Annotated in this window: 96 protein-coding genes and 5 tRNA genes (1 of these 101 running past the window's edge); 56 read left to right on the top strand and 45 right to left on the bottom strand. The window is 64.0% G+C overall.

Going from position 1 to position 115,343, the window contains the following annotated elements; translation table 11 throughout:
- The 3 genes from F757_RS0107695 to F757_RS0107705 form a co-directional block, all read right to left on the bottom strand.
- Nucleotides 1-279, bottom strand: a 279-nt coding sequence (locus F757_RS0107695; RefSeq protein ID WP_156923559.1) for a transposase, incomplete at its 3' end; no start/stop codon positions are given.
- 69 nt (nt 280-348) lie between these two features.
- A complete protein-coding gene (locus F757_RS0107700; RefSeq protein WP_027210911.1) occupies nt 349-1,731 on the bottom strand; it encodes a sigma-54-dependent transcriptional regulator in 1,383 nt (460 codons plus the stop codon).
- A gap of 357 nt (nt 1,732-2,088) precedes the next feature.
- Entirely contained in the window at nt 2,089-2,295 is a 207-nt protein-coding gene (locus F757_RS0107705; RefSeq protein ID WP_013340043.1) for a CsbD family protein, read from the bottom strand.
- A 65-nt stretch (nt 2,296-2,360) separates the two neighbouring features.
- Here F757_RS0107705 and F757_RS35705 point away from each other — a divergent pair, with 65 nt between their 5' ends.
- Nucleotides 2,361-2,510: a hypothetical protein gene (locus F757_RS35705; RefSeq protein ID WP_156923561.1), complete on the top strand. Its 150-nt coding sequence runs from the start codon at nt 2,361-2,363 to the stop codon at nt 2,508-2,510.
- A 45-nt stretch (nt 2,511-2,555) separates the two neighbouring features.
- Here the strand turns inward: F757_RS35705 and efp are convergent, their stop codons facing one another.
- Entirely contained in the window at nt 2,556-3,113 is a 558-nt protein-coding gene (efp, locus tag F757_RS0107710) for an elongation factor P (RefSeq protein ID WP_013589144.1), read from the bottom strand.
- Nucleotides 3,114-3,517: 404 nt separating this feature from the next.
- Entirely contained in the window at nt 3,518-4,720 is a 1,203-nt protein-coding gene (earP, locus tag F757_RS0107715; RefSeq protein WP_027210912.1) for an elongation factor P maturation arginine rhamnosyltransferase EarP, read from the bottom strand.
- A gap of 149 nt (nt 4,721-4,869) precedes the next feature.
- On the opposite strand from earP, the gene uvrC reads away from it, so the two are divergent.
- From uvrC to F757_RS0107745, 6 genes are all read left to right on the top strand, one after another.
- A complete protein-coding gene (uvrC, locus tag F757_RS0107720) occupies nt 4,870-7,071 on the top strand; it encodes an excinuclease ABC subunit UvrC (protein ID WP_027210913.1) in 2,202 nt (733 codons plus the stop codon).
- Between the two features lie 165 nt (nt 7,072-7,236).
- Entirely contained in the window at nt 7,237-7,830 is a 594-nt protein-coding gene (gene pgsA, locus F757_RS0107725) for a CDP-diacylglycerol--glycerol-3-phosphate 3-phosphatidyltransferase (RefSeq protein WP_025600452.1), read from the top strand.
- Between the two features lie 282 nt (nt 7,831-8,112).
- A tRNA-Gly gene (locus tag F757_RS0107730) sits at nt 8,113-8,188 on the top strand.
- A gap of 97 nt (nt 8,189-8,285) precedes the next feature.
- Nucleotides 8,286-8,359 (top strand) — tRNA-Cys (locus F757_RS0107735).
- Between the two features lie 162 nt (nt 8,360-8,521).
- On the top strand, nt 8,522-9,280 hold the full coding sequence (locus F757_RS0107740) for a TraB/GumN family protein (RefSeq protein WP_027210914.1): 759 nt from the start codon (nt 8,522-8,524) through the stop codon (nt 9,278-9,280).
- 144 nt (nt 9,281-9,424) lie between these two features.
- Nucleotides 9,425-9,949 carry a GNAT family N-acetyltransferase gene (locus tag F757_RS0107745; protein WP_027210915.1) on the top strand — a complete coding sequence of 175 codons (525 nt, stop codon included), beginning with the start codon at nt 9,425-9,427 and terminating at the stop codon, nt 9,947-9,949.
- Between the two features lie 122 nt (nt 9,950-10,071).
- On the opposite strand, the gene F757_RS0107750 is transcribed toward F757_RS0107745, so the two are convergent.
- The 3 genes from F757_RS0107750 to F757_RS0107760 are packed head-to-tail and all read right to left on the bottom strand — an operon-like array spanning nt 10,072 to nt 12,138.
- Nucleotides 10,072-11,040, bottom strand: a complete 969-nt coding sequence (locus F757_RS0107750) for a cytochrome c oxidase assembly protein (RefSeq protein WP_027210916.1) — start codon at nt 11,038-11,040, stop codon at nt 10,072-10,074.
- An 18-nt stretch (nt 11,041-11,058) separates the two neighbouring features.
- Nucleotides 11,059-11,535, bottom strand: a complete 477-nt coding sequence (locus tag F757_RS0107755; RefSeq protein ID WP_027210917.1) for a copper chaperone PCu(A)C — start codon at nt 11,533-11,535, stop codon at nt 11,059-11,061.
- An 18-nt stretch (nt 11,536-11,553) separates the two neighbouring features.
- Nucleotides 11,554-12,138 carry an SCO family protein gene (locus F757_RS0107760; RefSeq protein WP_027210918.1) on the bottom strand — a complete coding sequence of 195 codons (585 nt, stop codon included), beginning with the start codon at nt 12,136-12,138 and terminating at the stop codon, nt 11,554-11,556.
- Between the two features lie 485 nt (nt 12,139-12,623).
- Between F757_RS0107760 and otsB the strand changes: the two genes are divergently transcribed.
- The gene (gene otsB / locus F757_RS0107765; protein ID WP_027210919.1) at nt 12,624-13,373 is read left to right on the top strand and encodes a trehalose-phosphatase; all 750 of its coding nucleotides are present in this window, start codon (nt 12,624-12,626) and stop codon (nt 13,371-13,373) included.
- Between the two features lie 130 nt (nt 13,374-13,503).
- Complete coding sequence (gene otsA, locus F757_RS0107770) at nt 13,504-14,964, top strand: alpha,alpha-trehalose-phosphate synthase (UDP-forming) (protein WP_027210920.1); 1,461 nt, start codon at nt 13,504-13,506, stop codon at nt 14,962-14,964.
- Nucleotides 14,965-15,108: 144 nt separating this feature from the next.
- Here the strand turns inward: otsA and F757_RS0107775 are convergent, their stop codons facing one another.
- Nucleotides 15,109-16,944, bottom strand: a complete 1,836-nt coding sequence (locus F757_RS0107775; protein ID WP_027210921.1) for an ABC transporter ATP-binding protein — start codon at nt 16,942-16,944, stop codon at nt 15,109-15,111.
- Nucleotides 16,945-17,659: 715 nt separating this feature from the next.
- Between F757_RS0107775 and F757_RS0107780 the strand changes: the two genes are divergently transcribed.
- The 3 genes from F757_RS0107780 to F757_RS0107790 all read left to right on the top strand — a co-directional run bounded on the left by F757_RS0107780 (nt 17,660) and on the right by F757_RS0107790 (nt 20,502).
- Nucleotides 17,660-18,724, top strand: a complete 1,065-nt coding sequence (locus F757_RS0107780; protein WP_027210922.1) for a glycosyltransferase family 4 protein — start codon at nt 17,660-17,662, stop codon at nt 18,722-18,724.
- A 310-nt stretch (nt 18,725-19,034) separates the two neighbouring features.
- Nucleotides 19,035-19,889 (top strand): hypothetical protein, encoded by an 855-nt coding sequence (locus F757_RS0107785; RefSeq protein ID WP_027210923.1) that lies wholly within the window; start codon nt 19,035-19,037, stop codon nt 19,887-19,889.
- A gap of 148 nt (nt 19,890-20,037) precedes the next feature.
- Entirely contained in the window at nt 20,038-20,502 is a 465-nt protein-coding gene (locus tag F757_RS0107790; protein WP_027210924.1) for a DUF2214 family protein, read from the top strand.
- 84 nt (nt 20,503-20,586) lie between these two features.
- Here F757_RS0107790 and F757_RS0107795 read toward each other — a convergent pair whose 3' ends face one another.
- On the bottom strand, nt 20,587-22,467 hold the full coding sequence (locus F757_RS0107795) for an ABC transporter ATP-binding protein (protein WP_027210925.1): 1,881 nt from the start codon (nt 22,465-22,467) through the stop codon (nt 20,587-20,589).
- Between the two features lie 341 nt (nt 22,468-22,808).
- Between F757_RS0107795 and F757_RS0107800 the strand changes: the two genes are divergently transcribed.
- Nucleotides 22,809-23,000: a hypothetical protein gene (locus F757_RS0107800; protein WP_027210926.1), complete on the top strand. Its 192-nt coding sequence runs from the start codon at nt 22,809-22,811 to the stop codon at nt 22,998-23,000.
- Nucleotides 23,001-23,035: 35 nt separating this feature from the next.
- On the opposite strand, the gene F757_RS0107805 is transcribed toward F757_RS0107800, so the two are convergent.
- The 4 genes from F757_RS0107805 to F757_RS0107820 all read right to left on the bottom strand — a co-directional run bounded on the left by F757_RS0107805 (nt 23,036) and on the right by F757_RS0107820 (nt 25,325).
- Nucleotides 23,036-23,110, bottom strand: a tRNA-Val gene (locus tag F757_RS0107805).
- A 48-nt stretch (nt 23,111-23,158) separates the two neighbouring features.
- A complete protein-coding gene (gene dnaQ / locus F757_RS0107810; RefSeq protein ID WP_013340025.1) occupies nt 23,159-23,893 on the bottom strand; it encodes a DNA polymerase III subunit epsilon in 735 nt (244 codons plus the stop codon).
- Between the two features lie 77 nt (nt 23,894-23,970).
- Complete coding sequence (gene rnhA, locus F757_RS0107815; RefSeq protein ID WP_027210927.1) at nt 23,971-24,417, bottom strand: ribonuclease HI; 447 nt, start codon at nt 24,415-24,417, stop codon at nt 23,971-23,973.
- Nucleotides 24,414-25,325 (bottom strand): class I SAM-dependent methyltransferase, encoded by a 912-nt coding sequence (locus tag F757_RS0107820; RefSeq protein WP_027210928.1) that lies wholly within the window; start codon nt 25,323-25,325, stop codon nt 24,414-24,416. Before F757_RS0107820 ends, rnhA begins: the two co-directional genes overlap by 4 nt.
- A gap of 19 nt (nt 25,326-25,344) precedes the next feature.
- Here F757_RS0107820 and gloB point away from each other — a divergent pair, with 19 nt between their 5' ends.
- The 6 genes from gloB to F757_RS0107850 all read left to right on the top strand — a co-directional run bounded on the left by gloB (nt 25,345) and on the right by F757_RS0107850 (nt 34,441).
- On the top strand, nt 25,345-26,136 hold the full coding sequence (gene gloB, locus F757_RS0107825) for a hydroxyacylglutathione hydrolase (RefSeq protein WP_027210929.1): 792 nt from the start codon (nt 25,345-25,347) through the stop codon (nt 26,134-26,136).
- A 156-nt stretch (nt 26,137-26,292) separates the two neighbouring features.
- On the top strand, nt 26,293-27,963 hold the full coding sequence (locus F757_RS0107830; RefSeq protein ID WP_027210930.1) for a transglycosylase SLT domain-containing protein: 1,671 nt from the start codon (nt 26,293-26,295) through the stop codon (nt 27,961-27,963).
- 636 nt (nt 27,964-28,599) lie between these two features.
- Nucleotides 28,600-29,754, top strand: coding sequence for a glutamine-hydrolyzing carbamoyl-phosphate synthase small subunit (gene carA / locus F757_RS0107835; protein WP_027210931.1), 1,155 nt, complete (start codon nt 28,600-28,602; stop codon nt 29,752-29,754).
- 195 nt (nt 29,755-29,949) lie between these two features.
- Complete coding sequence (carB, locus tag F757_RS0107840) at nt 29,950-33,204, top strand: carbamoyl-phosphate synthase large subunit (protein WP_013340019.1); 3,255 nt, start codon at nt 29,950-29,952, stop codon at nt 33,202-33,204.
- Between the two features lie 230 nt (nt 33,205-33,434).
- Entirely contained in the window at nt 33,435-33,911 is a 477-nt protein-coding gene (greA, locus tag F757_RS0107845) for a transcription elongation factor GreA (protein ID WP_013340018.1), read from the top strand.
- Nucleotides 33,912-33,931: 20 nt separating this feature from the next.
- Nucleotides 33,932-34,441 carry a DUF4149 domain-containing protein gene (locus F757_RS0107850; RefSeq protein WP_027210932.1) on the top strand — a complete coding sequence of 170 codons (510 nt, stop codon included), beginning with the start codon at nt 33,932-33,934 and terminating at the stop codon, nt 34,439-34,441.
- A 210-nt stretch (nt 34,442-34,651) separates the two neighbouring features.
- On the opposite strand, the gene F757_RS0107855 is transcribed toward F757_RS0107850, so the two are convergent.
- A complete protein-coding gene (locus F757_RS0107855) occupies nt 34,652-35,203 on the bottom strand; it encodes a YhbY family RNA-binding protein (protein ID WP_027210933.1) in 552 nt (183 codons plus the stop codon).
- A 215-nt stretch (nt 35,204-35,418) separates the two neighbouring features.
- On the opposite strand from F757_RS0107855, the gene F757_RS0107860 reads away from it, so the two are divergent.
- From F757_RS0107860 to phoR, 11 genes are all read left to right on the top strand, one after another.
- Nucleotides 35,419-36,081, top strand: a complete 663-nt coding sequence (locus F757_RS0107860) for an RlmE family RNA methyltransferase (RefSeq protein WP_027210934.1) — start codon at nt 35,419-35,421, stop codon at nt 36,079-36,081.
- Nucleotides 36,082-36,216: 135 nt separating this feature from the next.
- On the top strand, nt 36,217-38,106 hold the full coding sequence (gene ftsH, locus F757_RS0107865) for an ATP-dependent zinc metalloprotease FtsH (RefSeq protein WP_013340014.1): 1,890 nt from the start codon (nt 36,217-36,219) through the stop codon (nt 38,104-38,106).
- Between the two features lie 167 nt (nt 38,107-38,273).
- Entirely contained in the window at nt 38,274-39,086 is an 813-nt protein-coding gene (gene folP, locus F757_RS0107870; RefSeq protein WP_027210935.1) for a dihydropteroate synthase, read from the top strand.
- Between the two features lie 25 nt (nt 39,087-39,111).
- The gene (gene glmM / locus F757_RS0107875) at nt 39,112-40,470 is read left to right on the top strand and encodes a phosphoglucosamine mutase (RefSeq protein ID WP_027210936.1); all 1,359 of its coding nucleotides are present in this window, start codon (nt 39,112-39,114) and stop codon (nt 40,468-40,470) included.
- Between the two features lie 340 nt (nt 40,471-40,810).
- Nucleotides 40,811-41,842: a phosphate ABC transporter substrate-binding protein PstS gene (gene pstS / locus F757_RS0107880; protein ID WP_027210937.1), complete on the top strand. Its 1,032-nt coding sequence runs from the start codon at nt 40,811-40,813 to the stop codon at nt 41,840-41,842.
- Between the two features lie 206 nt (nt 41,843-42,048).
- The gene (pstC, locus tag F757_RS0107885) at nt 42,049-43,050 is read left to right on the top strand and encodes a phosphate ABC transporter permease PstC (RefSeq protein WP_027210938.1); all 1,002 of its coding nucleotides are present in this window, start codon (nt 42,049-42,051) and stop codon (nt 43,048-43,050) included.
- The gene (gene pstA / locus F757_RS0107890) at nt 43,047-43,943 is read left to right on the top strand and encodes a phosphate ABC transporter permease PstA (RefSeq protein ID WP_027210939.1); all 897 of its coding nucleotides are present in this window, start codon (nt 43,047-43,049) and stop codon (nt 43,941-43,943) included. Before pstC ends, pstA begins: the two co-directional genes overlap by 4 nt.
- Before the next feature lie 17 nt (nt 43,944-43,960).
- Complete coding sequence (gene pstB, locus F757_RS0107895; protein WP_027210940.1) at nt 43,961-44,809, top strand: phosphate ABC transporter ATP-binding protein PstB; 849 nt, start codon at nt 43,961-43,963, stop codon at nt 44,807-44,809.
- 27 nt (nt 44,810-44,836) lie between these two features.
- On the top strand, nt 44,837-45,541 hold the full coding sequence (phoU, locus tag F757_RS0107900) for a phosphate signaling complex protein PhoU (protein WP_013589111.1): 705 nt from the start codon (nt 44,837-44,839) through the stop codon (nt 45,539-45,541).
- Between the two features lie 26 nt (nt 45,542-45,567).
- The gene (gene phoB / locus F757_RS0107905) at nt 45,568-46,269 is read left to right on the top strand and encodes a phosphate regulon transcriptional regulator PhoB (RefSeq protein WP_006051991.1); all 702 of its coding nucleotides are present in this window, start codon (nt 45,568-45,570) and stop codon (nt 46,267-46,269) included.
- A 45-nt stretch (nt 46,270-46,314) separates the two neighbouring features.
- Nucleotides 46,315-47,628 (top strand): phosphate regulon sensor histidine kinase PhoR, encoded by a 1,314-nt coding sequence (gene phoR / locus F757_RS0107910; RefSeq protein ID WP_027210941.1) that lies wholly within the window; start codon nt 46,315-46,317, stop codon nt 47,626-47,628.
- A 146-nt stretch (nt 47,629-47,774) separates the two neighbouring features.
- On the opposite strand, the gene ppk1 is transcribed toward phoR, so the two are convergent.
- Nucleotides 47,775-49,838 (bottom strand): polyphosphate kinase 1, encoded by a 2,064-nt coding sequence (gene ppk1, locus F757_RS0107915; RefSeq protein WP_027210942.1) that lies wholly within the window; start codon nt 49,836-49,838, stop codon nt 47,775-47,777.
- Nucleotides 49,839-50,040: 202 nt separating this feature from the next.
- Here ppk1 and ppx point away from each other — a divergent pair, with 202 nt between their 5' ends.
- Nucleotides 50,041-51,666: an exopolyphosphatase gene (gene ppx / locus F757_RS0107920; RefSeq protein ID WP_035466504.1), complete on the top strand. Its 1,626-nt coding sequence runs from the start codon at nt 50,041-50,043 to the stop codon at nt 51,664-51,666.
- 110 nt (nt 51,667-51,776) lie between these two features.
- On the opposite strand, the gene F757_RS0107925 is transcribed toward ppx, so the two are convergent.
- From F757_RS0107925 to F757_RS36105, 5 genes are all read right to left on the bottom strand, one after another.
- Nucleotides 51,777-52,589: a GNAT family N-acetyltransferase gene (locus F757_RS0107925; RefSeq protein ID WP_013340003.1), complete on the bottom strand. Its 813-nt coding sequence runs from the start codon at nt 52,587-52,589 to the stop codon at nt 51,777-51,779.
- Between the two features lie 272 nt (nt 52,590-52,861).
- Nucleotides 52,862-53,320, bottom strand: a complete 459-nt coding sequence (gene sixA, locus F757_RS0107930; protein ID WP_027210944.1) for a phosphohistidine phosphatase SixA — start codon at nt 53,318-53,320, stop codon at nt 52,862-52,864.
- A 387-nt stretch (nt 53,321-53,707) separates the two neighbouring features.
- Nucleotides 53,708-53,784, bottom strand: a tRNA-Pro gene (locus F757_RS0107935).
- 73 nt (nt 53,785-53,857) lie between these two features.
- Nucleotides 53,858-54,016 (bottom strand): DUF3309 family protein, encoded by a 159-nt coding sequence (locus tag F757_RS34955; RefSeq protein ID WP_035466507.1) that lies wholly within the window; start codon nt 54,014-54,016, stop codon nt 53,858-53,860.
- 227 nt (nt 54,017-54,243) lie between these two features.
- Nucleotides 54,244-54,420 carry a hypothetical protein gene (locus F757_RS36105; RefSeq protein ID WP_198021365.1) on the bottom strand — a complete coding sequence of 59 codons (177 nt, stop codon included), beginning with the start codon at nt 54,418-54,420 and terminating at the stop codon, nt 54,244-54,246.
- A gap of 154 nt (nt 54,421-54,574) precedes the next feature.
- On the opposite strand from F757_RS36105, the gene F757_RS0107950 reads away from it, so the two are divergent.
- Nucleotides 54,575-54,754 (top strand): hypothetical protein, encoded by a 180-nt coding sequence (locus tag F757_RS0107950; RefSeq protein WP_027210945.1) that lies wholly within the window; start codon nt 54,575-54,577, stop codon nt 54,752-54,754.
- Nucleotides 54,755-54,845: 91 nt separating this feature from the next.
- On the opposite strand, the gene F757_RS0107955 is transcribed toward F757_RS0107950, so the two are convergent.
- From F757_RS0107955 to F757_RS0107975, 5 genes are all read right to left on the bottom strand, one after another.
- Nucleotides 54,846-56,204, bottom strand: a complete 1,359-nt coding sequence (locus F757_RS0107955; protein WP_027210946.1) for an MATE family efflux transporter — start codon at nt 56,202-56,204, stop codon at nt 54,846-54,848.
- Nucleotides 56,201-56,509: a DUF2288 domain-containing protein gene (locus F757_RS0107960; protein WP_027210947.1), complete on the bottom strand. Its 309-nt coding sequence runs from the start codon at nt 56,507-56,509 to the stop codon at nt 56,201-56,203. Before F757_RS0107960 ends, F757_RS0107955 begins: the two co-directional genes overlap by 4 nt.
- A gap of 985 nt (nt 56,510-57,494) precedes the next feature.
- On the bottom strand, nt 57,495-57,821 hold the full coding sequence (locus F757_RS0107965; RefSeq protein ID WP_027210948.1) for a hypothetical protein: 327 nt from the start codon (nt 57,819-57,821) through the stop codon (nt 57,495-57,497).
- A 291-nt stretch (nt 57,822-58,112) separates the two neighbouring features.
- Nucleotides 58,113-58,814: a peptidoglycan DD-metalloendopeptidase family protein gene (locus tag F757_RS0107970; RefSeq protein ID WP_027210949.1), complete on the bottom strand. Its 702-nt coding sequence runs from the start codon at nt 58,812-58,814 to the stop codon at nt 58,113-58,115.
- Nucleotides 58,815-58,939: 125 nt separating this feature from the next.
- On the bottom strand, nt 58,940-59,848 hold the full coding sequence (locus F757_RS0107975; RefSeq protein WP_027210950.1) for an aldose epimerase family protein: 909 nt from the start codon (nt 59,846-59,848) through the stop codon (nt 58,940-58,942).
- A gap of 753 nt (nt 59,849-60,601) precedes the next feature.
- Between F757_RS0107975 and F757_RS0107990 the strand changes: the two genes are divergently transcribed.
- Both F757_RS0107990 and F757_RS0107995 read left to right on the top strand, forming a co-directional pair.
- The gene (locus F757_RS0107990) at nt 60,602-61,432 is read left to right on the top strand and encodes an undecaprenyl-diphosphate phosphatase (RefSeq protein WP_027210951.1); all 831 of its coding nucleotides are present in this window, start codon (nt 60,602-60,604) and stop codon (nt 61,430-61,432) included.
- 69 nt (nt 61,433-61,501) lie between these two features.
- A tRNA-Arg gene (locus F757_RS0107995) sits at nt 61,502-61,578 on the top strand.
- 150 nt (nt 61,579-61,728) lie between these two features.
- Here F757_RS0107995 and F757_RS0108000 read toward each other — a convergent pair.
- The gene (locus tag F757_RS0108000; protein WP_027210952.1) at nt 61,729-63,306 is read right to left on the bottom strand and encodes an acid phosphatase; all 1,578 of its coding nucleotides are present in this window, start codon (nt 63,304-63,306) and stop codon (nt 61,729-61,731) included.
- 214 nt (nt 63,307-63,520) lie between these two features.
- On the opposite strand from F757_RS0108000, the gene F757_RS0108005 reads away from it, so the two are divergent.
- Nucleotides 63,521-65,026: a cytochrome c peroxidase gene (locus F757_RS0108005; protein ID WP_027210953.1), complete on the top strand. Its 1,506-nt coding sequence runs from the start codon at nt 63,521-63,523 to the stop codon at nt 65,024-65,026.
- Nucleotides 65,027-65,097: 71 nt separating this feature from the next.
- On the opposite strand, the gene F757_RS0108010 is transcribed toward F757_RS0108005, so the two are convergent.
- A complete protein-coding gene (locus F757_RS0108010; RefSeq protein ID WP_027210954.1) occupies nt 65,098-65,337 on the bottom strand; it encodes a hypothetical protein in 240 nt (79 codons plus the stop codon).
- 290 nt (nt 65,338-65,627) lie between these two features.
- On the opposite strand from F757_RS0108010, the gene F757_RS0108015 reads away from it, so the two are divergent.
- Both F757_RS0108015 and F757_RS0108025 read left to right on the top strand, forming a co-directional pair.
- The gene (locus F757_RS0108015; RefSeq protein ID WP_027210955.1) at nt 65,628-66,017 is read left to right on the top strand and encodes an RT0821/Lpp0805 family surface protein; all 390 of its coding nucleotides are present in this window, start codon (nt 65,628-65,630) and stop codon (nt 66,015-66,017) included.
- An 82-nt stretch (nt 66,018-66,099) separates the two neighbouring features.
- A complete protein-coding gene (locus F757_RS0108025) occupies nt 66,100-66,549 on the top strand; it encodes an NUDIX hydrolase (RefSeq protein ID WP_027210956.1) in 450 nt (149 codons plus the stop codon).
- A gap of 174 nt (nt 66,550-66,723) precedes the next feature.
- On the opposite strand, the gene F757_RS0108035 is transcribed toward F757_RS0108025, so the two are convergent.
- A complete protein-coding gene (locus tag F757_RS0108035) occupies nt 66,724-68,433 on the bottom strand; it encodes a glutamine--tRNA ligase/YqeY domain fusion protein (protein ID WP_027210957.1) in 1,710 nt (569 codons plus the stop codon).
- 417 nt (nt 68,434-68,850) lie between these two features.
- On the opposite strand from F757_RS0108035, the gene ggt reads away from it, so the two are divergent.
- Both ggt and F757_RS0108045 read left to right on the top strand, forming a co-directional pair.
- Nucleotides 68,851-70,617 carry a gamma-glutamyltransferase gene (gene ggt / locus F757_RS0108040; protein ID WP_027210958.1) on the top strand — a complete coding sequence of 589 codons (1,767 nt, stop codon included), beginning with the start codon at nt 68,851-68,853 and terminating at the stop codon, nt 70,615-70,617.
- Between the two features lie 90 nt (nt 70,618-70,707).
- A complete protein-coding gene (locus F757_RS0108045; RefSeq protein ID WP_027210959.1) occupies nt 70,708-71,268 on the top strand; it encodes an RBBP9/YdeN family alpha/beta hydrolase in 561 nt (186 codons plus the stop codon).
- A gap of 239 nt (nt 71,269-71,507) precedes the next feature.
- Here F757_RS0108045 and F757_RS0108055 read toward each other — a convergent pair whose 3' ends face one another.
- Nucleotides 71,508-72,728, bottom strand: a complete 1,221-nt coding sequence (locus tag F757_RS0108055; protein WP_027210961.1) for a CaiB/BaiF CoA transferase family protein — start codon at nt 72,726-72,728, stop codon at nt 71,508-71,510.
- Between the two features lie 458 nt (nt 72,729-73,186).
- Here F757_RS0108055 and alaS point away from each other — a divergent pair, with 458 nt between their 5' ends.
- Nucleotides 73,187-75,811, top strand: coding sequence for an alanine--tRNA ligase (gene alaS, locus F757_RS0108060; protein ID WP_027210962.1), 2,625 nt, complete (start codon nt 73,187-73,189; stop codon nt 75,809-75,811).
- Nucleotides 75,812-76,097: 286 nt separating this feature from the next.
- Here the strand turns inward: alaS and F757_RS0108065 are convergent, their stop codons facing one another.
- Entirely contained in the window at nt 76,098-77,063 is a 966-nt protein-coding gene (locus F757_RS0108065) for a LysR family transcriptional regulator (protein ID WP_027210963.1), read from the bottom strand.
- A gap of 228 nt (nt 77,064-77,291) precedes the next feature.
- On the opposite strand from F757_RS0108065, the gene F757_RS0108070 reads away from it, so the two are divergent.
- From F757_RS0108070 to F757_RS0108110, 9 genes are all read left to right on the top strand, one after another.
- Entirely contained in the window at nt 77,292-78,752 is a 1,461-nt protein-coding gene (locus F757_RS0108070) for a YbfB/YjiJ family MFS transporter (protein ID WP_027210964.1), read from the top strand.
- A 132-nt stretch (nt 78,753-78,884) separates the two neighbouring features.
- Complete coding sequence (locus F757_RS0108075; RefSeq protein WP_027210965.1) at nt 78,885-79,916, top strand: threonine aldolase family protein; 1,032 nt, start codon at nt 78,885-78,887, stop codon at nt 79,914-79,916.
- 58 nt (nt 79,917-79,974) lie between these two features.
- A complete protein-coding gene (locus F757_RS0108080; protein WP_027210966.1) occupies nt 79,975-80,505 on the top strand; it encodes an NUDIX domain-containing protein in 531 nt (176 codons plus the stop codon).
- Nucleotides 80,506-80,627: 122 nt separating this feature from the next.
- The gene (locus tag F757_RS0108085) at nt 80,628-81,083 is read left to right on the top strand and encodes an acyl-CoA thioesterase (protein ID WP_027210967.1); all 456 of its coding nucleotides are present in this window, start codon (nt 80,628-80,630) and stop codon (nt 81,081-81,083) included.
- Nucleotides 81,084-81,087: 4 nt separating this feature from the next.
- The gene (locus tag F757_RS0108090) at nt 81,088-82,026 is read left to right on the top strand and encodes a branched-chain amino acid ABC transporter permease (RefSeq protein WP_027210968.1); all 939 of its coding nucleotides are present in this window, start codon (nt 81,088-81,090) and stop codon (nt 82,024-82,026) included.
- Nucleotides 82,019-83,410 (top strand): branched-chain amino acid ABC transporter permease, encoded by a 1,392-nt coding sequence (locus F757_RS0108095; protein ID WP_027210969.1) that lies wholly within the window; start codon nt 82,019-82,021, stop codon nt 83,408-83,410. Before F757_RS0108090 ends, F757_RS0108095 begins: the two co-directional genes overlap by 8 nt.
- Nucleotides 83,407-84,171: an ABC transporter ATP-binding protein gene (locus tag F757_RS0108100; protein WP_027210970.1), complete on the top strand. Its 765-nt coding sequence runs from the start codon at nt 83,407-83,409 to the stop codon at nt 84,169-84,171. Before F757_RS0108095 ends, F757_RS0108100 begins: the two co-directional genes overlap by 4 nt.
- Nucleotides 84,168-84,893, top strand: a complete 726-nt coding sequence (locus F757_RS0108105; RefSeq protein WP_027210971.1) for an ABC transporter ATP-binding protein — start codon at nt 84,168-84,170, stop codon at nt 84,891-84,893. The genes F757_RS0108100 and F757_RS0108105 overlap by 4 nt, the downstream gene beginning before the upstream one ends.
- A 283-nt stretch (nt 84,894-85,176) precedes the next feature.
- Nucleotides 85,177-87,462: a hypothetical protein gene (locus F757_RS0108110; protein ID WP_027210972.1), complete on the top strand. Its 2,286-nt coding sequence runs from the start codon at nt 85,177-85,179 to the stop codon at nt 87,460-87,462.
- A 25-nt stretch (nt 87,463-87,487) separates the two neighbouring features.
- On the opposite strand, the gene iolB is transcribed toward F757_RS0108110, so the two are convergent.
- From iolB to F757_RS0108145, 7 genes are all read right to left on the bottom strand, one after another.
- Nucleotides 87,488-88,288 carry a 5-deoxy-glucuronate isomerase gene (gene iolB, locus F757_RS0108115; protein ID WP_027210973.1) on the bottom strand — a complete coding sequence of 267 codons (801 nt, stop codon included), beginning with the start codon at nt 88,286-88,288 and terminating at the stop codon, nt 87,488-87,490.
- Nucleotides 88,285-89,223 (bottom strand): myo-inosose-2 dehydratase, encoded by a 939-nt coding sequence (gene iolE, locus F757_RS0108120; protein ID WP_027210974.1) that lies wholly within the window; start codon nt 89,221-89,223, stop codon nt 88,285-88,287. The genes iolB and iolE overlap by 4 nt, the downstream gene beginning before the upstream one ends.
- Nucleotides 89,220-91,274 (bottom strand): 3D-(3,5/4)-trihydroxycyclohexane-1,2-dione acylhydrolase (decyclizing), encoded by a 2,055-nt coding sequence (gene iolD, locus F757_RS0108125; protein ID WP_027210975.1) that lies wholly within the window; start codon nt 91,272-91,274, stop codon nt 89,220-89,222. The genes iolE and iolD overlap by 4 nt, the downstream gene beginning before the upstream one ends.
- The gene (locus F757_RS0108130; RefSeq protein ID WP_198021366.1) at nt 91,271-93,340 is read right to left on the bottom strand and encodes a bifunctional 5-dehydro-2-deoxygluconokinase/5-dehydro-2-deoxyphosphogluconate aldolase; all 2,070 of its coding nucleotides are present in this window, start codon (nt 93,338-93,340) and stop codon (nt 91,271-91,273) included. Before F757_RS0108130 ends, iolD begins: the two co-directional genes overlap by 4 nt.
- Nucleotides 93,341-93,403: 63 nt before the next feature.
- A complete protein-coding gene (locus F757_RS0108135; RefSeq protein WP_027210977.1) occupies nt 93,404-94,279 on the bottom strand; it encodes an ATP-binding cassette domain-containing protein in 876 nt (291 codons plus the stop codon).
- Between the two features lie 12 nt (nt 94,280-94,291).
- Entirely contained in the window at nt 94,292-95,455 is a 1,164-nt protein-coding gene (locus F757_RS0108140; RefSeq protein WP_027210978.1) for an ABC transporter permease, read from the bottom strand.
- 140 nt (nt 95,456-95,595) lie between these two features.
- The gene (locus F757_RS0108145; protein WP_013339965.1) at nt 95,596-96,642 is read right to left on the bottom strand and encodes a sugar ABC transporter substrate-binding protein; all 1,047 of its coding nucleotides are present in this window, start codon (nt 96,640-96,642) and stop codon (nt 95,596-95,598) included.
- 243 nt (nt 96,643-96,885) lie between these two features.
- Between F757_RS0108145 and F757_RS0108150 the strand changes: the two genes are divergently transcribed.
- From F757_RS0108150 to F757_RS0108165, 4 genes are all read left to right on the top strand, one after another.
- The gene (locus F757_RS0108150; protein WP_027210979.1) at nt 96,886-97,767 is read left to right on the top strand and encodes a MurR/RpiR family transcriptional regulator; all 882 of its coding nucleotides are present in this window, start codon (nt 96,886-96,888) and stop codon (nt 97,765-97,767) included.
- Nucleotides 97,760-98,779 (top strand): inositol 2-dehydrogenase, encoded by a 1,020-nt coding sequence (gene iolG / locus F757_RS0108155; protein WP_027210980.1) that lies wholly within the window; start codon nt 97,760-97,762, stop codon nt 98,777-98,779. The genes F757_RS0108150 and iolG overlap by 8 nt, the downstream gene beginning before the upstream one ends.
- Nucleotides 98,776-99,843: a Gfo/Idh/MocA family oxidoreductase gene (locus tag F757_RS0108160; protein WP_232221373.1), complete on the top strand. Its 1,068-nt coding sequence runs from the start codon at nt 98,776-98,778 to the stop codon at nt 99,841-99,843. Before iolG ends, F757_RS0108160 begins: the two co-directional genes overlap by 4 nt.
- 111 nt (nt 99,844-99,954) lie before the next feature.
- Complete coding sequence (locus F757_RS0108165) at nt 99,955-100,182, top strand: sulfurtransferase TusA family protein (RefSeq protein ID WP_025600552.1); 228 nt, start codon at nt 99,955-99,957, stop codon at nt 100,180-100,182.
- Between the two features lie 178 nt (nt 100,183-100,360).
- Here F757_RS0108165 and galU read toward each other — a convergent pair whose 3' ends face one another.
- On the bottom strand, nt 100,361-101,242 hold the full coding sequence (gene galU / locus F757_RS0108170; protein ID WP_025600553.1) for a UTP--glucose-1-phosphate uridylyltransferase GalU: 882 nt from the start codon (nt 101,240-101,242) through the stop codon (nt 100,361-100,363).
- Between the two features lie 71 nt (nt 101,243-101,313).
- Nucleotides 101,314-104,235 (bottom strand): valine--tRNA ligase, encoded by a 2,922-nt coding sequence (locus F757_RS0108175; protein WP_027210982.1) that lies wholly within the window; start codon nt 104,233-104,235, stop codon nt 101,314-101,316.
- A gap of 254 nt (nt 104,236-104,489) precedes the next feature.
- Between F757_RS0108175 and F757_RS0108180 the strand changes: the two genes are divergently transcribed.
- A complete protein-coding gene (locus F757_RS0108180) occupies nt 104,490-106,853 on the top strand; it encodes a UvrD-helicase domain-containing protein (protein WP_027210983.1) in 2,364 nt (787 codons plus the stop codon).
- Nucleotides 106,850-107,740, top strand: coding sequence for a 5'-methylthioadenosine/adenosylhomocysteine nucleosidase (locus F757_RS0108185; protein WP_027210984.1), 891 nt, complete (start codon nt 106,850-106,852; stop codon nt 107,738-107,740). Before F757_RS0108180 ends, F757_RS0108185 begins: the two co-directional genes overlap by 4 nt.
- Before the next feature lie 125 nt (nt 107,741-107,865).
- On the opposite strand, the gene F757_RS0108190 is transcribed toward F757_RS0108185, so the two are convergent.
- On the bottom strand, nt 107,866-109,758 hold the full coding sequence (locus F757_RS0108190) for a propionate--CoA ligase (RefSeq protein ID WP_027210985.1): 1,893 nt from the start codon (nt 109,756-109,758) through the stop codon (nt 107,866-107,868).
- A 226-nt stretch (nt 109,759-109,984) separates the two neighbouring features.
- Entirely contained in the window at nt 109,985-111,274 is a 1,290-nt protein-coding gene (locus F757_RS0108195; protein ID WP_027210986.1) for an MFS transporter, read from the bottom strand.
- 402 nt (nt 111,275-111,676) lie between these two features.
- Here F757_RS0108195 and F757_RS0108205 point away from each other — a divergent pair, with 402 nt between their 5' ends.
- Nucleotides 111,677-113,353 (top strand): methyl-accepting chemotaxis protein, encoded by a 1,677-nt coding sequence (locus F757_RS0108205; RefSeq protein ID WP_027210987.1) that lies wholly within the window; start codon nt 111,677-111,679, stop codon nt 113,351-113,353.
- 74 nt (nt 113,354-113,427) lie between these two features.
- Here the strand turns inward: F757_RS0108205 and F757_RS0108210 are convergent, their stop codons facing one another.
- The 3 genes in view from F757_RS0108210 to F757_RS0108220 are tightly spaced (at most 13 nt apart) and all read right to left on the bottom strand, a layout consistent with a single transcriptional unit that may run on beyond the window.
- Nucleotides 113,428-114,288 carry an efflux RND transporter periplasmic adaptor subunit gene (locus F757_RS0108210; protein ID WP_027210988.1) on the bottom strand — a complete coding sequence of 287 codons (861 nt, stop codon included), beginning with the start codon at nt 114,286-114,288 and terminating at the stop codon, nt 113,428-113,430.
- Nucleotides 114,289-114,301: 13 nt separating this feature from the next.
- Entirely contained in the window at nt 114,302-114,502 is a 201-nt protein-coding gene (locus tag F757_RS0108215) for a DUF1656 domain-containing protein (protein WP_012433767.1), read from the bottom strand.
- A protein-coding gene (locus tag F757_RS0108220) for an FUSC family protein (protein WP_027210989.1) crosses the window boundary here: on the bottom strand, nt 114,492-115,343 show its 3' portion. 1,404 nt of this gene lie beyond the right edge of the window; the window shows 852 of its 2,256 coding nt (coding positions 1,405-2,256); its start codon lies beyond the right edge, outside the window; the stop codon is at nt 114,492-114,494. Before F757_RS0108220 ends, F757_RS0108215 begins: the two co-directional genes overlap by 11 nt.

Below are 115,343 nucleotides of genomic sequence, written 5' to 3' on the forward strand. Positions count from 1 at the left end.
AGCGGCCTGCTGGCACGACAGATTCTCCCGCCACATGTGGCTCAGAACGGACATTCTGAACTGCGCATCATAGTGGCTGTACTTCTTGCGCAAACCTTCACGGCCATGTTGCTCATAAACCGCTATCCAGCGGCGTAACACCGTACAGCCTACGCCATGACGCTGCGCGATCGTCCGCACACCACCAGCTCCGGCTTGATATTCCTTAACCAACTTCAGCTTGAACTGCTCACCGTACTTCGCCATGAAAAACACCCCAAAGGTTGGATCGGTGTCCAACTTTTGGGGTGCAGTTCATAAGAGACGCCGTTTTCCATTCGATGCCCGAGCGCTGACCGTCCGTCCCCGTCAGTTCAGCCGCATACGTTGCAGCTTGTTGTAGAGCGTTTTCGGACTGATGCCGAGCAGCGACGCCGCCCTATGACGCGTGCCGCCGACCGCGTCGAGCGTCGCGCGAATGAGCATTTCCTCGACATCCGCGAGCGGCGTGCCGACCGTCACCTGCACACGGCTGCCGTTCAGGTCGCGGCCGTTCACAGAGCCTGCTTCGTCCGCACGCAGCGACTCCAACACGTCACCCGACGCGTGATAGGCGCGTCGCACGCGGTCCTGCAGTTCGCGCACATTGCCTGGCCATTCGTAGCTCAGACATTCGCGCAGGAAATTCGGCCCAATCTGTTTCGCGACTTCGGAAGCGCCGCGCGCGGCAGCGTCATGATTCAATTCGTCGACGATAGCCTGCGCCATCAGCGCCGGATCTTCGCCGCGCTCGCGCAACGGCGGTAACGTCACGGCGGCCGCTTCGAGGCGCAGCGCGAGGTCCTGGTGCAGGCTGCCGTCTGCGACCGCGGCGCGCGGCGGCTTGCGGGTCGACGCGATCAGGCGGAAATCGGTCACCACCTGGCTCGTGCCGCCCACGCGCATGAAGGTCTGCGAATCGAGCGCGCGCAGCAGCGCCTCCTGTTGCGCACGCGGCAACTCCGCGATTTCGTCGATGAACAGCGTGCCGCCGCTCGCCTGCTCGAACAGACCCGGCTCGCGCTGCTCCGCGCCGCTGAACGCGCCGCGCTCGTGGCCGAACAGCACACTGTCGAGCGAGCGCAGCGCCACCGCGCCGCCCGCGCTGCGGCAGTCGAGTGTCACGAACGGGCCTTTGCGGCGCCGGCTCATGTCGTGCATCGTGCGGGCCGCGACCTGCTTACCAGTGCCGGCTTCGCCTGAAATGAGCACGGCCGCTTCGGTTGGCGCGATGTGTTCGATCGTGTCGTAGACGTGCTGCATGGCGCCACTGCGGCCGAGCATGGAACCGAAACGGCCCAGTTGGCGCAGCGACGCGCGCAGCGTCTGCACCTCCTCCGTCAGTTCGTATGGGCGCGGAATGCGCGCAAGCAGGCTGCGCAGCCGCGGAATATTGACGGGCTTCAGCAGATAGTCCCAGATGCCGTGCCGCAACCCCTCGATAGCGCTTTCGACGGTCGCGTTGCCGGTCATGACGATGACGGGCAACGCGCCGCCTGGCGGATGCGCGGGCAGATGCTGCAACAGGTCGAGCCCGCTGCCGTCGGGAAGATTCAGGTCGACCAGCACGACGTCGGGGATGAAGCGCGTCAGAGCGGCCCGCGCTTCGGCGAGTGTCGTCGCCGTGTCGACGGAAAAGCCGTCGGCGGCAAGAATGGCGGACAGGCCCGACAGGCTATTGGGATCGTCTTCAACAATCAGGGCGTGTGGCATGGCGAGCGCAACTTTTTAGATGGATGGAATACCCGCTGCTGCGCGCGGAGATTGCGACGCACGGCGCGGGCACGATGGCTGGCCGGTACTGTCGGTCGGATGCGTCGCCACGCCCGCGGCGTCAGCCGAGGCGGCGCAATGGCGACCCTCCAGTCGGCATGTGCGCGGTATCCGGCGTGCATCACACCGGGCGAAGCGGGCGGCGAGTCGACTCACGTAGTTCTGGTCCTTTGCTGTGGCAAAGGGGCGATTCGCGACTCACCGATTCGCGTCGCGCCGCCCCGGTCAAAATCCACCGGCCTCCTCGCCGCCACAGTGCGACGGGCGAGGGCGCCGGTACTTACCTCACTTCTGCTGTCAGAAATCCCGGTTGCTGTCGAAGAAGCGGCGCACTTCGCGCTCCGCGTCCTCGCGGGTCTTGCCATAACGTTCCTGGATGAGGCCGGCGAGGCGGTCGGCGCGGCCTTCGGCCATCGTCAATTCGTCGTCCGTCAGTTCGCCCCATGCCGCTTTGGCTTTGCCAACCAGTTGCTTCCACTTGCCTTCAGCGATGTCGTTGTTCATCTCGCATCTCCGCAATCGCAAAATATAAGGTAAATGCTGACTAGCATGATTTGTGCCAATCCATTTTGACCCGCCAGATCAAGGGTTTATGTCCGGTCGAGGCGGAAAGAAGCGGCGCGGCGGCCGGCAATTTGAAGAAAATTGCCGGTAAAGTTTTCCTCAACGATACCCGGCGGCACAAAAAAGAAAAAGCGCCCGTGTGGGCGCTTTTCTGAATTTTCCCGGCGCGCGCGGCGGCGCGCGGGAGAAGGGGCCGGCGCTTAGGCGCGGCTGCGGTACTCGTGCGTACGCGTGTCGATTTCGATCTTGTCGCCGATATTGCAGAAAAGCGGCACTTGCAGTTCGAAACCGGTGTTCAGCTTGGCGTTCTTCAGCACCTTGCCCGACGACGTGTCGCCCTTGACAGCCGGTTCCGTGTAGATGATCTCGCGGACCAGCGTGGTCGGCAGTTCCACCGAGATGGCCTTGTCGTTGTAGAAAACGACTTCGCAAGCCATGCCGTCTTCGAGGTAGTTCATCGCGTCGCCCATCATTTCGGCCTCGACTTCATACTGGTTGTAGTCGGCGTCCATGAACACGTACATCGGGTCGGCGAAGTACGAGTACGTCACTTCCTTACGCTCGAGCACGACGACGTCGAACTTGTCGTCTGCCTTGTACACGCTTTCCATGCCTGCGCCGGTCAGCAGGTTCTTGAACTTCATCTTGACGACGGCGGAGTTGCGGCCCGATTTGTTGTATTCGGCCTTTTGCACGACCATGGCGTCTGCGCCGATCATCACGACGTTGCCGGTGCGGAGTTCCTGTGCGGTCTTCATAAAACTGTCCTGTGCGAAATAAGTAGCTGTAACTGGTGCTCAACGGCATACGGCGCAAGCGGCTTCGACGTTCCTGCGCGCCGCTTTGGCCGGGACGACCCGGCGCAAAACAGTGCATGAAGCGTGGGTTGGCTTGCCGGGGGATTCGCGACGGACGCTGCAGACAGACTTGCCCATGCAGCGCGCCTCACCGTTCCCCGCAGTCCGTTACCTGCTTTTTACCCGATGCGGGCGTGTACACGAGTGGCGCCGGCCGGCAGCGTGGTCCTGGGGCAGTGTTACGCCGTTTTGTGCGGGGTTTTCCGCGCCAAACGCGGGTTTTTTCGCGCCACATTAAACCGGAAACACCAGGATTGTTCGCTGCGATCGGGCCGCGCTTGCGTCGTCGGCCGTTGGATAACCGCTTATTTTAACTGAGTCTTTGTGAACAAGGCCAGATTTCCCGCGAGGTCGCCAACTTGCGCGAGTTCGGCCGCCCATTCGGCCGCGCGCTGCTTAAGCGCGGGGTAGTGACGGCACAGGTCCGCCCAGTCGGGGGTGCCCGCGCCGTTCCACGCGTGCCAGAAGCGTGCGAGTGCAGCGGCGGAATCTTCACAAAGCGTGCGGGTGTAATGCGCGAGTGCGGCGTCGAGTTTAGGCAGATGAGCGTCGTCGGCTTGCGGATAGATGTGCCAGACAAAGGGTTTCGTCGCCCACTGAGCGCGCACGAACGAATCCTCGCCCCGCACGAAATTGATGTCGCTGGCCCACAGCAGCGCGTCGTAAGCTGACTGCTTCGTGAACGCGAGGCCGCGGGCGCTCAGGGCGCCGCGCTCGGCGCGAGCGCCCGCGCCAAACGAAGGGAGTCCGAAAAAACGCGCCAGTGCGCCGGAGATGCGGCCCTCCGGCGCGAGCAGCACGACCGGCTGGGTGCTGTCGCGCCACTGTGCGAGCAGGCTGTCGACGGCGGGATTTTCGTAGGCGAAGAGCGACACGACGGTCGCCCCAACGGGCGGTGCATCGCCGACGGTTGCGTGCCACCAGGCGTCGCGTGCGGCCGGCGACGCTTCGAACGCGGCGCGCGCGGCATCTAGACCTTGTTCCTTCAGCACGCCGCCGGTGCCCGGCCCGAGACCGGGAAAGAAAAACGTTTTGACGAGCGGATAGTGCGGATGCGGCGAGGGCCGCAGGTGAAAGTCCGCGACCCAGTCTTCGGCGCTCAGATATTCGAGGTTGATCCACACGGGCGCGCGCTCGCGCTGCGCCATTGCCGTCACGTAGACGGGAGGCAGCTCGCAGGCGAATGCCTCGATCACGACGTCCGCGACCTCGAGCGTGTCGCCCGCGTGCGTGGGCGTGTGCCAATGCTCGACGACGATCCCCTCGACCATCTGCCGCGAGCGATCCAGTGCGAGCGACGGGCACAGCTTCTGGAACGCCGCCAGCTCGTCGACGAAGACGCGGACCTGCCAGCCATGCTCGCTCGCCAGTTGCTGCGCGAGGCGCCAGCAGACACCGATATCGCCGAAGTTGTCGATCACCGCGCAGAAAATATCGCAGGCAATCGCAACGGATGGTTCGGCGGGCGGGGCGACGGATGAAGCAGTGAGCGGCGCGGGGGAGGACATCGGCAGGGCTCGGGCGGACGCGGAATGTTCTAAACTGGCGATTCTAAAGCACTCGTATGAAAGCCTCCTCCGGAGTTTGCCGTGCCAGACTGCATGCCGGGCGGCCCACGGCGCGAGGCTTCCAAGACAGTCCACCCAGCCGATCCTGCATGACCGAACCCGAAGCAAGCATTGAATTCGAGCCCAAGAAAGTGCTCGCCCAATTGCCGCATCTGCCAGGCGTGTATCGCTACTACGATACGCATGGCGCCGTGCTGTACGTCGGCAAGGCGCGCGATCTGAAAAAGCGCGTGTCGAGCTATTTCACCAAGACGCAACTGTCGCCGCGCATCGCGATGATGGTCACGCGCATTGCGCGCATCGAGACGACCGTCACGCGTTCCGAGGCCGAAGCGCTGCTGCTCGAAAACAATCTGATCAAGGCGCTCGCGCCGCGCTACAACATCCTGTTTCGCGACGACAAGTCGTACCCGTACCTGAAGCTGACGGGGCACAAGTTCCCGCGCATGGCCTATTACCGTGGCGCCGTGGATCGCAAGAACCAGTACTTCGGGCCGTTTCCGAGCGCGTGGGCCGTGCGCGAAAGCATTCAGATCCTGCAGCGGGTCTTTCAGTTGCGCACCTGCGAGGACTCGGTGTTCAACAACCGCACGCGGCCGTGCCTGCTGCATCAGATCGGACGCTGCACGGCGCCGTGCGTCGGCAACATCGGCGAAGAAGACTATGCGCGCGACGTGGCGAACGCCTCGCGCTTTCTGCTTGGTCGCCAGGGCGAAGTGATGAAGGAGCTCGAGCAGAAGATGCATGCGTTCGCGAGCGAGCTGAAGTTCGAGCAGGCCGCCGCGGTGCGCAACCAGATGAGTTCGCTGTCGACCGTGCTGCATCAGCAGGCGATCGAAGTGGGTAGCGACAGCGACGTCGATATTCTCGCGGTAGTCGCGCTCGGCGGCCGCGTGTGCGTGAATCTCGCAATGGTGCGCGGCGGCCGGCATCTGGGCGACAAGGCGTATTTCCCCGCCCATGTGGAAAGCGCGCTGACCGCGGAAGAGGGTGGACTCGAAGACGGCGACGGTGGCGATCTGCTCGCCGATCTTGCGTCGGACGCGACTTCTCCGGTCGAACAGGACGCGGACAACGAGGCAACTGGCGACGCGCAATCAGTTGACGCCGATGCCGATGCCGATGCCGATGCCGATGCCCTCGCCATCGCACAGGAACTACCACCAGAAGGCGACGACACCAGCGACGCCGACGCCACTGCCGACGAAGCGCCCGAGAAAGGGCGCAAACACCGCGCCGTGGCCGGGATTGAATCCGAAGTGCTCGAGGCATTCATCGCGCAGCACTATCTCGGCAACCGTGTGCCGCCCGTGCTCGTGGTGAGCCATGCGCCGGCCACGCGTGAGCTCGTCGACGTGTTGATCGAGCAGGCCGGCCATAAGGTCACCGTGCTGCGTCAACCGCAAGGCCAGCGGCGCGCGTGGCTTGCCATGGCCGAGCAGAACGCGCGGCTTGCGCTCGCTCGTCTGCTGTCGGAACAGGGGTCGCAGCAGGCCCGCACGCGCGCGCTCACCGACACGCTCGGCATGGAATGCGACGACCTCGCACATGTGCGGATCGAATGTTTCGACATCAGTCACACGATGGGCGAGGCGACGCAGGCGTCGTGCGTCGTGTATCACCATCACAAAATGCAGTCGTCGGAATATCGCCGTTACAACATCACCGGCATCACGCCCGGCGACGACTACGCGGCGATGCGCCAGGTCCTCACGCGCCGCTACGAGAAGATGGTCGCACAAGCCGCCGCAAATGCCGCAGACGAAGCCGCCGAACTGCAAAGCGACGCCGCCGCGGATCCGTCGTTGACGCCGGAGGCGGCCGAGCCGGTGGCCGCGGGCGGCGTGTTGCCGACCATCGTGCTGATCGACGGCGGCAAGGGCCAGGTCGAAATCGCGCGGCAGGTGTTCACGGAGCTGGGACTGGACACCGGCATGCTGGTCGGGGTCGCGAAGGGCGAGGGGCGCAAGGTCGGCCTGGAAACCCTGATTTTCGCCGACGGCCGCGCGCCGCTCGAACTCGGCAAGGAAAGCGCCGCGCTGATGCTGGTCGCGCAGATCCGCGACGAGGCGCACCGCTTCGCCATCACCGGCATGCGCGCGAAGCGCGGCAAGACGCGCCAGACCTCGCGGCTGGAGGAACTCGAGGGCGTTGGCGCGAAACGGCGGCAGCGGCTGCTCGCGCGCTTTGGTGGACTGCGCGGCGTGGTCGCGGCGAGCGTCGAAGATCTCGCGAGTGTCGAAGGCATTTCGCAGGCGCTCGCCGAGCAGATCTACCGGCAATTGCACTGACTGCGAACAAACGCTCGGGACGGCGCTCGCCCGAAAGGCGGGCGGGCGCGTCGCCCAACGTGTTCACGCCAGACGCATGCATCGGACTCGCGGCGCCGCTTTGCTTGTGGCAGCCACGGTGACACGGCACAATTGCATCTCTCCTGTCAGACGTTGCGCCTGCCCATGCCGTTCAATTTCCCGATTTTCCTGACCTGGCTGCGGATCGTCCTGATCCCGCTCGTCGTCGGCGTGTTCTATTTGCCCGACATGATGATGAGCCCCGCGCACCGCAATCTCGCCGCGGCGACCATCTTCGTGCTGGCCGCGCTGACAGACTGGTTCGACGGCTATCTGGCTCGCAAGTGGAATCAGACTTCGGCGTTCGGCGCGTTTCTCGATCCAGTCGCGGACAAACTCATGGTGACCGCCGCGTTGCTCGTGCTGGTGCAGCTCGCTCGCATCGACTCGGCGATCGCGCTTGTGATCGTCGGACGCGAGATCGCCATTTCGGCGCTGCGGGAATGGATGGCGCAGATCGGAGCGTCGAAGAGCGTCGCCGTGAATTCGCTCGGCAAATTCAAGACTGCATGCCAGATGGTGGCAATTCCGATGCTGCTGTTCAACGGTCCGCTGTCGTTCGGCGGCGGCGTGGCGATCGACACGCGCACGTGGGGCCTGTGGCTTATCTATCTTGCGGCCTTCCTGACCATCTGGTCGATGCTCTATTACATGAAGCTCGCATGGCCGCAAATTCGCGAGCGCGGCGGGGCTGTGTGAACCGGTGCGCTTCCTTGCGCGGCTGCTTCCGTGGCTGCTTGATATGACACGCGCATGCTGTTGAGAGCCGGTGCACGACGGCGACTTCGTGAGTCAATTCTGTTCGGTTAAAGAGATAGGCGAAAGGGGTTGACACGTTTCGGTCGTTTCTCCATAATCTCGTTTCTCCGATGCACGCAGTTTGAAACGTCGGATGCAGTAGCGGCAAAAAGGCAGCAGTAGGGCCTTTTAAGCGGCATAAGGCAGCGTGAAGCAGTACAAAGCAACACCAAGCAGTACTACGCGGGAGTAGCTCAGTTGGTAGAGCGCAACCTTGCCAAGGTTGAGGTCGCGAGTTCGAGCCTCGTCTCCCGCTCCATACATCAGGGAAGCAACGCTTCCCTTTTTGTTTGATGGACTGACGGTTGTCCATCCAACAAACCGGCGGATCTGCAACTAGATTCCCCTCCGCTTGCGGCGCGATAGCAAAGCGGTTATGCAGCGGCCTGCAAAGCCGTTTAGGCCGGTTCGACTCCGGCTCGCGCCTCCAGTAGTTGAAGTAAAGAAAAGCCCCGATACGTCGGGGCTTTTCTTTTTGTGCATCCGCAGTCCGCAGCGCATAGCAGACAGTGTGCGACACGCATCGCCGCGCATACGGCGCGCACACGACATGGCGCACAATGGCGTCTTTGCTCTTCGCCAACGAACGCGCATGTATCTACACATCACCGGCACGAATGTCCGTCTGCTTGGCTCGATGCATCTCTTTCCGGCAGCTAGCCGCAGAACGCCGCCCTGGATCGAAGAAGCCTATGACTGGGCGCAAACGCTGGTCTTCGAGTCCGATGCGCCGACGATCCTGCCCTTCCTGAAAGCGGATGGACAGAGCGCTGCTGAACATCTGCAACCTCTCCTTTCCGTCGATGCCTGGGCCCGTCTGCAAGCCGCGTGGCCGACCGAAGGTCCGCTCGCGCCGCTTGCGGAGCTTCGTCCGTGGGCCACGCTGATTGTGGCGCCGACGCTGTTTCAGCACCTCGTCGACGGCGTTGAGCCGCGCATGTTGCGCTGGGCGATGGCGCACGGCAAGCCCTATGAATACCTGGAAACGGCGAGTGAAGTCGCCGACGCGCTCGAAGTTATTCCGCTTGCCGTCGTCGCGAACGTGCTCGCCACGCTGATGGCGGACCTCGGCGAGCCGCAGCGCACGCTTGAGCGCATGCATGCAGCGTGGCTCGAAGGCGATCTGTCGGGCGTGCAAAGCATTGCCGTCGAATCGCCAATGTTCGCGTTGCCCGAGATCCGGCGCGCGATTCTCGATACGCGCAACCGCCTCTGGGCGCAGCGCGTGAGCAAGCTGCTTGCTCGACGTGAGCGGACGCTGGTAGTGGTCGGTGCGCTGCATCTGTGCGGGCCGGACAACCTCGTCGACTGTCTTGCGCGGCCTGTGCAGCCGGTCTTCGAAAGCGAGTAGCGGCATGGCTCATCGGTCTGCAATCGACGCCAGCGCGCTCCGTATGCCGCGGACCGCGGCATAATTGCGTGGTTGACGTTGCCACTCCGGTTGCGTGGGCCATCGCATCAAAAGGCACGTCTCTTTCTCTCAAGACCTCCTCTCATGACTGAACCGCAACAAACCGCCGCAGCCACGCTCGCGGCACTCGACTGGCGTTGGAAAGCGTTCGACGATCTGACGAGCGCCGAGGTCTACGCGATGCTAGCCGCGCGTAGCGCCGTCTTTGTGATCGAGCAGAACTGCCTGTATGGCGATATCGATGGTCTGGATGTGGACGCGTGGCATCTGCTCGCCTTCGGCCCATCGGCGGGGGCAAGTCCGCAAGCCGCTACGGGCGCGCAGCGGGCGCCGCTCGCCGGCTACCTGCGAGTGCTGCTGCCCGACGCCGACGACGCCGACGTGCGCATCGGGCGCGTGCTGACTACGGCGGCGTTTCGCGGCATCGGCCTCGGCCATGCGATGCTGGAGCGCGCCATCGCGCAGATTTGCGAGCAATGGCCAGGTACGCCGATTCGCCTGCATGCCCAGGCGCACCTGCAACGTTTCTATGGCGCGTTCGGTTTCGAGCCGGTGTCCGAAATTCATGAGGAAGACGGCATTCCACACGTGTGGATGCGTTCTGCCTGAGGGCGATCAGCCAGACCTTTGCGCCCATGCGGGCGGCGGCGCGAGCGATGCGCCACTCGAGCGTTATTCAAGCGCCACCCGCGCAGCACTTACCCACGCTCCACCCACGCACCACCCAACCACTACGCGCGACCAGCGCGGCTCGCCGCAGCGGCCTTCGCGGCGAGCGCATTGGTTGCGTTTGTTGCACTAGCCGAGTTCGTCGCGTTGCCTGCGTTCGATGCATTCGTTGCATCGGCAGCCCTGGCAGCATTGCCCGCCACCGCGTGCCGTTCGCCGCGCAAGCGTCCGCGTGCGGACAGCCGCATCCAGTGACGCAGCGCGACGAGCGCGCCGACGACGCTCATCATCGAACCGGGAATCCACAGGAGCAGCCCGCCTATCTGTTGATCGCGCATCGGGCTCAGCCATGTGAACGCGCGGCCGCAGATCGAATAGATCGGATACAGTTCGCGCGGCGTAAAGAAGATCAACGCGCCGAGCACGATCTGCGGCGGAATGGCGGCGATCACCACCAGCACGCGCTTGCCGGGCGACAGACGGGCGGGCGGCGCAGGGCGCGGGTCGAGCACGAGCCACCAGAACAACAGGCCGTCGATCACCATGCTCCAGTTCATGACGCGATACAGCCGCCAGTCCAGCATCGCGACAAAATGGATCGGCGAGAGCAACCAGAAGTAGATCAATCCGACGAACAGGACCACCGCGACCACCGGATGCATGACCACGTCGAGCAGCTTGCGCACGGCGGGCGTGGCGAACGCGGGCCGCACGAAGCGCTGCCGCCAGCCAAACGGAATGCCTGCGCGCAAGGCCGCGCCCGGATACGACAGCGCGATGAAAAACGGCCCAAGATGATGCAGCACGAGATGCTGTGCGCGATGCATGAAGAACTCATGCTCGAAGAAATAATCGAGCCGCGTGTGCAGCGCGACGTAAAGCGCCACCAACCCGAACCAGAAGGAGATGCGCCGCGCCGTCGACACCTTCGCCTTGCGTGCGCCGCGCAAGAACAGCACTGCGGGCACCAGCAGGGCGATGACGACCGTCGGCGAAAACTCCCACGGATCGAGCCAGTAGAACAGGTTCATCACTGTGGCTTGCCCTGCTTACTTGGTCTGCGCCGGCGACTTGACGGCGAAGGGCGTGTCGAGCGTCGCGCCGTCGGAGAATTTGAGTTTCAGGTGCACGGTGTCGCCCGGTGTGATCTTGTGCTTCGCGTCTTCGAGCATCAGGTGATAGCCGCCCGGCGCGATGGCAACCTGGCCGTGCGCGGGAACCGTCAGTTTGTCGACCATCACCATTTTCTGCGACGAGCCGTTCGACACCGTTTGATGCAGCATCGCATCGCCGTAGTCGCTGCTCGAGACATCCACGAGATCGACCGGTTTGTCGCCGGCATTCACGAGCGTCACGTAGCCGGCCGCGGGCAGGTTGTTCGGCAGCCAGCGCACCCATGCGTCTTTGGCAGTAATCGCCTGCGGGGCGGCGGCCTGAGCGTGACTCACGAACGCGAGCGAAAGGGAGAGGGAAAGGGCAACGGCGGCGGCGCCGGAGGCGGACAGGGTTCGAACTTTGGTCGTCATCAGGTTCATGATTGAAAGTCAGGAGCGTTGATCGACGATGCGGCGCAGGTCTTGTGCGATCGCATCGGGCGTGTCGTTGTCGGTGGCGAGCAGTCGCGCGCGCCCTTGAGCGTCGAACACATACACGGCGGAACTATGTGTGACTTCGTAATTGCCGTTCGGGTCGCGCTTTTCCATCTGATAGGCGACCCGGTAGCGCTTGGCGAGCGACTCGATCTGCCAGTCCGTGCCGGTGAGTCCCTCAGCGTGCGTCGCGTCGAATGCGCCGACGTAGTCGTGCAGCGCCTGCGGCGTGTCGCGCGCCGGGTCGACGGTGATGAAGAGAATGCGCACCTTTTGCGCGTCGGGGCCCAGCTTGCCGAGCACCTGCATCAGCCGCCCCATGGTTTCCGGGCAGACGTCCGGGCAATGGGTGTAGCCGAAGTAGACAAGCGACGTGCGCCCTCTGAAGGAGGCGCCGGTAACGGGCCGGCCGTCGTCGCCCGTGAGCGAGAAATCGAGGTCGGGTAAATGGCCGCTTACGTTCGTCAAATGCCACGGTTCCGCCCGTTGGCTGCAGCCGGCGAGTGCGATCATCGCGAGCAGGGCGGCGGCGCCGAGCATGGGCGCGAAGCGGCGCGTGCGGCGGGCGCGCGGCGCATGGGCCAGGTCGGGTTGAAGCCGTCGCGGTGAGATGAGCGGGAACAAAGCGGGTATGAATGACTCGATTAAGAAGCGGCGCGCCGCCGCCCGCCTGCGCTGGTCCAGTCGGCGTACGCTTTGCAAGGCAGGCAGATTGCGATAGTGGACAAAAATCGTCGTAACGCCAAAGTCTTGTGTGGCTGCGACTGTATCGCAAAATGACGTGCCGCGTCGCCGCAAGCCCACTGGCGCGCCGGTCGCGAGGCAATTTGACGCACGTCGTTGAAAGCGCCCTGAAACCGGATCGTTGCCATTTTGAGCGCAATACGTGCGGGCGCGTGATGATGGTGCCAATGCGCCGGCTTGCGGCGCTTGCGCCCCTGTTTCCTTTCTCGAAAAATTGATGGATGCGCGGTAAGATGCGCACACTTTTCCGGCTGCACAAGGCCGAAAGGCAAAATGACCCGATGCAGGCACTTCCAGCTTTTCTGTCTCCGAGCGAGACCGCGTTTTTCTTCGATTTCGACGGCACGCTAGTCGAACTCGCGCCCACGCCGGATGGCGTGCAGGTGCAACCTCGCGTCATCGAACTGCTCGGCGAACTCCGGCGCTTGACCAACGGCGCGGTCGCTGTTGTGTCGGGGCGCGGAATCGACAGCATCGACGCTTTTCTCGGCATGCCCGATCTGCCGATTGCCGGCTTGCACGGCGCCGAACGGCGCGACGCGAACGGCGACACACAACGCATCGGCTTTCACGACGAGCGGCTGCTGCGCATGGAACAGGTGCTGGCCCAGGTGGTCAACGCCAACCCCGGCATGCTCCTCGAAATCAAGGGCGCGGCGCTCGCGCTGCACTTTCGCAACGCGCCGGACCGCGAACAGGTGGCGCGCGAGGCGACCCAGCGGCTCGTTGCCGATTATGCGGGCTCATACGTGCTGCAGCCGGGCAAGATGGTCTACGAAATCAAGCCGAAGGATGTCGACAAAGGCCGCGCGCTGCGTGCATTTCTCGACGAGCCGCCGTTCGTCGGCCGCAAGGCCGTTTTTGCCGGCGACGATCTGACGGACGAAAAAGGCTTTGCGGTCGTCAACGAGCGCGCCGGACTATCCATCAAGGTCGGCGCGGGCGAGACGACGGCGCAGACGCGCATCGAGTCGGTAAGCGCACTGCTCGACTGGCTACAGGCAGTCATTGCCGCGGCGCGCGGTGCATGACGCTCGCGTCGTGCACGCTACAACGCTTGGGACCCAAACGAGTTGGCGCACGGCATTGCGCACGACGCAGCGCACGACCTGGCATGCGATATAGCAACACAATGACGTATTACATCGGGGACAGCGCTTCATGAGCCGACTGATTATTGTTTCCAACCGGGTCGCGCCGATCTCGGAGGGCGGCCCGGCAGCGGGCGGTCTGGCGGTGGGCGTGTACGACGCGCTGAAGGAAACCGGCGGCATGTGGTTCGGCTGGAGCGGCGATGTGCTGAGCTCCGGCCAGCCGCAAATCAAGGTCGAGGAGCGCGGCCCCGTGACGTTCGCGACCATCGCGCTGATGCGCCGGGATTACGATCAGTACTACCGGGGTTTCTCGAACGCGACGCTGTGGCCGGCATTCCACTATCGGGCCGATCTGCTGCATTACGACCGGCATGACTTTGAAGGCTACTGCCGCGTGAATGCCTGGCTCGCGCAGCAACTCGTGCCGCTTCTGCGCGAAGACGACGTGATCTGGGTCCACGACTATCACCTGATACCGTTTGCCGAGGCGCTGCGCGCGGCGGGCGTGAAGAACCGCATAGGCTTTTTCCTGCACATTCCGTTTCCGGCCTCGCAAGTGCTGCTTGCCGTGCCGCCGCATCGCGAGCTCGTGAAAGCCTTGTGTTCGTTCGATCTGCTCGGCTTCCAGACGGCGCCTGATCTGCGCGCGTTTTGCGACTACATCGTCAACGAGGCGAACGGCACTGTGGACACGTCGTCCGACGGTCCGTTCACCATTCACGCGTTTGGCCGCACGCTGCGCGCCGCGGCCTATCCCATCGGCGTGTATCCGGACGAGATCGCCGAACTCGCGAAAGCAGGGGAGCGGGGCAAGCCGGTGCGCACGATGAAAGCGACGCTGCATTCGCGCAAGCTCATCATGAGCGTCGACCGCCTCGATTATTCGAAGGGATTGGTCGAGCGCTTCCGTGCCTTCGAGCGTCTGCTCGAGCACACCACGGCGCAGCGCAACAAGGTGTCGTTCCTGCAGATCGCGCCGCCCACGCGCGCCGATATGCACGCCTATCAGGACATCCGCCTGCAACTGGAAGGCGAGTCGGGACGCATCAACGGGCGCTTCGCAGAGCTGGACTGGACCCCGATTCTCTATATCCACAAGCAATATGAACGCTCGGTGCTCGCCGCGCTTTTTCGCACGGCCCACGTCGGCTATGTGACGCCCTTGCGCGACGGCATGAATCTTGTCGCCAAGGAGTACGTGTCGGCGCAAGATCCGGAGAATCCGGGGGTGCTCGTGTTGTCGCGCTTTGCCGGCGCTGCGCAGGAACTGGACGGTGCGCTGATCGTGAATCCCGTCGACATCGACGGCATGGCCGATGCGCTCGCGAGCGCGCTCGAGATGCCGCTTGCGGAGCGCCAGGCGCGTTACCGGGACATGATGGTGCAATTGCGCGAAAACAATGTTTCGGTCTGGCGGGACAACTTCATGCGCGATCTGCAGCGCACCGATGGTGCAACGCGCACCGCCACCGCGCGTTCGCGCGCCCGAGTGGGGAAGAAAACCACGCGCGAAGTTCTGGCCGACTGATTGCACGCAGGCATGACTTCAGAAACAAAAAAGCCGCTTTTCAGCGGCTTTTTTGTTGGCGGCCGAGCCGCAAAGGGCGGACCTCGCGGGCCTTGTTCGGCTTACTTGTTGTAGGCCTCTGGCTCGTTGCCGGCGGGGCGCGGCTCAGATTACATGCTGTTCGTCGACCTTCTTGCCGCCGATGTGCAACGTGGTGCCCTTGCCGTACTGCTTCGACAGCAGGTCGCGATAGAGGCCGGGGCGCTGGCGCAGTTCGTCGGGGCTGCCGTCGTCGATCACCTTGCCCGCGCTCATCACGATGATGCGGTCGAAGTTATGCAGCGTCGACAGGCGGTGCGCAATCGCGATCACCGTGCGGCCTACCATGAGCCGGTCGAGCGCCTTCTGGATCGCTTCTTCCGAGGCGCTGTCGAGCGCCGAGGTGGCTTCGTCGAGCAGCAGGATAGGCGCGTTCTTGAGAATCGCGCGCGCAATCGCGATACGTTGGCGCTGTCCGCCGGAGAGCTTGACGCCACGGTCGCCGACAATCGTGTCGAAGCCTTCGGGCATTGCCTCGATAAAATCGGTGCAGCGTGCTTCGCGCGCCGCGGCCAGCACTTCCTCGCGCGTCGCTTCCGGGCGGCCGTACGCAATGTTCTCGTACACCGTGCGGTGAAACAGCGAAATATCCTGTGGCACCAACGCAATGGCATGGCGCAGGCTGTCTTGCGTGATAGCGGCAATGTCCTGGCCGTCGATCTTGATCGCGCCGCCTTGCGTTTCGTAGAAGCGCTGCAGTAGCGCGAGCACGGTCGATTTGCCCGCGCCCGACTTGCCGATCAGACCGACGCGCTGACCCGGCTCGATGTGCAGATCGAAATGATCGAGAATCGGCCGGCGGCGCGGATACGCGAACGTCACGCCTTCGAAGTCGACGCGCCCGCCTTGCGGCACCAGTTCCGTCGCGCCGTCGCGATCGGGCATGCCGTGCGGCTCGAGCAGCGTGCGCACGGCTTCTGCGAGACGCGCAATATGCTGCGTGACGTCCACCAGCGCGACCGCCAGATCGCGCGTGCCGTGCAGAATAGTGAACCCAAGAGAGCTGACGAGCACGATGTCGCCCGAAGTCGCCTTACCCTGGTCCCACAGCACCAGCGCCCAACCGAGCAGGCCAGCGGAGAGCAGCGCTGTGATTACCGCGTGCAGCAGGCGCAGCTTTTCCAGATAGAGCAGGCTTTGCTGACGCGCGTCCATCTCCGCCTTGACCGTGGCGCCGAACCGCTGCTGCTCGCGAAACGTCATGCCGAACGCGCGCACGAGGCCCATGTTGCTAATCACGTCGACAAGTTCGCCGTCCACCGACGCCGCCCGGGTCGCGAAGTGATGGTGCCGCACCGAACCGCGGCCCGCGAGCTTGTAGAGCACCACGGACAGGATTGCAGAGCACAGCATCAGGCCGCCCGCCATTAGCGGGTTCACGGCGACGATCATGACGATCGCACCGAGCACGGCGATGCACGGCGGCAGCACGTTCCAGGCGGTGGTGTTTTCCGCCGTGTAGACCGCGTTCGAGGTCGCAGTGATCCGGCTCGCCAGCATGCCGGGCTGCTTCTCGGAGTAGTAGGTCGGCGAATGTCCGCTCAGATACTGGAACAGGTCTCGCCGCAAGTCACCGGTCACCGCGACGAACGTGTGAGCCGCCACCCAGCCGCCGACCCGCCACAGCAGGTTGTCTGCGGCGATCAGCCCGACGAGTATCGCGAACGCGCCCCACAGCGGCCCGGGATGATGCCGGCCGGTGCCGAGCACATCAATAAGGTGCTTGATCGCGTATTGCGAAGCGAGCGCACAGCCCACGGCCGCTATCACGCTGCAAAGCACGATCGCATGAGCGAGCGGATGGCGGCGGATAAAACGGAAAACGAACGCAAGCGGCCTGTGCGCATAGCTCGCTAGCTTTGCGTTCTGGGCGTTGCGCTGGGCGATGGTCAAATGTTCCAATTGATCGAGAGGTTGGTGTGAGTCGGAGGTGTGCATGCAAGGCATGGGCCACGCGAAAAAGTCGCGGCGCAGGCAATGTTTCGCATTGTAAACACGCAAAGGCAATTGCGCCCTGTGTTTCCGGGCATATGGCGCGATTGGTGTCGCGATGGACGTCCGCGATCTACCTCTTGCTCGACTGACTGCGGTGGCAAGGGTTCACGCTGATCGCGGACTCTTTCGGGATATAATTACAAATTGCATTCAGCCTGGGCGCTGGATTCTCTTCAACCCGTGCCGGCAAGCTTGACGCAAAGCGCCTCACAAGCGCAGCCGGCGAGCGGCGCGAGAGTCCGGCGGCCTCGTGTCGCCGGCCAACCGCTACTGTAGAACTGTCTTGCAAAACAAGGGTTTGCAAAGTGTATCCCCCTTGTAACAACGTAAAGACTTTGAAATGTCGTGGCGCAGCGAGAAGGCCGGCACTGATAATGCGTGCGCTGTAAGCCCTTGCCGAAATTTCTGACAGTTTGTCAACGTCCGACACGCTTGTGCGTTTACCGCACAGGCATGGAAGGCGATCGCCGTCCAGGCTAATTAAACTGAAGCGATCTGTCGCAGGAAATCTCGAAAGAATCAGGCCCGCGCCGGGGTATCCGGCCCGACTGCCCTGGCGAGCAAAGCGAGTCGCTTTTACCAAACGCAGTACTTTTGCCGGTTTTTACGAGGAGTTTTCACTATGCGAATCGCTCAAATCGCTCCGTTGCACGAGGCGGTTCCTCCCAAGCTGTACGGTGGTACGGAACGTGTGGTGTCCTACTTGACCGAAGCGTTGGTCGAGCAGGGCCACGACGTCACGCTCTTTGCGAGCGGCGATTCGCAAACCTCGGCAAAGCTCGAAGCCTTCTGGCCGCAAGCGCTGCGCCTCGATCCCACCATTCGCGACGTCATGGCGCCGCATATGCTGCTGCTCGAAGAAGTGCGCCGCCGTGCGGACGAGTTCGACGTGCTGCATTTCCACATCGACTATTACCCGTTCTCGCTTTTCGCGCGCCAGCCGGTGCCGTTCCTGACCACGCTGCACGGCCGTCTCGATCTGCCGGAACTGCAGCCGATCTTCAACACGTTCAAGGACGTGCCGGTGGTGTCGATTTCGGACAATCAGCGCATTCCGCTGCCGCAGGCAAACTGGCTGCAAACCGTGTATCACGGCCTGCCGGAAGACGTGCTCCGGCCGATCCCCGACGTGCAGCCCGGCTACCTTGCGTTCCTCGGCCGCGTGTCGCCGGAGAAGGGTCTTGACCGCGCGATCCGCATTGCGGGCCAGGCAGGCATGAAGCTCAAGGTGGCCGCGAAAATCGACAAGGCCGACCGCGCCTATTACGAAGAAGTGATCAAGCCGCTGATGGCGCTCCCGCATGTCGAGTACATCGGCGAAATCGGCGAAGCTGAAAAGCGCGAGTTCCTCGGCAACGCACACGCACTCGTGTTCCCGATCGACTGGCCGGAGCCCTTCGGTCTCGTGATGATCGAAGCGATGGCGTGCGGCACGCCCGTGATCGCGTTCAATCGCGGTTCGGTGCCGGAAGTGATCGAAAACGGCGTGTCGGGCTTTGTCGTCGAAGATGAGATCAGCGCAGTCGCGGCACTCAAGCGCCTGCACACGCTGCCGCGCGAAACGGTGCGCAAGGCGTTCGAAGCGCGCTTCTCGTCGAAGGTCATGGCACGCAACTACGTCGCCACCTACGAAGAGCTGCTCCGTCAGAAGCACCGCACCGTGCTGCGCGAAGTGAACGCGAACTAAGCGCGAACTAAGCGCGAACTAATCGCCAACTGAGCACCGCCTCGGCGCGACTCCAGCGCGCGCCGGACTGAAACTGCCGGTCAGTCAACCGGCGCGGTGAATATAGCGCTTTAGCGCTCTTCGCCCGCCACCCGCAACGCCCCGCTTGCAAGCCGCTCGCGGGGCGTTGTTGCATGCGCGCCGCGTTTTTTCGCGTTTCGCGATGCAAACCGGGTGTTTCCTGCCGCGCGGGCGAGCCGGCTTTCGTAATATCCCTATAATGGCCGTGCCGCAAATTTGGCTGCGGCGCCGCCGACGACAGGAGGATGCCTTGGCGAGAACGAAAGAGACGCGTGCGAATGCCGCGCCCGGCGCCGGAACGATTTTCGCGTTGCGCGCCATCGGTCTCGTGCTTCTCGCCCGCTGGCTGTTTTCGATGTCGGAGATGGATCTGACGTCGTCGCTGTCAGCCATGGCCTCTTCGCCGTGGGCGTGCATCAACCTGGTCTTTCTGTTCCTGCTGATTTTTCTTCCGGGCGCACGGGCGGTTGCGGAGCGCCCGTTTCATCCGTTGCCGCAGTGGCTGCGGCAAGCACTGCGGCTGTTCGCGTTTCTCGGCTTCCTGTTTGCGGTGTGGACTGTCAGCGCATTCGCTGTCAGCGCGGGCTGGCGCCGCGCCGCGCAAGCGGTGGCGGCAACGAACGGCTGGCTACTGGCCGCGCCGGCACTGTATGCGGCCGTCCTCTGGATCTGCCGTCCGCGCGCGCTGTGGCGCACCAACATTGCCGCGCGTCGGTTTGCCATCGGGCGCTACGCCGTGTCGCTCGATCCGCTTACGCGTACTGTGAGTGTGTGGGCCGAGCGTCGCAAGGTCGGGCAGTACGACGCGCGCGAACTCTCGGTGCGCTGGGCGGACGGCGCAGGCACGGGGTCTGCGCCGCCGCCCGCGCCGATGGTCGCGCTGCATACGGCAGGCGAGACGTTCACGACGGCCGCCTCCTCGCATCGCGGCGGCGGACCGTCGCTCGCACGCGCTGCGTTTGGCCGGCGTCCAAAAATCGAGTTGCTGTGGGATTCGCCCGCTGCTGCGGGTCACAACCGTCAAACTGTCTTTCGCACCGCATTGACGACCGAAGGTGACCGCGTGGCGGCACGCGCGCTCGACAGCACCTTGCGGCAGGTCTGAAGCCTGCTGTGTGCATTCGGTCACATGTTGCGACCGATGAACGCGTTGTACAGTAAGCCGTGGTCGATAATGAAACGAAGATGCCGTCCGCGCCCGACGCTGCGTGGGCGATAACAATCGATATGCCGTGTCGTTTGCAGGAGTCGCTATGCTGGTTCGCTGGTTACTTGCCGCTCTTCATCTGCTCGCTTATGGCTTTGCGCTCGCGTCGATCTTGCGGCGCACATGGTCGCTGCGCCGCGCAGCCGTGCCCGCCGCGTTGCGCTCGGTGTTCCGTGCGGATACGCGATGGGGGCTCTCCGCGCTGGTGCTGATCATCACCGGACTGATGCGCGCGTTTGGTTCGTACGAGAAGGGCGCCGACTACTATCTTCACGAGCCGCTCTTTCACCTCAAGATGGCGCTGCTCGTGGCGATCCTCGCGCTGGAAGTGCCGTCCATGCTCGCGCTCATGCGCTGGCGTGCGTCGATACGGAAAGGCGAGGCACCGGATCTGCACAACGCGCGCCGTTATGCGCATCTGAGCGTGATCCAGACCGTCCTGCTGGTGCTGATGGTGTTTGCGGCCACCGGCATGGCGCGCGGCATCGGTCTTCCTTCGGGCGTGGTGTGAAGCGGCGGCGCGTCAGCGGAACGAGCCTTCAATGAAGGCGGTTCCGGCTGACGTGTGCCGGCTTTGCCATTTGTTGCCTGTTCTCTACTCGCTGACCAGCAGGCTCGAATCGTCGACGTTGGCGGCGCGCACCTGCGGCGCTTCCTGCCGAACCACCGGCGGTTCGCTCAAGCCCTTGATCAACTCCAGCGCCTGACGCTCGAAGAGCCGGCGATACACGCCGTTCTCGAGACCGATCAGCGTTTCATGGCTGCCTTCTTCGATCACCTTGCCCTTGTCGAGAACGAGCAGGCGGTCGAGTGCGCGCACAGTCGAAAGGCGATGCGCGACGACGAGCGTCGTGCGGCCCAACATTAACCGCTCCATGGCCTGCTGGATCAGCACTTCGCTTTCGCTGTCGAGGCTCGAGGTGGCTTCGTCCAGGATGAGGATGCGGGCGTCCGCGAGAAACGCGCGAGCGATCGCTACCCGCTGACGTTCGCCGCCCGAGAGCTTGATGCCGCGTTCGCCGACAAGCGTGTCGTAGCCATCCGGCAGCGCGCTGATGAAGTCGTGCGCGTTAGCAAGCCGCGCGGCTTGTTCGATCTCGGCACGGCTCGCTTCGGGCCGGGCATACGCGATGTTCTCCGCCAGCGAGCGGTGAAACAGCACCGGCTCCTGCTGCACGATCGCAATCTGGCTGCGCAACGACGCCTGCTTGACCCGCGCGATGTCCTGGCCGTCGATCGTGATGCGGCCTCCCGACACGTCGTAAAGACGCTGGATCAGCTTGATGAACGTGGTCTTGCCCGAGCCCGAATGGCCGACCAGACCCACGCGTTCGCCAGGCGCAATGCGCACGCAGAAGTCACGGTAGAGCGGGACGGCGTTCGCGCCATAGTGAAAGGTAACGTGCTCAAAGCGGATCTCGCCTTGACCGATCGCAATGGGCCCGGCGTCCGGCCGGTCCTCGATGCCAAGCGGCTGGCGCTCAAGCGACACTAGTTCCTCCATGTCGTTGACCGAGCGCTGCAGGTTGCGGATGTGCATGCCCACCTCGCGCAGATAGCCTTGCAGCATAAAGAACATCGTCAACGCGAAGGTAATGTCGCCGACGCTCGCCTCGCCGCGCAACCACAGCACCAGGGCCGCGCCGAGAATCGCGGCCTGGATCGCCACCAGCATGGCGCCCTGCACGCCGCCGTTGATCGTGCCGCGGATCCACGTGCGCCGGGTGCGCGCGCGCCACTTGTCGATTACGCGTGCGAGCAGCAGTTCTTCGCGCGCTTCGGCGCCGAACGCCTTGACGACGCCGTTGCAACTCACGGCGTCTGCGAGCGCGCCGCCCATGCGTGTGTCCCACGCGTTGGCGAGCCGTGCGGCGGGCGCAACGTAGCCGAGCGACAGCGCGACCGTCACCGCGATATACAGCACCGAGCCGATGCCGACCACCGCGCCCATCATGGGCCAGCGCCAGCCGAGCAGCAACGTGGCCCCGGCGAGCATGATGAGCGATGGGAACAGTGCGATCAGCAGCGTGTCGTTGAGCAGGTCGAGTGCCCACATGCCGCGCGTGATCTTGCGCACCGTGGAGCCGGCAAAGCTGTTCGCGTGCCAGTCGGTCGAGAACCGTTGCACGCGGTGAAACGCGTTGGCGGCGATCTCGCTCATCATCTTGAGCGTCAGCTTGATGATGTTGAAGTACATGCCCTGGCGCAGCAGGGTCGCGCCGAGCCCGAGCCCGGTGAGCACGCAGAACGCGGTGATCGCCGCGTGCCATGCGCTGCCGCGCGCAGCCGGGCCCGACGCAATGGCGTCGACGAGGTGGCCGGCGAACATCGGCGTGAGTACGTCCGCCACCGCGCCGAGCATGGTAAGCGCCGCAATCACGACGATGCGCCACGGCTGCTGCGCCCAGTGATGGAAGGTGAAACCGAGGACGTTCCTGAAGGCTTGTCCGCGAAAGTCGAGTTTTTTTCTGGTCATTTGCGACAACCCGGGCGCCTAGCGCAGCGGGGTTCCAGTCAGAAGCAGAACGAAGAGATAGAGCAAGCGCGCCGCTGAACGGCAATCAGGCTGCGGGCAATGTGCTGTAAAGCGTGCCTGCGATGCGAGCTGTGGACTATCTGGAATTGCGCGGAGCGCCTTTAAGGCTGCGCCGCGTAGAGCGAGGGGTCAGTGACGGGTCAATGACGCATCAGCGACGCATGAGCGACTAGCGAACGACAGGCAGCCGCGTCGCGGGACCATGTCAGGGACCGCCATATGCACTGCGAACATGTGACGCCTCCCTGTAGTCAATGAGGTGGAGAAAGTAGACCGGGCGAATGCCCGAGAAGCCACTATATCAGCGCCGTTTTGCCCCCGCAATCGACGAGGTTTCGGTGTTGACGCTGCTGCGGATTGCAGAATGCGTGCAAAGCCCTGCGACGATACGGCATGAGCAAAAGCGAAAGCAAAAAAGTAAAAGCCAAAAAGCAAAGCACAAAACGGAAAAGGGCTTGCGCATTTCTGCGTAAGCCCTTTGTCTTCGGTGATCGACACACCAAGAATCTGGTGGGTAGTACTGGGATCGAACCAGTGACCCCTGCCGTGTGAAGGCAGTGCTCTACCGCTGAGCTAACCACCCGAAGAGATTGAGATTATGTCAGGGATTTTTGCACTCGTCCAGCACTTTTTAAGCGGCTTGCTCATCCGCCACCGGTGCAGGTTCGAGGCGCCACACGCTCGTGCCTTTGATTGCCTTGTCGAGGCCGTCGAGCACCGCCTGATGCGCTGCGACCTCTTCGTCGCTCGCCGCAATCACCACGAGCTCCAGCGACTCGATTGCCACGCGCGGTGCATGTGCTTCGCCGCCAGCATGCGATTCCCCCAGCATGTCGATGACGAGACTTTCCTGGCCGCGCGTCATCGCCAGATAAACCTCGGCGAGCAGTTCGGAGTCGAGCAGCGCGCCGTGCAGCGTGCGGTGCGCATTGCTGATGCCAAAGCGATCGCACAGCGCGTCGAGCGAATTGCGCTTGCCGGGGAACATCTGCTTGGCGCGCGCGAGCGTGTCGATGATCTCGCCGCAATAGGTGCTCACGGGAGGCAGGCCCAGCAACGCAAATTCGGCATCCAGAAAGCCGATGTCGAACGGCGCGTTGTGAATGATCAGGTCCGCGCCCTGTATGAAGTCGCGAAACTGGTCGGCGATTTCGGCGAACTTCGGCTTGTCGCTGAGGAACTCAGTGGTCAGGCCGTGCACGGCCAGCGCGCCTGGATCGCTGTCGCGCTCGGGGTTGATATAGAAGTGCAGGTTGTTGCCGGTGAGTCGCCGGTTCACCAGTTCGACGCAACCGAGTTCGAGAATGCGGTCGCCGGTGCGGGCGTTAAGGCCGGTCGTTTCGGTATCGAGAATGAGTTGACGCATGTCGGATTAGCTTTGCCTCAAAAGTAGCAGCCGGAAATAAGCGGCAAAAGGGGGGGCGCCCAAGCCAGCGCTTCAAGTCACAGTTCCGCGAGCGACGCGACGCCGCGGTTGGCGAGCTGATCGGCGCGCTCGTTCTCCGGGTGGCCGTTGTGACCGCGCACCCAGCGCCATTCGATTTCGTGTTGCGCGACGAGCGCATCGAGCCGCTTCCACAAGTCCGCGTTCTTCACCGGCTGCCTGGCGGCCGTCACCCAGCCTTTCTTTTTCCAGCCGTGAATCCACTCGCTGATGCCTTTTTGCACGTACTGCGAATCGGTATGCACGACGACCTTGCAGGGACGCTTGAGCGCTTCGAGCGCGGAAATCACGCCCATCAGTTCCATGCGGTTGTTGGTCGTATTGGCTTCGCCGCCGAACAGCTCCTTTTCCTGATCGCCGAAGCGCAAAAGTGCGCCCCAGCCGCCGGGGCCTGGGTTGCCCTTGCAGGCGCCGTCGGTATAAATGTCGATGATGTTTGCGGTCATTGAGTGTGGTTGCGTGTATTCGGAGTGGCGGCGGGCGTGAGGCCTGCGGCGAGAACGGGTTTTTTCACCTTCAGCGGTCCGACGAGGCGCATGCCGCGCACCCGCTTGATCGCCTTGATCATGTAAGTCGCGCCGAAGATGGGCCACCAGCGGTCGCCGGCGGCTTCCATGAAAGCATAGCGGGAGAGCCACTGCTCGCTGTCGAGCGGCGGGCGATAGCAGCCGAAGCGTCCGCGCTCGAGGTCGAAGCCGAGCAGCTTGATCCAGTCTTTCAGGCGTGTGAAGGCAATCAGGTCGACGGCCGCCGGCACGAACGGCCGGCCGGTCATCTTGCCGACCGATTGCCGCGCGCCCCATAGCGAGAGCGAGTTGAAGCCGAGAATGATCAGTTGGCCTTCCGGCATGAGCACACGCTCGGCTTCGCGCAGCAGGCGGTGTGGGTCGCTGGTGAATTCGAGCGTGTGCGGCATCACGATCAGATCGACGCTCTGCGCCTCGAAAGGCAGGTCGAGCAGATCGCACCAGAGCGCGCTGCGCCCGCCGGGCGCGGGCAGCGGCGCGAAGGTATTGCGCGCGGGGCCGTGGGTCGTGCCGTGGCCCGTCCCGTTGCTCATTCCACCATTCGCGCCGTTGTTCAGGCTGTTGCCCGCTCTGTTGCCGGGTTGCGCAGCCGAGCGCGGAAAACTGTAGGGCGCGCTCGCGCCGCTGGCGGCGTCCAGCACCAGCCCGCGGCAGGGCATGCGATTCTCGCGCAACGCGTCGAGCTGCGGCAGGCCGAGCTGCAGTGCGTGGTAACCGAAAACGTCCGACACCACCCGGTCGAGCTGGGTCTGTTCCCACTCGAGCACGTAGCGTCCAGGCGGCGAATCCGTCCACGCGGGCCAGTCTATAATCGCTCGGTCAGTCATATCAAAGAATGCGTCGCCTATGAATGCGCTCGAGTACGTACCGGTCCCGGCGTTTGAAGACAATTACATCTGGGTCGTTTCCGACGGACGCCATGCGGTCGTCGTCGATCCGGGCGAGGCCGCCCCCGTTCGCACCTATCTGGCCAAACGCGGATGGCGGCTGAGCGCTATTTTACTCACGCACCATCATCAAGACCATGTCGGCGGGGTAGCCGATCTGCTGAATGGCCAGGCCGTTCCCGTGTACGGGCCCGCTGGCGAGGCGATCGAGCGTGTCACGCAGCGTCTGAAAAATGGCGATCGGGTGGAGATCGCCGAGCCTGCGCTCCAGTTCAGCGTACTCGACGTGCCCGGCCACACCAGCGGCCACATTGCCTATTTTCAGGCGGCGGACCCGGCCGGCACACCTCACGTCTTCTGTGGCGACACGCTGTTCGCCTGCGGCTGCGGCCGCCTCTTCGAGGGCACGCCGGCCCAGATGCTCGCGTCGCTCGACTCGCTCGCTGCGCTGCCAGGCGCGACGCATGTGCATTGCGCGCACGAGTACACGCTGTCCAACATCCGCTTCGCGCTTGCCTGCGAGCCGGACAATCCGGAGCTGCAGGCCTGGCGCGACAAGGCGAGCGACTTGCGAGCCCGCAATCAGCCGACGCTGCCCACCACCATCGCCCATGAACGCGCGGTGAACCCCTTCCTGCGAGCGGGCGATCCGGCCGTTCAGGCGACGCTGCAGGAGGCGTTGCACGAGAAAGTCTCCGACCGTCTCGCGGCCTTCACGTTGATGCGCGAATGGAAAAACCGCTTCCGCTAACTGGACCCCGTTCGGGGTCTTCCTCAAGCGAAGAATCGGAAGAATTCGCCAAGCCCTAGATTTACTTGATTTTTTTGTCAATTTCCGATTGACGTACAGGTTGCGGTTTCGTACTATCGGCTGCAAATTCCAGCCCTTGTGGAAGCCGAGACGTTCATGCGATTTATCTTTAGTGCGTTGCTGGTCCTGACGCTCGCCGCCTGCGCGAGCCAGGGGCCAACGACGGTCAGCCCCACCACCGCAACCAATCCCGCCACCCAGCAAGCCGTAGCCGACGCACTTCGCAAGACAGCCACCGCCAAAGAAACCATTAACGTCGACCAGGGCTCCGTCACGCAGTTGACGAGCGCGGACGCCGATTTGTGGGGCCGTATTCGGCGCGGTTTCCAGATGCCCGACCTGCAGACCGATCTGGTCGACATGCAGGCCAACTGGTATGCGCAGCGTCCCGACTACGTGCAGCGCATGACCGAGCGCTCGCAGAAGTACCTGTATCACATCGTCGAGGAGCTCGAGGCGCGCCATATGCCGACCGAGCTTGCGTTGTTGCCGTTCATCGAGTCGGCGTACAGCCCGCAGGCGCTGTCGGTGGCGAAGGCGGCCGGCATGTGGCAGTTCATGCCGGGCACGGGCCGCACCTATAACCTCAAGCAGAACATGTGGCAGGACGAGCGCCGCGACGTGCTCGCCTCGACCAGCGCCGCGCTCGACTATCTGTCACGCCTGCACGACATGTTCGGCGACTGGCAGCTTGCGCTCGCCGCGTACAACTGGGGCGAGGGCAACGTGCAGCGCGCCATCGCGCGTAACGAAGCGGCGGGCTTGCCGACGGACTATCTGAGCCTGCGCATGCCGAACGAAACGCGCAACTACGTGCCGAAGCTGCAGGCCGTCAAGAACATCGTGATGAACCCGCAAATGTACGGGCTCACGCTGCCTTCCATTCCCAATCACCCGTATTTCGTCACGGTCACCACCTCGCACGACATCGACGTGGAGATGGCCGCCAAGCTCGCCAATCTGTCGCTCGACGAATTCCGCTCACTGAACCCGTCCTTCAGAAAGCCGGTGATTCTCGGCGCGACGCAGCCGCAAATTCTGCTGCCGTTCGACAATGCCAGCGCGTTCGAGCGCAACCTGAAAACGTACTCGGGTTCGCTGTCGTCGTGGACCACGTACACCGTTACGGAGCGTTCTGCGCCGGCGGCCATCGCGCAAAAAATCGGCGTGGATGCCGACACGCTGATGGAGGTGAACAAGATTCCGGTCGGCATGCGTCTGAAGCCCGGCTCCACCATCGTCGTGCCGCGCGGTTCGGACGACGACGAAGACATCAGCGCCGACGTCGCGGAAAGTGCCGTGCTCGCTATGGAGCCGGACGTTCCCGACACCCGCAAGATGCTGATCCGCGTGCGCCGCAATCAGTCCATGGCGGCTATCGCGCTGCGTTATGGCGTGTCGGTGGGCCAGTTGAAGGCGTGGAACCGCACGCATCGCGACAGCGTTTCCCGCGGCCAGGTGGTCGTTCTGCACGTGCCGGTGGGCAAGGCTGTCCCGAGCGAGCCGGGGCCTGAGCGCATTGCGACCACCGTGGACGGTGGCGGCGTGCAGAAGATCGGCACGCGCGTCGGAGGCTCCAAGCGCGAAGTGCGCAACGACACGAGGAAGGGTCGGGGCCACTCGGCCGTCGTGAAGGTGTCCGAGCCGGTCGCGAAGTCCGGCAAAGCCAAAGCGGCTGCGGCGCCCGCGGGCAAGGTGACCAAGGTCTCGGCTTCCACGTCCAGCAAGACAACAAAGAGCACGGCCAGCACGAAGAAGAGCAAGTGATTCGGCACGGTCCCGGTTGAGGTGCCTGCCGGCGCACAATCTCCGCACCCTCCGTACCCGCTGCGCCCTCCGTACCTTTGCCCGCTTTTGAACGCCATCACCCTGTGACGGCGTTTTTCATTGCGCGCAGTATAAAAATGATCGTTCTACCGCAGGCTCGCGTCGCCTGTGCGGAGTAGGAGTGTGCGTGCGTATGCATTTAAGCCGTGGGGACGATGGTGTGCGGCGGGTGGACGGCGCTGTCTCGAATCGGCTTGCGTAGATCGGGTCGCGCCACCGCGCGAGCCGCTTGCAGTAAGGCTTTCGCCGGGTCAGCGCGGGCCGCCGCGCGCCCCGGCAGCCATCTCGGATTTGGAGCGCAGGGCAGTTTCAGGCTATAATTCCAAGGTTTGAGCTTATCAACCCGCACCCTAGCGCCTACCTCTCCCATACCGTTCATCCGCCGCGCGCCACTGGCGTAGCAAGAAGGGCCCGCACTTTGCCGATCCGTCCACACAATGGACTCATCGCGCGCCCCTTGCGACGTCAACGGCAGTACGCGAGCGAGTCTGCGCGCGCATCTCGTGATGCTGTCCGCTGCGGCTCGCAAACCGGATAGGCAGGTCGGCAACAGGGTGTTCCCCCAAGGAGTCTCCCGTGTTGCCGTCATTTTCTCCCGCTCTGCTCGCGCTCGCCGACGGCACGGTCTTTCGTGGTTATTCCATCGGCGCCCCCGGGCATACCATCGGCGAAGTCGTCTTTAACACGGCTATCACCGGCTATCAGGAAATCCTGACGGACCCGAGCTACGCGCGCCAGATCGTGACCCTCACCTATCCGCATATCGGCAACGTCGGCGTAAATGCCGAAGACGTCGAGGCGACGAAAGTCCATGCCGCCGGGCTGATCATTCGCGACTTGCCGGTCCTCGCGTCGAACTTCCGCATGGAGCGTACGCTCACCCAGTATCTGCAGGACGAAGGCGTCGTCGCCATCGCCGGCCTCGACACCCGCAAGCTCACGCGCCTTCTGCGCGACAAGGGCGCACAGAACGGCGCAATCCTCGCCGGTTCGGACGACGAAGCGAAGGCGGTGGAACTCGCACGCTCGTTCCCGGGCCTCGCGGGCATGGACCTCGCGAAAGTCGTGTCGACGACGGAGACCTACGAATGGACGCAGACCGAATGGCGTCTGGGCGAAGGCTACGGCAAGCAGAACGCGCCAAAGTACCGCGTGGTCGCGTTCGACTACGGGGTGAAGTACAACATCCTGCGCATGCTGGCCGAGCGCGGCTGCCATGTCACCGTGCTGCCCGCGCAAGCCTCGGCGGCTGACGCGCTCGCGCTCAATCCGGACGGCATTTTCCTGTCGAACGGTCCGGGCGACCCGGAGCCGTGCGACTACGCGATCGCCGCCACCAAAGAGTTGATCGAGCGCGGCATTCCGACGTTCGGCATTTGCCTGGGCCACCAGATCATGGGCCTCGCGCTCGGCGCCAAAACCGTCAAGATGAAGACCGGCCACCACGGCGCCAATCATCCGGTGAAAGATCTGGAAGACGGCCGCGTGGTGATCACCTCGCAGAACCACGGCTTTGCCGTGGACGCCAACACGCTGCCCGCCAACGCGCGCGTCACGCACGTGTCGCTGTTCGACGGCACGCTGCAAGGCTTTGCGCTGTCCGACAAGCCGGCCTTCTGCTTCCAGGGGCACCCGGAAGCGTCGCCGGGTCCGCACGACATCGCCTATCTGTTCGACCGCTTTACCGCGTTGATGGACGCGAAGAAGGCCGGAAAGTCGGCAGCGGCATAAGCGCGCATAGCGGGGCGCAACCGGGCATATCCGGACATAAGCGGCAGCCCGGCGACAGCAGCATGAGGCAAAACGCGCGCCCCCCTTACGGGCGGCGCGCGTCGACGGAAAGAATGGCAAACAGTTGCGTGGGACCGGAGTGAGGCGCTAAAGCGCCGACTCCGGTCGACACAGAAATACATTAGCGAGAGCGTTATGCCCAAGCGGACAGACATCAAGAGCATCCTCATTATCGGCGCGGGTCCGATCATCATCGGCCAGGCGTGTGAGTTCGATTATTCGGGCGCGCAAGCATGCAAGGCGCTGCGTGAGGAAGGCTACAAGGTCATCCTCGTCAACAGCAATCCGGCGACGATCATGACCGACCCGAACACGGCCGACGTGACCTACATCGAGCCGATCACCTGGGAAGTGGTCGAGCGCATCATCGCGAAAGAGCGTCCGGACGCGATCCTGCCGACCATGGGCGGCCAGACCGCGCTGAACTGCGCGCTCGATCTGCACGCGCACGGCGTGCTCGAGAAGTACAAGGTCGAACTGATCGGCGCGTCGCCGGAAGCCATCGACAAGGCGGAAGACCGCCAGAAGTTCAAGGACGCGATGACGAAGATCGGCCTCGGTTCGGCCAAGTCGGGCACCGCGCATTCCATGGAAGAAGCGTTGCAGGTCCACGCACGCATCGCCGCGGAAACCGGCAGCGGCGGCTATCCGGTCGTGATCCGGCCGTCGTTCACGCTCGGCGGTTCGGGCGGCGGCATTGCGTACAACCGGGAAGAGTTCGAGGAAATCTGCAAGCGCGGCCTCGACCTGTCGCCCACGCGCGAGCTGCTGATCGAAGAGTCGCTGCTCGGCTGGAAAGAGTACGAGATGGAAGTGGTCCGCGACAAGCAGGACAACTGCATCATCGTCTGTTCGATCGAAAACCTGGACCCGATGGGCATTCACACCGGCGACTCGATCACCGTCGCGCCGGCGCAAACGCTCACCGACAAGGAATACCAGGTGCTGCGTAATGCGTCGCTCGCGGTGCTGCGCGAGATCGGCGTGGACACCGGCGGCTCGAACGTGCAGTTCTCGATCAATCCGAAAGACGGCCGCATGATCGTGATCGAAATGAACCCGCGTGTGTCGCGTTCGTCCGCGCTCGCGTCGAAAGCAACTGGCTTCCCGATCGCGAAAGTCGCGGCCAAGCTGGCAGTCGGCTATACGCTCGACGAGCTGAAGAACGAAATCACCGGCGGCCAGACCCCGGCTTCGTTCGAACCGACTATCGACTACGTCGTCACGAAGATCCCGCGCTTCGCGTTCGAGAAATTCCGCGAAGCCGATTCGCGCCTGACCACGCAAATGAAGTCGGTCGGCGAAGTCATGGCGATCGGCCGCACCTTCCAGGAGTCGTTCCAGAAGGCGCTGCGCGGCCTCGAAGTCGGCGTGGACGGTCTGGACGAAAAGACCACGAATCGCGACGAGATCATCCGCGAGATCGGCGAAGCCGGCCCGGACCGCATCTGGTACGTGGGCGACGCATTCCGCATTGGTATGACGGCGCAAGAGATTTTCGAAGAGACGTCGATCGACCCGTGGTTCCTCGCGCAGATCGAGCAGATCGTGCTGAAGGAAAAGGCGCTGGCCGGTCGCACGCTGGCAAGTCTTTCGAAAGAGGAGCTCAAGTATCTGAAGCAAAGCGGCTTCTCGGATCGCCGTCTTGCGAGGCTGCTGGGTGCGAAGCCCGCAGAAGTGCGCGCGCGCCGCATCGAGCTGAACGTGCGTCCGGTGTACAAGCGCGTCGACACCTGCGCTGCCGAGTTCGCGACGAAGACAGCGTACATGTACTCGACCTACGAGGAAGAGTGCGAAGCCAACCCGACGAACAACAAGAAGATCATGGTGCTGGGCGGCGGCCCGAACCGGATCGGCCAGGGCATCGAGTTCGACTACTGCTGTGTGCACGCCGCGCTGGCCATGCGCGAAGATGGCTACGAAACGATCATGGTGAACTGCAACCCCGAGACCGTTTCAACCGACTACGACACGTCCGACCGTCTGTACTTCGAATCGCTAACGCTCGAAGACGTGCTCGAAATCGTCGACAAGGAAAAGCCGGTCGGCGTGATCGTGCAGTACGGCGGCCAGACGCCGCTGAAGCTCGCGCTCGACCTGGAAGCGAACGGGGTGCCGATCATCGGCACGTCGCCGGACATGATCGACGCGGCCGAAGACCGCGAGCGTTTCCAGAAGTTGCTGCAGGACCTCGGCCTGCGTCAGCCGCCTAACCGCACGGCGCGCACGGAAGACGAGGCACTCAAGCTCGCCGACGAGATCGGCTATCCGCTGGTGGTGCGTCCGTCGTACGTGCTGGGCGGCCGCGCGATGGAAATCGTCCACGAGCCGCGCGACCTCGAGCGCTATATGCGCGAAGCCGTGAAGGTGTCGAACGATTCGCCGGTGCTGCTCGACCGCTTCCTGAACGACGCGATCGAATGCGACGTGGACTGCATCTCCGACGGCGAAGCGGTGTTCATCGGCGGCGTAATGGAGCATATCGAACAGGCGGGCGTCCATTCGGGCGACTCGGCTTGCTCGCTGCCGCCGTATTCGCTCTCGAAGGAAACCGTGGCGGAACTGAAGCGTCAGACTGGCGCAATGGCCAAGGCGCTCAACGTCGTCGGTCTGATGAACGTGCAGTTCGCGATCCAGCAGGTTCCTCAGGCGGATGGCTCGAAAGAAGACATCATCTACGTGCTCGAAGTGAACCCGCGCGCGTCGCGCACGGTGCCGTACGTGTCGAAGGCAACCAGCCTGCCGCTCGCGAAGATCGCAGCGCGCGCAATGGTCGGCCAGAAGCTCGCGCAGCAAGGCGTGACGAAGGAAATCGAGCCGCCGTATTTCAGCGTGAAGGAAGCGGTGTTCCCGTTCGTCAAGTTCCCGGCGGTCGATCCGGTGCTCGGACCCGAAATGCGTTCGACCGGCGAAGTGATGGGCGTGGGCCGCACCTTCGGCGAGGCGCTCTTCAAGTCGCAACTCGCGGCGGGCTCGCGTCTGCCGGAGTCGGGCACGGTGCTGCTGACCGTGATGGACGCTGACAAGCCGAAGGCCGTCGAAGTCGCGCGCATGCTGCACGAGCTTGGCTATCCGATCGTCGCCACCAAGGGCACAGCAGCGGCAATCGAAGCCGCGGGCGTGCCGGTGAAGGTCGTCAACAAGGTGAAGGACGGCCGCCCGCACATCGTCGACATGATCAAGAACGGCGAGATCGCGCTGGTCTTTACGACTGTCGACGAAACCCGCGCCGCCATTGCCGATTCGCGCTCCATCCGCATGAGTGCGCAGGCGAACAAGGTCACGTACTACACGACCATGTCGGGCGCGCGCGCGGCTGTCGAAGGTCTGCGCTACCTGAAGGACCTCGAAGTCTATGATTTACAAGGCTTGCACGCTCGCCTAAACTAAGGCTTCGAATACCTGTTCTGGATGTAAGTGCCGCGGTTAAGCGGCGTTTCGCAGGTGCTGTGACCCCGGGGTTCTCCCGGCAGCCGGCTTCCCGCGAAATGCACTTAACCGCGGTGATTTTTTTTGCGGCCGTTTTTATTCCACAGTGCTCCTGTCTGCCGCTGTTGCGCCAGATTTCCAAAAAAGGGCCAGGAAGATTGGAGCGGCCCGGCGTTTTCTCGAGAGTTGTGATGAGCACTATTCCATTGACCAAGCGCGGCGCAGACATGCTGCGCGACGAATTGCAGAGACTCAAATCCGTTGAGCGTCCCGCCGTGATCAACTCGATCGCGGAAGCGCGCGCGCAGGGCGATTTGTCCGAAAACGCGGAATACGATGCCGCGAAAGAAAAGCAGGGCTTTATTGAAGGCCGCATCGCCGAAATCGAATCGAAACTGGCGGGCGCGCAGGTGATCGACCCGTCGCAAGTAGAAGCCGACGGCCGCGTGGTATTCGGCGCAACGGTGGAACTGGAAGACCTGGACTCGGGTGCATCCGTCAAATATCAAATTGTCGGCGACGACGAAGCGGACATCGACCACGGTCTGATTTCCATCAGCTCGCCGATTGCGCGCGCGCTGATCGGCAAGTCGGAGGGCGACGTCGCGTCCGTTCAGGCGCCAGGCGGCGTGCGCGAGTACGAAATCATCGCGGTTAGCTACGTTTGAAGGCGGCTTCGGTGTCCCTGATGCCGCATCGAATCTTTCGTCTGCTGACGGTCGCGTGGGTCGGTAGTCTGCTGACAATCGGCTATGCCGTCGCACCCGTGCTGTTCAGTTCGCTCGACCGGACGACGGCGGGAGCGGTGGCGGCGCAATTGTTCCGTATCGAAGGGGTGCTGGGCGCCGTCTGCGGCATCTTGCTGCTGGGTCTGGCGAACGTGCTGATCCGGCGGGGCAGTGGCGAGTACAGGCGCTTGCGCTGGCTGGTAGCCGGCATGTTGATCTGCGTGCTGGTCGGTTACTTTGCGTTGCAACCCTTCATGAACGCGATGCGTGTCGCCGCACTGGAAGCAGGGACTGACCTGGCGCATTCCACGTATGCAGCGCGCTTTGGCATGCTGCACGGCGTTTCCAGCCTGTTTTATCTGATTGAAAGCCTGCTCGGCATAGTGCTCGTGTGGAAGCTGCCGGTGAACACCGGCGATGGCGCCGCACCGCAAGGCGCTCGCGATGTTTCCGGCAAGGTGACGGGTTAGGAAAGTCGGCTTGTCGCGTGGGCTCGCCGCTGCGGGCGGTGGCGGGCTGTCCCGGCCAATAACGGACCGTTCCAGTCTTCTGACGGTAGCTCCCCATCTTGCAACCTGACGCGTCAGGCAAAGAGAGCGAGGGTGCGCAACGGCGGCACGCGCGTCGCCTACCGAGAAGGTGCGGACGTTTGCCGCACCGTTCAGGCGTTGAGCGCTGGTCTATTTCGATTGATGCGCGCGCTTGCTGCTGGTCTGGCGCTTCTTCGCGCGCTTGATGTTGCCGCCTTGCGTGACCCGTTCGTTGCCGCGCACCAGCACCGCTTTTGCCTTCGGCTTGCGCATGGGTACTTCGCTGGGCTTCACGACCTTGACCACGCGCGGGGCGCGGCCCTTGCCGGGCTTGGCTTCCACTGCGGCTTCGCGCGCGCTGGGCAGTGCGCCCCTCAATGCGCCCGTCAGTGCGCCGCGTTTGCCTTTGGGCGCGGGCTGGGCGGCCGCTTCCGGCTTCCAGATGACCAGCAGTTTGCCGATATGCTGAATGGGCGCGGCGTTCAGCTTGTCGCAGATCTGTTCGTAAATGGCGATGCGCTCTTCGCGTTCGTCGCCGAACACGCGGATCTTGATCAGCTGATGGGCGGCGAGGTGAACCTTGATCTCGGCGAGTACCGCGTCGGTCAGACCTTCGGCGCCGACCAGCACCACCGGTTTGAGCGCATGTGCCTGGGAGCGCAACTCGGCGCGTTGGTCGGAAGAAACTTTGAGGGCGGGCATGTGAAGTGGGAGACTCGACTAAAATGGCGGCGCCTGCGTTCCCCAAACGGCGTCGTTCGACGCGTGGGAGCGGAACTTGAGTGGGACACTACGGCAGGCGGCGCGTCAGAACTACAGAATCGCGGATAATAGCCAGTTTCCTGGCAGTAGCCGCGCGAATTAACCGCGTATTATCCGCTAAAGCGTGACATGACGCAGCAAGAGTTCAACGTTTAATGGCAAAAAACAAGTTCAATACGGCATGGCTGCATGACCACATCAACGATCCGTACGTGAAAATGGCGCAGCGGGAAGGCTATCGCGCCCGCGCCGCCTACAAGCTCAAGGAGATCGACGAGCAGGACAAGCTGATCCGGCCAGGGCAGGTGATCGTCGATCTGGGTTCGTCGCCGGGCAGTTGGAGCCAGTACGCGCGCAACAAGCTCGCGAAAGGCGCGCAGCGCGACGCCGAGCGTGAGGGTGGCATTGACGGCACGATCATCGCGCTCGACATCCTGCCGATGGAGCCCGTGGCGGACGTCCATTTCATTCAGGGCGACTTTCGCGAAGACTCCGTGCTGTCCCAGCTGGAAGAAATTGTCGGCGAGCGGCAGGTCGACCTTGTAATTTCGGATATGGCGCCCAACCTGTCGGGAGTGGCGGTGGCGGATGCCGCGCGAATCGAGCATTTGTGCGATCTCGCGCTGGAATTCTCGCAAAATCACCTGAAACCGGATGGAGCCCTTTTAGTCAAATGCTTTCACGGCAGTGGTTACAGCCAGATTGTCGAAAAGTTCAAGCGCCAGTTCAAGGTGGTGGCTGCCCGCAAGCCCAAGGCTTCGCGGGACAAGTCGTCTGAAACGTTTATTTTGGGTAGGCATCTGAAGAAGCCCGCGTAGGGCGCTCCGCGTCGCCCCGCCATGCTATTTCTGTGGTAGCGAAAGCTTATGGCAGGGGTCTGCGGACTGGATTAGAATGCTTTCGTGGTGCCGCAAGGCAAATGTAGGCGCCCGTCTAAGTGAAGGAGTGGTGCTTTGAACAACAATATGTTTTCGAAGGCAGCAGTGTGGCTGGTTATCGCACTGGTGCTATTTACGGTGTTCAAGCAGTTCGACAAGCCCCGTGTCCAGGAAGGCGTTTCCTATTCGCAGTTCATGGACGACGCGAAGAACGGCAAAGTCAAGAACGTCATTGTCCAGGGGCGGAACCTCACGGTCACTCCAGCAGACGGCCAGAAGTACCAGATCGTGTCGCCCGGCGACATCTGGATGGTCGGCGACCTGATGAAATATGGCGTTCAGGTGAGCGGCAAGGCTGACGACGAACCCAACGCGCTGGTGTCCGCACTGTATTACCTTGGGCCGACCATTCTCATCATCGGTTTCTGGTTCTACATGATGCGACAGATGCAGGGGGGCGGGAAAGGCGGCGCCTTCTCGTTTGGCAAGTCGCGTGCGCGTCTGATCGACGAGAACAACAACGCAATCAATTTCACCGACGTCGCCGGTTGCGACGAAGCAAAGGAAGAAGTCTCCGAACTGGTCGACTTCCTGCGCGACCCGCAGAAGTTCCAGAAGCTGGGCGGCCGCATTCCGCGCGGGGTGCTGCTCGTCGGGCCGCCGGGAACCGGTAAGACGCTGCTCGCGCGCGCCATCGCTGGCGAGGCGAAGGTGCCGTTCTTCAGCATCTCGGGTTCGGACTTTGTGGAAATGTTCGTCGGCGTCGGCGCGGCTCGCGTGCGCGACATGTTCGAGCAGGCCAAGAAGCATGCGCCGTGCATCGTGTTCATCGACGAAATCGACGCGGTCGGCCGTCATCGCGGCGCCGGCATGGGCGGCGGTAACGACGAGCGGGAACAGACGCTCAATCAGATGCTGGTCGAAATGGACGGCTTCGAGGCCAACTCGGGCGTGATCGTGATTGCCGCAACCAACCGTTCGGACGTGCTCGATAAGGCGTTGCTGCGTCCGGGCCGTTTTGACCGTCAGGTGTACGTCGGCCTGCCGGACATTCGCGGCCGCGAGCACATCATGAAGGTTCATCTGCGCAAGGTGCCCATTTCGAACGACGTCGACGCGGCGGTGATCGCCCGTGGCACGCCGGGCTTCTCGGGCGCCGATCTGGCGAACCTCGTGAACGAAGCGGCATTGTTCGCGGCGCGCCGCGGCAAGCGCATTGTCGAAATGACGGATTTCGAAGACGCAAAGGACAAGATCTTCATGGGTCCGGAGCGCAAGTCGGCGGTAATCCGCGAAGAGTCGAAGCGCGCGACCGCTTACCACGAGTCGGGCCATGCGGTTATCGCCAAGCTGCTGCCGAAGGCCGATCCGGTCCACAAGGTCACGATCATTCCGCGTGGCCGTGCATTGGGCGTAACGTGGCAGTTGCCGGAGCACGACAACGAAACGTATTCGAAAGACTATCTGCTCGATCGTCTCGCGATTCTGTTCGGTGGCCGTGTCGCGGAAGAGCTGTTCCTTAACCTGATCAGCACGGGCGCGTCCGACGACTTCAACAAGGCTACGCAAACCGCCCGCGCCATGGTGGCCCGTTTCGGCATGACGGACGCATTGGGACCGATGGTCTACGTGGACGACGAAAACGACGCTACGCCGTTTGGCCGCGGCTTCACGCGCACCATTTCGGAAGCGACGCAGCAGAAGGTGGACGCTGAAATCCGCCGCGTGCTGGACGAGCAGTACAACCTCGCGAAGCGCCTCTTGGAAGAAAACCGCGACAAGGTCGAAGCCATGACCGCCGCGTTGATGGAGTGGGAGACGATCGACTCCGATCAGATCAACGACATCATGGCCGGACGTCCGCCGCGTTCGCCCAAGAGCTCGCCACCGTCGGCAAGCGACGCGTCGTCGGGCGGCAGCCCTGGCACCGAGGTCAAGCCGGGCAGCGCGACCGCGCCGGCCTGATAGGCTGTCAGTAGAAAGTGCGGGCCGGTGTGCATCCACACCGGCCCGTTTTGCATTTATCCGTCTAGTTGATGTAACGCTACGTGCCCACAGCCGCTTTCTCTTCTCCCGTTCCCGAGCCGTTGCAGTGCGGCCGGTTCAAGCTGAGCTTCGAACGCCCGTTGGTCATGGGCATCCTGAACGTCACGCCCGACTCTTTCTCCGACGGCGGCCAGTATGCGATGCAGGGCGACGCGCTGCGTCAGGCCGAGCGCATGATGCTTGAGGGCGCGGACATTATCGACATTGGTGGCGAATCGACTCGCCCCGGCGCTCCGCCCGTCCCGCTCGACCAGGAGCTGGAACGCGTGATTCCGCTCATCGAGCAGCTGCGCGGTGCAAACGTGCCGCTTTCCGTCGACACCTACAAGCCCGAAGTGATGCGCCGCGCACTGAGCGCGGGGGCCGATCTGATTAACGATATCTGGGGTTTTCGCATGCCCGGCGCGATCGACGCAGTGCGCGACAGCGACTGTGGTCTATGCGTGATGCACATGCTCGGCGAGCCGCAGACCATGCAACTCGGCGAGCCGGCTTACGGCGATGTCGTGAGCGAAGTCAGGGAATTTCTAAACGAGCGCGTGACGGCGCTCAGGCAGGCTGGCATTGCGCGTGAGCGGATCAGCGTGGACCCGGGCTTTGGTTTCGGCAAGGCGGTGGTCGAGCACAATTACGCGCTGCTCGCGCGTCTTGCCGACAGCGCGCCGCCCGCCGACCCGCCGTATTCGATCCTCGCGGGCATGTCGCGTAAATCGATGATCGGCGCGGTCACTGGACGCCCGGCACCCGAGCGCGTCGCGGGCAGCATCGCCGCAGCGGTTCTGGCGGCGGAACGCGGCGCGGCGATTCTGCGCGTGCACGATGTCGCGCAAACAGTAGACGCATTGAAAGTATGGGCAGCCCTGCGCGGCGCGGCGAACCGCGCCGGCCCGCGCAGCTAAGCCAAAAGCAAGGAGAACACATAAGATGGCACGTCGTTATTTCGGCACGGACGGAATTCGGGGCAAGGTCGGTGAAGGGCCTATTACACCGGAATTTGTATTGCGGCTCGGCTATGCGGCCGGCAAGGTGCTGGTCGGTGCGGACCGCTGGGCGCGCACGGGCACGCGGCCCACGGTGCTGATCGGCAAGGACACGCGCGTGTCGGGCTATATGCTCGAAGCGGCGCTCGAGGCGGGTTTTTCGGCTGCCGGGGTCGACGTGATGCTGGCCGGTCCAATGCCCACGCCGGGCATCGCGTATCTGACTCGTGCGCTGCGGCTCGCGGCGGGCGTGGTGATTAGCGCGTCGCACAATCCGTATTACGACAACGGGATCAAGTTCTTCTCCGCGGACGGCAACAAGCTGCCGGACGACGTCGAATCGCAGATCGAAGAGCAGCTCGAACTGCCGCTCGCCTGCGCGGCGTCGGAGCAGCTCGGCAAGGCGCGGCGTCTCGATGACGCCGCCGGTCGCTACATCGAATTCTGCAAGAGCACGTTTCCGGCGACGTTCGATCTGCGCGGGCTGAAGCTGGTGGTGGATTGCGCGCACGGCGCCGCGTACGACGTCGCGCCGCACGTGTTCCACGAGCTGGGCGCGGAGGTCATTCCAATCGGCGTTGCGCCGAACGGCTTCAATATCAACGACGGCGTCGGCGCAACCGCGCCCGACGCGCTGGTGCGTGCAGTGCGAGCCAATCACGCGGATCTGGGCATTGCGCTGGACGGGGACGCCGACCGTCTACAGGTCGTCGACGCCGCCGGGCGCCTCTATAACGGCGACGAGCTGCTGTACGTACTGGTGAAGGACCGTATCGCGACCGACGGTAAAGTCGAAGGCGCGGTCGGCACGCTCATGACCAATATGGCTGTCGAGGTCGCGCTGCAGGCGGCGGGCGTGAAGTTCGTGCGCGCGGCCGTGGGCGACCGCTATGTGCTCGAGCAGTTGCGCGAGCACGGCTGGCAGCTCGGCGCGGAGGGCTCCGGCCACATCCTGTCGCTCGATCGTCATTCGACGGGCGACGGCATCGTCTCGGCGCTGCTCGTCCTCGCGGCCATGAAGCGCAGCGACAAAACGCTCGCCGAACTGCTGGACGGCGTGACGCTGTTCCCGCAGAAGCTGATCAACGTGCGCATGAAGCCGGACGCTGACTGGAAGGGCAGCGACGCGATCCGGCGCGCTATTGCCAGCGCGGAAGACGCACTCAATGGGCGCGGACGCGTGCTGATCCGCGCGTCGGGCACCGAGCCCGTGCTGCGCGTGATGGTCGAGGCTGAGCATGTGGACGACGCAGTCCGCCATGCCGAGTCGATCGCGGCGGCCGTAACGCAGGCAACGGCTTAAGCCTCCCTGTGCCTTCGGGCGCTTTGGCGGGGCGGACCCTCGGTCTCTCCGCCGAAGTTGGCCAGGTCAGCACGGCCGGCCGCGCCGCCTTCTCAGACACCCCCCGCACGACTTTCCACCGGCGCCGCGTACCCGCAAACGTTCGCGCCCCATCTTTTTCGCCTAATCTGAACAGGAATCGGCGAAAACGCATCAAATCGCCGGTTCCCGCGCCGGAATTCCTTTCGCGTTAGTAAACTCACTGTCACACGCGTTTCACGGTTAGTCACGGTACTGTCACAAAGAGGCCCTAAGCTTCGCGGTGTTCACGTTACACACCGCTCACACCTTGGAGGTTTCGATGAAATTGATGCAAACCGTGTTCGCTGGCGTCGCTGGCGCGGTCTTCGCGATGGCAGCCCAGGCAGCAGACATCACCGGCGCGGGCAGCACCTTCGCAGCACCGATCTACACGAAATGGGCCGACGCCTACCAGAAATCCGGCGGCGGCAAGGTTAACTATCAGGGCATCGGTTCGTCGGGCGGTGTCAAGCAGATCGTCGCCAAGACCGTGGATTTCGCCGGCTCGGACGCTCCGCTGAAGGACGACGAACTCGCGAAGGACGGTTTGTTCCAGTTCCCGACGGTGGTCGGCGGCGTGGTGCCGGTTGTCAATGTGCCGGGCGTGAAGCCGGCTGAACTGGTGCTGTCGGGCGAAGTGCTCGGCGACATCTACCTGGGCAAGATCAAGAAGTGGAACGATCCGGCGATCGTCGCGCTGAACCCGAAGGCAAAGCTGCCGGACACGGACATCGCCGTGGTTCGCCGCGCCGACGGTTCGGGCACCAGCTTCATCTGGACGAACTACCTGTCCAAGGTCAACAACGAATGGAAGTCGAAGGTTGGTGAAGGCTCGACGGTGAACTGGCCGACCGGTACGGGCGGCAAGGGCAACGACGGCGTCGCCGCGTTCGTGCAACGTCTGCCGGGCGCAATCGGCTATGTCGAATGGGCGTACGCGAAGCAGAACCACATGACCTACGTCGCGCTGAAGAACTCGACGGGCACGGTCGTCGAGCCGAAGACGGAAACCTTCAAGGCAGCAGCAGCGGGCGCGGACTGGTCCAAGTCGTTCTACCAGATCCTGACGAACGAGCCGGGCAAGAACGCGTGGCCGATCGTCGGCGCAACGTTCGTGCTGCTGCATACGGCGCAAGAAAAGCCGGCGCAAGGCGCGGAAACGCTGAAGTTCTTCGACTGGGCATTCAAGAACGGCACGCAAGCCGCGAACGATCTGGACTACATCTCGCTGCCGGAGTCCGTCGTCTCGGAGATCAGGACGCAGTGGAAGTCGAAGGTAAAGGACGCTTCCGGCAAGCCGCTCGCCGAGTAAGCGTTGGCAGGGCGGTCACACGCAACGCCTTCAAGTAACACATTGGCCGTCCTCGACCGGGGACGGCCAATGGCATTGACCGGCACTGTTTTTTGTCGGCTGAAACCGGCCTTCACCAGCCGGCGACACTAACACTAGTGCGCAGATGCATGACCCGCCGCGCGACATAAGTCGCACGGCAACTGGAAAAGGTCCATCAGGCTCTCATGTCCGATATCCAATTAGCGTCTGGCGCGCCGCGGGCCACCCCGCCTGGCAGCGCGTCGCAGCAAAGAGCGCCCAGCCGCGCCGGCGACGTGATCTTCGGCGGCCTCGCGCGCCTCGCCGCCATCGTCACGCTGTTGCTGCTAGGCGGCATCATCGTTTCGCTGGTCTTCGCTTCCATGCCGTCCATCAAGCAGTTCGGTCTCGGCTTCCTGTGGAGCGCGGAGTGGGACCCGCCCAGCAAGCAGTTCGGCGCACTCGTGCCGATCTACGGCACGATCGCCACCTCGATCATTGCGCTCATCATCGCGGTGCCCGTCAGCTTTGGCATCGCGCTCTTTTTGACCGAACTTTCGCCCGCATGGCTGCGCCGGCCGCTCGGCATCGCGATCGAACTGCTGGCCGCCATTCCGTCGATTGTCTACGGCATGTGGGGCCTGCTCGTGTTCGCGCCGATCTTCGCGACGTGGTTCGAAAAGCCGCTCGGCGCCGTGCTCGGCGGCATTCCGGTTGTTGGCGCGCTGTTCCAGGGCGCGCCCATCGGCATCGGCATTCTGTGCGCCGGCGTGATTCTCGCGATCATGATCATTCCGTACATCGCCTCGGTAATGCGCGACGTGTTCGAAGTCACGCCGGTGTTGCTGAAGGAATCGGCGTACGGCATCGGCTGCACGACGTGGGAAGTCATGTGGAAGATCGTGCTGCCCTTCACCAAGAGTGGCGTGATCGGCGGCGTGATGCTCGGCCTTGGCCGCGCGCTCGGCGAGACGATGGCCGTCACGTTCGTGATTGGCAATACGAACCTGCTTGATAACGTGTCGCTCTTTTCGCCGGGCAACAGCATCACGTCGGCGCTCGCGAATGAATTCGCCGAAGCCGATCCGGGCCTGCACACCTCGGCGCTGATGGAACTCGGCCTGATTCTCTTTGTGATCACCTTCATTGTGCTGGCCATTTCGAAAGTCATGCTGCTTCGTCTGGAGAAAGGGGAGGGCGCGAAATGAACCAGTCCACCTTGAACATGCCGGGTTCGAACGACGCCGCCGCGCTCGAAAAAATGCGCGTGCGTCTGCAAGGGCGCCGCCGCACCAAGAACGCCATCGCGCTGACGCTGTCGCTCGCGGCAATGGCTTTCGGCCTTCTGTGGCTGGTCTGGATTCTGTACACGACGCTGCGCCTTGGCATCGGCGGCCTGTCGGTCGAACTCTTCACGCAGTCCACGCCGCCGCCCAACACCGATGGCGGTGGTCTCGCCAACGCCATTGTCGGCAGCCTGCTGCTGGTTGTGCTCGCAACTTTCGTCGGCACGCCTATCGGCATACTGGCCGGTGTCTATCTTGCCGAATACGGGCAGAAGCGCTGGCTCGCGAGCCTCACGCGCTTCATCAACGACATTCTGTTGTCGGCGCCGTCCATCGTCGTCGGTCTTTTTGTCTACGCGCTCGTCGTCGCGAAGATGGGCCACTTCAGCGGTTGGGCCGGCGTGTTCGCGCTCGCGCTGCTGCAGATTCCGATCGTGATCCGCACCACGGAGAACATGCTGAAGCTGGTGCCGAACGCATTGCGTGAGGCCGCCTTCGCACTCGGCACGCCTAAGTGGAAGATGGTGTTGTCGATTACGCTGAAGGCGTCCATTGCAGGCATCGTCACCGGCGTGCTGCTCGCCGTCGCGCGTATTGCCGGCGAAACGGCGCCGCTGCTTTTCACCGCGTTGTCGAACCAGTTCTTCTCGGCGGATATGAGCCAGCCGGTCGCGAATCTGCCGGTGACGATCTACAAGTTTGCGATGAGTCCGTTCGCGCAGTGGCAATCGCTCGCGTGGGCCGGCGTTTTCCTGATCACGCTCGCGGTGCTGGGACTGAACATCCTCGCGCGCACGATCTTTTCGAAAAAGTAAGGGCGGAGTGTAATCCGATGAACATGGCAGAAACTCAACTCAATCCGGTCTCGCGTCCTACTGCGCCCGCTGGTTTCGATCCCGCGCAAAGCGGCCAGGAGCCCTCGCCGTCGCGTCCGAAGATCGAGGTCAACGACCTGAACTTCTTCTACGGCAAGTATCACGCGCTGAAGAACATCAACCTGCAGATTCCCGAAGGCAAGGTGACCGCGTTCATCGGCCCGTCCGGCTGTGGCAAGTCGACGCTGCTGCGTACCTTCAACAAGATGTACGCGCTCTATCCGGAGCAACGCGCCGAAGGCGAGATCCTGATGGACGGCGAAAACCTGCTGACCTCGAAGCGCGACATTTCGCTGTTGCGCGCGCGCATCGGCATGGTGTTCCAGAAGCCGACCCCGTTCCCCATGTCGATCTACGACAACATCGCGTTCGGCGTGAAGATGTTCGAGTCGCTGCCGCGCTCGGAAATGGACGACCGCGTGGAATGGGCGCTCACCAAGGCGGCGCTATGGAACGAAGTGAAGGACAAGCTCGGCCAGAGCGGCTACGGTCTGTCGGGCGGCCAGCAGCAGCGTTTGTGCATTGCGCGCGGCATCGCGATCCGTCCGGAAGTGCTGTTGCTCGACGAACCGTGCTCGGCGCTCGACCCGATTTCGACGGGCCGCATCGAAGAACTGATCGCGGAATTGAAGAGCGACTACACGGTGGTGATCGTCACGCACAACATGCAGCAGGCGGCCCGCTGTTCGGACTACACTGCGTATATGTACCTTGGCGAACTGATCGAATTCGGCGACACCGAAAAGATCTTCATCAAGCCGGTCCGTAAGGAAACCGAAGATTACATTACTGGCCGCTTCGGCTGATGCGCCGGGCAAACAACGGAGTACGACATGTCCGATAAACACCTCTCCAGCCAGTTCGACGCCGACCTGAATCTGGTTTCCTCGAAGGTGCTCGAAATGGGCGGCCTCGTCGAATCGCAGATCGTCAAGGCGATGCAGGCGCTCAACGAATTCGATCTGGAGATCGCCGAGCAGGTGATCGCCGCCGAAGACCGCCTGAACACAATGGAAGTCGAGATCGACGAGGAGTGCAGCAACATCATCGCGCGCCGTCAGCCGGCCGCGCGCGACCTGCGCCTGCTGATCGCGATTTCGAAGACCATCACCAATCTCGAGCGCGCCGGCGACGAAGCCGAGAAGATCGCCAAGCGCACGAAGCGTCTGATGGAAGATGGCGCGTCGCGCACCATCAACATTGCCGAGATCAAATTGTCGGGCGAAATGGCGGTGTCTATTCTGCGTCGCGCGCTCGATGCGTTCGCGCGTCTGGACACGGTCGCCGCCGCGCAAATCGTGCGCGACGACAAGGCAATCGACGAAGAATTCCGCGCGTTCGTGCGCAAGCTCATTTCGTACATGACGGAAGACCCGCGCTCCATTTCGGTGGGCCTCGACTTTCTGTTCATCGCGAAGGCCATCGAGCGTATCGGCGACCACGCGAAGAACATCGCCGAATTCATCATTTACATCGTGAAGGGTACGGACGTGCGGCACAAGTCGCGCGACGCGCTCGAGCGCGAAGCGCTCAGTTAATCCAGAGATAAGGACCAGAGGTGCCGATGCCCAGCAGCATTCTCGTCATTGAAGATGAGCCCGCCATTTCCGAATTGATTTCGGTCAATCTTCAACACGCCGGACACTGCCCGATTCGCGCGTACAACGCGGAGCAGGCGCAAAACCTGATCAGCGACGTATTGCCCGACCTCGTCCTGCTCGACTGGATGTTGCCGGGCAAGTCGGGCATCGCGTTCGCGCGCGACCTGCGCAACAACGAGCGCACGAAGCACATTCCGATCATCATGCTGACCGCTCGCGGCGACGAGCAGGACAAGGTGCTCGGCCTCGAGATCGGCGCTGACGACTACGTGACCAAGCCGTTTTCGCCGAAAGAACTGATGGCGCGCATCAAGGCGGTGCTGCGCCGCCGTGCACCGCAGCTCACCGAGGACGTGGTCGCGATTAACGGGCTGAAGCTCGATCCGGCAACGCATCGCGTGGCGGCGCACGCGGAAGGCAGCGAGATCAAACTCGATCTCGGTCCGACCGAATTCCGTCTATTGCACTTTTTCATGACGCACCCGGAGCGCGTGCACAGCCGCACGCAACTGCTCGATCAGGTGTGGGGCGACCACGTGTTCGTCGAAGAGCGCACGGTGGACGTGCATATCAAGCGTCTGCGCGCGGCCCTCAAGCCGGCGGGTTGCGATGCTATGATCGAGACGGTCCGCGGCAGCGGCTACCGTCTGGCCAAGAGCGCCTGATCTCTTGCGGCGGCGCGCACGCCGTTCTCTTCGATTGTCTAGACCATGAACATCATCTGGGCGCGCTCCATCGTTTCGATCGTGCTGCTCGCCATACTGTGCGTGGTGGTCGGCGCATTAGCGAATGTGAAGGCAGCATTGATCCTTGCGGTCGTCATGCTGCTTTTGCAAAGCCTCTCGGGCACGTTTCATAAAGAGCGGTTGTGGCGTCTGCTCGACGCGCCCGTGTACGGCGAGGTGCCGAGTGCGCCGGGCATCTGGGGCGAAATCTACTACCGTCTGCACAAGCTCGCGAAGCGCTGGCACGCCCAGGTGCGTCAGGTCGAACAGCAGCACTCGCGCTTCATTCAGGCGATTCAGGCATCGCCGAACGGCGTGGCCATGCTCGACGACCACGATCAGATCGAATGGTGCAATGCCATCTCCGAAGTGCATTTCGGGCTCGACGCCAGGCGCGATCTGCGTCAGCACATCACGCATCTGGTGCGTCAGCCGGAATTCGTGCGTTACCTGAATTCGCACGAGTACGAAGAAATGCTGATCATGCGCGGCATGGGCGAGAAACGGCAGAACGTGCTGTCCGTGCAGGTGTTTCCTTATGGCGAGAACCGCAAGCTCGTGTTGTCGCAGGACATTACCGAACTCGAGCGCACGGACGCCATGCGGCGCGATTTCGTCGCCAACGTTTCGCATGAGCTGAAGACACCGCTTACCGTGCTCTCCGGTTTTCTCGAGACGATGCGCGAGTTGCCGCTGGCGGAAGCGGAGCGCGCGCGCTACCTGGAGCTCATGGAGCAGCAGGCGTCGCGCATGCGGCACATCGTGAACGATCTGCTCGTGCTCGCCAAACTCGAGGGCGACAACAAGCCGCCGAGCGATCAGATGATCGACATGCGCGCGGTCTTGCGGCATCTGCGTGACGACGCGGAAAGCCTGTCGAGCGACCACCACGAAATCGTCTTCGAAGCCGACGAAGGGCTGACGGTGACGGGCGTCGAAACCGAGATTCTGAGCGCATTCGGCAACCTCGTGACCAACGCGATCCGCTATACGCCTGACGGCGGCGCGATCAAGGTGAGCTGGCAGGCGCAGGGCGGCGCGGCGGTGTTCTCGGTGACCGACAGCGGCCTGGGCATTCCGGCGGCCGACATTCCGCGCCTCACCGAGCGTTTCTATCGCGTGGATCGCAGCCGTTCGCGCGACACCGGAGGCACCGGTCTCGGACTCGCAATCGTCAAGCACGTGCTGCAACGGCACGATGCGCAACTCGACGTGAAGAGCGAAGAAGGGCGCGGCAGTACGTTCAGCGTGAAGTTTCCGTTGTATCGCACGACGCGGCGGCAGCCGGCGCACGCATAACGCCGCACGATTCATGAAAAAGCCCGCCTGAGCTTGTGCTTCAGGCGGGCTTTTTTCGTTGACATCCGACGCTGCGTTCGACGCTCACCGACGCTCGCCAACCCTGGCCGACACTCAAGCCCACGCCGCAGCGGGGGGGCGGCGCTTTACGAGCAGAACTTCGCCAGTAGGCTCATCTGCGCATTGCGCGACGACTTGCCGGGCCGCCGCCGACGATAATGCCCGTCGCTTTGCATGAGCCACGCAGACTGATTGTCGCCGAGAAACGCCGACAGACCCTCCGCGATCACGCGGCGCTTGAGCCGCCGGTTGTTGACCGGGAACGCTACTTCGACGCGGCGAAAAAAGTTGCGATCCATCCAGTCCGCGCTGGATAGATACACCTGTTCGCGGCCGTCGTCGTAGAAGTAATAGATGCGATGGTGCTCGAGAAAGCGCCCGACAATCGAGCGCACCGTGATGTTCTCGGAGAGGCCCGGCACGCCCGGCTGCAACGAACAGACGCCGCGCACGATTAGATCAATCTTCACGCCCGCCTGCGACGCTTCGTACAACTCCGCAATCACCGTAGGTTCGAGCAATGCGTTCATCTTCGCGACGATGCGCGCCTTTTTGCCCGCACGTGCATGCTCTGCTTCCGCGCGGATTGCGTCGACGAGTTTTGGATGCAGCGTGAACGGTGACTGCCACAGCTCGTGCAGTTTCAGTTCGCCGCCAATGCCGGTGAGTTGCTGGAATACATGATGCACGTCTTCACAGATTTGCGGGTCGGCGCTCATCAGGCCGAAGTCCGTATAAAGACGCGCCGTGCGCGGATGATAATTGCCGGTGCCAAGGTGCACATAACGCTTGAGCGTCATCTTGCCACCCACTGTTGCACGCCGCACGATCAGCATCATCTTTGCGTGGCACTTGTGGCCGACCACGCCGTACACGACATGCGCGCCGACTGCTTCGAGCTGCGCGGCCCAGTTGATGTTGGTTTCCTCATCGAAGCGTGCGAGCAGTTCGACCACCACGGTAACTTCCTTGCCGTTGCGCGCGGCCTGCATCAGAGCGTCCATCAGCGGCGAGTCGGTGCCGGTGCGGTAGATGGTCTGCTTGATGGCGACCACGCTCGGATCTTTGGCCGCTTGCAGCAGCAGTTCGAGCACCGGCTGAAAACTCTCGTACGGATGATGCAGCAGCACGTCGCCCTGATCGATCACGTCGAACATGCTCGCGGCGTTCGCGATAGACGCGGGAATGGCGGGAATATGCGGCACGAACTTCAGATCGGGCCGGTCCACCATCTCCGGCAACTGCATGAGACGCACGAGGTTGACCGGACCATTCGCGTAATAGCAGTCCTTGTCGCTGAGTCCGCTTTCGTTGAGCAGCCGCCGCACCACATGCGCGGGCGTCTCGGCGGACACTTCGAGCCGCACCGCGTTGCCCAGATGCCGCGCCGGCAGTTCGCCCTGGAGCGCGACGCGCAGATTGGTGATTTCGTCTTCGTCGACGAAGAGTTCGCTATTGCGCGTAATGCGGAACTGATTGCAACTGCGCACCACGAGGTTCGGAAACAGCTCGCCGACAAAGCGCTGCAACAGCGAGCTGAGCAGCACGAAGCCGTGCGGATAACCCGAGAGCTCCTGCGGCATGCGCACGAGCCGCGGCAGCGCGCGCGGCGCCTGCACGATGCCCATCATCGCCTGACGGCCGAAGGCGTCTTTGCCCTCCAGTTCGACGACGAAGTTCAGGCTCTTGTTGAGCACGCGCGGAAACGGATGCGCGGGGTCGAGGCCGATTGGCGTGAGCACCGGCAGCAGTTCGTTGAAGAAATAATCGCGCGCCCATTCGGTCTGCGCCTCGTTCCATGCCTCGGTGCCGTGGAAATGGATGCCTTCCTCTTCAAGCGCGGTAAGCACCGTGTCGTGCAGCATGGTGTATTGCCGATGCACGAGCTTCTGCGCACGCTCGACCACGAGGTCATAAACATGCTGCAGCGACATGCCGTCGGGCGAAAGCGCGCCCGGGTTGTCGCGCATCTGCTCCTGCAGTCCGGCCATGCGGACTTCGAAGAATTCGTCGAGGTTGCTACTGGTGATGCAGATGAAACGCAGGCGTTCGAGCAAAGGGACGGCGGGGTCGGCGGCTTGCGCCAACACGCGCTCGTTGAAACCCAGAATGCCCAGCTCGCGATTCAATAAGGGGTAGCGGATGGACATCGGCAGCGAGAATGGAATTTCGGATAGGGACGCGGAAAGACGCTCGGAAATTCTCACAGTATGATGACATTGTTATGACATTCTCAATGTTATAAATTCTACGCTGTATTGCTCGCCTGTCGTCAATATGACGCAGTCTGTATGGGACCATGGGGCAACCCCATCTGCGCGAGGTGACATCGTGAGCTCCGGTACGCTTAGAATGGCGTTTTTGAACAGCGCGGCCGGTCGCAGGGCGGCGACAGCTCCGGGCGCCAGTCACACCTTGCTCGCATCCACCACCGCCGCGCTCGCGCGCATGGAGTCCGCATACCCGATGGTCAATACCCCACAATTGCTTGCTGCCGTCGACCTCGGTTCGAACAGCTTCCGGCTGATTGTCGGCCGCGTCGAGGAAACCGACGCCGGCAGCCAGATCTACCAGGTCGATGCGTTGCGTGAGCCGGTGCGGCTCGCCGCCGGTCTGTCGCGCGACAAGATGCTCGACCGGGCGTCGCAGGTGCGCGGCTGGGACGCGCTCAAGCGCTTCGGTGAACGGCTGCGCGACTTTCATCCCGACCACGTGCGCGCAGTTGCGACCAACACCCTGCGCATCGCGAAGAATGCCGGCGAATTTCTCGGCGAAGCGCAAGCCGCGCTCGGCTTTCCGATCGAGGTGATCGCCGGGCGCGAGGAAGCACGCCTCATCTACGCCGGCGCCGCGCATTCCGTGCCGGCGAGTCCCGGCAAGCGGCTCGTGGTGGACATAGGCGGCGGCTCGACAGAGTTCATCATCGGTTCGCATTACACGCCGATCAAGATGGAGAGTCTCTATATCGGCTGCGTAAGCCATAGCCGTGCATTTTTCCCCGCGGGCAACGTCGACGAATACACGATGCGTCAGGCCGAACTCGCCGCCGGCCGCGAGATCCAGATCATTTCGTCGGAATACAAGAAGACGGGTTGGGAGCAGGCCATCGGTTCGTCGGGCACTGCGCGCGCGCTGGCGGAACTGGTCGAGGCAAACGGCTTCAATGACGCGGGCGTCACGCACGGCATTTCGCGCGGCGGACTGGAGCGGCTCAAGCGCGCGTTGATCAAGGCGGAGAACGTCAACCGGCTGAAGCTCGTCGCGCTGAAGGCGGACCGCATTCCCGTGCTGGCCGGTGGCCTGTCGATCATGATCGCGGTGTTCGACGAGCTGGGCGTCGACTATGTCGACACGACAGACGGCGCATTGCGCCTCGGCGTACTTTACGATCTGCTGGGCCGCTCGCAGCACGAAGACATGCGCACGGTTACAGTGGAAGGCTTCATGCGCCGCTATGGCGTGGACCGCGCGCAGGCGGCTCGCATCGGCGAGCTGGCCGTGCGCTTTTACGATCAGTTCGCAGAGCCCGACGAAGAACGCCGGGTAGAGAATCGAATGTTTCTCGGCTGGGCGGCGGCTCTGCATGAGATCGGCCTGTCCATTTCGCACAGCGCGTATCACAAGCACTCGGCGTATATCGCGAGCAACGCGGACATGCCGGGCTTTTCGCGCACCGACCAGGCGCGGCTTGCGGCGCTCGTGCTCGGTCATGCGGGCAAGCTCGGCAAGCTGTCGCAAACGCGCGAGGTGGAGTGGCCGTTGCTGTTCTGTCTGCGGCTTGCGGCGTTGTTGTGCCGCCGTCGTGCGGATGTCGGCCTGCCGGGCATTACGGTCGCCCAGGCGAACGGCGGTTACGAAGTGCGTTTGCCCAATGAATGGGTCGCCAATAATCCGCTCACCGACTACAGCCTGATTCAGGAAGCCGCGGAGTGGGAAAAAGTTGGCATTCCGTATCGAGTGGTCTATACGGACGATTGATGCATGCGTGTTGCGCTCGTCCGGTTGTCCGGCGAGCCAGCTTGCGGATGAAGAAAAGCCCGGTTTTCCGGGCTTTTTTGTTCCTACGCCTGGTTCGCGCGTCGCGCTGTCTAGCGCGGCAACGCCTCGCCGAGGAAGTGGCGGGCGTAGCGCGCGTTGATGTCCGACAGGCGGAACAGCGTCAGGAAATCGGCCGTATTGAAGTCAGGGTCCCATGCCGGTGCGCCGCAAATCTTCGCACCAAGACGCAAATAGCCTTTGACGAGCGGCGGAGGCGCGACCTCCACGCCGGTTTGCAACTCGTCGACGGGCAGCGGCGTATGTGCAAATGCGCGATATTCCGGCGCCGTCAGCGCGCTGTCGCGCAACGAGCAATACAGGTTCGCCGCATAGTGGCCGCCGTCGACCATCGCGACGCTCGCGCAGCCGAGCATCGTCTCGTAGCCGTTGTGCTTCATGTACGCGGCGAGCCCGGCCCACAGCGACATGATGACCGAGCCGCTGCGATAGTCCGGGTGCACGCATGAGCGGCCCACTTCGACCATCTTCGCGCGCAGGTGCGTGAGGCGCGAAACGTCGAACTCGCTCTCAGCGTAGAGGCGTCCGATGCGCGCGGCCTGATGCGGCGGCAACGCGCGATAGGTGCCGACCACCTTCAGCGTGTCGAGATCGCGCACCAGCAGGTGATCGCAATACGGGTCGAACGAATCGACGTCGAGACCTGCGGGACCTGCCAGGCGTGCGCCCATTTCGTCGGCGAACACGCGGTAACGCAGACGCTGCGCCTCGCGGAGCTCCTCGTCGGTGCGAGCCCACGTGACTCGCAGGCGATGTTGCGCGGTGACCGTCTCTTCGGCGCGCGGCAGGCGACGGGACTCGAAGATGGAAGCGAGGGGCAGGGTAGGCGTCGGCAGTTCTCGCATTGGGGCGTCCTGGTCGAAAAAAGGGTGAGTCTTTTTTCGCCAATGTAGTAACGCCCAGTGACGCTCGCATGGCAATGCCGTGACGATTGGATGACTGCATGTAAGCCGCGTAGTAAGCCGCGCAGTAAGTCGCGTCGTAGGCCATGTGCCTGGCTGTCGGGCTACGCCGCTTCGATGCGCGGCCTACACGCGGCGCGTCATGTCTTGCCTGCTCGCCGTGGTTTGCCGGCGCTTTTGCGTGCCGAGTCTGCCTGCCGAACGTGCGGGGCGGATCAGACCAGCTCGGGTGTCATTGCCGCCAGCAGCACCGCCTGATCGTCGCCGTGACGCTCGCGGCTTTCGATCCACCACAGGCCGGCTTTCTTGACCGGCCAGCTTGCGTCGCTGCCTGCGAGCAATCTGGCTGCGACATGGCCGAGCGTCGGCTGATGACCGACTATTACCACCGTGGCGGCAATGCCTTTGGGCCATCCTGCCGCATTGAGTACGTCGGCCGCGCTTGCGTTCGGCGCCAGTTCGCGCACGACGCGATACTGGTCGCTCAGCGTCTCCGCTGTCTGAATGGTGCGCACAGCCGGACTCGCGAGGACCACGGCGTCATCGGGCAGCCGCGTGCGCAACCATTTGGCGACGTTCTGCGCCTGCTTGCGCCCGCGCGTGGTGAGCGCGCGGGCGAGGTCCGTGGCGGCATAGTCTTCGGCTTCGGCGTGACGCCAGAGAATCAGATTCATGCGGGCTCCTAGAGTCTGAGTGCGACGATTGGGGCCTTCGGTGTCATGTCGGCCGTTGCCTTGTCCACTGTCGCATGCGCGTGCCGTGGGCTGCAAGGTGGGCGAGGGGGCGGGCGCTCGCGGCGCCCTTGGATGGCTCGTGCATGCGTTGCCGGTGCGTTGTTGCTTCGCTGCTGTGGCGCTGCCGCTTTGCTCCGCCTCGTTGCTGCGCCTTTTGCTCTACCCTTGGCTTTGCCTTGCGCCGCATGTGGTCGTGCGGTGTCGCGCGGTTTCCATATCAGTCTGCTGTAGCAGACTGCGATCCTGCATCCGCCGGCACCCGGAAAAACAAAAAAACCCGCGAAGCCGAAGGCTACGCGGGTTCCGTCATACATGCTGCTTGTTTCGTGGTCGGAGCGAAAGGATTCGAACCTTCGACCCTCTGATCCCAAATCAGATGCGCTACCAGGCTGCGCTACGCTCCGACGAATCCGAGATTCTACGTGGCTTCTGGTGCCAGAGTCAATCGCGAATTGCGTCGGAGCGAAAAATGCTGCGTCATATGCGTCCCATGACCAGCAGCACGATGACGATGATCAGCACGACGCCGAGCACGCCGGTAGGGCGGTAGCCCCAGCCGCTACTGTACGGCCACGTCGGCAGCGCGCCGATCAGCAGCAGGATAAGCACGATGAGCAGGATGGTTCCGATCGTCATTTGAGTTCTCCCTGTCCGGCCGCAGAGCATACTGGGCCGCATGGTTGATCCGGCGCACATTGCTTGCCGCGGCAAGCGACGCACAACGCACGCGCTCCTTGCAGCCACCGAGTCAGCAACGCGCATGCCTGGCGATCCGCGCCGGCCCTCTTCAGACGAAACGCGGGCAAAGCGCCACCCGCCCGCGAGTGCGGGACCAACCGCTGACGAATCAGGCCACCGCGGTATCAATGCCGCCGACGCATCCAGTGCGGCATATGCACATGCTGGTGGGTCATCCAGTGATGCAGCATGCCTTCGCCGTGTTCGCGCCGATAAGTTCTGGTTTCGAAGATGGACAGCGCAAGCAGCACCGCGAGACCTACTCCGAGTCCGACCAGACCCGCGATCGATTCAGCGTCCATGGCAGTCTCCTATGACGTCCGGCTGTGACTTCATAGTAGGTCACGCATTGTGAAATGGCAGAGCGGTCTGTGCGCGCGGCGTCATGGAACGTGCGTTGCGGGTAGACTTCCGCGCTCGCGTCGTCCGTTCCCTTTCCTTAAGAGATCAGCCTCCATGTTCCGCGTTTCGATAATTGCATTGCTGCTAGCCGCCGCTGCCGGCACTGGCATGACCGGCTGCGCGAACGGGCCGTCCGGGCACCGTGCCGGCCCGCCGCAAGATCCCGCCGATTATCACGGCGTGCCCACCGACACTCACCCGCCCGCGATGGTGCCCGCGCCGGTCGCACGTTGAGTACGGGCGCAGAATGTAGCGCGGAGCGGGGCAGGGCGGGCCTGCCGGGCTGATGATGCACATCAGCCTGCCCGCGCTAACGCAGCCTCTGTCAGGCGCCGGCGCTGCCCACGCCACGAACCAGCTTGGGCAGATGGCGCGCGAGCGTCGCCCCGCGCGCGGCCATGAAGATGAGCAGCGCGGCCCACAGTCCATGATTGCCGTACGCGCCGGGCAGCACCCACGACGCGCCGACGAAGACCGCGAACGAGACGACCATCGAGGTCATCAACTCGCGTGTGCGCGTTGCGCCGATGAATACGCCGTCCAGTACGTAGCCCGCCACGGATACCACCGGCGAAAGCGCCGCCCACGGCAGATACAGGTACGCCGTGTTGCGCACGGCGGCCTGATCGGTGAGACGCTCGACGATCCACGCACCGGCGCCCGCATACGCGAGCGCAAAGCCAAGCGCGCCGAGCACGGACCAGAAGGCCGTCACCTTGACCGCCTCGACGAACGCGCGCCGGTCGCGCGCGCCAATTGCCGCGCCGACCAGCGCCTCGGCGGCATGCGCGAAGCCGTCGAGTCCATAAGCCATGAAGGTCTGGAAGTTGAGCAGCAGCGCGTTGGCGGCGAGCGTCGCGTCGCCCTGACGCGCGCCCAGGTGCGCAAACCAGCCGAACGACAGCAGCAGACACAGCGTGCGCACGAAGATGTCGCGATTGAGCGTGACAAGCCGCCTGAGCGCCGCCGCATCGAAAAGCGCGCGGCGGCTCGGCGCAGGCAGGCCTCGCGGACTGCCGCGCCACAAGAGCGCTGCGCCGAGCACGAAGCCGAGCGCGTCCGCGGTGGCGGTGGCCGCACCGATTCCGGCGACGCCCCAATCGAAGGCGGACACATAAAGCAGCACGGCGGCAATGTTCACGCCGTTGATGAACACTTGTGAGAGCAGCGCAAGCCGCACGCGCTGTGTGCCGAGCAGCCACCCGAGCACGACGTAGTTGCCCAGCGCGAAGGGCGCGGCCCAGATGCGCGCGTGGCAGTAGAGACGGGCGCTGTGCTGCACCGCCTCGCTGCCGCCGAGCGCGCGCAAAGCGTAGTCAATCAGCGGCGCTTGCAGCGCGAGCACCGCGGCGCCGATCACGGCTGCGAGCAACAGCGCGCGCATCACGTCATCGCGTAATCGGGCATGCTCGCCGGCCCCATGCGACTGCGCGACGAGGCCCGTCGTGCCCATGCGCAGAAAGCCGAAACCCCAGAACACGAAGTTGAAGAAAAGGCCGCCGAGCGCCACGCCGCCGAGATACGACGCATTGCTCAGATGTCCGGCGACGGCCGTATCGACAGCGCCGAGAATCGGCTGCGTGAGATTTGCGAGGACGATCGGAAACGCCAGTGCAAGCACGCGGCGGTGCCAGCGCACCGGCAGCGCGCGCCTCGCGTGCGCGGCAGGGGCCGCTTCGCTCAATGGCGTTCCTGCACGCACACCCACGGCGAGACGACCACCGCCCACAGGTCCGGATCGCGCGCGGCGAAGTCGGCGGCGGTGTCGGCCTGAACGCGCTCGACCAGCCCCGCTGACAGCCACTGGGTGACTTGCGTGGTGTCGTCGTTGGCGATCGCTTCGGCGACGCTCACCAGATCGAGGTCGCTCGCGACGCGCAGCAGCATGCCGCGCGCAAAGAAGCGTTCCAGTTCCGGCCAGCCGATTTTTGCGGTTTCGGCAAGGAGCTTGGCGTAGAGGGGGCTATGGGTGGCGTCGTTGGAAGTCATCGTCAGCGGGTTCCGGCGGGGTCGATACTATAAACCATCGGCGCGGGCAACCTGCGCGGTGCGCGTTCAGCATGGCTCGCCTGCGGCAATGCAGCCGATTCTGAACCTGGATGCCGCCTGATTCAATGTCATGCATTTGCGCAAGGTTGCCACGGGTGACAGCAGATCCAATACCCGGGGAGAACGGCCGGATTATGACTTTCGGCTGACTTGCACGACGCAGCCCCGATGAATAACATCTGATTATTGATTAATGAACAGACGATTTTAGAGGTGCGATAATTCGTCGGTCGATTCGAGGCTGCGCAGTTTCGCAATTGGAGAATCCGGCGCTCAATGGCTATCGCGTGAGTTACGAAAGCGGCGATTTAATCGAAAGAGTGCGGTGGCACACCAAGCGTGTCCGGAGCGATCAACGGTCTAAAATCGCTGCCCTCGCGTGCGCGTCGGACTCCTGCCGGTTTCGTCAGCCCAATGGTCGGGCAGTGGCATCAGCCTTGCTACATGCGGGTTTCCAGCGAGTTAATCACGGCTTTCATTGCCGGATAATCGGCCAATCAGCGCCGGCAGGCGATGTTTTATTCCGCGTTTTGCAATTCACATAACGCGTAATCCGTGCGTCGCGTCACATTGTCCGGGAAATTAATATATTGCGCTTGTAAAACCGCGTTGATAAATTCGGTTCTGGCGCATGGTGAACCGGTCCTTTGCCGATATGCGCCGAACCCCCGTTAGCCCGGCCTCGCGCCGGGCTTTTTTTCACCTGATTTTTCACGTACGGTCATTGCGCGTACACACGCTGCGCCGATCATAAAGCTTACTTTTTCTTTCGCCGACTTATGCGCCTGGTCATCATTTTCGTCGCCGTGTGGCCTGTCGGTTTGGCGGCGCTGCTGGCCTTCGCCGCGCGCATCGAGCCACGCTCGGGACGCTGGCGGCGTGGCCCGTCGGACGCACCGCAATCTTGCGGCGCGGCGCGCGCGTGTTATTGCTTGCAGCGAACGACCATCGAACGGTTTTTCACATTCGCGCCGAAAATGCCGCCGACGGTGCCGCCAGAGGTGGCGCCGTTATCCACATCCTTCGATACGACGTCGTAGCCGTAATTGCCGCACACTTCGCCCGCGCGTTTGTAGCATTCGGCCCAACTGGTGCTCGCATCACTGCCGCTGCAGTTGATCGCGAAGCCGGTGTCCCCGCTCGGCAAGTAGGTCATGGTGGTGGTCGTGGAGCAACCCGAGAGGCTCGCCAGTGTCAGCAGGCCGACACCCATCGCCGCGGCCGACGCCATGTAAGCCAATGCGCTCTTCATTCAAGATTCCTTTGCAGATGTGAAAGACGTGGCGCGAGCCACGTGTGCGGGATTGAGCGTTTATAGCACGCGAGGTTCCCCGCGCCCGCCGATGGTCCGCTACGGCGCCGGGTGAATCGAGTCGGGGCAAGGGCGGCGTGACGCAGCGCTGGGCGCCTGACATACCGCTCGCCGGGGCGAGTCGACGCGAGCCCCTTGCCTGCCCTACGCGCACACGCCACGCCCGACGGGCGGCGGCGAAGGGCGTAGGACAACGAGGCGCCCCGCGCGCCAGCGCCCGGCACAACCGGCTTAACGCGGCGGCAGCGCGCGCGAAGGATCAATCGAGCGCCCCTGATAGCGCAGCTCGAAATGCAGCATGACGCGGTTGGTGTCGGTGTCGCCGACTTCGGCGATCTTTTGTCCTTGCGCGACAGTGTCGCCTTCCTTCACGAGCAGCACGCGATTGTGCGCATACGCGGTCAGATACTCGGTATTGTGTTTCAGAATCAGCAGATTGCCGTAACCGCGCAGCCCGTTGCCTGCATAGACGACGGTGCCGGCCGCCGCCGCGACCACGGGTGTGCCGGCCGGGGCTGAAATGTCGATGCCCTTCGAGTTTCCGCCGTCGAAGCCGCGAATGACGTTGCCGCTGGTCGGCCACACGAGCGAAATAGACGAGGCCGGCGCGGCCGAAGCCGCATTGTCAGCCGGCGCGGGACGCGGCGCGGCCGCAGCGCTGCCGTTGCTGCGCACAGCGCCGCTCGTCGCGGGCGCGCCGCTGGGGGGCTCGACCCGCAGTACCTGTCCGACTTCGATGCTGTCCGGATTCGTCAGGTTGTTCCAGCGTGCGATGCTTTGCACCGACTGGCGGTGACTTCGCGCGATCTTCGACAGCGTGTCGCCCCGTTCGACGCGATAAAAACCCGGACCCACGGGCGCCGAGCCGCAGGCGGCTAGCAGCGCAATCAGCGAGACGCAGGCGAGTCTTTTGATCATTCTTGTTTCTGGCATTGGACCTCGCAAAGCGCTGCCGCGCGCCGATCCCGATCACGCGGCAGGTAGATACAAAGCGTCCGATTCTAACGGTTTTGCGCCGCAGCATCGGGAAAACCAGCATTGCCTGCCGTCTGCGCCGCTCAGCGCAGCTTCGCGACCTGGATTCGCAACGCGGCCACTTCCGTCTTGCCCGGCTCGAGCCAGCGCAGTCCCATGCCGTTGTGGATCGCATCGGGCAGACCGAGCCACGGCTCCACGCAGTAGAAGTCCGACTCCGCCGCTTCGGTCCACGTCGTCACCGCGTACCAGGGCACCGAGTCCGGGCGGTTCAGGTCGATCGTAATTACGCGGTCGAGTCCCGGCGCGGTCAGCTTGACCGGCTGCGACGGCACGCCGGTCAGACAGTGGAAGCGGTCGTGAATGCGCGCTTCGTCGAGCGTGTAGCGCGCTTCGCCGGGCTCCGCTGCACTGATCGAGCCGTCCGCCTGTTGAAAGCGCCGCGCGGTAGGCGGCAGTTCGAGCGATGTCTCGCTGCGCTGCGTGTGCGGCAGCGTGAAGTAGAAATGATGGCCGGCGTAATAGGGCAGCGCCGCGTCGCCGGTATTGGTAGTGGTAAGCGTGACCTCGAGCGTCCGGGCGTCGATCAGCGTATAGGCGGCTTCAAAGCGAAAGCCGAACGGATAGCCGCCGCGCGTCGCCCCGGTATCGGTCAGCACGAGGCGCAGGCCGGCGCCATGCACGTCCGCGTGCGCGTCGAAGGGCAGGTCGCGCGCGAAGCCGTGCATGGGCAGCTCGCGCACCGTGCCTTGCGCGTCGCGCCAGTAACCGATCTTGCCGTCCACGCGATGGCGGCCGAGAAACGGAAAGAGCAGCGGATTGCCGCCGCGAATGCGCGCAGGCTGGCTCCAGTCGGCGTGTTCGGGCCAGTGGATCACCTCTTCGCCGTCGATGATCCACGAAAGCAGACGGCCGCCGGCTTGCGGCGCGAAGCGGAGCACGGAGGCGTCCTGGGCGATTTCGAGAATGTCCTGCTGCGGTGAAAGAGGCATGGTCGATGGCGTGATGAGTCAATGGGAAGCCCGCGCGAGGCGGGCTGAAGATGGTCCGGCAGTGGCGCGCCGAACCCGCGCCAACACGGCTTACGCCCGCGCGACGCGCGCGGCGAGCCGGCCGAGACGACGATTTTGCTCTGCTTTGCGCTACGGGGAAACCCTTCTCGGGAAATTGCGAGTGTCGCGAGCGGCCGGTTGTTGCCGATAATCCGTCTCACTGCCCGGTGACATCTACCGCCGGGCGAGATCGCTCAGGAGGCGTCATGGATCTCGCAATGGCAATGGGTGTCGCGCTTTTCGGCATGTTCACCGCAAGTACCGTTTATTTCTTCTACCAGCTCGAGCGCTGATCCGCGCTTTGTGCGGCTGTTTAGCTCTGTGTCTGCTTGACCGCGCGCCTGCCGCGCGCGGCATACCGCAACGCAGGCGCGCTTCGCAGCCTGCAGTTTGCTCTCTCGCCTCGTGCGTTGCGCTTTGCGTTTCGTAAGCTTGACGCCTGGCCCGTTGCGCTGACTCTCAGCATTTCTGTTAGATGACTGAAAGGACTGCCGTGCGTCGGTGGCCCTGATCGTTGCGATTCGCGAAACGGGCGTTTCGCATCGTGACGCAGCGCGTCAAAATTTCCCCGAATGTGGCCCAAACGCTTGGCGCTGACTTTGCAGCCAGGCATAATCGGTGCGCCTTTTGACGCGCCGGGTAACTCGTTGTGCGGCGCGCTGTCCCCGACATCTTCCTTACAAGGACTGCCGCGTGAATCTGTCGTTTCTGATCTTCCTGAGCGTGCTGCAAGGCGTGACCGAACTCTTCCCAGTGAGCAGTCTCGGCCATACGCTGCTGGTGCCTGCATTGTTCGGCATGCATATCGATAAACACGCGCCGCAGTTGCTGCCGTTTCTCGTCGCCTTGCACCTCGGTACGGCGTTCGCGTTGCTGTGGTACTTCCGCGAGCGGTGGTGCGCGCTCGTGCGCGGTTTCTTTTCGTCGCTCGGCGGACGCCGCAACGACGACGCGCACATGATGTGGGCGCTCATCATCGGTACGATCCCGGCCGGGCTCGTCGGTCTGCTGCTGGAAAAGCGGCTCGAGCGGATTTTTCACGACCTGCGTATCGTCGCGATCGCGCTGATCGTCAACGGCGTGCTGTTGTGGTTCGGCGACCGCCTGCAGCGCTCGCGCGCGCATCAGGCGCCGGAGAAAATGAATTTCCGCCAGGCGTTTTTCGTCGGTCTCGCGCAGGTCGGCGCGCTGATCCCCGGCTTCTCGCGCAGCGGTCTCACGATGATTGCCGGCAACGCGGCCGGCCTCACCGCGGAGAAGGCCGCGGAATTCTCGTTCCTGCTAGGCACGCCGATCATTTTCGCGGCCGGGCTGCTCGAATTGCCGAAGCTCTTTCACGCGCCGGGCCAACTGGCGGACGCACTGCTCGGCGGCGTGCTGACCGCCGTCGCCGCCTATCTCAGCGTGCGTTTCCTCATGCGCTATTTCGAAGGCCGCGGGCGTCTCGCTTCGTTCGGTCTGTACTGCGTGATTGCGGGCGTCGTGTTCCTCGGCTGGTTCGCGCTGCATCCGCAACCGGTCTGATAATCTCGGAATGTCCGCCGCGCTCTGCCGGGCGTGAAGCGATCGGTTATAATCCGGGCCCAGCCTTGTGCGGCGGTAGCTCAATTGGATAGAGCACAGGTCTTCTAAACCTGAGGTTGTGAGTTCGATCCTCGCCCGCCGCGCCATTGCCTGCAGAAGAATCCCGTCTACCGCATCAACGGTGATGGGATTTTTTTATGTCCCGGGCACCCAATAAAAAAGGGCAGCCGAAGCTGCCCGTCGAAAGCCGCCCGCGAAGGTGGCTGTTGCTTATCGTTGCTGTTCAACCATCGCTTTTAGTGCCGGATGTTCAGCGCAGCGGTCAGATCGCCCATCGGCTTGCCGCCGTTGGCGGTGAGCGCCGCGTCGCGTGCCGCGATGCCCGGCAGCGTCGGCAGCGAAAAGCGATGCGTAATGAAGCGCAAGATCGACGTCGTGTCGTATTGCGTGTGATCGACAAAACCCTTCTTCGCGAACGGCGAGACGATGAGCGCGGGAACGCGCGTACTGGGGCCCCAGCGGTCGGCCTTCGGCGGCGCGACGTGATCCCAGAAGCCGCCGTTTTCGTCGTACGTCACGACCACCAGCATGTTGTTCCACTGCGGGCTCTTCTGCAGATGCGAGATGACGTCGGCAATGTGCTGATCGCCCGAGGCGACGTCCGTGTAACCCGGATGCTCGTTCAGGTTGCCCTGCGGCTTGTAGAACGTCACTTGCGGTAGCTTGCCGCTGTCGATCGCCTTGATGAACTCCGAGCCGCCTACGCCGCCGTCGAGCAGGTGCTGAGCGCGGTTCGCGGTGCCCGGCGCCAGATCCGCGAAATAGTTGAACGGCTGATGATGCGGCTGGAAGTTCGGCGTGCTCAGATTCGCGCCGTAGATGACATTCGACGTGCCGTTTTGCGCCGCCGACAGCGCCGCGCCCCACGCGCCGCCATACCACGCCCAGGACACCTTGGCATTGTTCAGCAGATCGCCGATGTGAGTCTGCGTCTGCGCCGGCAAAGTAGTAGCCGCGGCCGGATCGGCGAGGTTGGCGTCGCCGCCCGCAGCCGCCTTGTTGCCGCTTGGCTGATACGGCGGCTGCATCGTGTTGACCGCGTAGAAGTCAGGCGTGAGGTTGCCCGACAGCACGAATTTCGACGGGCCGTTGAGCGCCGAAGCCGGCGAGTTCGACGCGAGCTTGAGCGTCACGCCGTCGCTTTCGACTGCCGAGATCGAGCCGGCCGCCGGGCTCTTGTCGGCGTTCGGGTAGACCGGCGTGCACGCGCACACGAGCCACTGGTGATTGAGGAACGAGCCGCCGAACGCGCCCATGAAGAAGTTGTCCGCGAGCGTGTATTGCTGGGCGATTTTCCACAGCGGCAGCTTGTCGGCATCGAGCGTGTAATGGCCCATGACGAGTCCGCCAGAATCGGCCCACGCAGCGAACTTGTCGTTCTTGCCGCCGTCGATCTGCATCTGGTTTTCATAGAAGCGGTGATACAGGTCGCGCGTCGTCGCGGTGATCGGCGTGTTGAAACCGTTGGGGTCGTCGATCGCGAACGGGCTGTTCGGCAAATTGGCCGTCATCGCTTGCGTGACGACCGGCGTCACGCCGGTCTGCGTGAGGCCGTTCCAGACCTGGGGCAGCGTGGCGAGCGTCGAGCCGTCGCGGTCCAACTGCTTCGCGGCCGCCGCACTGACGTTCTGCAGACCGTTCGCGCCCGGAAAATTGCCGTACAGGTTGTCGAAGCTGCGGTTTTCCGCGTAGATCACCACGACTGTCTTGATCGACGTGATGTCCGGCTGGGTGACTTCGTTGCCGCCGCATGCGTAAAGGGTGAGCGCTGCGGCGATCGCCAGCGGCGTCGCGCAGATCAGTTTCTTGTTCATTGATGCAGTTCTCTCTCTCTCTCTCGTTGGGGACGGGCCGAGTGCAGCGCCTCTCTGTGACCGCCCGCGAAAGTGTGGCGACATAATTTGACAGAACGATGTATTCATTACGGATCGCTTCTAGTCGACGATAGCCGTCGGCTGGATGTCATTTCAACGACATACGAATGACATACGCTCGCGGACTTCGATATCGCAGATTCACATCATTCATATGCGGCTCGGTCTGACGGGGATCCTGCACACAACAGCGCGTCTAACAGCGCGACAAGGCGCGAGGCCGGGGCCAGCGCATCGAGCTTGCGCACGCCTGCTGACGGCGGCCTTCGGGGTCGTCGCAATGAGCGCGAGTCTCGCGGGCTGCAATTCCGGCGCTCCGGCGGCGGCAGCGCAGGCGGGTGCAAGCGGCGTGGGGGCGTTGGTGGAGAGGGGCGCGTTGGTGGAGAGGGGCGCGTCGGCGGTCCAGGCGGCGGCGCTCGATGCGGCTCGGCCCGTGGCGCTCAAGGTGGCGCATGAAACGCTTCACGACGCGGCTCATGAAACGCCTCGTGAAGCGGCTCACGACGCGGTGCAAGGCGGCCAGACGCGCGCGCAGGTCTACGAGGCCGTGCGCAGGATGACCGCGCTCGGCAAGCAGTTGTTCTTCGACCCTTCGTTATCCGGCTCGGGCAAGCTAGCGTGCGCGTCGTGCCACAGCCCCGAGCACGCGTTTTCGCCCGCCAACGCGTTGTCCGTGCAACTGGGCGGCAGCGACATGCATCGCACTGGCATGCGCGCGGCGCCGACGCTCAAGTATCTGCAGTCGGTGCCGGCATTCGCCGAGCACTATCACGAGTCCGATGACGAAGGCGACGAAAGCGTCGACGCCGGTCCCACCGGCGGCCTGACGTGGGATGGTCGCGTCGATCGCGGCAGCGACCAGGCGCGCATTCCGCTGTTGTCGTCGTTCGAGATGGGCAGTTCGCCGGCCAGGGTCACCGCGGCAGTGAAGGCCGCGCCATACGCGGCGGATTTTCGCGCGGCCTTCGGCGAACATATTTTCGATAGCGACGACGCCACCTTCAAGGCGGTCCTGCAAGCGCTCGAAACGTTCGAGCAGACGCCGGAACTCTTTTATCCGTACAGCAGCAAATACGACGCCTATCTGGCAGGCAAGACGCAGCTCACGAAAGCCGAGTTGCACGGCCTCGAGCTTTTCAACGACGAAAAGAAGGGCAATTGCGCGAGTTGCCACATCAGCCAGCGCACGCTGGACGGCGCGCCGCCGCAGTTCAGCGACTTCGGTCTGATTGCGATCGGCGTGCCGCGCAATCGCGCGCTGCCAGTGAACCGCGATCCCCGTTTTCATGACCTCGGGGCGTGTGGTCCCGAGCGCACGGATCTCGCAGGACGCGCGGAGTTCTGCGGCATTTTCCGTACGCCGACGCTGCGCAACGTCGCGTTGAAAAAGAGCTTCTTCCACAATGGCATCTATCACTCGCTCGAACAGGTGCTGCACTTCTATGCCGAGCGCGACACGAATCCCGAGAAGTTTTATCCCGTCGTGAAAGGCAAGGTGCAGAAGTTCGACGATCTGCCGCAACGCTATTGGGCGAATCTGAATACGGAGCCGCCGTTCGACCGCAAGCCGGGCGACAAGCCCGCGTTGAATGACGCCGAGATCAAGGACGTGGTGGCGTTTCTGAACACGCTCACTGATGGATATAAAGCAGGAAATTGAGGACTCGGCGTCGCTGGGAAGGCGTGTGTGCGAAGCCGGCCCGAGGTGATTGACGGTGGTACTGCGCCAGTTCAGACGCGCGCGTCGGCGAGAATGCAGTAGCAGGCGGAAAGCAGCAGTGCGAAGGAGATGAGCAGGCACGCCATGCCAACGCGAGTCAGGAAGTTGGGCCAGCGCGGGCGGCGGAGCCCGTCGATGCGCACGATGGGCCGCGCGAGGCCGGGGTCGCGCCGCAGCGCCACGGGCACGAGCGCGACGCAAAGCAGCGCGAGTGTGACGGCGACGGTTTCCAGCGCAATGGGCAGTTCCATGATGGGGTGTGGTTTGAAGTGATTTGGCGCTAACGCGAGGTACGGCCAATCATAGAAAGGCGCGCCGCCTGGAGCTATGGGACCCATCCTAAAAATGGGGAAGCTCGCGTCGTCACTGTCAGCGGGCGCTTTCATTCCTACCCCCGCCGTCACCCGCACCGTCACCCGCACCGTCACCCGCACCGCGCGGCCAGGCCGTCACGCACGGCATGCTATGCTTTTGGGGTCCAGATCGCGGGGCGCCGCGAGCGCGCCACGACCGCCCGAAACGTTTCCGAGGAGAACCCTTCATGTCGATGAGAACCCGTGCCTTCCGTCAACTGACTGTCGCAGGTTTGCTGCTTGGCGCGGCAATTGGCGCGCAGGCGGCTAACCTCGGCTTTCTGAACGACACGCCGATCACCTACATGAAGCAGCGCGATGTCGACTCGATCAAGCAGGCCGTGTTCGCCGCGCTCGATGAAAAGCAGGACGGCGAAAGCGCCAACTGGGTCAACGAAGGCACTCGCAACAGCGTGAAGATCGACGCCACCATCAATGTCGTGCGCACGACAAAGGACGGCGAGCGCACCTGTCGGGATCTGGGCGTCGTGCTCAATGCAAAGGGGCAGTCGATGAACCTGCGCCCGCAGTTCTGCCGGGAGGGCAGCGGCAAATGGCAACTGCAGAAAAAGCGCTGAGCACGCGCCGCGTCGCGGGAACGCGCGCGCGCGGCGTGCCGGCGCACGCGCAAGCCGCGCGCCGCGCGGGCTCCGACACGCGATGAGCCCGCGCGTCGTTTCATGCGGCATCGTCCTGCTTGATCCCGCAGGGCGCGTGCTACTCGCACATGCCACGGAGACCTCGCACTGGGACATTCCGAAAGGCCACGGCGAAGAGGGCGAGGCGCCGCACGTCACCGCGCTGCGCGAGATGGTCGAGGAGACCGGCATCGCGTTAAAAGCCGAGCGCCTGAAAGACCTGGGCCTGTTTGTTTATCGCCGCGACAAGGACCTGCACCTGTTCGCCGCGCGCGCCACCGCGGATGAACTCGACCTCGGTTCCTGCACCTGCACGTCGCTGTTTCCGCGCCGCTCGGACGGCACGTTGATTCCCGAAATGGACGCGTATCGCTGGACCGCGCCCGACGAGGTGGAAAAGTACGCCAGCCGCAGCCTCGCGCGACTTTTCCACACCACGCTTTCGCTGACGGAACTGCATCGCTCGCTATAGCGGCGATCTAACCCGTTGCCGCAGTGATGAGTGCGAGCGCCCAGCGCCTTACCGTCAGCCTGGAAGCGCTGAGCACCGTGCCGGAATCCGCAAACAAAAAAGCGTGCATCGGCAACCCGATGCACGCCCGATCCGACAAGCCGCTGCGCGACTAACGCGCACTCATCCGTGGCTTTACGCCGGCTTGCCCCAACTGTCGCGCAAGCTCACGATCCGGTTGAACACCGGCTTGCCCGGTTGCGAATCGACACGATCCGCGACGAAGTAGCCGTGCCGCTCGAACTGAAAACGCTGCTCCGGTAGCGCACCATGCGCGCCCGGTTCCAGGTAGGCGTTGACCACGCGCTTCGAGTCCGGGTTCAGCGCTTCCAGGAAATCGCGGCCGCCGGCATCCGGTTGCGGCTCCTTGAACAGACGGTCGTAGATGCGAACCTCGGCCGGGCATGCAGCCGCCGCGCTGACCCAGTGGATATTGCCCTTCACCTTGTAGTTGTTCGCGCCTTCGGTGCCCGACTTGCTGTCCGGGAAGTAGTTGCAATGCACCGCGACCACGTTGCCGTTCTCGTCCTTCTCCGCCCCCGTGCATTCGATCACATAGCCGTAGCGCAGCCGCACCTTGTTGCCGGGAAACAGACGGAAATAGCCCTTTGGCGGCGTCTCCGTGAAGTCGTCGCGCTCGATCCACAGCTCGCGGGAAATCGGAAACTCGCGCACGCCCTGTTCCGGATGATGCGGATGCACCGGCGCGCTGCACGGCTCGGTCAGACCTTCGGGGAAGTTGTCGATGACGAGCTTCAGCGGGTCGAGCACTGCGGCGATGCGCGGCGCCTTTTCGTCGAGATCGTCGCGCAGCGCGCCTTCGAACACGCTCATGTCGATCCACGAGTCGACCTTGGTGACGCCAATGCGCTCGCAGAACAGCTGGATCGACTCGGGCGTGAAGCCGCGCCGCCGCACGCCGACAATGGTCGGCATGCGCGGGTCGTCCCAGCCGTCCACGTGGCCTTCGTTCACGAGTTGCAGCAGCTTGCGCTTGCTCGTGATCGCATACGTGAGGTTCAGGCGCGAGAATTCGATTTGCTGCGGCAGCGGGCGCGTGAAAATGCCGGCTTCGGCAAGCTCGTTCAGAATCCAGTCGTACAACGGACGATGGTCCTCGAATTCGAGCGTGCACAGCGAATGCGTGATGTTTTCGAGCGCGTCCGAAATACAGTGCGTGTAGTCGTACATCGGATACACGCACCATTTGTCGCCGGTGCGGTAGTGATGCGCGAAGCGGATGCGGTAGAGCACCGGATCGCGCATGTTGAAGTTCGGCGACGACATGTCGATCTTCGCGCGCAGCACGTGCTCGCCTTCCTTGAACTCGCCCGCCTTCATGCGGCGGAACAGATCGAGGTTTTCCTGCACGGAGCGTTCGCGAAAGGGCGAGGGCGTGCCGACTTCAGTCGCCGAGCCGCGGTTCGCGCGCATTTCTTCCGCCGACTGGCTGTCCACATACGCCTTGCCGCGCTCGATCAGCAGCTCGGCGAATTCGTACAGCTTGTCGTAGTAGTCGCTCGCGTAGTACAGGTGGTCCGTGCCGTCTTTCTGCCATTCGAAGCCGAGCCAGCGCACGGCGTCGATAATCGAATCGACGTATTCGACGCTTTCCTTTTCCGGATTGGTGTCGTCAAAGCGCAAATGGCACACGCCGCCGTAGCTGCGCGCCACGCCGAAGTTCAGGCAGATGCTCTTTGCGTGACCAATGTGCAGATAGCCGTTGGGCTCGGGCGGAAAGCGCGTTTCGACACGCTGACTCCACTTGCCGGTGCGGTTGTCGTCGTCAATGATGTTGCGGATGAAATTGGATGCCGCTGGCGCGTCGTTGCGTTCGGTATTCATGCGAGATGGTGAAAGTCTGTCGGGGGCGCGTGGTGCGCCCACTTATCCAGCAATTCTACCTGACGAGACTGGATGCGGCAGGGAATGCGCCGGCGCACCGACGCCCAGGCGGGTTTCGTGGTGCGTTCGCTGCGAAGCGGCGCGGTGGCTCGCGTGCGGCATCATGTCATGGCGCGCTGTAACAGGAGGTAAATCGGTTTGTTCCGGCGCGCACGAGCGACTTAGCATCCGAGCGGCGCGCCTGCGGGCCGCCACGGCACCTGGCACGGCTGCGCCGCGCTCGGGTTCGCGCGCACCGTACCGCCGTCGCCCGCTTGCACCGGCCTTTTGCGGATCGTGCACCGTGGCGCCCCTGGTGTGTCCTCGGTTTTGCCCTCGGTTTCCCGTCAGTTTGTCCTCAGTGCCGGAGTTTTTCGGATGCCAATGCCGACGTACGACGCGCCTCGCGCGCCTGATGCCTTCGCCTTTGCCTTCACCTTTTCCGCGGCACGCATTGCGCCCGCCGTGCTGATGGTCGCAGTCGCCGCCGCCGTGCTAGCGCCGGCTTCGGCGCTCGCGCGGACGGCTGTGCCCAAAGCGCTGTTCGATGCATCCGCAGTCGCGACTCCCGACCGCTACAGCGCCGATGCCGCGCAGCAGATCTTCGCCGCCGGCGGCAACGCGGTCGATGCGGCGGTGGCCATCGCCTTCACGCTCGCGGTGACCCGGCCCGATGCGGGCAATCTCGGCGGCGGCGGATTCATGACGCTGTTCGTCGACGGCAAGCCGTATTTTCTCGACTACCGCGAGCGGGCGCCGCAGCAGGCGACCCGCGACATGTATCTGGACGATAAAGGCAACGCAGTGCCGGGCATGAGCGCAGTGGGCCATCGCGCGGTGGCGGTGCCGGGCACCGTCGACGGCATGTGGCAGGCGCAGCAGCGTTTCGGCAAGCTGAAATGGAAACAGGTGCTCGCACCCGCCATCCGTTACGCGACCGAGGGCTTTCAGGTCGACCCCTGGCTGCAGCAACGGCGCGACGCAACAGCGAAGAATTTCGCCGGCAAGACCAATTTCGACGCCTATTTCGCGAGCCTGAAAGCCGGCACCACGTTCCGCCAGCCGGAGCTCGCGCAAACCCTTTCGCGCATTGCGAGCGACGGCGGCCGCGAGTTCTACGAAGGACGCACCGCAGGTCTGATCGCGCAGCAGATGTACGGCCACGGTCTCGTCACGAAGGCCGATTTGCAGCAGTACAAGGCTGTCTGGCGCCAACCGCTCATGGCTGAGTGGAACGGTTACGAGGTGCTCACCGCGCCGCCGCCGAGCTCGGGCGGTGTAGGCCTGATCCAGATGCTGAAGATGAAGGCCCATCTGCAGCAGGCATTCGACGGCCTCGAACTGAATTCCGCACCGTACATTCATCTGATCGCACAGATCGAAGATCGTGTGTTTGCCGACCGGCAGCAATATATCGGCGACCCGGACTCGTACAAACTGCCCGTCGACAAACTGCTCGCCGACGCCTATCTCGCCCGACGCGCGGACGAAGTCAAAACAGACGAAGTGCCGGGCGCGGCGGCGATCAAGCCCGGCCTTGGCGACGCGCCGCCCGAGAAGGCGCAGACGACGCACTTCTCGGTGGTGGACAAGTGGGGCAACGCGGTGTCGAACACCACCACGCTCGACGGCGAATTCGGCTCGGGCGTCGTTGTAGACGGCGCCGGCTTCCTGCTGAACGACGCGATGGACGACTTCGTGACGAGGCCCACTGCCTCGGGCGAGTCAACCGCAAGCGGCGCGGATCTGAACACGGTGTTGGCTGGCCGCCGCCCGCTTTCGTCGATGACGCCGACCATCGTGCTGAAGGACAACAAGGTGTCGCTCGTGATCGGCACGCCGGGCGGCTCGCGTATTCTGACCTCCATTTTTCAGGTCATGACCGATCTCTACGACTTCGACATGACACCCGCGGACGCGCTCGCGGCCATGCGCTTTCACCACCAGTTGCTGCCGCAAAAGACGATCTACTTCGAACCCTACCGCCCGGTTGCCGGCGAACTCGCTGCGCAGTTGCAAGCGCTGGGCTATGTGCTGGAGGGACAGTCGTTCAACGGCGATGTGCAGATCATCCGCATCAACGACACGACGCTCGAGCCGGCTGCCGATCCTCGTGGCATGGGCGTCGGCCGCGTGATACGGTGAGCGCGTTGGAAAGGGCCGGGCCGCGGCGGGCTGTAGCGGTTGCCCACCCTTGCAGGCCATATCGCCAAAAACAAAGTTACGGGGAATACCATGAGCGAACCGAAACGCAACGTACTCATCCTGCCGGGCTACCAGAACTCGGGCGCCGGGCATTGGCAGACTCGCTGGGAAGAACTCGATCCGTCATTTACGCGCGTACGGATGCCTGACTGGGATCATCCGTCGCGCGACGCCTGGTGCCGCGCGCTCGACGCCGCCGTTGCGTCCGTGGACGCGCCGATCCTGCTCGCGGCCCATAGCCTGGGTTGCCTGACGACCGCGTTCTGGGCCGCTCAGTATGCGAGCGCCGGGCAACTCGCGAGGATAGCCGGTGCGCTGCTGGTGGCCGTGCCCGATCCGGCCGAACCGCACTTTCCTCAGGACGCCAGCGGCTTTGCTTGCGTACCGCGCGAACGCTTGCCGTTCGAGAGCATTGTCGTATGCAGCACGGACGACCCGTACGGCGGCGTGCCGTTCTCGCAAGCCTGTGCGAAAGCGTGGGGCAGCCGCTGGATCGACGTCGGCCCGCGCGGACACATCAATGCGGACAGCGGACTCGGCGATTGGGACGAGGCGCGCGGGTGGCTGGCCGCGCTTGGCAAGCCGCGCTGAAGCGGCGCGGCGCGCAGTCGGCAGTCGGTTGGTGGTCGAGTTGGCGGTCGAGTTGGCGGTCGAGTTGGCGGTCGCGGTCGCGTTGGCCGGTCGCACTTGCTGGTCGCTGGTCGCGTTCGCCAGTTGCCGGCCGCCGCTCGTCGGCCGCCGGCCGCCGGTCGGCGGCGCATGCGCGTCGAGTGCGAACGCGAACGCGTGCCTGCCGCAGCGCATGGCCTGCCGCCTCCCTCTTTCCTCCTTCAGATCACCGCTTGCGAGCGCAACGCCGTAATCCGTTCGTCGCTGTAACCCAGCACGTCGCGCAGCACGCTTTCGGTATGCTCCCCGAGCGTCGGCGGATGAGCAAGCGCCTCTGGCGGCGTGCCCGTCATATTGATCGGATTGCGCACCAGTTTGACGGTGCCGCCCGACGGGTGCGGCAGATCCACCTGCATGCCGCGCGCTACCACCTGCTCGTTCGCGAAAACCTCTGCGAGGTCGTTGATCGGCCCGCAAGGCACGCCGGCTGCTTCGAGCGCCGCGATCCATTGCTGCTTGCCCTGCAGGCGAACCATCTGCGCGAGGATCGGCACGAGCACGTCGCGGTTGCGCACGCGTGCGGGGTTGGTTGCGAAACGCTCGTCCTCGGCGAGTTCGGGGCGTTGGCCGACCTCGACGAATTTGCGGAACTGCCCGTCGTTGCCGACTGCAACGATGATCCACCCGTCGCTCGTCTGGAAAGTCTGGTACGGCACGATGTTCGGATGCGCGTTGCCCCAGCGCACCGGCGGCTGCCCGCTTGCGAGGTAATTCGAATTCATGTTGGCGAGCATGGCCACCTGCACGTCAAGCAGCGCCATGTCGATATATTGACCTTCGCCTGTGCGGTCGCGATGCGTGAGCGCGGTAAGCACGGCGATGGTCGAATACATGCCTGTCATCAGATCGGCAATCGCCACGCCGGCCTTTTGCGGACCACCGCCCGGCTGGCCGTCGCGCTCGCCGGTAATGCTCATGAACCCGCCGATGCCTTGCACGATGAAGTCGTAGCCCGCGCGCTGCGCATACGGCCCGGTCTGTCCGAAACCCGTCACCGAGCAGTAGATCAGGTCGGGCTTCACCTTCTTGAGCGACGCGTAGTCGAGGCCATATTTCTTCAACTGGCCGACCTTGTAGTTCTCGAGCACCACGTCGCTTTGCGCGGCCAGTTCGCGAACGATCTGCTGACCTTCGGGCGAGGCGATATCCACCGTGACTGAGCGCTTGTTGCGGTTGGCCGCCAGGTAGTAGGCCGCCTCGCGCGTGTCCGCGCCGTCGGGCGTCTTCAGGTACGGCGGGCCCCAGTGGCGCGTGTCGTCGCCCACCTCGGGGCGTTCGATCTTGATGACGTCCGCGCCGAAATCGGCAAGCGTCTGCGCGCACCAGGGGCCCGCGAGCACGCGGGTGAGATCCAGCACGCGAATATGACTGAGAGCGCCCATGTTTGTCCGTGTCTCCAATGTAAGCGGGCGGCGCGCCAGGCGCCGCGGATGTGGGCAATCTTAAGCGATTCGCGCGAGCGGGCGCAGTCGGCCGAACGTCATAGGACGAATCGGGCGCCATTGCTGATTGAGCGAGGGGGACGAAGCGGGCCCGGAGGGCATGTGAACCCATGTGGGACCGTGGCGTGTGGTGCGCTGTCTATGGTGCTCGCGCAAAAACTCCCCGGCGAAACCGGCCCAGAACGTGACCGGAACGTGCCCGAGACGTGACCGAAGTTGAGCGAAGCTGAACCAGGCCGACCGCACCTGGCCTGGTTCAACCTGGCCAACCGGCCCGCGGCGGCGCCGCGCAAGGGCGCCGATCCCGTATAATCAGTCGTTTAAGAAACAAACAGTTGGCGCATCTCACGATGCCGCCGGTAAAAGTCAGGAATAGTCAGGACCGTCCCCCGCACGCCATGAAAGCCGCCGAAATCCGCGAGAAGTTTCTCAAGTTCTTCGAATCGAAGGGCCATACGATCGTTCGCTCGTCGAGCCTTGTGCCCGGCAACGACCCGACACTGCTCTTCACCAATTCGGGAATGGTGCAGTTCAAAGATGTGTTCCTCGGCGCTGAATCGCGTCCGTATTCGCGCGCCACGACCGCGCAGCGCAGCGTGCGCGCGGGGGGCAAACACAACGACCTGGAAAACGTCGGCTACACCGCGCGTCACCACACGTTCTTCGAAATGCTGGGCAATTTCTCGTTCGGCGACTATTTCAAGCGTGACGCGATCCACTACGCGTGGGAGTTGCTCACGGGCGTCTACCAGTTGCCGAAAGAAAAGCTGTGGGTGACCGTCTATCACGAAGACGACGAAGCGCACGACATCTGGGCGAAAGAAGTGGGCGTGCCGGTCGAGCGCATCATCCGTATCGGCGACAACAAGGGTGCCCGCTACGCGTCGGACAACTTCTGGCAAATGGCCGACACCGGCCCGTGCGGCCCGTGTTCGGAAATTTTCTACGACCACGGCCCGGAAGTATGGGGCGGCCCGCCGGGATCACCGGAAGAAGACGGCGACCGCTACATCGAGATCTGGAATCTCGTGTTCATGCAGTTCAACCGTGACGCGCAGGGCAACATGACGCCGCTGCCCAAGCAGTGCGTGGACACCGGCATGGGTCTCGAACGTATCGCGGCGGTGTTGCAGCACGTGCACAGCAACTATGAGATCGACCTGTTCCAGGCGCTCATCAAGGCGGCGGCGCGCGAAACCGGCGTGAGCGACCTCGCGAACAACTCGCTGAAGGTGATCGCCGACCACATCCGCGCCTGCTCGTTCCTGATCGTGGACGGCGTGATTCCCGGCAATGAAGGCCGCGGCTACGTGCTGCGCCGTATCGTGCGCCGCGCCATCCGTCACGGCTACAAGCTCGGCAAGAAGGGCTCGTTCTTCCACCGCATGGTGGCCGATCTCGTCGAGCAGATGGGTGGCGCCTATCCGGAACTGAAAGACGCGCAAGCGCGCGTGACCGACGTGCTGCGTCAGGAAGAAGAGCGCTTCTTCGAGACCATCGAGCACGGCATGTCGATTCTCGAAAACGCGCTGGCTGAACTTGAAAAGAAGGGCGGCAAGACGCTCGACGGCGAACTCGCTTTCAAGCTGCACGACACGTACGGCTTCCCGCTCGACCTCACGGCAGACGTGTGCCGCGAACGCGAAGTCACCGTGGACGAAGCCGCGTTCGACGAAGCTATGGCGCGCCAGCGCGAACAGGCGCGTGCGGCCGGCAAGTTCAAGATGTCGCAAGGCCTCGAATACTCGGGCGCAAAGACCACGTTCCACGGCTACGAGGAAATCGTCTTCGACGACGCGAAGGTGGTGGCGCTGTATGTGGACGGCGCCTCGGTGCAGGAAGTCGCGCATGGTCAGCAGGCGGTCGTCGTGCTCGACCACACGCCGTTCTACGCGGAATCGGGCGGCCAGGTCGGCGACCAGGGCCTGCTCGCCAACGCGAGCGTGCGCTTTGCGGTAACCGATACGCTGAAGGTTCAGGCCGACGTGGTCGGTCACCACGGCACGCTCGAGCAGGGCACGCTGAAGGTGGGCGATGTGGTAAAGGCCGAGATCGACGCGGTGCGCCGTGCGCGCACGGCTCGCAACCACTCGGCCACGCACCTGATGCACAAGGCGCTTCGCGAGGTGCTCGGCTCGCACGTGCAGCAGAAGGGCTCGCTGGTCGATCCCGACAAGACACGCTTTGACTTCGCGCACAACGCGCCGATGACGGACGAGCAGATTCGCCGCGTCGAAGAAATCGTCAACGCGGAAGTGCTGGCAAACGCGCCGGGCATCGTGCGCGTCATGCCGTTTGACGAAGCGGTGAAGGGCGGCGCGATGGCGCTGTTCGGCGAGAAATATGGCGACGAAGTGCGGGTGCTCGACCTCGGTTTTTCTCGCGAACTATGCGGCGGCACGCACGTGCATCGCACCGGCGACATTGGTCTCTTCAAGATCGTGATGGAGGGCGGCGTGGCGGCGGGCATTCGTCGCGTGGAAGCCATTACCGGCGACAACGCTGTGCGCTTCGTGCAGGACCTCGACGCGCGCATCAACGCCGCGGCCGCGGTGCTCAAGGCGCAGCCGTCCGAGCTCACGCAGCGCATCACGCAGGTCCAGGATCAGGTGAAGCAGCTTGAAAAAGAACTGAGCGCGCTGAAGTCGAAAATGGCGTCGAGCCAGGGCGACGAACTGGCCGGCCAGGCCATCGAAGTCGCCGGCGTGCAGGTTCTCGCCGCGACGCTCGAAGGCGCCGACGTGAAGACGTTGCGCGAAACGGTGGACAAGCTCAAGGACAAGTTGAAGAGCGCGGCAATCGTGCTGGCTTCGGTCGAAGGCGGCAAGGTCAGCCTGATTGCGGGCGTGACGGCGGACGCGAGCAAAAAGGTCAAGGCCGGTGAACTGGTCAACTTCGTTGCGCAGCAGGTTGGCGGGAAGGGCGGCGGCCGGCCGGACATGGCTCAAGCGGGCGGCACGGACCCCGCGAATCTGAGCGCCGCATTGGCCGGCGTGAAGGGTTGGGTCGAAGCGCAGCTTTGATCTGCCGTCAATCTCGAGGGCTCGGGCGATCGGCCAGATGCGGCAGGCCGGCTGAACCAGGCGAAAGTCGGCGAAAGCAGGCGAAAGCGCGCCGAAGAGCTTAAGACACGGGCAGTTGGACCGATTGGGGCCGCGTAACACGCCGGATTGCCGGCGTGTTACGCGGCCCCTTGTTTTTCCACCAGCGCGTTTGCTTTCGGCGTTTGACTGTCAAAACTTCGCGCGTTCCCATGCTTGCGGTCGCCCGTTGGAACGCCCCGGAACCCGCGAGCGTTTGACGCACAAATCAGGCGACGTCAGCGCCCACCGATGCCTGAGCGTCGGGGTACGCGTCTACGTGTGCATCCGAAGCTCCGCGCTCTGTTTCTTCGAGACTGTGCGTGCTGCGCTTTTCGGTCAGCGTCTGCTTCAACGCATTGAGTGCTGACGAAAAGTGCCCGCGTCGCCAGACGAGCAGCGTCTCTACGCTGCCGATATCGGGCAGGTCATGCACGGCGATATTGCTCGCGTCGGCGGCCAGTCCCAGCACCGAGCGGGGCGCCACCGCCACGCCCGCGCCGGCGGCGACGCATGCCACGATTGCGTGATACGAGCCGAGCTCCAGCACGCGCGCCGGCCTCACGCCGTGCTCCATATACCATTTCTCGATGTAAGCGCGATACGCGCAACCGCGCTCGAATGCCACGAGCGTCGACAGCGCGATATCGCGCACTTCGCGAATCGGCCGATGCCCGCGCGGCGTCAGCATCACGAGTTCCTCTGTGAAAACCGGTACAGCTTCGAACAGTTCGCCGAGAGCGGCGGGGTCGAGCGGCGTGGCTACCAGCGCTGCGTCCACCTCGAATTCGCGCACGCGCTCGATCAGTTTGCCGGTGGTGCCGGTCTCGAGTTCAAGCGCGACATCGGGCCATTGCTGGTGATACTGGGCGAGCAGGGCAGGAAGACGCGTCGCCGCGACGCTTTCCATGGTGCCGAGGCGCAGGCGTCCGCTTGGACGGTCCGCGCGCACGGCGTGACGCGCTTCGTCCGCCAGAGCAAGCAGCCGTTCGGCATAAGGCAGCAGCGTTTCACCGGCGGGCGTGAGGACGAGGCGCCGGCCATCGCGGATGAAGAGCTCCGCGCCAAGCTGTTCTTCAAGCTGCTTGATGCGCGTGGTCACGTTCGATTGCACGCGGTTGAGCTTCGCGGCGGCTCGCGTCACGCCGTTCTCCCGCACGACGGCCCGAAAAATCGTCAAGGCGGCCAAGTCCACGGTTCTCTCCTGGCGATGGATGGTATCCGAATTATTCATTTTTCATGATTGAACCGTCAAGCTAATATGGAACGGCCATGCCCGGATTGGGCCGTCGATGACCGCCCGGCTGTCAGCGGAGTATTGCGCTGCGTTGTCTCGCCGCTACCCCGCGCCGGCTGACGCAAAGCAGCAGACGTAAATTCCGCGTGGCTCCTTCTGCATCCTCACCTTCCTGAACGGCCAACCATGAACGATCTCGCTTCGAACGTCCAACGTCTTCCAGCGCAGTCCCACGCGGCCCGGCGCGCCGCGCTGGCCTGCATGGTGACGCTCGCCGTCGCACTCGGCGTCGGACGCTTTGCCTTCACGCCGCTCCTGCCGCTGATGCTTCACGGCGGCGCGTTCGGTCAGCCGCCAATCGACATCCAGCATGGTGGCTGGCTCGCGTCGTTCAATTACGCAGGCTATTTCGTGGGCGCGCTCACCTGCGCCGCGTTGCGAGTCGAGCCGGCGCGGGTGGTGCGCGCGGGGCTCGCGTCGACGGTGCTGTTGACGCTGGCAATGGGCGTCACGAGTCAGTTCTGGATATGGGCGGTGGTGCGCTTCGTTGCAGGAGCAGTAAGCGCGTGGACGTTTGTTTTCGCGTCGCAGTGGGGCTTGCGGCGGCTCGCGGAACTCGGACAGCCGGCCTGGAGCGGCGTGATTTATACGGGGCCGGGCGTGGGTATCGTCGGCACCGGGTTGCTGGTCAGCGCGGCGGGCGGTTATGGGGCGACGGCGGGATGGATCGGCTTCGGCTTGATCTCGGCGGTTCTGGCGGCGGTGGTGTGGCCGGCGTTTGGGAGCAGCGCGGCCTCGGCCGCGAATGCGCATACGAGGGTCAACGGTGCGGTGCCGCCGGTTGCAGCGGCAGCAAAGGACGCTGCCGGAAGTGCAGGAAGTGCCGCAACCACCGAAACCACGGGAGCCTCCCGAACCGCTGCAAGCTGGCAAAGCCCGGTCTCCCGAACCGCCGCCAGCTCACAAAGCCCGGCCTCCCGACCCGCCGCAAGCTCACAAAGCCCGGCCTCCCAACCCACTGTCGCCGCGACCCACCGCTCCGCATCCGGCAGCATTCCCGCGACCCACCGCGCCGACGCCTTCTGGCTGGTAGCCCTATACGGTGTGCCTGGGTTCGGCTACATCATCACAGCGACGTTTTTGCCGGTGATCGCGCGCCATGCGTTGCCGGGCTCGCCGTGGCCCGATCTGTTCTGGCCGATGTTCGGCGCCGCGTTGATGGTCGGCGCATTGTTGGCCGCGCGTCTACCGCTGCATCTGGACAACCGGGTGCTGCTCGCTGGCAGTTATGTCTTGCAGGCGGTCGGGATCGCGCTCGGCATAGTCTGGCCGACGGCGGGCGGTTTCTCGCTCGGCAGCATTCTGATCGGCGTGCCGTTTACGGCCATCACGCTCTTTGCCATGCGTGAGGCGCGGCGTCTGCGCGGCGATGATGCGGCCGGTCTCATGGGCTACGCGACGGCTGCTTATGGCTTGGGCCAGATCGTCGGCCCGCTGGTCGCCGCGCCGATTGCCGCGCACACCGGCTCGTTTTCGCCCGCTTTGTGGCTCGCAGCCGGCGTGCTGCTGCTGGGCGCCGTGGGGCTGGTGGTCGTGGCGCGCGTATCCCGCGGACGAGGACGTATGCCGGATTGCGGCTGCGGCTGAACCGGAACGGCGGTGCTTCAAAGCCACCCCACCCCGCCAGTCCCCTCAAGGATGACCAAACACCCCCCACGCACACTAAAATGTCCGCTTTCCGTCATCCCCGCGCGTCTCTAACCGGTCGCGCTGCCCGTCATGCAACATTTCGCGTCCGACAACTATGCCGGCATCTGCCCCGAAGCGCTCGACGCGCTCATCGCCGCCAACAACAGCGGCCACGAACCGGCCTACGGCGACGACTCCTGGACCAGCCAGGTCTGCGACCGTCTGCGCGAACTGTTTCAGACCGACTGCGAAGTGTTCTTCGTCTTCAACGGCACGGCCGCCAATTCGCTGGCGCTTGCGTCGCTGTGTCAGTCGTACCACTCGGTGATCTGCCATGAACTCGCGCACATCGAAACCGACGAGTGCGGAGGCCCGGAGTTCTTCTCCGGCGGCTCGAAGCTGCTGACAGCGCCGGGCATTGGCGGCAAGCTCACACCGGATGCGATCGAGGCGGTCGTCACGCGCCGCGCCGACATCCACTATCCCAAGCCGAAGGTGGTCACGCTCACCCAGTCGACGGAAGTGGGCACCGTCTACAGCGTCGAGGAAATCCGCGCGATTGCCGCGATCGCCAAGCGGCGTCATCTGAAGGTGCATATGGACGGCGCGCGTTTCGCCAATGCGGTGGCCGCGCTAAATGTGCATCCGTCGGAGATCACGTGGCGCGCGGGCGTCGACGTGCTGTGTTTCGGCGGCACCAAGAACGGCCTGCCGGTGGGCGAGGCGGTGGTGTTCTTCGACCGCGCGCTCGCCGCCGACTTCGCGTATCGCCTGAAGCAGGCGGGCCAGCTTGCGTCGAAGATGCGCTTTATCTCCGCACCCTGGCTCGGGCTGCTCGATAACGACGTGTGGTTGCGCAACGCGCGTCATGCGAACGCAATGGCCGAACTGTTGCAAACGCGCTTGCAGGAAATTCCCGGCGTGCAAATCATGTTTCCGCGCGAATCCAACGCGGTGTTCGCGCAGTTGCCCGCGCAAGCGGCCAGAGCGATGCGCGCGCGCGGCTGGAAGTTCTACGAGTTCATCGGCGCGGGCGGTTGCCGGTTGATGTGTGCGTGGGACACGCAGCCGCAAACCGTGGAGCGTTTCGCGGCGGAAGTACGCGAGCTATGTGCAGCGTAAGATTGCAGACGCATTGCAGACGCCGGGCGAACAGCCCGCATAAGACCCAGACCCCACCATGACAGACTATCGATTTTGCCCGCGCTGCTCGACACCTCTCATCGAGCGTGCCGACGCCGAGCATGAAGGCGGCCGCATCCGCCAGAGCTGTCCAGATGCGCAATGCGGCTACGTCCATTGGAACAACCCGCTGCCGGTGGTCGCGGCTATCGTCGAATACGAAGGCAAGATTCTGCTCGCGCGCAACGCGGCGTGGGCGGAGGGCGTCTTTGCGCTGATCACGGGCTTCCTCGAAAACGGCGAGACGCCGGAAGAGGGCATTGCGCGCGAGGTGTGGGAAGAGACGTCCTTGCACGCGGAGTCGGTCGAACTGATCGGCGTGTACGAATTCATCCGCAAGAACGAACTGATCATTGCGTATCACGTGAAGGCGCACGGCACCATTTCGCTGTCGCCCGAACTGCTGGAATACCGGCTGGTGGAACCGGCAAAGCTGCGGCCGTGGCGCGCGGGCACCGGTCAGGCACTCGGCGAATGGATGCGGCGGCGCGGCTTGCCGTTCGAATTCGTCGACAAGCCCGGGCAGTAAAGAAGCCACGTTCGTCAAATGCAGGACTCATGCAGCCGCGCGAGCCACTCATTGAGCCACGCGCCGAGATTCACCGGATAACCCCAGGCGCCTCACAGCCACATACGTTCGAGCCCACGCCCATGTCAAAACCCGCACCGTCCGCACGAAGCGCGTATCCGCACTTTCTCTCCATCACCACGCGCTGGATGGACAACGACGTCTACGGTCACGTGAACAACGTTGTCTATTACAGCTACTTCGATACGGTCGTCAACGAGTACCTGGTCCGCGCCGGCGTGCTGGATTTCGAACACGGCAAGACCATCGGACTCGTGGTGGAGACGCAGTGCAACTACTTCGCGCCGCTGGTGTTCCCGGAGCGCGTCGACGCGGGCTTGCGCGTAGCGCGGCTCGGCACCTCGAGCGTGCGCTACGAAGTGGGCCTGTTCCGCGAAGGCGACGACGCAGCCGCCGCGCAAGGCCACTTCGTGCACGTGTATGTGGATCGCGCGACGCGCCGTCCGGTGAATCTGCCAGATGCGCTGCGCGCGGCGCTCGAGCCGCTTGGCGCCGCCACGAACGCGGCGGCGGACTAGGCACGTGCAGTCGTTCGTCATCAACCTGCTGAACGGAATCAGTTTCGGCTTGCTGCTTTTCATGCTGTCGGCCGGCTTGACGCTGATTTTCAGCATGCTCGGCGTGCTCAACTTCGCGCACGCGAGCTTCTATATGCTGGGCGCTTACGTCGGCTACTCGGTGGCGGCGCGAGCCGGCTTCTGGGCGGCGCTCGTGATCGCGCCGCTCGTCGTCGGATTGCTCGGCGCGGCGCTCGAGCGCTGGCTGTTACGCCGTGTGCGCAGCCACGGCCATCTGGCCGAGTTGCTGCTCACCTTCGGCGCCGCTTATGTGCTCGGCGAACTGGTCAAGCTCGGCTGGGGCTTGAGCCCACTTGCCGCAAGCGTGCCGGCGGCGCTCGACGGTCCGCTTTTCACGCTCTACGGCGCGGCCTTCGCGCGGTATCGCGCATTCATGATGGCGGTTTCGCTCTGCATGCTGGCGCTGTTGTACGCGGTGCTGCGCGTGTCGAAAGCGGGGCTCATTGTGCGCGCGGCGCTCACGCACGCGAGCGCTGTCGAAGCGCTCGGCCACGACGTGCCGCGTGTCTTCACCGGCGTGTTCGCGGCAGGCACGGCGCTCGCCGCGTTGGCGGGCGTGATCGGCGCGCCGCTTACCGTCATCGAACCGGCGATGGCGGAGTCGCTCGGCTCGATCGTGTTCGTGGTGGTGGTGATCGGCGGGCTCGGATCGCTGGGCGGCGCGCTCGCTGCGTCGCTGCTGATCGGCTGTGTGCAGACGCTCGCGGTCGCGAGCGATGTCTCGCTCGGCGACGTGCTCGCCGCCTTCGACGCGTCCTTGCCGCAGGAATGGGACGCGCTCACGCTCGCTCAGCTTGCACCGCTGATTCCGTACCTGCTGCTCGTCGCGATGCTGGCGCTGCGCCCGCGCGGCCTGTTCGGACGGCGCGACGACCATGCGTGAGCGCATCGAGCCGGCTCGCGAAGCCGCCGCGACGGCGAGGCCAGGAGCCGATGCGCGAGCCGTGCATGCCGGGCGCGGGCGGCTGCCCACATGGCGCCGTCTGTTGCCGTGGCTCGCACTGGTTCTGCTGCTTGCGCTGCCGCCTCTCGTCTGGCGGCAAAGCTGGCTGCTCGCCTATCTCGCGCAGACCGCGACGATGGTCGTCTTCGCGCTTTCCTACAACCTGTTGCTCGGCGAAACGGGGCTGTTGTCGTTCGGCCATGCCGCGTATGCCGGCCTCGGCGCGCTGATCGCCGCGCACATGTTCAATCGTTCGGGTGTGCCGCTCGCGCTGCTGCCGCTCGTCGGCGGAGCGGGGGCCGCGCTGTGCGGCGCGTTGCTCGGTTTCATCTCGACGCGCCGCGCGGGCACCGCATTCGCCATGATCACGCTCGGCATCGGCGAACTGGTTGCCGCCGCCGCGTGGACCTTGCCCGACTGGTTCGGAGGCGAGGCAGGCGTCGCAATCGACCGCGCGAGCGGACCGGCGTTCGGCGCGTGGACATTCGGTCCGGCCCGCGAGGCCTATACGCTGATCGCGCTGTGGTGTCTGCTCGCGAGCGTGGCGATGTTTGCGCTCACGCGCACGCCGTTCATGCGCCTCGCCAACGCGGTGCGCGACAACCCGGTGCGTGCCGCGGCCGTCGGCTGCTATCCGCGCCGCATCCGTTACGGCGTCGTGGTCATGTCCGCGTTTTTTGCGGGCGTCGCGGGCACGCTGGCGCTGATCAACGTCGAACTGGTGTCCACGGAAAGCGTGAGCATGCTGCGCTCCGGTTCCGTGCTGATCGCGACGGTGATCGGCGGGACCGGCGCCTTTTTCGGACCGGTTGCGGGCGCGGTCGTGCTGACTTTTTTCAGCACGGCGGTGGCCAGCGTCACCCGCGCCTGGCTCTTCTATCTCGGGCTGTTCTTCGTCGTGATCGTGGTGGCCGCACCGGATGGCCTCGCCGGTTTCCTCGCGCGCCGTGTGGCGCAGCTCGCGCGATATGGCTGGCGGTCGTGCCGAGCCGTCTACCTCGCCGGCACGGCGGCGTTTGTGCTGTGGAGCGCCGCTGCGGTGCTCGCGGTGCAGTGGGCCTACGCCGCGCAATTCGGCGCCGGCGAAGGCTCGGCATTCGGCGCGACACTCGGCCCGGCACTGGGCACGACCGGCGTGGCTTCGGTGCTGTCGTTCGTCGGCTCGTCGCCTATGCGGCTCAGCCTCGCGATTTTCGCGCTCGCTACTTGCGGCACGCTGGCGGCTTTCGCCGCGCGCCGCGCGCAGCACCGTTTTGCTGCGCAGGCGCGGACACAGGCACCCACGCAGGCCCCCGCGCTGCATGACTCGGGAGACGCGCGATGATCCCGGCGCTCGCGCTGTCCGGCGTCGAAAAGCGCTTTGGCTCGACGCAGATCTTGCGCGGCGTGAATCTCGCCGTCGAACCGGGCGAGCGCCATGCGCTGATCGGCCCCAACGGCGCGGGCAAGTCCACGCTGTTCAATCTGATCGCGGGCGGCGCGCGGCCTAACGCCGGACGCATCCATCTGTTCGGCGCGGAGATCACACGGCTTGCGCCGGCTGCCATCACGCGCCGCGGCCTCGCGCGCAGTTTCCAGAGCACGAGTGTGTTCGCGCGCTTAAGCGTGTTCGACAACCTGCGCTGCGCAGCGCTCTTGGCCGAGCGCGACCGCATACGCTGGTGGCAGCGATTCGCGGGTTCGTCCGCGGTCGATGCGCGCGCGTGGCAGGTGCTCGATTCAGTCGGGCTTGGCGAGCGCGCGCACGTGCCGGCCGGCACGCTCAGCTATGCGGAACAGCGCGCGCTCGACCTCGGCATTGCGCTTGCGAGCGGCGCGCATACGTTGCTGCTCGACGAGCCGACCGCCGGCATGAACCGCGCCGAGGCGGCACGCGCAATCGAGCTGATCCGCGAGACCACCGCGGGCCGCACGCTGCTGATGGTCGAGCACGACATGAACGCGGTGTTCGCCATCGCGGATCGCATTTCAGTGCTTGTGCAGGGGCGCATCATCGCAACCGGCACGCCCGCGGCGATCCGCGCGGACGCCGCGGTACGCGCGGCTTATCTCGGCGAAGGTTTCGAGCAGCGAGGCGACCAATGACGCCTTTGCTCGAGATCCGCGGACTCAACGCATGGTATGGCCCGAGCCAGGCCTTGCACGGCGTGAACCTGCGGATCGACGCGGGGGAAGTGCTCGCGCTCGTCGGCCGCAATGGCTCGGGGCGCTCGACGCTCGCCCGCGCGATCATGGGCCTCGTGCAATGCGACGGCGAGCTGCGTCTGGCCGGCCGCCCGCTGGCGGGACTGCGCACCTTCGAAATCGCGCGGCTCGGCATCGGCTATGTGCCGGAGCATCGCGATGTGTTTCCCGGGCTGAGCGTCGGCGAAAACCTCGAGTTGGGGTTGGCGCCGCAGCGGCGCGAAAGCAGACGCGGACAGCCCGCACGCTTCACCGTCGACGATGCGTACACGCTCTTTCCCATGCTGCGCGAGCGCAAGCGCACGCGTGCGGGCGTGCTGTCGGGCGGCGAGCAGCAGATGCTCGCGCTCGCGCGTGCGCTGCTCGGCGACCCGGATCTGCTTGTCGTCGACGAACCGGGCGAGGGCCTCGCAAGCTCGGTCATGCAGCAAGTCGCGCAATGTCTGCGCATGCTGCGTGAGCGCGGCATGGCGATGCTGCTGATCGAGCAGAGACTGGTGATCGCGCGCGACCTGGCGAGCCGCGTCGCGGTGATGGGGCATGGCGAGATCGTCTTCGACGGCGAGCTGGATGCCTTCCAGCAGCGCACGGACGTAACGCGCGAATGGCTCGGCGTGGGATGAGGCGGGCTCGCACGATCTTCTTACCTCGGCGGCGCGGCCCTCGCCGAAAAGCCGACGGCGCAACCGTGTTTGAATTGCGCTGATCGGCTCCGCGCTCGCGGCCAGCACGCGGGGCTTTGCATGGGCCGCGCCCGGCGATTCAAACGCTTGATCGTTTGGTGAGCATCCTCCAGAAATCTTGTCGGCAGCGCGCTGACAAATAAAGACAATCATGAAGGCACGCGGCGCATGCGCGGCCCATGCGCGTTCGTTGTATGCGTCGCGGCTTCAGGGAGGAGACACTATGAAAGACAAAGGCGCTTTCGACGAAGAGCCACAAGGCAACGCATGGGCGGCCCACGCGCGTCGCGCGTGCGTGGCGGTATCGCGATGCAACTGGCGTGTGCCGCTGCGCGCGGGTGCGGCGCTTTTGAGCGCGGCGGTTGTCATGTCGCCGTGCGCCGCCGCGACTTCCACGATGAACGCCGAGCCCACAGTGGACCTTTCCGAGTCGAGCGCCTCGGGCGCGCAAGCCGCTTCGAAGCCGCGCCCCGCGATAGAAGCCGCAAAAGCTCGACAACTCGCTGCCGAGCGAAGCATCGCGGCGCGCGTGCCTGTCGCGAGCGGCATGAGCGTGAAGCGCAGCCGCGCGCTGACGCTGCGCGACTCGGGCATAGACGGTTCACTGATGTTCGCGCGCGACGTCGACTTTCGCGTGACGGGCGACATCGGCTTCATGATCCACGACATGGCGGCGACGCTGGTCCCGGCGCGGGCCGGCGAGCCGATTGTTTTCGACGACCCGACGAGCGTGGTCATCGACGTGCATCGCGGCGAAGTCACGCTCGACAGCGCAAAGCTCACTGCGATCTTCAACCGTTACCTGTTCAGCTACGAAAGCTCGCCGTTGCGCAACATGCGCGTGGTGCCGCAAGACGGCGGCAGCCTGCGCATTACTGGCGAGATGCGCCGCGACACGTGGGTGCCCATCGTGCTGTCCGGCTCGCTTGCGATGCGCAGCGCCGACGAACTGGTGTTCCATGCTAATCATGTCGAAGTCGCGGGTGTTGCGGCCGACCGCTTGATGCAGGCAGCGCATGTGAAGATGGCCGATCTGCTCAAAGTGCAGACGCCGATTGCGCGCCTTGACGGCGACGACGTCGTGATGCAGGTCGCGAAGCTGACGCCGCCGCCCGCGCTGCGCATGCGGATCGCGAGCATTGCCATGAGCGCGGCGGGCGTGCGCTTCACGCTCGACGACGGCACGTTGCCGCGCATAGACTGGCCCGCCAACATGCCCGCGCGCGGCATGCTGCTGCAAGGCGGCGATGTGAAGTTCATGCGCTCCATGCCGATGAATATCGACATGGCGTTGACACCCATCGACGCGGGCGCGCCGTTCGTGCTTGATCTGTATCACTATCGCGAACAGATGGCCGCCGGCTATTTCACGTTCGACGAAGCCGGTGCGCTGGACGTGCGCCTGCCTTCGTTCAGCGCCGTCGCGGGCACGGCGAAAGAGCCGCCGCAGGAGATCGGCCGCGCGAGCGCGCGCTTTAACGACAGCTTGATTCGCGCGCAGCAAGCTTCGCTCGCCGCGGCGCGGCTCGTCTGGCAACACGTGCCGCAGAGCGCGCAAAGTGCTTCGGCGGCGCGCGCGATGCCTGTAAGCCTGCGCCCAACGTTGCCCGGCCGCGGGGAGGCGGCGCGAACACCGGCACCCAACGACGAGCGTCATTCGCTCGCGAACACTGCGTTGATTCATGTGGAAAACGTGGACTTTTACGTAGCCGGGCGCATCGGTTTTCATGTGCGTTCACTCGACGCGCAGTTGGTCCCGAAAACGAGAGGCCAACCGGTCGATCTCGACGATCCCGAGCAGTACGACATACGCATTCTCGGCGGGGAGGTGGTGGAGCCGTGGCCCGCGATGGCCGCGCTCTTTAACGACTATCTGCTCGATTACGAGCCGCGCTCGCTGAACGACCTTCACTTGAAGCCGATGGACGGCAAGCTCGAAGTGACAGGCGGCATCAAGCTATGGAATCACTTTCCGGGCGTATGGCTGCCTACCACGATGAGCGGTACCATTGTCGCGCGAGACGAGCGGCATCTCGTGTATCAGCCGACGTCCGTCAAGGTGCTCGGCGTGCCGCAGGCCGCATTGCTGCGTGCGCTCGACATTCCGCTTGCCTCGCTTACGCCGTTCGCGCGCAAAGGCGTCGCGCTGCAAGGCAATGAACTGGTATTCGATCAGTACACCGTATTCCCGCCGCCGCTGTTGCAAGGGCGCCTTGCGAGCGCGACCGTGACCGACGACGGCCTCGTTCTCACGTTCAGGCGCGAGACCGGCGCAGCGCTCGCGCGAGCGCCGGCCAACGCGGCGAAAAGCTATGTATGGATCGAATCGGGCGACGTGAAAATGTTCAACTCGCTCGTCACCAACGCGCGAACTTTCATCAGGGACAGCTCGAACCCCGGCGCGATGAAGTTCGACCTGTACGGCTATCGCCGGGACGTTTCTAAGGGGACGGTGCGCATGGGCGCCGACGGCGCGCTCAACGTGGATCTCGCCGCGCGCGGCAAATGATGCGGCGCGCGGCAAGCGGCCCGGCTCACGCATCCTTATTGATGATCCACTCGTGCGCCGGGTCGTTGCGGAAGTGCCAGACGCGCTGCGCGCCCGCCATCACGTTCAGATAATACGAGTCGTAGCCATAAGGCACGACCACCGGATGATAGCCGCGCGGCACCATCACGACGTCGTGATCCTCAACGGCCATGGATTCGTCGATATCCCGCATATCGGTGTACACGCGCTGAAACGCAAAACCTTGCGGCGGGTTCAACCGATGGTAGTACGTCTCTTCGAGCGAACTTTCGTGGGGCACGTTGTCCGTATCGTGCTTGTGCGGCGGATAGCTCGAAGCATGGCCGCCAGGCGTTCGCACTTCGACAACCAGCAGCGACTCCGCCGGTTCCGTTTGCGGCAGAATATCGCAGACGTATCGCGTATTGAGACTCCTGCCGCGGGTGGAGCGCTTCATGGAGGACGGCTCGATCAGCCGCGCAGGGAACTCGCCTTTCGCGGGCGCGCTCGCCACGCCGATCTCGGCATCGCGGCATGCACGTACGGCCGCGCGCACGCCGGGCGGCAAATACACGGCGTAGGGCGCGGCGTCTTCGAACACGCTGTCGCGCGAACCGAGCGACGACCATTTGTCGTGCTCTGTTTCAACGTCCACCGCGCCGGCCAGCACCACGATGCACACCTCGCGCGACGGCTCGAATACATGCACCACTTCACTCGTGCCCAGGCGATAAGCGGCAAAGCCGACGTATCGCCAGCAGGCCGACTGCGGCGTTACGCGCGCGATTGTCTGGCCCTCGCGCTCGGCCTTTACCAGTAGACTCATGCTGCCTCCTGCGTAGTGCGCGGCTTGTTGCTCGCGGTCGTGTCGAGCGGTGCGTCAACTAATGCGCGCAAGGTGTTGAAGCCTTTTTGCGCGTATTCGAACGAAGGCGCGACAACCGGGTCCTGTTCTGCTTCCACCACCAGCCACCCCGAATAACCGTGCTGCTTCAGCCGCGCGATGATAGACGGAAAATCGACCGCGCCGTCGCCCGGCACGGTGAACGCGCCTGCTATGACCGCGTCGAGAAAACTCCAGTTGCGATTGCGCGCGAGCTTCATGACGGCGGGGCGCACGTCCTTGCAATGAACGTGGCACACGCGGCCGATGTGTTTATCGAGCACGCCGAGCGGATCGCCGCCCGCGAACGTGATGTGTCCCGCGTCGAACAGCAGTCCGACTGCATCGCTCGTGCGCGACATCAGCTGATCCACGTCGGCCGGCGTTTCGACGTAGGCGCCCATGTGATGATGGTACGCAAGCCGCACGCCGCGGCTGAGCGTGTAGCGCGCGAACTCATCGACGCGTGCGGCATACGCGGCCCATTGCGCGTCGCCGAAAAAACGCGGCCGTTGATAAAGCGGCCTTTGCGCGCCCTGAATCGAATCGGCGACTTCGCCGTACACCATGACGCTCGCGCCGTTTTGCGCGAGCAGTTCGAGGTGCGGGCCGACTTGCGCGATCTCTTCTTCGACGCTGCGCCGTGCAAGACGTCCGGAATACCATCCGGAGACGAGCGCGAGGTCGTATTGCGCGAGCAGCGTTTTCAATGCTTGGGGCTCACGCGGAAACTTGTTGCCGAGCTCGAAGCCCTCATAGCCGATCTGGCGGCCTTCAGTCAGCGCGACATCGAGCGGCGTTTCACCGCCGAGCGAGGGCAGGTCGTCGTTCATCCACGACAACGGGTTGATGCCGATGCGTACGTTGAAAGCGGTCATGCGAGCGGTCCCTGGTCGTTGGCTTCGTGAGTGGGCAGAGGGCTGCCGTGGCTATCGCGAGTCCTGTCGCCGTCGGCGGCGTCCTTGCCCTTGCCGTTGTCATCTTGCGGCATCGCGCCGCGCGCTGTGCCGCGTGCCGCAAGCTGCGCTTCGTAGCTGGCCCGCGCGTCGCGCACGCCCGCTCGGGGCGATACTTCGGGCACCGCGACTTCCCACCAACAGCCGCCCTCTGCCGTGGTGCGCGCCGGGTCGGTGTCAATGCTGATCACGTACGTGCGGTCCGCCGCGCGTGCGCGTTGCAGCGCGGCCTCGAGTTCGGCGATATTCGCCGCGTGTTCGGCGTGCGCGCCGAGGGCTCGCGCGTGCGCGGCAAAGTCGATGCGCGGCGCGCCAAGCGGCCCCTGTCTGCAGTCGTCGAGCAGATTGTTGAACGGCGCGCCGCCGCATGCCTGCTGCAAGCGGTTGATGCAGCCGTAGCCGCGATTGTCGAGCACCACCACGATCAGCTTCGCGCCCAGCATGACGGAAGTGGCAATCTCGCTGTTCATCATCAGATAGCTGCCGTCGCCTACCATCACGATCACTTCGCGCTCGGGGCGCGCGAGTTTCGCGCCGAGCCCGCCGGCAATTTCATAGCCCATGCACGAGTAGCCGTATTCGACGTGATACGCGCCCGGCACTGCGGCATGCCACAGCTTGTGCAATTCCGCGGGCAAGGTGCCCGCCGCGCAGACCACGATGTCGTGCGTGGGCGAGTCGGCACTGGACCTTTGCACCGCGCCGATCACGTCGCCCTCGTAGGGCAGCACGGCCTGGTGCTGCGGCGCGTGGGTGAGCGCCTGTACCGCGTCGCGCCAGCTCGCCGCGAGTTCGCGGGCGCGTGCAGTCCACGCGCGGTCCGCATGCCAGTCATGCAAACCCGCGTTGAGGGCGTCGAGCGCGAGGTGCGCGTCGGCCTGCACCACCTGAGCGCGATGCTTGAGGCCGTCGAACGCATTGGCATTGATGCCGATTACGTGCGCCTGCGTGAAAAGCGAGTTCGACCCGGTCGTGAAGTCCTGCAGGCGCGTGCCGAGCGCGAGCACGCAGTCGGCCTCGCGCGCGAGTGCGTTGGCGCCAGGCGAGCCCGTTACGCCCAATGCGCCGGCGTTCAGCGGATCGTCCCATGCGAGAGCACCTTTGCCCGCCTGCGTTTCGGCTACCGGAATGCCGTGCGCGGCGGCAAAGCGTTGCAGTGCCTCGCTCGCGCGGCCGTACAGCACGCCGCCGCCCGCGACGATCAGCGGGCGCCGCGCATGCCGCAAACGCTCTATCGCGGCGCCGATCTCGTCGGCGCGCGGCGCAGGCGAGTAAAACGTCACTACGCGCGGCGCGAAGAAATCGGCGGGGAAGTCGAACGCCTGCGCTTGCACGTCTTGCGGCAATGCGAGCGTGACCGGGCCGCAGGAAGCCGCATCGGTGAGCACGCGCAGCGCGCGCGGCAGCGCACTCAATAATTGCGCGGGATGGACGATTCGATCGAAGTAGCGCGACACGGGCCTGAACGCATCGTTGGCGGAAACGCCGCCGTCGCGCGCATCTTCGAGTTGCTGTAAGACCGGGTCCGGCGCCCGCGAGACGAAAATGTCGCCCGGCAACAGCAGCACCGGCAGACGGTTCACGTGCGCGAGCGCTGCCGCAGTCAGCAGATTGGTTGCGCCCGGGCCGATGGACGTGGTGACCGCCATCATGCGGCGGCGAAAATGCGCCTTCGCGTACGCAATCGCGCTATGCGCCATTGCCTGTTCGTTATGTGCGCGCAGCGTCGGCAATGCGTCGCGATGCTGATACAGCGCTTCGCCCATGCCCGCCACGTTGCCATGACCGAAGATTGCGAACACGCCGCCAAAGAGCGGCTCGGTGCCGAGGCCGTCTTCTGTCGTGACGCGTTGCGCAGCCAGATAACGCACGAGCGCCTGCGCGGTGGTCAGGCGCAGCGTGCCGCCCGCGACAGCGCCGCCTGATACTTCTTCGTCATGCTCGTCCCGATGCTCTGAAAAGCGCTGATTCATGCAGCTTGCTCCTGATGAACGTGCGTATTCGCGTCGCGTTCGGCGGCAGCGGATTCGCGCGCCGCGCGCCACGATGCGATCAGTGTTTCGAAGATGCGGCGCACGCGCGCAATCAATTCGTCGTCGCCGATTTCGCCTGCGAGCCATGCATGGCTCGGCTCGTGAAAGATGGTGCGGCCCACGGTGAAGCCGCGGCATGTGGACGAGCGCGCCGCCGCGCGAAAGCCATCGTTCAACTGCTCGACGCCCGCCGACAAACCGAGCAGCACTACGCCGCGGCAATACGGATCGCGCTCGGCAATCAGCGCGTCGACCTGGCGCCACTGCGCGGTATCCATCGGCTCGAGCTTCCACCATTCGGGGTAGATGCCGATGTTGTAGAGCCGCTTCAACGCGCGGTACACGACGTTGGGGCCTTGCGGCAGGCTCGCGTGCTTCGGCGGAATCACTTCGAGCAGCAATTCGTGACCGCTCGCCTGGGTCGCGTCGTAGAGCGCACGCAATTGCGCTTCCTGTTCGAGACGCTGTTCGATCGGTTCGTCGGGATGGAATTGCACGAGGCACTTCGCGACATGCTCGCGCGGCCATGTCGCGAGCGTCGTGCCCACCGAGCGGCCGTGATCGAACACGAGCGGCACCGAGCCCGGCAATTCGACCGGGCGGCCGATCCACCAGTCGCGGCCGGTCGCGGCATTGAGCGCGTCCTGGCCATAACGGTCGTCGATCAGTACGCCGATGCGCCCTTGCAGGCCCAGCGCGCTTTCGGTTTGCGCGACCGCTTCGACGAACAGGCCCTTGAGCCGCGCGATACGCGTCTCGCTGGCGCCCGTCTGCTGCGCCAGTTCGAAGAACTGATTGCGATGGTCGAACGCAAAGCCGAGTACTTCGTTCCATTGCTGGCGCGCGGGCGTTACGCGATGCAGGCGCGCGAGAGTCGCGTCGCGATCCGGGCGGCGCATGCGTTCGGGATCGGCCTTCGCCTCGCGCAGGAAATAGTCGAGTTCGGCGGGCGTCGGCATGGCCGGCGCACAGGCGTGGCGAGATACGACCAGCGCGCCGCTGGCATTCGCGGCGCGCGCGCAGGCTTCAAGTGGTTGATCGCGCAACCATCCGGAGAGAAAGCCGGAGGCGAACGCGTCGCCCGCGCCGAGCACATTCAGCACCTCCACTTCCACGCCCCCGTGGACCGGCAGCTCATCGAGCGAGGCGGGCACGTTGCCGTCGATGATCTGGCAGCCCATCGGTCCGCGCTTGAGCACGAGCGTGGCCGGCGTGAGCGTACGCACCATCGCGAGCGCGTCCACCAGTTCGCTCTTGCCGCCGGCAATGCGAAACTCTTCCTCGGTGCCTATCACCAGATCGAACAGCGGCAAAATGCTATGCAAATGCGCGGTGACGCCCTCGCTCGCGACAAAGCGTGTCTCGCCGTCCGCTTTACCCGTGAGACCCCACAGCACCGGGCGATAGTCGATGTCGAGCACGGTGCGCACCTGGTTGCGCCGCGCGTAATCCAGCGCGCGGCGGCTCGTGCGGTTCACCTGTTCGGTGGAAAAGTGCGTGCCGGTAATCAGCAGCGCTTTGGACGAAGCAATGAACGCCTCGTCGAAGTCGGCTTCGTCCACGGCCATGTCGGCGCAATTCTCGCGGTAGAAGATAAGCGGGAATGTGTCGCGGTCCTTCAGTCCGAGCAGCACGAGTGCGGTGAGGCGGTCGTGATCGACGCGCACGTGGCTCACGTCGCAGCCTTCCCGCATCAATGTTTCGGTCAGAAAGCGGCCCATGTGGTCGTTGCCGACGCGCGCGAGCATGGCCGCCGTGAGCCCGAGCCGCGCGCAACCAAATACAATGTTCGCCGACGAACCGCCGAGATACTTCGCGAAGCTCGACACGTCCTCGAGGCGCGCGCCGACCTGCTGCGCGTACAGATCGACGGCGAGGCGGCCAAGGCACACGATGTCGCGGCTGCGGCCCGGCGCGAAGCGGCTGGCGCCGTTGCTGCCGGACGCGCCCGCGGTTTCGTCCTCGCTCTGCACGGGCGTGCCGCTGAATGTACTGGAATGAGCCATGAATACCCCTGAGTGACGGAGCGCGGCGAGCGGCGCGAGGTCGGCCGCCGCCGCGCGAATGAATCAGATGGTTGCGCCTTCGAGTTCGCCGATCATCTTCTGCATCTCGGCGCCGCCCGCCATCATGTCGAGTACTTCGTCCTTGCTGATGGTCTCCTTGGTGAACGTGCCGAGCGATTTGCCGCGATTGAGCAGCGTGAACGAGTCGCCAATCGGGTAAGCGTGGTGCACGTTGTGCGTGATGAAAATCACCGAGATGCCTTTTGCGCGTGCCTTGTGAATCAGCTTGAGCACGTTGAAGCTCTGCTTCACGCCGAGGGCGGCGGTCGGTTCGTCGAGAATCAGCACGCGCGCGCCGAAGTGGATGGCGCGCGCTATCGCAAGGCACTGTTTCTCGCCACCCGACATGGTGCCGATAGGCTGATGCGGGTCGCGCACGTGGATGCCCATTTCGGCGAGCTTGTCGCGCGCGGTGGTGGCGCTCGTTTCCAGGTCCATGACGTTCAGGAAACCAAACAGTTTTTTCTGCGGTTCGCGCCCCATGAAGAAGTTGCGTGCGACGGACAGAAGCGGCACGAGTGCGAGGTCCTGATAGACGGTGGCAATGCCGAGATCGAGCGCGTCTTTCGGCGACTCGAACAGCACCGGCTTGCCGTCGACCAGATACTGGCCCGACGACGGTTGATGCACGCCGGCGAGTGTCTTGATGAGCGTCGATTTGCCCGCGCCGTTGTCGCCGAGCAGACAGTGCACTTCGCCGCGCTTCAGGCGCAAGGTTACGCCGCTCAGGGCGATGACCTTGCCGAAGTACTTGCTGACGTCTTCCAGCGCGAGGATCACATCGTCGTGGGGCGCTGCCGCTGTTGCTGCTGTTCCCGCTGACGAGCCGGTCGTCATGCTGTTCGCCGCGCCGTTAGTCACATTGCTGGTATCGGACATGTCTCTCTCCTTTTACGATTGCGACACGCGACGGCGCACATAGTGATTGAACAGCACCGCGATCAGCAGCATGACGCCGAGGAACACGCGGAACCAGTCGGAACTCACGTTCGTATAGGTAATGCCGATCTGCACCACGCCGAAGATCAGCGCGCCGAAGCAGGCGCCGACCACCGATCCGTAGCCGCCCGTCAGCAGGGTTCCGCCGATCACGGCGGCGATGATCGCTTCGAACTCCTTCTGCAAGCCGCGGTCGGCCGCCGCCGAGCCGATGTCGCACACTTGCAGCACGGCGAACAGGCACGAGCAGAAGGCGGTCAGCACGAACAGCAGGATCTTCACGCGGCGCACCGGAATACCCACGTTCTTTGCCGCATTGGCGTCACCGCCCACCGCAAGAATCCAGTTGCCGGCGCGCGTTTTAGCGAGTACGAACGCGCAGATCGCGGCCAGTGCGAACCACCACAGAATCACCTTCGGAATGCCGGGCACGAGCGCGTGGCCGTTATCGAGCAGTGTGCCGATGCCGTGATGCGCGAGCATCGTGAAGAGCCCTCGCAGCGCGACGCCGTGAAAGAGCGTGTTGGCGAGCCAGTCCTGCTGGGCGAGATCGCCTACGCCGGAGACGATGGTGCGGTCCGCGAACATGATGGACAGCGCGAGCGTGAGGCCGCGCAGAATGAACAGGAAGGCGAGCGTGACGATGAACGAAGGCAATCGCGTCCGCATCACCAGATAGCCGTTGAGCGCGCCCAGCAGCATGGAGCCGGCGAATGCAAACAGGATCGCGAGCGAAATCGGCCAGTGGAAATAGACGGTGGGAATCGCGACCATCATGCCGGCAAAGCCGATCATCGAGCCTATGGAGAGATCGAACTCGCCTGCGATCATCAGCAGGCACGCGCCCACCGCGAGAATGCCGAGATACGCGGACACCTGCGACCAGTTCATCACGCCGTCGAGATTGAACATGCCGGAGCTGCCGGCGGTCAGCGCGAAAACCAGAAACACCAGTACCGCACCGGAAATCGCGGCGAATTCGGGGCGGTTCAGCAAGTGACCGAACCAGGACTCCTTGCGCACGCGCTCGTCGGTCTCGGGGCGCGACGCCGCGTTGTGCGCAGCGGCGCTGTTCGAGTCGACGTGCGGCGGGAAGTGTTTGCCTGCTACACCCATGATGTCTCCTTTATGCCGGCTATGCGTCCGGGCAGCGGGAATGCGGTGCGGGAACGACAACCGGTGAAATGCGCGCCGGCGGCGAAGTTGTGTGGCGAAAGCGTTGCCCGCCGCGCGCGCGTGACTACGAGGAAAAAGAATCAGCGGTACTGCCCGGCGTATTTGATGACCTTGTCGAGGTTGTCCTTCGTGATGAAGCCCGGACCCGAGCGAATGTTCTTCGGTCCATACGACGGCGCGAGGCCGTATGTGGCAAGCCGTGCCTTGAATTTCGGATTCGCTTCGAGCAACTGGCGGATCTTCGCGGGGTCGGTCGTGTGCTCTTTCTTCACGATGGCGAGCACGGCGACCGGAATATAGCCCTGCAAATAGGGCTGCTGATCGATCGCGAACTGGATCGTGCCGTTCTGGATGGCCTTGGCGATGTCGTCGGAGAAATCGAACGTGCAGAAATAGATCTTGCCCGCAAGGCCCATTTGCTGGACCGCTTTCAGGGTAGCGGAGGCGGGCGTCGGTCCGAGCGTGAGAATCGCGCCGGTGTTCGGATGGTTGCGCAAATAGGCGCTGACCTTCGACTGAATCTCGGTCGGGTCCTGGCCGGAGTCGATGGTGGACGCCTTGTAGTCGACACCGATTGCGTCCGCGAAGCCGCGGCAGCGGTCGAAAGAAACGGTGTTGGTCGCAAGGTGATTCACGCACAGAAACGACTTCACGCCCGCGGCTTTTGCTTTCTCGCCCGCGGCTTTGCCCGCGACGTATTCCGGTTGCCCGACGTGCATGATCGCGCCGAGTTGCGCGCTCTGTTCCTCGGTGCCCGAGTTGATCGTGACGAGCGGGATTTTTTTCGCGGTGACCTTGTTGATGGAACTCTTCAACACGTCGTAATCGGCGATGGTGACGATCACGCCGTCGTAGTTGCGCGCGGCGGCCTGTTCGACGAGGCGCGCCATGTCGGCAATATCGCCGTTCGGCGGGTTGCGGTAGTCGGTCTCGACGTTGAAGTCCTCGTCGGCCTGCTTGATTGCATTCTTGATGGTGTTCCACCACGAATCGGAGTCCGGCGCGTGGCTGATCAGCACGAAATGACCGTCGGCCGCGCGGGCGGCCGAGGCCGCTGCGAATCCCGTCGCCAACGTCAAAGCCGTCACCAGAATCCTGAGCGTAGCCTTGCCCTTGCAAAGTCTCATGTCTCCACCTTTCTCGGTCTGTCGTTATTGAAAGGAGCGACGCACGTCCGCCGAAGCGCCATCGCTCACGACCAAGATTAGGTCATCTTCCGGGGTGGTGCAATAGAAATTTCACCGTGAATAAAAATGGAAAATGCATTCCATTTATGCGATGTGCTGCCTATAATCGGCAACGTCAACAGGCCGTGCGGCGCGTGTTGGAAAGCGTCTGCCGCACTGCGATAAAGCACCGAAGAGAGAGCCATGGCGGACGAGAGCACCGAAGAAGCGCAGAGCGTCGAAGAATTGATGCAGCGCATCGCGGAAAACTACGAGGCGCTGCCGCGTCAGTTGAAAAACGTCGCGACGTATATCGAGCAGCATCGCGCGAGCGTGATGGTGGATCGCACGAGCGACATTGCCGCGAGCTGCGGGGTGCATCCGTCGGCGGTGGTGCGCTTTGCGCAGCGCTTCGGCTTTTCTGGTTTCTCCGATCTGCAGGCGGTGTTTCGTCAGGCGTACACGGGGCAGGGTGCGTCCTCGTCGAGTTATCAGCAGCGTATCCGAAAGTTGATCGACGAGAAGCCGGGTGCGCTGTCAGGCGGTGCGGTGGCGCGCGAATTCATTGCGGCTTCGCGCGGCGGTCTTGAAGAACTCGAAGCGGGGCTCGACGACAAGCAGTTCGACGCCGCCGTGAAAATGCTGCAACAGGCGGAGAACATCTATGTGATCGGCGTGCGGCGTTCGTTTCCGGTGGCGAGCTACATTGTCTATGCGCTGCAGCACACGCCCAAGCGCGTGCATCTCGTGTCCGGTTTCGGCGGCATGTATCGCGAGCAGATTCGCAGCGTGAAGAAGGGCGACGTGGTGATTGCGATCAGTTTCGCGCCGTATGCGAAAGAAACGCAGTATTGTCTGCGCATTGCGCATCACCATCAGGCGAAGACACTGGTTATTACGGATAGCCAACTATCTCCGCTCGCGCGCTACGCCAGCACGCAACTGTATGTGAAAGAGGGCAGCGCGTTCGCGTTCCGCTCGCTGACCAGCACCATCTGCCTGTGCCAGGCGCTTTTCATCGCGCTTGCGTACAAGCTCGAACTGAACGTAGAAGAAGCCAAAGACACTGGAGGATACGATGACTGACGCAGCAAAACCGATCGACGTCGCGGTGTTCGGGGCGGGCCGCATCGGCAGGATTCACGCGGCCAATCTGGCGCGGCAGCCGGGCGTGCGGCTCAGGTATGTGGTCGACGTGAACCGCGAAGCGGCGGCGGCGTTGGCCGCCGCGCACGGTGCGCAGGTGGCAGATGTCGACGGCGCGATGGGCGACGCGTCCGTTGGAGCAACGGTGATCTGTTCGAGCACCGACACGCATGCCGATCTGATCGTGAAGTCGGCCGCGCAGAAAAAGCACGTGTTCTGCGAGAAGCCGGTGGACCTCACGCTCGAGCGCGCGCGGGCCTGCGCCGATGCGGTGGAACGCGCGGGGGTGGTGTGCATGATCGGCTTTCAGCGCCGCTTCGACCCGACGTTTTCTGCGCTGAAGGCGCGCCTCGACGCCGGCGAGATCGGCACGCCGGAGATGCTCGTGGTGACGAGCCGCGATCCGGGGCCGCCGCCTGTCGAATACATTCGTCATTCGGGCGGCATCTTCAAGGACATGCTGATCCACGACTTCGACATTTTCCGCTGGATTCTCGACGACGAAGCCGACACGCTGCATGCCACCGGCAGTTGCCTTGCCGATCCGGCAATTGCGGAGGCGGGCGACATCGACTCCACTGCCGTGACGATCCGCACGAAGCGCGGCCGCCTGTGCCAGATCAACACCGCGCGGCGTGCCGCGTATGGTTACGATCAGCGCTTCGAAGTGCTTGGCAGCAGCGGCATGCTGCAGGCGGGCAACGTGCGGCCCACCGAAGTCACCGCCTACTCGAAGACCGAAGTGTCCAGCGACGTGCCCGAGGCGTTTTTCCTCGAACGGTATCGCGCGGCCTATGCACTGGAAATCGCGCATTTCTTCGAGGCAGTGACGCAGGGCAAGCCGGTGCGCACCACCGTCGCCGACGGCGTGAAGGCGCTCGAACTAGCAGAAGCCGCAGCGCAATCGTGGCGCGAAGGCCGTGCGGTCAAACTTGACGGAGCCGCGCGATGACTGTGATTGCAATGTCCGGCGAGATTTCAGCGGGCCTGCGGCGGCTGCGTATCGGCGTGGCGGGTCTCGGGCGGCTCGGCAAACACCACGCGCAGAATCTGGCTTACCGCGTGCCCGGCGCGGAACTCATAGCCGTGTGCAGTCCGCTTGGTGAAGAGCGGGCGTGGGCGCGTGAAGCCTTGCCGGGGCCGCGCCTTTACGACGAATACGCGAAGCTTCTCGACGACGGCGAAGTGGATGCCGTGTGGCTCGTCACACCGTCGTCGTTGCACGCGCAACAGATCGTGGACGCCTTGCGCGCCGGCAAGCACGTGTTTTGCGAAAAGCCTTTGTCGCTCGATCCCGGCGAATGCGAGCGCGTGCTGGCCGAGGCCGCGCGCTTTCCGAGTCTGCAGGTAACCATCGGTTTTATGCGCCGTTTCGATCCGAGCTATCAGGACGCGTTCGGCAAAATCGACGCGGGCAGCATCGGCCGGCCGTTTCTGGTGCGCTCGCAGACCGCGGACAAGAACGATTTGGACGGTTTTTTCGTGCGCTTCGCGGCGACCTCCGGCGGCATCTTCCTGGATTGCACGGTGCACGACATCGACATCGCGCGCTGGCTGCTCGGCAAGCCGCGTGCGACGCGCGTGTACGCAGCGGGCGCGATTGCGCTGCATGAGGGTTTGCGCGAGTTCGGCGATGTGGATAACGGCGTCGCGATCTGCGAATTCGAGGGCGGCAAGCTCGCGGTGTTCTACGCGTCGCGCACCCAGGCTCATGGCAACGATACGCATAGCGAAGTAATCGGCACCGCTGGCGCGCTTGCCATTGGGCGCAATCCGCGCGCGAATCGTGTGGAGATCTACGACGCGGGCGGCATTCGCAACGAGTGCACGCCTACCTTTCTCGATCGTTTCGAAGAGGCGTTCGTGCTCGAGGCGCAAGCGTTTGTCGCGTCGATCAGGGGCGCGGCGGCGGGCAGCCTGCAAGCGGGTGCGACGCTCGCCGACGCGCTCGAGGCGACTCGCATCGGCCACGCGATGCGGCAGTCTTTGCAGAGCGGGCAGGCGGTGACGCTCTAACACGTGGATTTGCGCGGCGGCGCCGGCAAGGCGGCGGAGGCTGCGGTAGAATTTCAGCCTCTGTCCGGCGTCGCATACGGCGCCTCGTCCCGAAGGTCATCGTCGATGCAAATTCAGGTTCACAAGGAAGTCGATGCGCGCGGGCTGATGTGCCCGCTGCCTATCCTGCGCGCCAAGAAGGCGCTCGCCGACATGGAAAGCGGCCAGATTCTCAAGGTGCTCGCCACCGACCCGGGCTCGCAGCGCGACTTTGCCGCGTTCGCGAAGCAGACCGGCAATGAGATTGTCGAAAGTTCGGCGCACGACAAAGTGTTCACGTTTCTGATGAAGCGCCGCTAGCGCTCGGAGCGGTCGCACTGCGGCGGACGCGCCCACTCGGCGCCCGGCTCGCGCTCATTTCGCTCTCACCTCGGGCACTCCCAAACAAAAGGCGCTGTGTCCGCCAAAGCGGAGCACAGCGCCTTTTCCGTTTGTGCCCGGCGCGAGGTCGCGGCCGGGTCTTGCGCGAGGCGAAGCCTTAGCCTTCCAGCACCGGCGAACGTGTACGCAGGTATTCCTCGAAATCCGCTGCCACTTCCGGATGGCGCAGCGCGAATTCGACGGTTGCCTTCAGATAACCGAGCTTGCTGCCGCAGTCGAAACGCGTGCCGTGGTACTTGTACGCGAGCACCTGTTCGTCGGCGAGCAGCGACTGGATTGCATCCGTGAGCTGCAATTCGCCGCCCGCGCCCGGCTTGATCGCGCGGATGTGGTCGAAAATGCGCGGCTTCAACACATAGCGGCCGACCACGCCGAGGTTCGACGGTGCCACGCTCGGCTCCGGCTTCTCGACGATGCCCGACATCTTGATGATCGAGTCTTCCCACTCCTTGCCGTCCACAATACCGTACGACTTGGTCTCTTGCGGCGGGATTTCTTCAACCCCAATCACCGAGCTGTGATAGTGGTCAAACACCTCGATCATTTGTGTCATGACGGGCGGCGTGCCGTACAGCAAGTCGTCGGCCAGAATGACGGCGAACGGGTTGTCGCCCACCAGCTTCTCGGCGCACAGCACCGCGTGGCCGAGGCCGAGCGCTTCCGGCTGACGTACGTAAAAGCAGTCCACATGGCTCGGCTTGATGCTGCGCACGAGTTCCAGCAGCTTGTCCTTGCCGCGTGCCTCGAGTTCGGCCTCGATTTCGTACGACTTATCGAAATGGTCTTCGATCGCGCGTTTGCTGCGGCCCGTGACGAAGATCATTTCCGTGATGCCGGCCGCCATCGCTTCTTCCACCGCATATTGAATCAGCGGCTTGTCGACGATGGGCAGCATTTCCTTCGGGCTTGCCTTCGTGGCAGGGAGGAACCGGGTGCCAAGACCTGCTACCGGAAATACCGCCTTTGTAACTTTTAGCATGTGATTTACCCTGAGTCCTCTGGTTTAGCTATCAGTCCGTGCCCGCCGCGCGGGCGGGCGTGGAGCGTCGATCAGGCCGGCAAGCGCGCGAACTGCGCTTTCAACTTGCCGACAGTCGCTTCGAATTCCGCCAGTCTTTTCTGCTCCTGCTCGACGACTGCGGGCGGCGCCTTCGCGACGAAACTTTCGTTCTGCAGTTTGGCATTGCACTTGACGATTTCCGTGCTCAACCGCGCAATTTCCTTCGACAAACGCTCGCGCTCGAGCGCGACGTCGATCTCCACCTTCAGCACGAGCTTGTCATTCCCTACGATAGCAATTGGCGCGCCATCTGCCTGCGCGTCGAGCGTTGCCTCGTCGGCAATGATCTGCACTTCGGATAGACGGGCGAGTGCCTGCGCGTACGGAGCGAAAGTGGCAAGACGCTCCGCGTTGCCGGTGGCGAGCAGCGGCACCTTCACTGCCGGCGAGAGATTCATTTCGCCGCGCAGGTTCCGGCACGCATCGATCACCGCCTTCAGGTCGGCCGCCCATTGCTCTGCTTCTTCGTCGATCTTCGACATCTCGGCAACGGGATACGGCTGCACCATGATGGACGCTTCGCCCTCGGCTTTGCCCGCGGGATAACGCCCGGCCAACGGTGCAACCTTCTGCCACAGCGCCTCGGTAATGAACGGAATCACCGGATGCGCGAGGCGCAACACCGTCTCGAGCACGCGCAGCAGGGTACGCCGCGTGGCGCGCTGCTGGTTCGGCTGACCCGTCTGGATCTGCACCTTCGCGAGTTCGAGATACCAGTCACAGTATTCGTCCCACACAAACTTGTATAGGGCGTTGGCCACATTGTCAAAGCGATAGTCGGCAAAACCCTTGGCGACCTCCGCTTCCACGCGCTGCAGAAGCGACACGATCCAGCGGTCTGCCGACGAAAAATGCAGATGCCCCTCGGGCCCGCATTCGCCGCACTGTTCCGGCTTGCCGAAACCGCAGTCGTGGCCTTCGCAGTTCATCAGCACGAAGCGCGTGGCGTTCCAGAGCTTGTTGCAGAAGTTGCGGTAGCCCTCGCAGCGCGCAAGATCGAAGTTGACGTTACGCCCGAGCGTAGCCATGGACGCCATCGTGAAGCGCAAGGCGTCCGTGCCGAAGGCCGCGATGCCCTGCGGAAACTCCTTGCGGGTCTTCTTTTCGATCGACGCTGCCTGCTTCGGATTCATCAGGCCGGTGGTGCGCTTGGCGACGAGCGCGTCGAGCCCGATGCCGTCGACGATATCGATCGGGTCGAGCGTGTTGCCCTTGCTCTTCGACATTTTCTGGCCTTCGGCGTCGCGCACGAGACCGTGCACGTAGACCGTGTTGAACGGTACTTTGCCGGTGAAGTGCGTGGTCATCATGACCATGCGCGCGACCCAGAAGAAAATGATGTCAAAGCCCGTGACCAGTACCGACGAAGGCAGGAAGTGCCGCAGTTCCTGCGTGTCGTTCGGCCAGCCGAGCGACGAGAACGGCACGAGCGCCGACGAGAACCACGTGTCGAGCACGTCGTCGTCGCGCTTGAGGGGGCCGGTGTAGCCGGCTTCAGCCGCTTTCTCACGCGCGCCTTCCTCGGTCCTCGCAACGAAGATCTGGCCGTTTTCGCCGTACCACGCGGGAATCTGATGACCCCACCAGAGCTGGCGCGAGATGCACCAGTCCTGGATGTTTTCGAGCCACTGGTAGTAGGTGGAGGTCCAGTTTTCCGGTACGAACCTGATCTGACCGTTGCGCACCACGTCGAGCGCGGTTTCGGCAATCGACTTGCCCGGGTTGAACGTGCCCTCGGGCGCCGGCTTGCTCATTGCCACAAACCACTGGTCGGTGAGCATCGGCTCGATCACGACGCCGGTACGGTCGCCGCGCGGCACCATCAGCTTGTGCGGCTTGACCGATTCGAGCGCGCCGAGCGCTTCGAGGTCGGCGACTACCTGCTTGCGGGCTTCGAAACGGTCGAGGCCGCGGTATTTTTCCGGCGCGTTCGCGTTGATCTTCGCGTCGAGCGTGAGAATTTCGATTTGCGGCAGCTTGTGGCGCAGGCCGACCTGGTAGTCGTTGAAGTCGTGCGCGGGCGTGACCTTGACGACGCCGGTGCCGAATTCGCGATCGACGTAGTCGTCGGCAATGATCGGCACTTCGCGGTTCGACAACGGCAGCGTGACCGTCTTGCCGATCAGTTGCGCGTAGCGCTCGTCTTCCGGATGGACCATTACCGCTGTGTCGCCGAGCATGGTTTCCGGACGCGTGGTGGCGACCGTCAGGTGCCCGGAGCCGTCGGTGAGCGGATACTGGATGTGCCACAGGTGGCCGTTTTCTTCCTCGCTGACGACTTCGAGGTCGGACACTGCGGTGAGCAGCACCGGGTCCCAGTTCACGAGGCGCTTGCCGCGATAGATTAGGCCCTGTTCGTAGAGGCGCACGAACACGTCGCGCACGGCGGCCGACATTTTGTCGTCCATCGTGAAGTATTCGCGCGACCAGTCGATGGAGGCGCCGAGGCGCCGCACCTGGTTCGTGATGGTCGAGCCGGATTGCTGCTTCCATTCCCAGACGCGTTCGACGAATTTCTCGCGGCCGAGGTCGTGGCGCGATACGCCCTTGGCGTCGAGTTGCCGCTCGACGACGATCTGCGTGGCGATGCCCGCGTGGTCCGTGCCCGGCACCCACAGCGTGTTTTCGCCGAGCATGCGGTGATAGCGGGTGAGGCCGTCCATGATGGTCTGGTTGAACGCATGGCCCATGTGCAGGGTGCCGGTGACGTTCGGCGGCGGCAGCTGGATCGAAAAGTCTTTGCCGTTCCCGTTGAAGGAGGGCGCCGCGTAGGCGCGCTTTTCCCATTCCGGGCCCCAGTGGGCTTCGATGGTGTGGGGCTCGAAGCTCTTGGCAAGGGTGGAGGCGCTCTGGGTATCGCTCTGGATATCGCGCTGGGTGTCGGGATGGGTGTCGCTCGGGGTCTCGCTCATGTGTCGATCGGCTGGTAAATGCGGAGAATGTTCGATTATAAAGGGCGCCGGGGGCGCGAGCCCTGTTTTGGGATTTGACGGCGGAGGTGGTTTTCTTGTTCGCCTGGCGTTGTGTGTTCGCAGGAAAGGCCAGGGAGCCCGAACCCCGACGGCCTGCGCAAGCCAGAAAGCGGAAAGAGCCCCAAAAAAGGTCAAGAAAAGCCCGCCGCCGCCGCGGCATATAATGTCGAACACCCCGCCGTCCCTCCGAAAAAATGCCCGACCTGCTAGCCAATCTCAACCCCGAACAACACGCTGCCGTCACGCTCCCTAACGAGCCCGCGCTCATTCTCGCCGGCGCGGGCAGCGGCAAGACCCGTGTGCTCATCACGCGCATCGCGTGGCTTATCCAGCACGGTCTTGCGTCGCCGGCCACCATTCTGGCCGTGACCTTCACCAACAAGGCCGCGCGCGAAATGATGTCGCGCCTTTCGGCGCTCTTGCCCATCGACACGCGCGGCATGTGGATCGGCACCTTCCACGGCCTGTGCAACCGCATGCTGCGCGCGCATCACCGCGACGCCGGCCTGCCCGCCACGTTCCAGATTCTCGATACGGCAGACCAGCTTTCCGCGATCAAGCGTCTGATGAAGGGCCTGAACATCGACGACGAAAAGTACCCGGCGAAAAATCTCCAGTACTTCATCAACAACGCCAAGGAACAGGGACTGCGCCCGAAAGACGTCGACGCCACCGACAACTTCAACCGCAAATTCGTCGAGCTTTACGAAGCCTACGACCAGCAGTGCCAGCGCGAAGGCGTCGTCGATTTTCCGGAGCTGCTGCTGCGCTGCTACGAACTGCTCGCGCATAATCCGCCGCTGCGCGCGCACTATCAGGCGCGCTTTCGCCACATTCTGGTGGACGAGTTCCAGGACACCAACAAGCTGCAATACGCGTGGCTGAAACTGCTCGCGGGCGAGACCAACGCGATTTTCGCGGTCGGCGACGACGACCAGTCCATTTACGCATTCCGCGGCGCCAACGTCGGCAACATGCGCGACTTCGAACACGAGTTCAATGTTCGCCATCTCATCAAGCTCGAGCAGAATTACCGCTCGCACGGCCATATTCTCGACGCCGCCAACCAGCTGATCGCGAACAACTCGCGGCGCCTCGGCAAGAACCTGCGCACGGACGCCGGTCACGGCGAGCCGGTGCGCGTGTACGAGTCCGCCACGGACACGCAGGAAGCCGGCTGGATCGTCGAGGAAATCAAGGCGTTGATCAACACCGGCACGTCGCGCAGCGAGATCGCCGTGCTCTACCGCAGCAACGCGCAGTCGCGCACGATCGAGCACACACTCGTCAATGCGGGCATCGCGTATCGCGTGTACGGCGGTTTGCGCTTTTTCGAGCGTCAGGAAGTCAAGCACGCGCTTGCCTATCTGCGCCTGATCGACAATCCGAACGACGACACCGCGTTCGCGCGCGTCGTCAATTTTCCGACGCGCGGCATTGGCGCGCGCTCCATCGAGCAACTCGCGGACGCCGCTCGTCTGTACAACTGCTCGATGGCCGCGGCCATCCCATACGTCGCGGGCAAGGCGGGTTCGAGCCTGGCGGCGTTTGCCAACCTGATCGGCAAGATGCGCGCCGAAACGCAGCAGATGAGCTTGCCGGAAACGGTCGAATATGTGGTGCGCGCAAGCGGTCTCGCCGACTTCTACCAGAACGAGCGCGAAGGCCAGGACCGGCTGGAGAACCTGCAGGAGCTGGTCAACGCGGCGGCGGCCTTCGTCAGCGAAGAGGGGTACGGCATGGACACGCCCGCGCGCTCCATTCCGCTGCGCCCCGGCGCGAGTGCCGCGCCGGAACTGGCCGTCGCCACCGACGACCCGAATACCGTCGTGCTCGACGCGCCCGGCATTGCCGAGCCCGCGCAAAATCCCGACACGATGACGCCGCTCGCGGGCTTCCTGTCGCACGCGTCGCTCGAAGCGGGCGACAACCAGGCGCAGGCCGGCCAGGAAGCCGTGCAACTGATGACGGTGCATGCGGCAAAGGGTCTGGAGTTCACGGCGGTGTTCATCACGGGCCTCGAAGAGGGCCTGTTCCCGCACGAGAACAGCGCGATGGAATCGGACGGCCTCGAAGAAGAGCGACGTCTGATGTACGTGGCGATTACGCGCGCGAAGGAGCGGCTTTATCTGTCGTTCGCGCAAAGCCGGATGCTGCACGGCCAGACGCGCTACAACATCCGCTCGCGTTTCTTCGACGAACTGCCGCAGGAAACGCTCAAATGGCTCACGCCCAAGGTCGAGGCGGGCGCGCGTTGGGGCGGCCGCTCGGACAATGCGGGCTACGGGCGCGACTGGTTCGCGCGGCCCGACCGTCAGCAGGGCTACGGCGGCGGCGCCGCGAGCCCGGCGGCGCCGCTGCCGGCTTTCGCCAACGAGCAGCGTGCGGCCGAAACCGGTTTTCGCGTCGGGCAGCAGGTGTTCCACACCAAGTTCGGCGAGGGCACGATCACCGCGCTGGAAGGCGGCGGCGCGGATGCCAAGGCGCAGGTCAAGTTCAAGCGCCACGGCGAGAAATGGCTCGCGCTAGCGGTCGCCAAATTGCAGGCGGTCGAATGAGCGGCGTTCAAGATGGCATTGCCATGACGGGTGAAGGCAGCGGGCGGGACGATCCGCAGCCGCGCCTGGAGCCACATTCGCAGTCACATCCGCAGCCACATCCGCAGGCCGGTAATTCGCAAGTCTCGCGACGTCCGCTCGGCGTTCTTGCGGCCTTGCCGCAGGAGCTCGGCGATCTGATCGAGGCAATGCGCGCCGAATCCGGCGTGCGCACCGTCACGCATGGCCGGCGCGATTACCACCTGGGCACAGTCCACGGCGCGCCGTGCGTCGTCACGCTCGCGCGCGTCGGCAAGGTCGCGGCGGCGGCTACGGTTAGCGCGCTGATCCACGCATTCGATGTCGAAGCCGTCGTCTTTACCGGCGTTGCGGGCGGTGTCGGCGACAGCGTGCGAGTCGGCGACATCGTCGTGGCCAACTCGCTGTTGCAGCATGATATGGACGCGTCGCCGCTTTTTGCGCGCTTCGAGGTGCCGTTGCTCGGCATGTCGCGCTTCGCCGCGGATGCGGCGCTCGCCGCGCAACTGGCTGAAGCCTGCGAGCGTTTCGTAGCGGAAGAGGGCGCGGCTGCGGCGGCGCGTTTCGGCACACGCGAGCCGCGCGTGCATCGCGGGTTGATTGTCAGCGGCGACCAGTTCGTCGCCAGTTCGGCGGGTGTGCTGGCGCTGCGCGAAGCATTGCCTGATGCGCTCGCGGTCGAGATGGAAGGCGCGGCGCTCGCACAGGTCTGTCACGAGTACGGCGTGCCGTGCGCGGTGGTGCGTACCATTTCCGATACCGCCGACGATCACGCGCCCACGTCGTTCGTCTCGTTTCTCACTGAGATCGCGGGGGCGTATTCGAATGCGATTCTTGCGCGCTTTCTGCAGGCGCGCGGCGCGAGGTGATGCTAGGCGCGGCGCGGTGAGCGAGACGGCGCTAAGGCGCTCACGCGCTCAGGCGCTAAGCCGCTAAGCGCTAAGCCGCTAAGCCGCCTCATCGCAGCTACCGAAAGCCCCACCGCTCCAGTCCACTACGCGCCCAACCCCTCGCGCACCTGCTGCAACGCAGCCGGATCTTCGATAGTGGGCAACTCGCCCGGCTCACGCCCCTCTGCGAGCGCCGCGATGGCCCGGCGCAGCAGCTTGCCCGAGCGCGTCTTCGGCAGCATCGACACGATCACCACACGCGCAGGCCGCGCAATCGCGCCGAGCTGCCGGTCGACCGTGGCAGCGAGTTCGGCTTGCAGCTTCGTGCGTGTGCCGGCATCCGCGTAAGCCTGCGCGTCGCGCAACACCACGAAGGCCATCGCCGCCTGACCCTTCACCGGATCGGCCACGCCCACCACGGCGACTTCGGCGACGGCCGCATGGCTCGACAGCGCTTCCTCGATCTCGCGCGTGCCGAGCCGATGACCGGCGACGTTGATCACGTCGTCGGTGCGGCCGAGAATCGTCACGTAGCCGTCTTCGTCCTGAATGCCCCAGTCGAAGGTCGAATACACCTGCTGGTTCGGGATGCTCGACCAGTAGGTGCTGACAAAGCGTCTGTCGTCGCCCCATACCGTGGACATGCAGCCAGGCGGCAGCGGATAGTTCAGCGTGAGCACGCCCTTTTCGCCGGGCGGGCAGGGCTCGCCCGTCAGCTCGTTGCGCAGGACCAGGTCGAAGCCGGCGGACGGCACGCCGGGCGAACCGAGTTTGGTGGGCAGCGCCTCGACGCCGCGCGGAATCGCGAGCATGGGCCAGCCGGTTTCGGTTTGCCAGTAATTGTCGATCACCGGTTTGCCGAGCGCGTCGGCAATCCATGAGGCGGTCGGTTCGTCGAGCGGCTCGCCGGCGAGGAACAGCGTGCGCAGGCTCGAGAGATCGGCGTTTCTCAGAAGCGCCGGGTCCTGTTTTTTCAGCACGCGCAGCGCGGTCGGCGCGGTGAACATCAGATTGATGCGATGCTGCTCGACGAGGCGCCACCAGATTCCGCCGTCCGGGCGAATCGGCGTGCCTTCGTACATCACGGTGGTGAGCCCTGCAAGCAACGGCGCGTAGACGATATAGCTATGGCCGACCACCCAGCCGACATCCGATGCGGTGAACATGGTGTCGCCCGCCTTGCCCTCGAAGATATATTCCATCGACGCCGCGAGCGCGACCGCGTAGCCGCCCACGTCGCGCTGCACGCCCTTCGGCTTGCCAGTGGTTCCGGACGTATAGAGCACATATGACGGTTCGCTGGATTCCAGCCATTCGCAGGGCACGTGTGCGTCGAAAAACCGTTCGCGCAGCGGTTCGTAGTCGACCAGATAGTTGGCGTTCAGCCGTTCCGGCGCGAGTTGCCGGTCGATCAGCAGCACGCGCGGGGTCTTGTGAGCCGCGCGCGCGAGCGCTTCGTCGACGAGCGGCGTGTAGTCGATCACCTTGCCGCCGCGCGCGCCGGCGTCGGCGGTCACGATCAGCACCGGCTTTGCGTCGTCGATGCGCGCGGCCAGATTCGGCGCCGCGAACCCGCCGAACACCACGGAGTGAATTGCGCCGAGGCGTGCGCAAGCGAGCATTGCGAAGAGCGCTTCCGGGATCATCGGCAGATAGAGGAGCACCACGTCGCCGCGCTTTACGCCTAGCGAGCGCATGACCGCGGCCATCCGGTTTACCTCTGCGTACAGCTCGGCATAGGTGTAGCGCCGCTCTATGCCGGTTTCCGTCGACACGTACACCAGCGCGTTCTGCTGCGCACGCTCAATGAGATGCCGGTCCACCGCGTTGTGGCACAGGTTCGTGCGCCCGCCGACGAACCAGCGCGCAAACGGCGGGTTCGAGCGGTCGAGCACGGTGTCGAACGGCGTCTGCCAATGAATGCGCCGCGCCTCTTCGCGCCAGAACGCCTCGGGATTTTCGATAGAACGGCGGTGGAAGTCGCGGTAGCGGGTCATCTGCGGCGATCCTTCGGGGGCGGGTGGGCAAAGGTCATGGCGCGACGCGACCGCGCATGGCGGCCGCGCAAGACGTGAGGCGCGTGAAAGAAGCATAGAGTACGCGCCGCGTGGCGGACAACGCGGGTTCACCATGAGCGGCACAGGTGGACCCGGCGGCGCCAAAAGAAAAGGCGCCGCAGCGCCTTGTCTTCATGCATCGGACTTTGCTAGCAACCCGCTGGTCTCACGCCTTCGCTCGCTTGCCTTCCACATCCGGCAGAAACACCGTGAGCACGCCGATCAACGGCAGGAACGAGCAGACCTTGTACACGTACGCGATGCTGGTCGCGTCGGCGAGTTCACCGAGCACTGCCGCGCCGATGCCGCCGAGCCCGAACGCGAAGCCGAAGAAGAGCCCCGCGACCATCCCGACCTTGCCCGGAATCAGTTCCTGCGCATAGACGAGAATGGCGGAGAACGCCGAAGCGAGTACCACGCCGATGATTACCGTCAGCACGCCGGTCCAGAACAGGTTCGCGTAGGGCAGCAGCAGCGTGAACGGCGTCACGCCGAGAATCGACGCCCAGATCACATACTTGCGGCCGATGCGGTCGCCGACCGGCCCGCCGATCATGGTGCCCGCGGCCACGGCGGCAAGGAACACGAACAGATGGATCTGCGCCGCCTGCACCGGCAGATGGAACTTGTCGATCAGATAGAACGTGAAATAGCTGTTGATGCTGGCGAGGTAGAAATACTTCGAGAACACCAGCAGGATCAGCACGCCCATTGCGAACATGACCTGATTGCGCGACAGCGTCGCGTGAGCGGTCTGGCTGCGCACCTTCTTCACGGACGGATGCTGCTTGTACCAGCGGCCGATCTGCGTGAGCACGACAATGGCGACGAGCGCCGCTACCGAGAACCACGCGATGCTGCGCTGGCCATGCGGAATCACGATTAGCGCGGCGAGCAGCGGGCCGAGCGACGATCCCGCATTGCCGCCCACCTGGAAGAGCGACTGCGCGAGTCCGTGGCGCCCGCCGGAGGCCATGCGCGCCACGCGCGACGATTCCGGATGAAACACCGACGAGCCGCAGCCGACCAGCGCCGCCGCCACTAGCAGCACGCCGAAGTTGGGCGCCATCGACATCAGCAGCAGGCCGGCGAGCGTGAAGCCCATGCCGACCGGCAACGAGTAAGGTTTCGGATGCCTGTCGGTATAGATGCCGACGAGCGGTTGCAGCAGCGACGCGGTGATCTGATAAGTCAGCGTGATCAGGCCGATCTGTCCGAACGATAATGAGAAGTTGTCCTTCAGCATCGGATAAATGGCCAGAATCAACGACTGGATCATGTCGTTGAGCAGATGCGAAAAGCTGATCGCGCCGAGCACGGAATAGACCGTGCGCTGCACTTTAGCGGCCGGTTGGCCGGCGAGCGGCGTGGCGCTCGAAGCTGCGGCGGCCGGCGCGGCGCCGCCGGTCAAGGGTGACGCGCTGGCAATGGCGCGTTTATCGAGGCTGGTTTCCATGCGCTTTTGTAAGGAAGAGGAAGGGGCAATAGCTGGGCGCGCGCGTCGCGCTCAGGGTTTGCGTCGTTGCGGCATAACGACGCGGCGTCGCGCGTGCTCAGCTATTTGTCGCAGTTTAATGTGGCTTGGCCGAAATGTAAGGACAAGTTTTGTCGAGAATCGGACACGGCGTGGTCGCAGCGGCGTCCACATACAAATCGGACGGACCGATTTTTGGCCATGTATAAAACGGGCGCGGCGCGCGCTCACAAAGCGGCGCGCCGAGGACCGGGCGAAACAAGATCGGCATTGCGACAAACTGCGCTAAAGATCGCGGGCGCCAATGCCGTAGACCCGGAGAGAAAAGAAGTAATGCCGGGAACAGACCTTTGCGGCAGGTTCAAGAACGTGGGGACGGGGAATATGAAAGCAGTTTCGCTGGGCAGCGGTAAGAGCGCGGGCTTCGTTGCGGACGCAGGGGCGGCGGGCCGGTTGCCGTCGCAGGGCAAGGGCAGCCGTTCGCGAGTCGTGCGGCTCAAGGGGCTCTCGGTCAAGTCCATGTTGCGCCTCGCCTTCGCGGTGCTGCTGATCGGCACGCTTGCGATCGGCGTGTTTTCCCTTGCGCAGATCAGCCGCCTGAACGCCTCCGCGCAATCCATCTACGATCAGGGCCACATTGCGAGCCGCGCCGCCGAGGAAGCCCGCGGCCACATGCTGCGCGCAAGCCGCGCGCAAAAAATGCTGCTGACCGCGACCACCGCGAAAGAGCGCGACGAACTCGGCGTGGACATCGACAAAGGCTTGAGCGGTCTCGCGGCGGAAACCGCCACGCTGCAACAGTACGTCGACAAGTCCGACGTGCAGGCCGTCGAGCATCAGAAGAAATTCGCCGCCGCGGTCACCGTGTGGAGCACGCATCTGCGCGACTTCGTGACGCTCGTCAAAGCGCAGCCGCTCGACCTTTCGCAGATGAACTGGCAGGTCGGCACGCAGGACGTGTCGCTGCTTGTCGAAACCGGCAAGCTCGAAAAGCTCGTCGACGAACTCGTGAAAGAGCGCGGCACCGCCGCCAAGGCGACCATCGACGCGTCGGGCTTCATCTATCACTCGTCGTTCGTGATGCTGGCGGTCATGACCGTCGGGCTGATCGTGCTCGCCGCCCTTATCAGCGAGTGGGTGGTGCGGCGCCTCGCGCGCCAGTTGGGCGGGGAGCCGGCCTACGCGAAGGAAATCGCAAGCCGGATCGCTGCGGGCGACCTGTCCAATCACATCACGCTCGGGCGTAAAGACAAGTCGAGCGTGCTGTACGCGCTGCACGACATGCAAAGCGGTCTTGCGACCACGGTGTCGGACATTGCGTCGAGCGCGGATGCGATTGCGACGGCCTCGGGCGAAATCTCGATGGGCAACCTCGATCTGTCGAAGCGCACTGAGCAGCAGGCGATGGCACTCGAGCGCACCGCGAGCAGCATGGAGCAACTGACCTCGACGGTTCGGCAGAACGCCGACAACGCGAAGCAGGCGAGCACGCTGGCCAACAACGCGTCGGAGATCGCGGAAAAGGGCGGCGAAGTGGTGAGCCGCGTCGTCGCGACGATGAACGAGATCAACGACAGCGCGCGCAGCATCGGCGACATCATCGGTGTGATCGAAGGCATCGCGTTCCAGACGAATATCCTGGCGCTGAACGCGGCAGTCGAGGCGGCGCGGGCCGGCGAGGAAGGGCGCGGTTTTTCGGTGGTCGCCGCCGAAGTGCGCAACCTCGCGCAGCGCAGCGCGGCCGCCGCGAAGGAAATCAAAGGACTGATCAGCACGTCGGTGGAGCGCGTGAGCAACGGTTCGACGCTCGCCCAGGACGCCGGCCAGACCATGGACGAAGTGGTCAAGGCGGTCAAGCGCGTAACCGACATCATGGGCGAAATCTCGGCGGCTTCGTCGGAACAGAGCGCCGGTATCGAGGAAATCAACCTCGCCGTCGCACAAATGGATTCGGGCACCCAGCAGAACGCCGCGCTCGTCGAGCAGGCGACCGCGGCTGCAAGGTCGCTCGACGATCAGGCGCACGGTCTCAAACAGATGGTGGGCAAGTTCCGGCTTTGAATCCGGGCCGCGGGCGGCGGGCGGCGGCCCGGCCGCCGCGGTGGTCGAACCGGGCGCGCCGGCCCGCTCTGCGCTCAGCTTTCTTTGACGACCACGGTACAGGTCAGCCCCGCCGCCAGCATCACACCCTCGGGCACCGCGTCGATTTTCACGCGCACCGGCACGCGTTGCGCGAGCCGGACCCAGTTGAATGTCGGGTTCACGTCGGCGAGCAGTTCGCGGCTTTGCGGATTGTCGCGGTCGTAAATGCCGCGCGAGACGCTTTCGACGTGGCCTTGCAGCGTGCCGCCGCTCATCAGCCGGACTTCCGCCTTGTCGCCGATATGCACGTGCGGCAGCTTGGTCTCCTCGAAGTAGCCATACACCCAGAACGAGTGGCTGTCGACAATGGCGAGCTTGGCCGCGCCGGCCGTCGCGTAGTCGCCGCGAAACACGTTCAGGTTCGTCACATAGCCGTCGACGGGCGACACGACGCGAGTGCGCGCGAGGTTGAGCCGCGCGGCATCGAGCGCGGCGAGCGCCTGCTGATAGGCAGCCTCGGCGGCCGACGCCGTATGCGCCGCATTTTCCTGGCTCTCCTTGGACACCACCAGCGAATCCATGTCCGCGCGACGCCGCGCGTCGTCGCGCCGCATCTGCAATTCCGCCTTGCGCGCGGCCACCGCGGCCTGCGCCTGCTCCACCGCGATCTGGTAGTGCGACGGATCGATCTGCATCAGCAGATCGCCTTTCTTTACCAGCTGATTGTCTTTCACCGGCAACTCGACGACGGCGCCCGACACGTCCGGCGCCACGTTGACGATTTCGGCGCGCACGCGTGCGTCGCGCGTCCACGGTTCGTCCATGTAATGGACCCACAGCACGCGTCCAAGCAGGATGGCGACGACAAAAATAACGGCTGTCGCGACGAAGCCAACAAGATTTCGAATGGTCATGTTTCGACTCTGATCAACGATAAACGGCGAGGCCCAGCACGCCGCACACACAGACGAGCAGGCTGGCCCGGAACAGTGACGGGTGCCACACCACGCGATAGACGCCCGTATAGGCGATCACGCGATCCAGCACCCAGGTAAGCGCCGCGCCCGCGATGAACAGCAGCACGATGGCGGGCACGTAGGCGTCGAAAACGGCAATGTCACGCGGCATGAGGAACTCCTTGCGAGGCGTCGGTCCGCGCGCCCGTCAACGGCGCAAGCGGCGACTGCGGGTCGAGCAACGCGGTACGAATGAAATGCAGATGGCTCAGGATGCGCTGTAGCTGGTGGCGCTCCTCGCGCCGGCTTCCTAAACCCGCCGGGCTGTCGGGGGCCGACGGACCCGACGGGCCCGCCACGCTCGCGAGCAGCCCCTGCACGGCGCTGATCGCCTCGTTGGTGGCGCCGAGAGCGCGCTCGAAGCGCCGGCCGTGCGGCCGCTCGAACAATGCAGTCAGCGCGTCGCCCATCGTGCGCAGTGACGCGCGCCACGGCGCCGTCTTCGCATAGCGCGGGTCGGCGGGCAGCGTGGCCAGTTCGCGGCGCAGATCGATCACCGCGTTGCCGGTTTCGAGCACCGCGAACAGCCAGCGCAAGGTGTCGCGCCGCGCGGCCGGGTCGTTGCGCGCGAGCGCGTTGATCTGGAACATCAGATCGCGCGCGCCGCTCTCGAAGCGCGAGCGCACCCGGCTCATCCGCGCGCGGTTCGCGAGCACCACCTGACGGCGCAGGTCGCCGAGCAGCCGGTTGCGCAGCCACGGCGTGGAGGGCGGCAGCAACACGGCAAAGCCGAGCGACGACACCAGCATCGACAGCACGAGCGCGATTGCGTCGTTGATGAAGCCGCTCGGGTCGTAATGCACCAGGTTGTCCGGCCCGGCGAGAAAGCTGAAGAAGATGCAATAGCCGACGCCGTAGCCGGCGAGCGCGGGCCGCGTGGTCATGAAAACGCCCAGCAGCAGGAACGGCGCGAGGGCGGCGCACAGCAGCGCAAATCCGTCGATGTGCGGAAA

Origin of the sequence: Burkholderia sp. WSM2232, from assembly GCF_000472545.1 — a bacterium.
GTDB lineage: Bacteria > Pseudomonadota > Gammaproteobacteria > Burkholderiales > Burkholderiaceae > Paraburkholderia.

Coding starts and splice junctions, on each gene's coding strand:
- F757_RS0107700 (WP_027210911.1), bottom strand. CDS start 1,731: ATGCCACACGCCCTGATTGTTGAAGACGATCCCAATAGCCTGTCGGGC.
- F757_RS0107705 (WP_013340043.1), bottom strand. CDS start 2,295: ATGAACAACGACATCGCTGAAGGCAAGTGGAAGCAACTGGTTGGCAAA.
- efp (WP_013589144.1), bottom strand. CDS start 3,113: ATGAAGACCGCACAGGAACTCCGCACCGGCAACGTCGTGATGATCGGC.
- earP (WP_027210912.1), bottom strand. CDS start 4,720: ATGTCCTCCCCCGCGCCGCTCACTGCTTCATCCGTCGCCCCGCCCGCC.
- uvrC (WP_027210913.1), top strand. CDS start 4,870: ATGACCGAACCCGAAGCAAGCATTGAATTCGAGCCCAAGAAAGTGCTC.
- pgsA (WP_025600452.1), top strand. CDS start 7,237: ATGCCGTTCAATTTCCCGATTTTCCTGACCTGGCTGCGGATCGTCCTG.
- F757_RS0107740 (WP_027210914.1), top strand. CDS start 8,522: ATGTATCTACACATCACCGGCACGAATGTCCGTCTGCTTGGCTCGATG.
- F757_RS0107745 (WP_027210915.1), top strand. CDS start 9,425: ATGACTGAACCGCAACAAACCGCCGCAGCCACGCTCGCGGCACTCGAC.
- F757_RS0107750 (WP_027210916.1), bottom strand. CDS start 11,040: ATGAACCTGTTCTACTGGCTCGATCCGTGGGAGTTTTCGCCGACGGTC.
- F757_RS0107755 (WP_027210917.1), bottom strand. CDS start 11,535: ATGACGACCAAAGTTCGAACCCTGTCCGCCTCCGGCGCCGCCGCCGTT.
- F757_RS0107760 (WP_027210918.1), bottom strand. CDS start 12,138: ATGCTCGGCGCCGCCGCCCTGCTCGCGATGATCGCACTCGCCGGCTGC.
- otsB (WP_027210919.1), top strand. CDS start 12,624: ATGCAGGCACTTCCAGCTTTTCTGTCTCCGAGCGAGACCGCGTTTTTC.
- otsA (WP_027210920.1), top strand. CDS start 13,504: ATGAGCCGACTGATTATTGTTTCCAACCGGGTCGCGCCGATCTCGGAG.
- F757_RS0107780 (WP_027210922.1), top strand. CDS start 17,660: ATGCGAATCGCTCAAATCGCTCCGTTGCACGAGGCGGTTCCTCCCAAG.
- F757_RS0107790 (WP_027210924.1), top strand. CDS start 20,038: ATGCTGGTTCGCTGGTTACTTGCCGCTCTTCATCTGCTCGCTTATGGC.
- F757_RS0107795 (WP_027210925.1), bottom strand. CDS start 22,467: ATGACCAGAAAAAAACTCGACTTTCGCGGACAAGCCTTCAGGAACGTC.
- F757_RS0107800 (WP_027210926.1), top strand. CDS start 22,809: ATGCCCGAGAAGCCACTATATCAGCGCCGTTTTGCCCCCGCAATCGAC.
- dnaQ (WP_013340025.1), bottom strand. CDS start 23,893: ATGCGTCAACTCATTCTCGATACCGAAACGACCGGCCTTAACGCCCGC.
- rnhA (WP_027210927.1), bottom strand. CDS start 24,417: ATGACCGCAAACATCATCGACATTTATACCGACGGCGCCTGCAAGGGC.
- F757_RS0107820 (WP_027210928.1), bottom strand. CDS start 25,325: ATGACTGACCGAGCGATTATAGACTGGCCCGCGTGGACGGATTCGCCG.
- gloB (WP_027210929.1), top strand. CDS start 25,345: ATGAATGCGCTCGAGTACGTACCGGTCCCGGCGTTTGAAGACAATTAC.
- F757_RS0107830 (WP_027210930.1), top strand. CDS start 26,293: ATGCGATTTATCTTTAGTGCGTTGCTGGTCCTGACGCTCGCCGCCTGC.
- carB (WP_013340019.1), top strand. CDS start 29,950: ATGCCCAAGCGGACAGACATCAAGAGCATCCTCATTATCGGCGCGGGT.
- greA (WP_013340018.1), top strand. CDS start 33,435: ATGAGCACTATTCCATTGACCAAGCGCGGCGCAGACATGCTGCGCGAC.
- F757_RS0107850 (WP_027210932.1), top strand. CDS start 33,932: ATGCCGCATCGAATCTTTCGTCTGCTGACGGTCGCGTGGGTCGGTAGT.
- F757_RS0107855 (WP_027210933.1), bottom strand. CDS start 35,203: ATGCCCGCCCTCAAAGTTTCTTCCGACCAACGCGCCGAGTTGCGCTCC.
- F757_RS0107860 (WP_027210934.1), top strand. CDS start 35,419: ATGGCAAAAAACAAGTTCAATACGGCATGGCTGCATGACCACATCAAC.
- folP (WP_027210935.1), top strand. CDS start 38,274: ATGGGCATCCTGAACGTCACGCCCGACTCTTTCTCCGACGGCGGCCAG.
- glmM (WP_027210936.1), top strand. CDS start 39,112: ATGGCACGTCGTTATTTCGGCACGGACGGAATTCGGGGCAAGGTCGGT.
- pstS (WP_027210937.1), top strand. CDS start 40,811: ATGAAATTGATGCAAACCGTGTTCGCTGGCGTCGCTGGCGCGGTCTTC.
- pstC (WP_027210938.1), top strand. CDS start 42,049: ATGTCCGATATCCAATTAGCGTCTGGCGCGCCGCGGGCCACCCCGCCT.
- pstA (WP_027210939.1), top strand. CDS start 43,047: ATGAACCAGTCCACCTTGAACATGCCGGGTTCGAACGACGCCGCCGCG.
- pstB (WP_027210940.1), top strand. CDS start 43,961: ATGAACATGGCAGAAACTCAACTCAATCCGGTCTCGCGTCCTACTGCG.
- phoU (WP_013589111.1), top strand. CDS start 44,837: ATGTCCGATAAACACCTCTCCAGCCAGTTCGACGCCGACCTGAATCTG.
- phoB (WP_006051991.1), top strand. CDS start 45,568: ATGCCCAGCAGCATTCTCGTCATTGAAGATGAGCCCGCCATTTCCGAA.
- phoR (WP_027210941.1), top strand. CDS start 46,315: ATGAACATCATCTGGGCGCGCTCCATCGTTTCGATCGTGCTGCTCGCC.
- ppk1 (WP_027210942.1), bottom strand. CDS start 49,838: ATGTCCATCCGCTACCCCTTATTGAATCGCGAGCTGGGCATTCTGGGT.
- ppx (WP_035466504.1), top strand. CDS start 50,041: ATGGCGTTTTTGAACAGCGCGGCCGGTCGCAGGGCGGCGACAGCTCCG.
- F757_RS0107925 (WP_013340003.1), bottom strand. CDS start 52,589: ATGCGAGAACTGCCGACGCCTACCCTGCCCCTCGCTTCCATCTTCGAG.
- sixA (WP_027210944.1), bottom strand. CDS start 53,320: ATGAATCTGATTCTCTGGCGTCACGCCGAAGCCGAAGACTATGCCGCC.
- F757_RS34955 (WP_035466507.1), bottom strand. CDS start 54,016: ATGACGATCGGAACCATCCTGCTCATCGTGCTTATCCTGCTGCTGATC.
- F757_RS36105 (WP_198021365.1), bottom strand. CDS start 54,420: ATGGACGCTGAATCGATCGCGGGTCTGGTCGGACTCGGAGTAGGTCTC.
- F757_RS0107950 (WP_027210945.1), top strand. CDS start 54,575: ATGTTCCGCGTTTCGATAATTGCATTGCTGCTAGCCGCCGCTGCCGGC.
- F757_RS0107960 (WP_027210947.1), bottom strand. CDS start 56,509: ATGACTTCCAACGACGCCACCCATAGCCCCCTCTACGCCAAGCTCCTT.
- F757_RS0107965 (WP_027210948.1), bottom strand. CDS start 57,821: ATGAAGAGCGCATTGGCTTACATGGCGTCGGCCGCGGCGATGGGTGTC.
- F757_RS0107970 (WP_027210949.1), bottom strand. CDS start 58,814: ATGCCAGAAACAAGAATGATCAAAAGACTCGCCTGCGTCTCGCTGATT.
- F757_RS0107975 (WP_027210950.1), bottom strand. CDS start 59,848: ATGCCTCTTTCACCGCAGCAGGACATTCTCGAAATCGCCCAGGACGCC.
- F757_RS0108000 (WP_027210952.1), bottom strand. CDS start 63,306: ATGAACAAGAAACTGATCTGCGCGACGCCGCTGGCGATCGCCGCAGCG.
- F757_RS0108005 (WP_027210953.1), top strand. CDS start 63,521: ATGCGGCTCGGTCTGACGGGGATCCTGCACACAACAGCGCGTCTAACA.
- F757_RS0108010 (WP_027210954.1), bottom strand. CDS start 65,337: ATGGAACTGCCCATTGCGCTGGAAACCGTCGCCGTCACACTCGCGCTG.
- F757_RS0108015 (WP_027210955.1), top strand. CDS start 65,628: ATGTCGATGAGAACCCGTGCCTTCCGTCAACTGACTGTCGCAGGTTTG.
- F757_RS0108025 (WP_027210956.1), top strand. CDS start 66,100: ATGAGCCCGCGCGTCGTTTCATGCGGCATCGTCCTGCTTGATCCCGCA.
- F757_RS0108035 (WP_027210957.1), bottom strand. CDS start 68,433: ATGAATACCGAACGCAACGACGCGCCAGCGGCATCCAATTTCATCCGC.
- ggt (WP_027210958.1), top strand. CDS start 68,851: ATGCCAATGCCGACGTACGACGCGCCTCGCGCGCCTGATGCCTTCGCC.
- F757_RS0108045 (WP_027210959.1), top strand. CDS start 70,708: ATGAGCGAACCGAAACGCAACGTACTCATCCTGCCGGGCTACCAGAAC.
- F757_RS0108055 (WP_027210961.1), bottom strand. CDS start 72,728: ATGGGCGCTCTCAGTCATATTCGCGTGCTGGATCTCACCCGCGTGCTC.
- alaS (WP_027210962.1), top strand. CDS start 73,187: ATGAAAGCCGCCGAAATCCGCGAGAAGTTTCTCAAGTTCTTCGAATCG.
- F757_RS0108070 (WP_027210964.1), top strand. CDS start 77,292: ATGAACGATCTCGCTTCGAACGTCCAACGTCTTCCAGCGCAGTCCCAC.
- F757_RS0108075 (WP_027210965.1), top strand. CDS start 78,885: ATGCAACATTTCGCGTCCGACAACTATGCCGGCATCTGCCCCGAAGCG.
- F757_RS0108080 (WP_027210966.1), top strand. CDS start 79,975: ATGACAGACTATCGATTTTGCCCGCGCTGCTCGACACCTCTCATCGAG.
- F757_RS0108085 (WP_027210967.1), top strand. CDS start 80,628: ATGTCAAAACCCGCACCGTCCGCACGAAGCGCGTATCCGCACTTTCTC.
- F757_RS0108095 (WP_027210969.1), top strand. CDS start 82,019: ATGCGTGAGCGCATCGAGCCGGCTCGCGAAGCCGCCGCGACGGCGAGG.
- F757_RS0108100 (WP_027210970.1), top strand. CDS start 83,407: ATGATCCCGGCGCTCGCGCTGTCCGGCGTCGAAAAGCGCTTTGGCTCG.
- F757_RS0108105 (WP_027210971.1), top strand. CDS start 84,168: ATGACGCCTTTGCTCGAGATCCGCGGACTCAACGCATGGTATGGCCCG.
- F757_RS0108110 (WP_027210972.1), top strand. CDS start 85,177: ATGAAAGACAAAGGCGCTTTCGACGAAGAGCCACAAGGCAACGCATGG.
- iolB (WP_027210973.1), bottom strand. CDS start 88,288: ATGAGTCTACTGGTAAAGGCCGAGCGCGAGGGCCAGACAATCGCGCGC.
- iolE (WP_027210974.1), bottom strand. CDS start 89,223: ATGACCGCTTTCAACGTACGCATCGGCATCAACCCGTTGTCGTGGATG.
- iolD (WP_027210975.1), bottom strand. CDS start 91,274: ATGAATCAGCGCTTTTCAGAGCATCGGGACGAGCATGACGAAGAAGTA.
- F757_RS0108130 (WP_198021366.1), bottom strand. CDS start 93,340: ATGGCTCATTCCAGTACATTCAGCGGCACGCCCGTGCAGAGCGAGGAC.
- F757_RS0108135 (WP_027210977.1), bottom strand. CDS start 94,279: ATGTCCGATACCAGCAATGTGACTAACGGCGCGGCGAACAGCATGACG.
- F757_RS0108140 (WP_027210978.1), bottom strand. CDS start 95,455: ATGGGTGTAGCAGGCAAACACTTCCCGCCGCACGTCGACTCGAACAGC.
- F757_RS0108145 (WP_013339965.1), bottom strand. CDS start 96,642: ATGAGACTTTGCAAGGGCAAGGCTACGCTCAGGATTCTGGTGACGGCT.
- F757_RS0108150 (WP_027210979.1), top strand. CDS start 96,886: ATGGCGGACGAGAGCACCGAAGAAGCGCAGAGCGTCGAAGAATTGATG.
- iolG (WP_027210980.1), top strand. CDS start 97,760: ATGACTGACGCAGCAAAACCGATCGACGTCGCGGTGTTCGGGGCGGGC.
- F757_RS0108160 (WP_232221373.1), top strand. CDS start 98,776: ATGACTGTGATTGCAATGTCCGGCGAGATTTCAGCGGGCCTGCGGCGG.
- galU (WP_025600553.1), bottom strand. CDS start 101,242: ATGCTAAAAGTTACAAAGGCGGTATTTCCGGTAGCAGGTCTTGGCACC.
- F757_RS0108175 (WP_027210982.1), bottom strand. CDS start 104,235: ATGAGCGAGACCCCGAGCGACACCCATCCCGACACCCAGCGCGATATC.
- F757_RS0108180 (WP_027210983.1), top strand. CDS start 104,490: ATGCCCGACCTGCTAGCCAATCTCAACCCCGAACAACACGCTGCCGTC.
- F757_RS0108185 (WP_027210984.1), top strand. CDS start 106,850: ATGAGCGGCGTTCAAGATGGCATTGCCATGACGGGTGAAGGCAGCGGG.
- F757_RS0108190 (WP_027210985.1), bottom strand. CDS start 109,758: ATGACCCGCTACCGCGACTTCCACCGCCGTTCTATCGAAAATCCCGAG.
- F757_RS0108195 (WP_027210986.1), bottom strand. CDS start 111,274: ATGGAAACCAGCCTCGATAAACGCGCCATTGCCAGCGCGTCACCCTTG.
- F757_RS0108205 (WP_027210987.1), top strand. CDS start 111,677: ATGAAAGCAGTTTCGCTGGGCAGCGGTAAGAGCGCGGGCTTCGTTGCG.
- F757_RS0108210 (WP_027210988.1), bottom strand. CDS start 114,288: ATGACCATTCGAAATCTTGTTGGCTTCGTCGCGACAGCCGTTATTTTT.
- F757_RS0108215 (WP_012433767.1), bottom strand. CDS start 114,502: ATGCCGCGTGACATTGCCGTTTTCGACGCCTACGTGCCCGCCATCGTG.